The following is a 112,885-nucleotide window of genomic DNA, read 5'->3' as shown; positions in this document are numbered from 1 at the left end:
GCCGGCAGCCAGTGCCTTCAGTGCGTCACCAGAGTTGATGAGTCCGCCGTCAGCGACCACCGGCACGCCGGCTTTGTGGGCAACGGGTTTGATTTCGAGCAGCGCTGAAAGCTGAGGCACACCCATGCCGGAGACAACTCGCGTAGAACAAATCGCCCCTGGACCCATACCAACACGCAAGCTGTCCGCGCCAGCGTCTATGAGCGCTTTGGCGCCGTCGGCTGTGGCGATATTGCCCGCCATAACTTCAACGCTATAATTCTTTTTGATAAATGTAACTGTTTCAATTACTTTCTTCGCGTAGCCATGAGCTGAGTCGACGAGAATGAAGTCTACTCCTGCCGCGACCAGCGCTTCGACGCGTGATTCGTAGCCAGCGCTGCTGCCAACGGCCGCGCCAACAAGCTGCCCAGCATCTTTGACGGCTTTTACTTCCGCGGCCTGTTGCTCAACGGTCAGGTTGCGGTGGATGATACCGACACCGCCAGTTTCCGCGAGGGCGATTGCCAGCCGAGCTTCGGTAACCGTGTCCATGGGCGCGGACACAAATGGCGCTCTAAGCGCCAGTTTACGAGTCAGTTTTGTTTGTAGGTTTATGTCTGCTCGGTCAAAGCCCGAGTAGCCTGGGCGAAGTAGTACGTCATTGAATGTGAGTGAAAGAGTAAATTGTTCCATGTCTCATTCTACCGCACGAAATGCCTATTCGCCAAGTATGTCTGTGAGAAATATTACAAAAAAACCACGGGAACTCTTTACGTTGCCCGTACCCTCTGTTACAATCTAGAAACGTAATGGCGGATTCATACCCAACACTCCCGGCTTTCCGGTTTTTCAGCCGACCCAGGCCTGCTCTGGCCGCATCGTCATCCCCTAGTAGTAGCCCACTACAACTGGGTGTTGTCGCTGCAACCAGAACAAATCTGGAGTCAACTGAAAATTCCAAAAAGTCGAGAGCGCTGGGTATGGCTACCACGCCTGGGTCTCATACGGCGCGCTCTAAGAGTGCTGCCTCTGCAGTGCTACTCGATATGGCCGATACTACATGGCGGATGTTTGTGCCAACTATCGGTTTGCTACTTGTTGGGCGTCACTACGACCTACGGTTTGGCACGAAGCCATGGCTTATGCTCGTGGGCGTAGCCGTTGGGGCGCTGCTGGCCGCACTTCTCATTCGCCGCCAAATGGTACGACCAATAGAAGAAATACGAGGTGAATCGAAATGATATCACCTCATTTTTTTGCGAGCGAAAAGCTTAATATTGTATTACCCACCGAGGCAATTTTCCATATTGGCCCGCTGCCTATTACCAACGCAATGCTGCTGGGCGGATTTAGCGTAGCCGTGCTGCTGGCAATATTTTTCTACACGGCTTCTATGGTAAAGCAAGGTCGTACGAATAGGTTTGTTGGCCTTGTGCAGTGGGCGTTCGAAGGCATGTACAAAGCCGTATACGACATAGTACCCGACCGCACCATGGCACGCAGCATTGCTCCGCTGGCACTGACCATCTTTTTCACCGTACTCATTAGTTACTGGGCAGATATCTTGCCGGGAGTTGGTCATTCGGTAAGCTGGCACGGCGGCGAGCTACTTCGTTCCCTGCCGACCGACCTCAATTTTACGATTGCTCTCGCTATAACCAGCATGACGGCGGTACAGTACTACGCTATTAAACAGCATGGGTTTTTCGGCAATGCGAAGCGCTATATTATTAGTCCGCTCAAAAACCCGATTGGGGCGTTCGAAGGCTTCCTCGAACTCATTGGTGAATTTTCGCGCTTGATTGCGCTGAGTCTTCGACTTTTCGGCAACGCCTTTGCTGGCGCTGCCCTGCTAGCCATTGTGGCCGGGCTTGCCTCTTATGCAGCTTCGGCTGTGCTGCCGTTTTTCATGGCGTTTGAGCTGTTTATTGGCTTCATTCAGGCTTACGTGTTTTATGTATTGACGCTTATTTTTGCCAGCCTAGCGACCGCGAGCCATGGTGGCTCACATGAATCTGCTCATGAATCTGCTCATACCACGGAGGTAGCTGCGGCCAAATGAGGTAAAACACACCCCTGTAAATAGTACTAACCAAGTTAAATAAGGAGTTATAACAAATGGAAAATATCGCTTTCGCACTCGCTTACGCACTACCGGCACTCGGTGCTGCTATGGGCGTTGGTCTCATAGGTAAGGGCGCCCTTGGTGCTGCAGGCCGCAACCCAGAAAAGATTGGTGAACTACGAACCCTCATGATTACCGCTATTGTCTTCGCTGACTCACTGGCTATCATCGGTATCATAGTCGGCTTCCTCGCGAAGGGTTAATAGACATTGCTAACAATAGGAATTTACGTGACATATTTATTTACACAATTTGCGAGTGAAGCAGCCGAAGCGACCGACCCGGTAAAGGCGCTTGGGATAGACATGAAACTGCTTGTTTTCCAGATTATCGCCTTTGCGATTTTGGTCTGGCTGCTCAGTAAGTACGTTTTCCCGGTGCTCATGAAGGCGGTCGATGACCGGCAGGCTCGTATAGACGAAAGTAATGCAGCGGCAGCCGATGCAGCAAAACAAGCGGCCGAAACTGAAGAAAAACTTGCCAAGTTGCTGAAGCAAGCTCGCAGTGAGGCCACCGACATCGTCGCAACAGCCAAAGAAGAGGCGGCTGGTTTGCTCGCTAAAACTGAAGAAAAGTCGAAAGTACAGGCCGAGCGAATCGTGGCGGCAGCCCACGAGTCCATTGAAAAAGATGTGATTGCCGCCAAAAAGGCACTGCACAATGAAACCATTGAGCTAGTCGCTCAAGCCACGGAAAAAGTTGTTGGAAAAACAGTCAACGCCGGTGTCGACAAACAGCTTATCACCCAGTCTATAAAAGAGGTGGAAGCCTAATATGCAGGGCAAACTCAGCCGGCGCAAGATTGCACAGTACGTGGCTGAACGCGTCCGCTCGGGTTTGGTACCCGAACAAGTTATGCAAGAAGTGGCTGCCTATTTGGTCGAGACGCGTCGAGTACGGGAAGCCGCACTGGTAGCGCGCGCCATAGAAGACGCCCTGTACGAACAAGGCACGGCGGTTGTCACGGTTACCTCTGCCCGCCCGCTCGACGACGAATTGCGTCAGGCTGTTGCCGCCCAAGTGGGTATGCGCGACGTGTACTTGCGTGAGGTGGTGGACCCAAGCGTATTGGGTGGTATTCGTTTGCAGACAGCTGATGCTTCGTATGATGCGACGCTTGCACATAAACTAAATGGCCTTCGCGCCGCGAAAGTATAGAAAGGACTTAGTAATCGTTATGCCAGATATTGCAGTCAGCGAATTATCAAAAGGGCTTCGCGACGCCATCGCGCAGCTCGACAATGGTGAAAATATGGAGTCAACCGGTGTTGTTACCCGCGTGGGTGACGGTGTGGCTTGGGTACATGGCCTGCGTAGCGCTGGTTATGCTGAAGTGCTCGAAATCCAGACGACCCATGGTGTAGTGGAGGCATTTGCCCTCAACCTCATGGAAGATGAAATTGGTGCGGTACTGCTCGGCGAGGACCGCTATGTCGTCGCCGGTGATGCGGTGAAGCTTAAGGGTGTCGTGCTGGAAGTGCCTGTCGGGCCAGAGCTTTTGGGCCGTGTTGTTAACCCGCTTGGTCAGCCGCTCGATGGCGGCCCGGCCATAAAAACCAAAGAAACTGGCCTCGTAGAACAACGAGCCATAGGTGTTATGGGGCGAAAAGGCGTTCATGAACCACTCATGACGGGCATCATGTCCATAGACTCAATGTTCCCAATTGGCCGCGGCCAGCGCGAACTTATCATTGGTGACCGCCAAACTGGTAAAACAGCCATTGCGCTTGACACCATGATTAACCAGGCAAAGCAGAAGACCGGCGTGGTGAATATATATGTTGCGGTCGGTCAAAAACTTTCTAAGGTTGCTCGTTTGGTAGAGCGACTGAAGCAAGAGGGCGTGATGGACCAGACGATTGTCGTTGCTACCGGCCCAAGTGACCCAGCTTCTCTGCTGTACCTCGCGCCATATGCTGGTACTGCTATGGGTGAATGGTTCCGCGACAACAGCAAGCACGCGCTCATTATTTACGATGACCTTACGAAGCACGCGGTCGCGTACCGCCAAATGTCGCTTTTGCTCCGCCGTCCACCAGGGCGCGAAGCCTTCCCGGGCGATGTTTTCTACCTGCACTCTCGCCTGCTCGAGCGTTCTGCAAAGCTCAGTGACGAGCTTGGGGCTGGTAGTCTTACTGCCCTGCCCATTATTGAAACGCAGGCTGGCGACATTTCAGCATACATACCGACAAACGTTATTTCCATTACGGACGGTCAGATTTTCATGGAAACAGACCTATTCTATCAGGGTATTCGCCCAGCGATTTCAGCTGGTCTTTCGGTGTCGCGCGTGGGTGGTGCCGCCCAAACCAAGACAATGAAATCTGTTGCTGGTGGCCTAAAGCTCGGGCTTAGCCAGTTCCGCGAACTTGCCGCCTTTGCTCAGTTTGGTAGTGACCTTGACGAGGCAACCAAAAAGCAAATTGAGCGCGGGCAGCGCCTCACCGAGCTGCTCAAGCAACCGCAGTACAGCCCGCTCAGCATTTGGGAGCAAGTTGCCTCTATTTTTGCCGTGAACGAAGGCCATTTTGACCGCGTTCCCCGCGAGAAAATCAAAGATGCTCAGGCTGCGTTGCTTGCCAAGCTCGCCAAAGAACACGGCAAAGAGATGGATGCGCTGAACACTGGTGATGAAAAGGTTGAAGCAGATAGTGCCACCGGTAAGCTGCTAGCCAAGATTGCCGCTGCCGCCGCGAAAGGATTCGAAGCGTAATGAGAGCTAAGAGACAAGAGATAAGAGTTAAGACTGGAGCTGCATCGCGCAAAGCGCAACTCTTAACTCATAACTCTTACGTCTTATCTCTAGAGCGACTGGAGGTCGTTCATGGCTAGTACTCGCCAGCTAAAGGGCCGGATTCGCTCGGTCAAAAGCACGAAGCAGATTACGAAGGCTATGCAAATGGTCGCAGCCAGCAAGATGCGCCGCGCCCAAGACGCCACCAAAGCCACCAGCGACTATACGCGCACGGCAAACGAGCTGCTGGCGTATTTGTCGAGTCAAGGTGCGACCGACCGACACCCGTTGTTTCAGAAACGGGAGGTCAAAGGCCGCCTGATAATCGTTATTGCCTCAGACAAAGGCCTAGCCGGCGCCTATAACGCCAACATTTTGAAAGCGTACATTCAGGCACTGCGCGAAGACGATGCCAGCGGCGTGCGTAATGAAACCATAGCAGTTGGGCGTAAGGCATCGCAGTTTGTGACGCGGCTAAAAGACACTGAAGTGTGCGGAACCTACACTGACCTGCCGGACCACCCAGAAGGCTCTGAGTTTTACGCTATTCTCACCACGGCATGTGCCATGTTTGAGGAAACCAAGGTTGACGCTGTCGACATTATATACACCAAATTTGTGAGTAGTATGACGCAGACAGCCGTGGTAGAACGAATTTTACCCGCTGGTGTCACGAAAACAGACGTGACTTCTTTCGTACGCGATGCGGTGTATGAGCCAAGCAGCGAGGTTGTCCTGGAGGGTGTTGCGCGCCGTCTGGTTGGAGCAGAAATATTCCAAGCACTGCTCGATGCCCACGCGAGCGAACACAGCATGCGCATGCTGGCCATGAAAAACGCAACCGATAACGCCAGCGAGCTTGCTGATGACCTGACGCTCGAAATGAACAAGGCTCGCCAAGCGGCCATAACCCAAGAATTAGCAGAAATAAGTGGAGGAGCGGAGGCGATGAAATGACAGAATTATTATCCGGATTTGATTTATCCAGAATCCCGCCGGGTCCTATCGATGAAGACCCTCCTGCTATTGACCCTGAAAGAACCGAAGAGCCAGCTCATCTAGTAGATATTGATAGCCCACCTCTTGGTAAACCACTAACTTCCGCATATGATCAGTAAAGGTAATACAATGATAAAGGATAGTAGCACAATATGAATGGAAAAGTTATCCAAGTAGTCGGCGTGGTTGTCGACGTGGAGTTTGGCGGCGATAACGCTTTGCCAAACATTTATGATGCACTCGAAATCAAGCGCGGCGACGAAACGCTCACGCTAGAGGTCGCACAACACCTCGACGAACACACTGTGCGCGCAGTTTCTATGCAGAGTACCGATGGGCTGAAGCGCGGCGAGAGCGTCACTGCAACTGGCGCAGCTATTTCGGTGCCGGTCGGAGACGAAACACAGGGACGTATGTTTAACGTGGTTGGCGACCCTATAGACAGTTTGCCTATGCCGAAGGGCAAGCGCGCACCAATTCACCGTGACCCACCCGCACTTGACGAGCAAAGCAACAAGACCGAAATTCTGGAAACGGGTATCAAAGTCATCGACCTGATTGCCCCAATTGCCAAGGGTGGTAAAGTGGGCCTCTTCGGTGGTGCTGGTGTGGGCAAAACCGTGCTTATCCAGGAGCTTATCAATAACATTGCCAAATTCCACAGTGGCAACTCTGTGTTTGCCGGCGTTGGTGAGCGTACCCGCGAAGGGAACGACCTGTACCACGAAATGAAAGACGCTGGCGTGCTCGACAAAACGAGCATGGTGTTTGGTCAGATGAACGAACCACCAGGCGCACGTTTGCGTGTGGCGCTTTCCGGCCTCACTATGGCCGAAAGCTTCCGCGACCAAGGGAAAGACGTGCTGTTGTTTGTCGATAACATCTTCCGCTTTACTCAAGCTGGCTCAGAAGTGTCTGCCCTGCTTGGTCGTCTGCCAAGTGCGGTGGGCTACCAGCCAAACCTGCAACAGGAAATGGGAGCACTGCAAGAGCGTATTACGAGTACCAAGAAAGGCTCCATTACGTCTATTCAGGCAGTGTATGTCCCTGCCGACGACCTTACCGACCCCGCTCCGGCTACCACATTCGCTCACCTCGACAGCACCATTGTGCTCAACCGCGGTCTGACCGAAATCGGTATTTACCCGGCTGTCGACCCTCTGGACTCGAGTTCGACCATTCTTGACCCCGAAATTGTTGGCCAGGAGCACTACGAAGTTGCTCGTGAGGTCCAGCGCGTTCTGCAGCAGTACAAAGAGCTCCAAGATATCATCGCCATCTTAGGTATGGAAGAATTGAGCGACGACCAGAAGCAGATTGTGAACCGTGCACGTCGCCTGCAGCGCTTTATGGCGCAGCCATTCTTTGTGGCCGAGAAATTCACCGGCAACCCTGGCGCATTTGTGAAGGTAGAAGACACTGTTCGCGACTGCCGCGACATTTTGAACGGTAAGTACGACGATAAGCCCGAGAGCTGGTTCTACATGGCGGGTGGCCCATTAAGCGAGAAGAAGGACTAAATGGTATCTGGTATAAGGTATCTAGTATCTGGCAAAGCCCAATTGCAGCTATGCTGGTTTCGAATTAAGCCCGCCAAATACCAAATACCAAATACCAAATACCAAAGGAGCGACCTATGCAGCTACAATTAGTTACTCTCTCTGGCAGCAAATTTGACGAAGATGTCTATGAGGTTGTCATCCCTACGGTGGATGGTGAGATTGGGGTGTTCCCCGGCCATGAGCCGCTGGTGACACTTGCACGCACCGGCGTCATACAAGTGCGCCGCAAGCGGACTGACCCGCTGGATAAGCTTGAATATTTTGCAGTGAGCGGCGGCATAGTAGAAGTTAACGCAGACCATATAAAGATACTTGTAGACGAAGCCGACCACGGCGAAGACATTATTGAGGCTGAAACCAAAGCCGCTCTAGACCGAGCGCTCAAGATGCGCGATACCGCCACCGACCAAGTAGAGCTAGAAAAGGCTCACCAGCTCGTAGACCGCCATATGGTACGGCTCAAAGTTGCCGACCTCCACCGCCGCCACCGCAGGGGCTAAGCCGCTTGCGCGCCAACAAGATCAAGAACTAATAAATCCCGAGCGCATTGCCCGCTTAAGGCCATATTATCGTTTGCCATGCCGGTGCTTTCCACCTGGAGAAGCCTTCTTGCGTCTGGGTGTAAGCTATTCCAGTGCTGTAATGCTATGTCAGGGTCCGATTCGAGGCCACCAAATGATGCTTCGAGGATGTAATCGAGAACAGTACCTGTCTTTTCATACGGGTTTGACGGTATGCGTTCAAATGGGTTTGCGGTACTCATGCGATCTAGCTTCTTCATTAATCAGTCTACACACATGCAGTGCTGGCCACCGTGACATCGGTCACAAAAAAACACTTGTGTGATATATATTACAAGCGTAAAATCATACGTGATATTTATATAACGCATCAACCAAGTAAATTATGAAGATGTTTTCATGAAGGAAGTTATGGATTTGAGTATGTTAGCACCGGGCGAAGTCCAAACTAGTTTAGTGGCTATTGAAATAGGGAGACCAATAGGTTTCGGTGACGGCGCGCTTCACGCACCCGCCCAAACTCCTGAACAATTAACTGCGCTTGCCGAAGAGATTAAGCAATTTTTGGTGCCGGTGGACAAAGCTGCAGCAGGCGTATGTATGGACGGACGAAGCTGCGAGGTTACCCTTGCCGGTACAGCCCCAGAGCTTGGTCCACAGTGCGCGGGTGGCCCATTGCAAACTGGGTTTGCCGCGGCCGAGTTAGTAGCAGGTTTTTATGGGGAGAAAAGTGCGCCAACTGCTACAGGACGGGCACTTGAGGTCGGTGAATTATTGACTGCACAGGGAATTACTATAGGCGGACATACAACGTCCGGAGCAAAGGATAACGGCTATCAGAATCCTGAAACTGGTGCTGAATCAACAGGGTGCGGCGCGGGCGAAAAGCACATTCCGTCGACTGAACGAATCGCGCGCGGTGACAAAAACGTTCTCAGCGCGGCTCAAGCTCTCAGTGGCGTCCTAGGAGTTACTCACTATGTAGCTTCAGAACATGTAGCTGAGCGGAATACTTCCTATAGCCCCAAGGCGATGCACGACATTGAGGCTGCGCAGAACGAGGGAAAGAACCATGAGGTTTTGGTTGGTATGCATGATGAGCTAGTGGTGGTGTGGAATAAAGTTAGAGGTATGACCCTCGACCGGGATGCTTTCGTGAAAGCTACCGGGAAAAAAGTATTCTTCATAGATGCATGGTACGTTGATGATATTGCAAAAGCTCTTGCGACTGGTCGACCTGATGCGGTGGAGATGTATCCGGCTTTACTTCAGGCCGCTGTTGCGTTCCAGATCGCAACGTACGCAGAACTTTGTGACGGTAGCCATCCTCTTCTCGCTATCGATACGGCTCAAGCTGTCTAGGTTGAGTGTAAGGCTCTTTACAAAACAATGATATCTCTGTAAGCTTGTAGTATCACAAATAAGTGGAGGAATAACAATTATGTTTCGTAAAAATAAGCTCGCGATGCTTGTGAGTGAGTTTTTGGGTACCGCTGTACTCGCGCTCGCTGTGCTAGCACTATCGCACTCTCAGCTCAGCTACCCGTATTTTATTGCGTCGGCAGCTGGTCTTACGCTTGTACTCTTGGTAGTTGCGCTTGCGGGGATTTCGGGAGCAGTATTTAACCCAGCTCTGACCATTGGACTCTGGACGGTTCGTAAACTGCGAACACTTCAGGCTCTCAGCTACATCATTGCTCAGTTTGCTGGTGCGGCAGCTGCATGGTATCTGTTCGTGTACTTTACCAAACTTGATAACGCCAAAAATAACGGCACCTATGACGCTCGTCTGCTTGTTGCAGAAGCAGCGGGTACGTTTGTATTCTCATTTGCGGTGGCTTCTGCCATTTACCAACGCTTAAGTCTTGGGCTAAAGGCTTTCATGGTCGGTGGTGGTTTAACCGCTGGTGCCATCATTGCATCGCTTGGTTCTGCAGGTGTGTTGAACCCAGCTGTTGCATTTAGCGTTCATCAGTTTGGTTGGGGTACCTATGTACTTGGACCTGTCCTTGGTGCGGTTGTTGGGTTTAACTTGTACAACCTGCTTTTTGTAGAAACCGAAGTTGCTGAGGCGGCAGAGGCCAAAGCCGAGGCTGCTGAAGCGAAAGTGGTAAAGCCAGCAGTAAAGACGGTAGCTGCACAGCGTGCTACGGCAAAGAAGTCAACTGCTCGCAAGGCTCCAGCGAAGCGCAAAACAACCTCTAAGAAGTAAGTTTTCGACTTTATAAAAAAGCCGCTCCCCTTGAGCGGCTTTTTACTTGGCGTTTTATGTGGCTATTCACAGATGGTGCCAGCTATCCTCTGATTTCTTCTAGTAGTTTTTGCTCAAAAGCATGTATATCTTTTAGGCTATCACTGTAAGCCGAAGTATCTGGCATGCCCAGTGTCATGACGTGCTGCCACATGGCCAGTAGGAGTTCTTGAACTCGTTTGGTTTCATTTTGTTCAAAGTGTATTTGTTTTGTGATAATTTTGCCGTCGCTGTCTGGTTCCACGAACACGAGTCTACCAGTTTCTACTCTGTACCCCCTGTAGGTGTGTGAACCCTCAACTAGGAGTTTGTAGCAGTATAGCTGTAGAGTGTAGCGGTAGAGTTTGCTCGGGTCGCCACCGAGTTGACCGGTTTTATAGTCGACAACGACAATTTTCTTGGCAGTTTTGTCTATTTCAAGCAAGTCAATTTTGCCTCCCAGGTGAACTTCACCACTGAAAACACCCTCATCCCGGAAGGATTTCTCGGCAACGTTCCCTGCTGCAAAATCCTTACCATGTGCAGCCAAAAAGCTGCGGAGTGCATGAGCGGCGCGCTCTGTTTGGACGGTAAGTTGTTCTGGCGTCAGTGTTTCACGGGCGAGATACTGCGCGGCGTGGGCGCTTGACGCTGCCGCGGTAGGAAGTTTACCCGTACTGTTCATGACGCCCTGTGCCCACTGCAAGGTCTCGTGTATGGCGGTTCCAAAGCTTGCATCGGTGCTCGGTGCGCTTGGAAAACGCAAAATTGTTCCGAGCAGAAAACTCTCTGGCCCGCCGTATTTAAGGTCAAGAAAATGTGTCAAATGCGTGGGGCTCAGCTGGTAACGCTCCAAACGTTCGCGGAGGAGTTCGGTCAGCGGTGCTGGCGTATTGTAGTGGCGTTGCTGCCAGTTCATCGTTAGTGCTTCGAGGCTGGGGTGCTCGGAATCATCCTTCTCGACGAGCTGCTGCGCCTCCGGGAGTATTCGCGTGCGGCGGGCGTCCTGTTCGTCGCTGCTTTCATCGAAATACTTCACTGCTTCGGTAGAACGGCCGCCGAATGTTTGTTCGTGACTGGTGAGGTGCAGCCCATAGCGAGCACGGGTTATTGCAACGTAGAGAAGACGCAAGCGTTCATCGTCGGTACTACCAGCGTGCCGAATATGGGCCAGATTTGCCGGAAGGGTGAGTTTATTGCCCACGCCGCTGGCGCGGCTACCCCAGACGCTATCATCACAGGCAACCAAAAACACATGGTCAAACTCAAGCCCTTTGGCTTTAAATACGGTCATGAGCTGCACTGCATCGTTCGCCTGGCTGTAGGGGCTTGTATTGAGCATTGGTTGCTCGGCTGTCTCATAGGCGGCTACAAAGCCGAGTAAGTCGCCCAGACTGAGCACACGCCCTTCCCCGATTTCGTGTTCCCGAAGGCGCGAGCGCAAAACAGTCAGCTGCGTAACGGTTTCGTATAAAACGTTTTCGCCGCGTTGCTTAAAATAGTAGTCTCTCAGCGGGCTACGTACGCTTGGGAGTTCACGGTCGTGAGTTTGGACGTCGCTGGTGCCTATAAGCACATCGAGCGCGTACTCGAGTGACTCTGTCTCAACCTTGCCAGCAAGCGTCAGCAGGAGGATGGCGGCATGTTTGAATTCGCGCGAAGCCAGCAGCAGTTCACTCCACGTTTTCCGTTCATCGCTTGCTCGCCACGACAACTGCCAAATATCGGCCGTAGAAAAATCCCAAAAGTCGTAGCTGAGCACTTCGGGCCACAGGCTGTCGGCGGTGCGATGGTCGTTTGCGTGTAGCGCCAGAACCAGGCGACTCATGGTAAGTAGCTCTCGTACAACGGGCGCCTGCAACACATTTTCACGCTTTTCGTATGACACCGCGAGGTCGCGGTTTTGCAAATACGGGACGAGTGGTTCCAGGTATTTATGCTTGGGTGCCAGTACGACAATATGTGCCGCGGGCGTTCCTGAAGCTATAAGACCCGCAATCTGCTCTGCAACGGCGGTGCGCTCGGCAACGGCACTTCGGAAGCTACGCCTCGTAATCATTGGCGATGGTACATTCATATTCTGGCTACGCAGCGTTTTTGTGACGCCCTGAAACTGACTATGCAGGCGGGATTCAATTTGCCCGGCAACTCGAGCGGCCGTTTCCAGAATTTCCGTCTGGGATCGGTAATTATCAGAGAGAGATATCACCCGGACGTCATTGTACATGTGGTAGAAGTCCAGCATATTGCTGGCCTCGGCGCCCTGAAATGCGTAAATGGCTTGGTCGTCGTCGCCTACTGCAAGCACATTTGGTTTGCGTTCTTGGCTCGGGTTGTTTGTGAGTAGTTCAACCAGCTTGAGCTGTGCGGCGTTTGTATCTTGAAATTCGTCGAGCAGCAAAAACTGGTACTGTTCATGCAGCGTGAACCGAAGTTCATTGTTCTCTGCTAGTACATCAATAGCGCGCAGTATCATGTCGTCAAAATCGTACAGACCTTTTTCGGCTAACTTGGCTTGATACTGTTCCAGAACATCTGCCAATGCCTCTATTCGTCTCGCCTCAAGCAGCCCAGCTAGCATAAAGTTATTTTCGGCGTCTTTTACCAACCATTTGTTTTTCCACGCCGTGAGCGGTTTGGTGCTTGCGGCATCGAGGGCAGCCCCGAGTGCTGCATCTAAATCTTGAACAGCAAGGTTTAGCAGGGGTTGTACGGCGTGTGCGGGCTGACGGGCGTTTGTATGCAGAATCTCTAGTACAGACCGAAAGAGCGGTTCGGCAACGGCTAATTTGCTTGGCATACGCGACGAAAATGGTGCAAGGAGCGCTGCAATATCCTGTTTTGTTTGTTTGATAGCGCCGATGTTATCTGTGGCGACACTGCGCAAATCTTTCGGCGAAAGCAGGCCGCGCTTTACCTCGCTGATGGTACTGACTAGGTCGCCCAGGTGGTGACGAGTTTGTTTTATAGGGCTGCGGTAGTCTGTGTTTTCTATGATATCCATAAGAATTTGCCGTTTACCGAGCTCATCCACCGGACGTTCCAGTCGCAGCTCGGTAAAGTATTCCGGAAAGCGCCCTATGATAGTGCTACCAAAGGCGTGGTAGGTACCGATTTGTACGTCGTATGCCGCCTGCCCAATGAATGAAACGAGTCGCTCGCGCATATTTTTTGCTCCACTTTCGGTAAACGTGAGACACAGAATATTTTGCGGGAGAGCGTCGGTTACCTCAAGAATGTGCGCCACGCGCGCGCTAAGCAGCTGGGTTTTCCCTGTCCCGGGTCCTGCAATAACGAGCACGGGGCCATACACGGTATCTACTGCTTCGCGCTGCGCTGCATTGAGCTGGCTATATTGATTAGCAAACTGGTTCACGGTACCTAGTATGACAGTTTTGTTGCTTGGCTGCCATGGTATACTACGCGCGTGATTTCATTATTCATGCCCAAAGAAGCACTGACGAACCAACAGGTGTATGTAGACTATCTAAAAGAGCGCATATACGGTGTCCTCACGCTAATGGCCGTAAATGTCGGCTTACTGATGTCTGCGGAAAAGCTAACAATAGCTTATGCGTCTATAACCATCGTCTTTACGACGTTTGGATTATGGAGTGCCAGTATGCTAGCTTCGTATACCGCCCATCGGGTTGCCCATGATTCAGCCCTGTCAGGCTATAGGTGGGGTCATGAGCTAGTCGTACATAGGGGATTAGTACTTGCTGGGCTGCCTTCTCTTCTGATGTTGATGCTTGCAGGACTTGGCTTTATTGATTTATCTACTGCCCTGTTGGCCGACATTGCTTTATCTGTAGTGTCCTTGCTGGTGACCCTCGCAAAATCTGCTAAAACAAAGGAAAATTCCCTCAAAACAGCGGTGCTAGTGGGTGTCGCTCACTGCATCGTGGTTAGTGTCATTATTTTGTTGAAATCACTCGCCAAGTAACTCTAATCCATTAGCCGACGGAGCTGCAAACTGGACAAAGGTCTTCGCGGTCGAGCGTGCTTGTCCACTGTACCGCTGCATCACGAACGGAAAGGATTTCGGTAAAGGCGCGGAGGTCAGCGGCATTTCGAAGCATTGATGCCACGCGTCCGTGCAGGTGAACGTCTTTCCAGAGCATAGAAGCCCAGTTTTGCCCAACGGGCGTGACGTACGCTGGTTCTTTCGGGCGATACGCGAGTTTTGGTCGCCCGTCGTGTTCACAGGTAAAGTTATGAGCAATAAATTCAGCGTCGTAAAGAGCCGTTTGAGCCATGCCACTGTATGGTGTCTCGGCATTGTCTCCTATGACAAAAATGTCCTTGTCGCCTTCGGCACGCAAAAATTCGTCGACGAGCACCTTTTTGCGGCCACTCAACACAAAATCAGCATCAGTAAAAAACGGGTTATTGGCAATTCCGGCTGTCCATACAATGGTATGACTACGAATTGGCTTCCCTGAGACAGTGAGCTCTTCGCTGTTAGCCCCCTCAACCTTGCTGTTAAGGTATAACCTAACCCCTAGTTTGCGCAGTCGGCGCTCAATGGTTCGGCCTACCGGTTTTGGCAGACGCGGCATAAGGTGGGGCATGGCTTCAATGATGTCAATGTGCACTGCCCTGCCGCGGATCCCATGCTTTTGCATAATATCGCGCAGGTATGGACCGAGCGCACCCGCGAGCTCTATACCGGTGGGGCCTCCGCCAACAATGACGTAGTTGAGGTCTGGTTCGTCTTCAGCAATCAACTGTGCGTGAAGGTGCCGCTTGAACCGTTCTGCATCCTCAATACTTTTTATACCGTAGGTGTTCTCTGCAAGTCCAGGGATGCCAAAGTAGTTCGTGACGACGCCGAGCGCAAGCACAAGCTTGTCATAGTACAGCGGCTCGGCAACATTTTTCAGCTTTAGCTCTTTTTTGGCCTTATGTAGCTTTTCGGCCCTGCCAATGAGTACGCGAACCGGGTCATCGCCAAAAATTTGTTCGAGTGGCACAGTGGACTGTTCGCTACTGCCGCCCGTGGCAGTTTCGTACATAGTGGGATAGTAGAAAAAATCTGGCCTTTCTGACACAAGCGTCACTTCCAAATGTGACTGCCTAGAAAGCTCAATTGCTGCGCGCACCCCGCCAAAGCCGCCCCCCACAACCAGCACTTTCACCTTGGAACCATGTTTTTTATCTGTCATCTTCACTTCATTGTAGCAATAACCACAAGCATTCTGCAATCTTCATACGCCATATCAAACGCACTCGCATGAGATTTTTCTAGCACTGCCGCGGAGCGGGGCGTATACTGGCTGGTATGAAACAACGTTCAATCGGCAAAATGTTCTTACTAACCATAGTGACTCTCGGCATATACCGGCTGTATTGGTTTGTCAAAACCCGCAGCGAGATGATGCAGCTCAATAAAGATATAAAAATTCCGTCAGTTCTATGGCTTGTAGCGCCTCTGCTATTGGTTATTCTCGCCATTGGGTTTTTTATCTTCAGCGGAGATTTTTCTAGCTCGGACGAAACTGCCAAAAGCCTAACAACGAACCAAATTTTTTCTATGGCTTTCTTCTATTTGACTTTGTTGGTTGCCCCATTTCTAGTGGCGATTTGGCTTTGGAGGTACAGTAAAGGGGTCGAGGTGGTATCGGGTGAAAAAATGAGTTTTGCTATAGCACTCCTTATTTTACTGGCTGTGCCTGACGGTATCGATATACTCATCGTGCAAGATACATTCAATAAAATTGCCACAAAAGCCCAGTCCGGGCCAGTACTAAACGCGGGAACGTAGTAGGGCTCGCTAAGCCATTGCACTTCCCGTGTTTTGGGCTATAATCCAAAAGTACAGTAAAACATAAGGGAGAATAACAATGGAGAATCGTAGCTTAGGCAAGGTGTTCTTGCTCACACTTGTAACATTTGGTTTGTACGGCATCTACTGGGAAGTGAAAACAAAGGGTGAAATGAACGCACGGGGAGCCACTATTCCAACGGCGTGGCTCATACTTGTTCCTATCGTTAACATATGGTGGATGTGGAAATATTGTGAGGGTGTCGAGCACGTCACTGGTGGCAAGCTCTCCACCGTAATATCATTTTTGGTACTGTTTTTGCTAGGGTTTATCGGCATGCTTATTGTGCAAGACGCATTTAACAAGGTTGGTGCTGCTTCCGTAGCGGTTGGCCCACAAATGCCGTCAGCTGATGCACCGGTTTCCCCGCAAATGCAATCATATCAAGCACCCGCCTCCCCACAAGCTCCGACAGATACTCCGGTTCCGCCACAGCCCCCAACTCCTGTTGTGTAGCACGTGCCTCCGCGAAAGAAAAGAGTCTGCTTATGCGGACTCTTTTTGTAGAGTTAAGTAGTCTCGACATTGACTGCCGTGCAAGGTATCATAAAACATAAGAAGTATGAAAGATTTAAAAACAGCCCTCCAAAAACACGGCTTTCTCGGTGAGCTTGATGACTCGCCAGAAGCGAAAGAATTCTATAGTCACGATGCCAGCATGTTTGAACTAAGGCCGCAGCTGGTAGCGCAACCAAAAGATGCTGCCGATGTGCAACGGCTTGTGCGGTTTGTGGCGGCAAACAAAAAGAAACACCCAGAGCTTTCCCTCACCGGTCGTGCTGCCGGCACCGATATGGCCGGCGGAGCCATAAACGAGTCTATTATTGTTGATTTTGCAAAACATTTTACACACATTGGCCCCATAACTGGCTTGAGCGGTACGGCGCAACCGGGTGTGTTCTATCGTGATTTTGAACGAGAAACCCTAAAAAAACATGTACTCATGCCGTCTTACCCTGCGAGCCGAGATATGTGTCAGATAGGTGGCATAACGGCCAATAATTCGGGTGGTGAGAAATCGCTCGAGTACGGTAAAGTCGAAGATTTTGTGACAGAACTAAAAGTAGTCTTTGCCGACGGCAAGGAGTACACTGTAAAACCGCTCAACAAAAAGCAGCTCCAGGCAAAGATAAACCAGGGCGACTTCGAGGGCAAGCTGTACCAACGTGTATACAACATGTGCGAAGAACACTACGACATGATTAAAGAAGCCAAGCCCAATGTGACCAAAAACAGTATGGGCTACTCGCTGTGGCGCGTGTGGGACAGAGAAACCGGTATTTTCGACCTCGGCCAGCTGATTGTGGGTTCTGAGGGTACGCTGGGGCTTGTAACCGAAACAACATTCCGGCTTGTACCAGCCAGACCACACTCAGGTTTGCTTGTGCTATTCCTTAAGAACATTAAGCACCTTGGAGACATTGTGCCGAAGGTACTTGAGCACAAACCGGCGACGTTCGAAAGTTTTGACGACCAGACCTTACTGCTCTCACTACGGTTCATGCCGGCGTTTTACAAACGACTTGGCTTCAAAAAGTTTGTGCATTTGCTGTGGAGCCTCATACCAGACGGCTTACAGTTGCTTCGAGGTGTGCCGAAGCTCATTCTTATGGTGGAGTTCAACGGCGAAACAGAAGAAGAAGTTCGCGCCAAGGTGAGCGCCCTGCACCGAGACCTCGGTAAGTTCCGTGCCCGCTACGAAATAAATGGCTTCGAAGAAACGCCTACTGAAGGCAAAAGCGAAAAGTTTTGGGTTATGCGCCGCTACAGCTTCCAGATACTACGCAGCAAAGTAAAAGACAAACACACGGCGCCGTACATAGACGACTTTGTTGTGCCGCCAAAGCACCTTGTAGAATTCCTGCCGGCGCTGCAAAAAATCATAAAAAAATATAAATTGTTCGCGACCATAGCCGGTCACATGGGTGACGGAAACTTCCATGTTATACCACTTATGAAGATAGAGGATGACCGAGAGCGCAAAAAAATCGAGCCGTCACAGCGCGAAGTCAACAACCTGGTACTCAAATACGGCGGTAGTCTGAGTGGCGAACACAACGATGGTCTTGTGCGTGGCCCGTGGCTAGAAGCCCAGTTTGGTAAGCCGGTGCTGGCACTTTTTAAGCAGGTGAAGCACATATTTGACCCAGAAAACATCTTCAACCCCCACAAAAAAACCGATGCCACGTGGGACTACTCCTACGGCCACATCCGTGAACATTTCTAGTTGCCTGAGTCTCGGATCAAACCCGGAGGATGATACTGGTGCTCATAGATAGTATCGGCGGGTATTTCTTATCCAACCCAGTGAACTTAGCTGTACTTTCCCGTTGTTCATAGTGGTTCTCGTAAATTCGACCACAACAATGCATTCGACTATGTTGACTTCATGACGTCATAGCGCTATAATGTAAACATCCGGCTCATCACCGAGGCTCGCCAGAGCTTTATCCATGAGGTCCTGCCGAGGATTACCATAATACGAGAAAGATGAGGTTCTACAAATGACCACAAAAACTACTAGCGAAAACGAAAAAACTACTATATATTTAAACCCTGTCATTAAAAAGGGTGTGCAGTACTACGCACTTGTCAACGATACAAGCCTCTCACAAATCATCAACGATGAGCTTGTTCGTTATCTTGAAGATATGGCTGATATTTCAGCAGCGAATAAATCTTACAATGACGGTGAGCAACCGATACCTTTTAAGGAGGCTCTAAAGGAACTTGGAGTAACAATGCATGAAATACGAGGTTCTATTTAAACCAAAATTCTTACGTGCTCTAAAGCGGATAGATAAAGTTCAGCAGATACGAATACTAAGTAAAATATACAAACTATCAGAGGATCCAAGGCCACTTGCGAGTAAGCGTCTAAAGGGTTCGGTTTATTACAGGTTACGAGTCGGGGATTATCGAATAATATACGATGTAGCAGATGCTAACTTGACCGTTCTAATCCTTGATGTTGGACATAGACAGGGCGTTTATAAAGGCTAGATTACTTTTACCTATCTAGTGTACAATAATGCGTAAGCATGATGAGGGTTATTGAGCGAGTCCTGGCTAAAGCTTCCCGGGTGAAACTCCCCTCTGTTCCGCGGCTATCCCGCACGAAAATGACAGTGTTGTGGCTGGTGGGAGCTGCGCTGGTACTGGGCCTGCTGGTGGCGCTTTCGCTCAACCATTCTTTTCCGCTGTTGCAAACGCGTGGTGAAATTGCCAATCGCCAAAGAGATTTACTAGTGTTCGCGACAGCACTTGCTCTGCTGGTGCTCGTACCAGTGTATTTTATGATATTCACCTTCGCGTGGCGCTACCGCGCCGGGCACAAACAAGAGTACAAGCCGGAATGGGATACGCACAAAAGCTATGAGGCCCTCTGGTGGGGTATACCAATAGCTATCATCAGCGTACTTGCCGTTGTGACTTGGGTGACAAGCCATAGCCTCGACCCGTTCAAGCCGCTGGCAAGCAGCCAAAAGCCGCTGCAGGTGCAAGTTGTGGCGCTCCAGTGGAAATGGCTGTTTATTTATCCTCAAGAAGGGGTAGCTAGCGTGAATGAAGTGGCCTTCCCTGCTGGCAGGCCGGTGGAGTTTACTATGACGAGTGATGCCCCCATGAACAGCTTTTGGATACCACAGCTCGCCGGGCAAATTTACGTTATGAGCGGTATGTCGACGAAGCTACATGTTTCCGCTGACACAACTGGTGTGTATGAGGGTATGTCCTCCAACATCAGCGGAAAAGGCTTTGCCGACATGAAGTTTAAAGCCCGGGCCATGACGGTGCGTGATTTTGACGCGTGGGTAACGAAAGCACACGGGGGTGAACATTTGACCCAGCAGCGGTACGACATGCTCGCTAAGCCTAGCACGAACAAGGTTTCTTATTTTCATGTAGCCGACCGCAGTGTCTACGACAATGTTATCATGAAGTATATGCATAGCACGCCGCCAAACGAAGTGAAGCCTACAGAGGAAAAAGTACCATCCCGGATGGGTTCAAATGAAATGGAACACAACATGGAGGGCATGCATCAATGAGTCATGAGACAAGAGACATGAGACAAGAAGCCTCGAGTGCGAATGCTATATTACTGATGTCTCGTGACTCATATCTCATGACTCTCTGGGGGTCAATGCATGATATTGGCTGATTTGCTTGGAAAAATGGAGTGGAGCTACTTTTGGCATGGCTGGGTGCAATTTGGCGGGCAGATTGCAGTTGTGGGCGGTCTTCTACTCGTGATTGGACTTTTGACGTATTTCAAAAAGTGGCAATGGCTGTGGCGCGAATGGCTGACCACGCAAGATGCCAAGCGAATTGGCGTCATGTACATAATTGTCTCGGTGGTGATGCTGCTACGCGGTTTTGGCGACGCCATTATGATGAAGCTGCAGCAGGCGTTGGCGAGCGGTAATTCCGATGGATTCCTCGACGCAGAGCATTTCCAGCAAATCTTTACCGCGCACGGCACCATTATGATTTTCTTTGTGGCCATGGGGCTAATGTTTGGCATCATAAACCTTGTACTGCCACTGATGCTTGGGGCGCGCGATGTGGCTTTCCCTACCCTCAACTCCATTAGTTTTTATCTATATCTTGCCGGCGTGGTGCTGGTGAATCTTTCACTGGTGTACGGCGAGTTTGGTGCGGTGGGTTGGCTGGCCTATCCGCCGCTGAGTGAGCTTGCCTATAGCCCGGGACCGGGTGTGGACTACTGGCTGTGGAGTATCCAAATTGCCGGCGTGGGGAGTACGCTGAGTGGCATTAATTTCTTGGTGACTATTTTGAAACTGCGCGCCAAGGGCATGAACCTTATGAAAATGCCCGTGTTTGCCTGGAGTGTTTTGGGTGCAATGATGCTTGTGGTGGTGGTTTTCCCCATATTGACCGCGACGCTGTTTATGCTTTCGCTTGACCGTTCGCTTGGCATGCACTATTTCACGGCTGACCTTGGTGGTAACGCCATGATGTACATAAACCTTATATGGGCATGGGGTCACCCAGAGGTCTACATATTGGTGCTGCCTGCGTTTGGTATGTATAGCGAGATTGTGGCTACGCTGAGCCGTAAGCGACTGTTTGGCTATACCAGTATGGTGTGGGCGCTCATGTGCATTACCGTACTATCGTTTTTGGTGTGGGCGCACCACTTCTTTACCATGGGCGCGGGCGGCAACGTGAACGCGTTCTTCGGCATTATGACCATGGTTATTGCCATACCAACCGGTGTAAAAGTATTTAACTGGCTGTTTACCATGTACAAAGGCCGTATAGAGTTTATGACGCCCATGTGGTGGTTTATGGCGTTTGTAACGACCTTTCTTTTAGGGGGCGCAACGGGAGTCCTGCTGGCCGTACCGGCCATAGACTTTCAGGTGCACAACAGCCTCTTTTTGGTGGCGCATTTCCATAACACTATCATTAGCGGTGTGGTCTTTGGGTATTTGGCGGGGATTGCCTATTGGTTCCCGAAAATTTTTGGGTTTCGACTGCATGAGCGGCTTGGCAAGGCGGCCGTTACCTGTTGGGTGGTTGGCTTCTTGGTTACCTTCATTCCCATTTATATCCTTGGGTTCATGGGTGCAACGCGGCGGCTTGACCACTACGACCCGAGCTTGGGCTGGCAGTCGCTGTTTATTGTCTCCGGAATCGGGACGCTCATTATTGGCCTCGGCGTGGTGCTGCAGGTAGTGCAACTTGGGTATAGCATATGGAAACGCAAAGAACTGCGCGATAAAACTGGCGACCCGTGGGGTGGCCGTACACTCGAGTGGTCGGTGCCATCGCCCGCACCGCACTATAACTTTGCACGCTTGCCGCTGGTGACTGCGCGCGATGCGTTTTGGGAAGCAAAACAAACGAAGCGGTCATTGTACAGCGGGCCCTACACGGCATTTGAGCTTCCGCAAAACACGGGCTTGGGCGTATGGATTGGTGGTTTTGCCTGTTTGTTTGGGTTTGCTGTCATTTGGCACCTGTGGTGGTTAGCTGTGCTTGCCATCGTTGGCGTGGTTGTGACGCTCATTCGCCGAACATTTGAGGAAGATATTGAGTACGAGGTAAGCGCGGCAGAAGCAAAGCGCCACGACGTGGCTGCGCTGAAAGGAAATGCATGAGTAATCTCAAAACAGCTAGACTTTTTGTCATTTCGACTGAAGGCGAAGCCGAAATGGAGAAATCTGTGCGCCAAAAGCGCCTGAAGGCGACGAGAACCCTCGACTTCGCTCGGGATGACAGTGAGACGTCAAAAACAACGCTCGGGTTTTGGATATACCTCATGACTGACTGTATTTTATTTGCGAGCCTGTTCGCAACATTTATGGTGCTGCGCGGCGCGACTGCCGGTGGGCCAAGCGGTCAGGAGCTTTTTGAACTACCATTTGTCCTTGCAGAAACAATGGTACTGCTGCTGAGTAGTTTAGCAAGCGGGTTGGCGCTGCTCGCGGCTCATGCTGGGCATAAGGTAAATACACTGCGCTGGCTCGCCGTCACTGGTCTGTTGGGTGCGCTATTCCTCGGGATGGAGCTGTACGAATTCCAGGCGCTGCTGGCGGAAGGCCATAGCTGGACTAGAAGCGCGTTTCTCTCATCTTACTTTGGGTTGGTTGGTACGCATGGACTGCATATATTCGTCGGTCTAACGTGGCTGCTCGGAACGTGGCTGTACGTTTACAAACGTGGCCTTGGTGGCCGGCTAATGAGCAGGCTTACTATGTTTACGATGTTTTGGCATTTCCTAGACATTGTTTGGATAGGTATATTTACCATTGTGTACTTACTGGGGGTTATATAAATGAAGTTATCGAAGCACATACAGCCGCTCCCAAACTTTCGCAAAGCAAGTACGCAAACCTATGTGGCGGGTTTTGCATTTTCTGTGGTGCTGACGTTCGCGTCGTTTACGCTCGTGTGGGCGTACAAAGCAGCTGAAAATGTTGTGTTTAGCCGAGGACTGCTCATTGGGTTACTGGCGGCAGCGGCAGTCTTGCAAATGCTGGTGCAGGTTATGTTTTTCCTGCACGTTTCTACCGAGCGCAAAGTACGCATGAACCTCTACGCGGGTATATTTACGGTGTTTGTTGTGCTTTGTCTGGTAGTTGGCTCAATCTGGATTATGCAGAACCTAGACTACAATATGATGCCTCGTGATATGACGGAAATGGTTAAGCACGACGAGGGTATAGCTCAGTAGTGAAAGTGAAGGACTTTGTTTTTGTCGCGAAGCCCGGGATTGTGTTTGGCAATGTCTTTGCTGGCGTGGGCGGGTTTATGGTAGGTTCGCCTGACGCAGTGGGGTGGTCTTCCCTGTTCGGCTTGGCTGCAGGGATGACGGCAATCATCGCGGCTTCGTGCGTGGTAAATAACTATCTCGACGCCGACATCGATGCTCGCATGAAGCGAACGGCCAAGCGACCTTCGGTAACGGGTGCCATTCCCTTGCAGATTGGGCGCATATATGCGGCCGTGCTCTATGTTTTGGGATTTGGCTTACTGTTTGGGCTGACGAACCTAAAGACAGCGCTCATAGGCCTGTTTGGTGCGGTTATGTACACGGTGGTTTACGGCTACGCCAAGCGCCGTACGCCGTGGGCGACCCTCATTGGTGCATTTCCAGGCGCTACCCCGCCACTGGCCGGATATGTAGCCGCCACTGGCCGGTTTGAGGAGGCAGCCTGGCTGCTATTTATTATTATGTTTGCCTGGCAGATGCCGCATTTTCACGCTATTGCCATTCGCCGCTTTGAAGACTACAAGGCAGCGGACATCCCAGTTATGCCCGGAGTACACGGATTAGCTCGCACCGTTTGGGAGATGCGCCTTTTTGGCCTAGCCTTCATAACGGCGTGTTACCTGCTAGCACGCTGGGGCCATGCTGGCTTTATGTTTGGCCTCGCCACCGTGGCAGTCGGAATGTACTGGTTGCAACCCATGTTTAGCCCTCACTGGCGGCGTGACCGGGAAGATATAGCAAAGGTAGTGTTTAAGCGGTCGCTCTTGGTGCTCCTGGTTCTAAATACCTTCATGACGCTCTCGCACGTGTTGCTATAGAGTACAATAGGCTTATGGTTCGGTTACGGAAAAAATTAGTCCGCCCCCTCACTTCGTTTGTGTTTACTGTACTGGTGGCAGTATTTGTTTGGAAAAACTGGGATATGTTTGGGCAGAGTGTTGGGGTGATGCGTAACGCGGAGCTACATGACTTCTGGCTGTCACTACCGCTTGTGGCTCTTACGTTCGTACTGGCGGCATTTGCCTACAGTTTTTTGGCATTTCAGCGCTTGAAAATTCGGGAATTGCTTGCGGTGGAGCTAGCTGCCTCCTGCATAAACCGACTTGTGCCGTCGGGGCTGGGCGGTTTGGGTATGCATGGTTTGTATTTGCACAAACGGAAACACACGGTCGCCCAGGCAACAGCTGTGGTGAGCATAAATAACCTACTGGGCATGACTGTGCACCTGCTGTTGCTTGCGCTTGTGCTCCTCACCGGTTCTGCCGGACAATTTCGTCTGGGATGGTCACATAAACAGGGGTGGGTTTTACTTGGGATTTGTATATTGCTTGGTTCTGCCCTATTGCTTGGGCGCGTACGCCGTGCGTTACGCAGCTTTGTGCGCAACCTGCTGGTGAGCCTGCGCCGGTACGAACGCCAGCCGCACAGGCTAGCATACGCCGCGCTAGCGCTGTGTGCCCTGACACTGACCAATGTGCTTGTACTGCACCTCGCGGCGCGGAGCTTTGGTGTCTGGCTTGACCTGCCACAGCTGTTTCTTGTGTACACCGGTGGTGTTTTACTGGGTGCTGCTGTGCCGACGCCCGGCGGCCTCGCAGGCGTTGAAGCCGGTTTGGTGGGTGGTTTTATAGCGTATGGGGTGGGCAGCACCACCGCCATAGCAATCGCCCTAGCCTTCCGCCTCTCAACCTACTGGCTCCCTATTTTGCCCGGAGCGGTAGCACTCTACTTTACCCAACGGCAGAAGTGTTCTTGACACGTCACCGCTCTACGGGTATGTCCAAAATATCTCGACCCGCATATAACAAAAGTTTGATAATGACCTACTGATGCCTGCTACTAATCAATTTTTTTACACAACATTCACAAAATCCAGCGAGTTCATGATCTTGCAATTCAATTGCCTGCGATAGTGCTTCTTTGACCGTGATGCTCTGACGCATAGTACAAACATCTGCGCAATGTCCAGAGTAAATCCCCTCACGACGGTCAGGATTACGGAAGTCACTCGGCTCAATGAGGCCGCGCATATGTGCAAATTCATGTCGCGCAACGTGTCTTGTATGCAAACGTTGGGCCTCTGTGTCTCTCGTAGCGCTTACGACTCGTGATACGGACTGGACTGAAAGTCCAAGTGTCGACCAAGTACATCCGAAAACAAAGTTTAACCGATCGGCGTATAAATCTTGGCCTGTTAATATAAAATCTGCATTCGAACCCGGAGAGCTCCCTATGTCTGTCGTATTAATAAGCTCTTCTGCCAGTCCAGTTAGATACAGTTGCTGACGCTGTCGATTAAAATGTCGGGCTGAAACAGCAGAAATGTAGCTGGCCGTAGCCTCCCCCCCGGTTGATAGAGAGGTAGTATTGTCTAACCCTTGTATTGTTAATACGTCTAAGACTCCCTTTGCCGCCTCATTGATGAGATCAGGTCTAGATGTGAGTAATTCTTGTGTACTGTTTAGACGGACACGGCTTAGCATAAAATAATAGTAACATAAAATACCTAATGACGCAACTATAAGCTACTGAACCACCCCACACCTCATCCCATACCCCATAGCAACAGGCCGTAGGCCTGTTGCAGTTCCTCGTATCCTCTGCGAATCCAGGAGATTTGCTTCTTGGGATGTTGCCTTGCAGTGTATTGCTTTGTTGGCTTGGTAGCTCGGTACAGTAAGGCAATGCCAAGACTTACAAACCACAGCAGTAGCTTGAGACTGAGTGGTTTGTTGAGTCTGGTACGTTTCAGCTCAAAGACATGCTTCATGTCCTTGAATGTTTCTTCAATCTCAAAGCGGTGGTAGTAAATACGGACAATCTTGGACCGACTGGCTGTCATGTCGTTGGTGAGAATATACCATGGCTCTCTGGCTCTTCTGCTTTTGGGTGAGCGGATGACTCTGAGCGTGAGTCCAAACAGCTGGATAGCCACATCTGTCTCGCTGAGATGTTTCGTTTCAATCCGCTGGCCATCCAAATGGACACATCGTCCACCCTTGAGCCGGAGGTAAAACGTCGCACCCTCCGCAGCCAGATGAGTCACGAGCGACTCATTGCCAAAGCCACGGTCAAAGATCAGTTTCGGCCAGAAGCCGAGTCGGTCATGCAAGCCTTGCAAGGCGTCAATGTAGTGCCCCGTGAAGCTGGTATAGCGTCTCTCCTTGGCGCGTGCCCGACGCAGGGCTTGCTTACGGGCAGGTGCGTTGGTATGTGATGGGAGTCGGTCACTGTAGGTAGTCTCTACCAGGCAGGGGATGGCCCGACCGTTTCTCGTCTGTATCGCACCAACCAGGGCACTGAGTCCATTCATGTCAGAATGATCGACATTGACGTAGCTACCTGGTCGGATGAGCTCTAGGCTGTCGAATACATGTCCGAGTTGGTCGGCAAGTGCATCGTTGGCAAACAGTCGTTCACAGCGTCGAAGGCCAGTTCGGGGCTTTACGGCAGTCGTGCGAGCATTACCCGCTGCGCTCTGGAATGAGCGTAGACTGTAGGCTTCAATACCGAACTGCAACTGGCTACGCCAGTAGCGATTGGTTACAGGCAGAAGCTTGGTTTGTATCTCCGAACGAATACCGCGTACAATAGCTACTGACGACATATGTTTCTCCTTGTTTGTTTTAGCGAATTACCAAGGAATAGTATGTCGTCTTTTGTATTTCAACTCAAGAAGACAACCGGCTAACGCCGGTTGTAGGTGTGGGGTGGTTCAGTATAAGCTATGTGTGTTACGTTTATGCTTGGCTGGGGGTGAGGGATTCGAACCCCCGAATGCCAGGACCAAAACCTGGTGCCTTACCACTTGGCCAACCCCCATTGATAAACGTTGTAATGTGCGTGGGTTCGAATGTATTCGACTCACCTTCGGCGAGCCCGTGACTTTCATACTAGCAGCATAGCTGCAAATCTGAAAGGTCACCTTGCAGACTGCCGCTGGCAATCTTCACCCCGAATGCCAGGACCAAAACCTGGTGCCTTACCACTTGGCCAACCCCCAATGCTCTGTAAACGTGAGTAATTATACTAAATCTCGCTGCTTCACGCTATACTACTGATATGAAAAGGCCGGGATGGAAGGCTGGGGTGGCACTGGGGTTGGTTCTGGCTGGGGTGGGTGCGGCGGTCTGGTATTTTGCCATTCGCACTCAAGCTCCGGCGGTAAAGCCTGCTGTAAACTCAGGTAAGGCCGTAAAAAAGATTGAACCGAGCGGTGTTGTTACCTTCGCTGCCATGGGCGATATGCTCGCGCACGACTCGGTGGTAGCGCAGGCGCGGGCTGCAAATGGCAGCTATGACTTCACGCCGTACTTTTCCGCCATAAAACCGCTTTACAAAGAAGCCGATGCGGTGTTTTGCAATGCAGAGGGTTTGACGACGGGTGAAGCATTCGGAATAAGCGGCTACCCGGCATTCAACGCGCCGACCGAGTTTGCGCGTGACCTTGTGGCAGGCGCTGGCTGCAACGTCATTAACCTTGCAAACAACCATATCAATGATAAGGGCCAGGCGGCTATAGATGCAGACATTGCCGTGTGGGAAAAACTGAAGCCTCTGGCGGTAGCCGGGGCGAATCGGACGCCTGAAGAACAGATGACAGTACGCTATTTTACCAAAAATGGGGTGAAAGTGGCCTTTGTAGCCTTTGCAGATTACAGCAATAACAAAAACTACACTACATATGGCTTAAATATCTACCACAACACCGACCTTGTGAAACGGCTGCTTGGTGCCGCACGGGAGAATGCCGATGCGGTAGTAGTATCGGCGCACTGGGGGACAGAAGATTCAAATGCAGTGAATGCCGACCAAACGGCTGCGGCGCAACTGTTTGCAGATGGTGGCGCAGATGTAGTTATAGGAACGGGCCCGCATGTGTTACAACAAGCCACATACCTCACTGCAGCGGATGGGCGTAAAACGCTGGTGTGGTATAGCATAGGCAACATGCTTTCTTCGCAGCTGCAAGTCAATGAACTGACTGGAGTAATTGCTGGTTTTACCTTAAAAAAACAACCAGATGGCGGTGTGCGCGTGGAGAGGCCAACAGCGCAGGTAACGTTCATGAGCTACGATTGGTCTACTGGTGATAGGGCTGCTGGTCGTCTTAGCGCGCGCAGTAATTTGCAGCTGAGACCGCTCAGTCAAAGCGGCAACGCTGTTAGTGATATGTTTGGACAACAGTACAGTGCTAACGAGCGAGAAACCTATGTGAAGACGACGCTGGGTAGCGACACAGGGGTTACAGTGACGCCCTAGCTATCTAATAGCCCTGTAAGCTAACTACCAACTACTAACTACCAACTACCAACTACTAACTACTAACTACTTCACCTCGCCGCGGTTTTTCAGCTCCGCTAGCGCTGTCTGCAAGTACGGGTACGCTTCGTCGAGCGTGAGGTTGCTTTCGTGAAGCGCGCGAGCCAGGTCGCGGCCAACATAGCGGAAGTGCCACGGTTCATACTGGTACTGGGTAATGTCGATTTTATCCGCCGGGTAGCGCAAAATAAAACCGTATTCGTAGGAGTGGGCTGCGAACCACTTACCTGCCTCGGTTTCCCCAAAACAAACTTCTAGGTAGCATGCTCGTGAGGTTAGGCTCACATCGAACGCCAAACCGGTTTGATGTTCGCTTTGACCTGGACGAGCGCTAAATTTGTTGGCAGCTTCTTCACCGTATAACCGAGAATAGTTTGTGAAATATACCTGCTGCTGCTCGTACGAACGGTAGCCGCTGGCTAGCATAACGTCGTGCCCCGCTGCCTGTGCTGCTTTGAACAATGCTACGGCGTCTGGTTCAATATCGGCGCGTAGCGACTGCTCTGCTGTAGATTTGTCGGTGCGAGTTTTGACTGCCGGAACTGCAAGGTTAGAGGGTACGTACTGTGCGTCTGTAAGCGGGTGCACTTTGCTTACTACCACCCAAAGGCTGGCTGGTTGCACATAATTTTCTTCGAGTGCGGGAATTGGTTTTGCCCCGGGTAGTACAACTTGCACCGATTGTTTGGGTGCTGGCTTTGTGCTCAGAGCACTATTCGTTTGCCTAGGCTCGGCCGTTTTGTCCGTGCGCGTTTGCAGAACCGCAAAACCCCCTATTCCTACCACGAGCGCCACGACTAAAAGTTTCTTATACACAATGCGTGTAGTATATACCCAAACACCATGACTTTTCATTTTTCACCCATTCTTTCCAGCCAAAACCATGCCTACCCCCCCACCACATCTCGATATGCTTCGTCGGGTATGCATAGTTTTACCTCGCAAATCTCTGGCTGAAAATTTCGGAAACTCATGTTGTTTGGGTATAGCACTATATTTGCTTGCCCCAGAAATAATTACGACGTATAGTAGCTAGTAATACGGTATGAAAAACCAGACAAACCCGGCCGAATATATCGAGCCGCTGCATATAAATGGCATGCGCGGAAGAATGCTTCATTTGCCTGCAAAAAATAAAAACAAACGTGAGATTTTAGTAATTTATGGGCACCATTCACTACTCGAAAGGTGGTGGGGGTTAGTTCAGAACTTTAATGACTTTGGCGCAGTGACTATGCCAGACCTCCCAGGTTTTGGTGGCATGGAAAGCTTTCATAAGATTGGTAAGCAAGCAACGCTGGATAACTACGCCGATTACATGGCAGCATTTATTAAACTGCGATATCGAAGAAAAAAGGTTAGTATTGTGGGCATTTCGTTTGGATTTTTAGTTGCGACGCGTATGCTGCAACGATATCCAGAACTAGCGAATAAGGTAGAAGTACTTGTAAGTGCTATGGGTTTTATGCACAAAGATAATTTTAAGTTTTCTCCTGCTCGCTACAATTTTTATCGCTACGCCTCTGAGGTGGTTTCCATTCCGCCGTTCCCTTACGTATTTCGTCATACGGCGCTCACCGCTAAAGTTCTTCGCGCGGTTTATGCGCGCACAAACAACGCAAAGCATAAGTTTAACCTTGCAAAAGGACATGCCGATGCGTTTGAAGCTATGATGGATATGGAAATTAAGCTATGGCAGTCGAACGATGTCCGCACGTATATGCAAACAACTGTAGAGCTTTTGACGGTAAATCACTGCGAGGAACAGATACAACTCCCTGTATGGCATGTGTTTACCCCTCACGATAACTACTTTGACAACGAAGTTATTGAACAACAAATGCGGGTTGTGTTTACTGACTTCTACCCTGCCCCGCTTGCTGCAAAAACACATTCTCCAAGTGTTGTTGCTACGAAAAAGGAGGCTGCGGCTTTTATTCCTAAACAGCTTCGAGCTGCTTTGAAAGCAAGCGCAAAGAAAACAAACACCTAAATGGTATACTAATCTATAGTTATGAAAATTGGTCTTGTCTGCCCCTACAATATCACCAGAGGTGGCGGTGTTCAGGAAGTTGTTAAAGCGCTGCAGCTTGAGTTTACGAAACTGGGCCATGAGGCGGTTGTTATTACACCCCAGCCGAAAGAACCCTACGCTAGTCGCGACCACCGAGTAATATTCTTGGGTACTGCAACTGATTTCAAATCACCGTTGGCTACAACTACCCAGGTCAGTGCGAGTGTACTCACCGATGAAATCGACAACATGCTTGAATATGAAAAGTTCGACGTGCTGCATTTTCATGAACCGTGGGTTCCAGTGCTGAGCCGGCAAATTCTCAGTCGTAGTACTTGCGTAAATGTGGGGACGGTTCACGCTAAACTACCCGAGACTATTGCCAGTCGGGCGCTCATGCGAGTAGTTACCCCCTATACGAAACCACTTATCCGCTACATCGATGCATTTACTGCCGTTTCGGAGGCAGCAGCAGAATATTTGCGTACTCTTACCGATGACCCAATAGAAATAATTCCAAACGGCATTCACACCGGTCATTTTCGTAGCCCTGCTCATCTTGCGGACCTCCCAAAAGCAAAAACTATTCTGTACATAGGACGTATAGAAAAACGAAAAGGTGTTAAATACTTACTTCGCGCCTTCCAAATCTTGCAGGAAAGACAGCCAGACGCTCGGCTGATTATTGCTGGAGATGGCGTTGACAGAGAAAAAATGCAAGAACTTGCCGAAGAATTGCAGCTTCAAAATGTTGAGTTCCTTGGCTTTATTGATGACCACACCAAGCTACAGCTACTCCACAGCGCTGACCTATTTTGCTCGCCGGCTATATATGGTGAAAGCTTTGGGATAGTACTCCTTGAGGCAATGGCAAGTGGTCTGGTGACGGTTGCGGGTAATAATCCCGGTTACGAGAGTGTTATGACAGGCCTTGGCCAGTTGTCGCTTGTTGACCCGCGCGACAGCAAAGAGTTTGCGCACCGCATGGAGCTCCTGCTTACAGACGAAGGCATCCGTCAGCTTTGGAAAAAATGGGCCAAGAAGCACATCCGGCAGTTCGAATACCATAAAGTCGCAGCAATGTATCTTTCAGCATATGAAGCCGCTATCAAAGCAGCTAGCGAAAAACCAAGGAGAAAACGTGAAGATTGGTTTCGTACTTGACGATACGCTCGATAGTACCGATGGCGTGCAACAGTACGTCCGATGCGTTGGTGAATGGATGCGGCAACGGGGTCATCAGGTTTACTACCTAGCGAGCGCAACGTCCCGGACAGATTTAGAGAATATATATAGCTTGAGCAAAAATATAAAGGTTCGTTTTAACGCCAACCAGCTGTCTATACCGCTCCCGGCAGGTTACAGTAAGCTCCGACGCTTGGTAGAGCAGCTAGAGCTGGATATCCTCCACGTACAAGTCCCCTACAGCCCGTTTTTAGGGGGAAGGCTTATTCGACTTATTCAGCCAAAAGTTGCCGTTGTTGGCACCTTCCATATCTTGCCATATGGTCGCATGGCTCAGTTTGGTAGTAATATTCTTGGGAAAATAAATACAACAACAGCTCGACGTTTTGATGCCATGATGGCCGTATCGCCCCCAACACAAGTATTTGCCGGGCGCTATTTTGGGTTCACAAGCACCGTGGTTGCCAACCCCTTCCATCACGATGCATTTTCCGTGGCCCGTCGCGGTAAGGTTGCGGGGCGCTCTATAAAAAAGATTGTGTACCTTGGTAGACTTGTTGAGCGAAAAGGTCCATATGAACTTGTTCAAGCTGTTGCCGAGGTGGAGCGGAAGAAGCTCACCAGTACGCCATATGAAGTAATTATAGCTGGAAAGGGTGTTTTACAGGACAAACTGAAACAGTATACCGAGAACAACAATATTTCAGACAAGATTTCGTTCCCTGGTTTCGTTGATGAGCAGAATAAAGCTGTATTGCTGGCAAGTGGAGATATAATAGTGTTCCCCAGCACCTCTGGTGAAAGCTTTGGTATAAGTTTGCTTGAGGGGATGGCGGCAAGCCGGGGTGTCGTATTGGCTGGTGATAACCCGGGGTACGCGTCGGTTGTAGCAGAAAAAAAACAGTTATTTGACCCTAGGGATACAACTGCTTTCGCGCGCCTACTTGCTCAATGGCTCAATGACGACGCGGGGAGGTCGGCAATGGCAAAAAAACAGCACACGTACGTACAGCAGTTTGACATAGATGTTATTGGACCTAAAATCGAAAAATTATACGCTCACGCTTTGCAAAAACGCGGGCAGTCGTGACATAATACTGTTATGGCACGATTATTCCCTAAAGAAAACTCTGACTTCGAGGTCACTATATCAACACACACCATACTTAGGGTTATAGGTCTCACTGTCCTAGCGGTTCTACTGTTTATGGCAGTGAAGCAAAGTTTGGGTACGCTAACGCTTATTGGTGTTGCTTTTTTCCTCAGTCTTGCTCTTAACAGTCCGGTGCAATGGCTTGCAAAAAAGCTCCCGGCAAAAAAGAAAAATCGTCGCACGCTGGCTACCGGATTATCCATAGGGCTAATTCTATTGGCCTTGATTGGGTTTTTGGCTGCGGTTGTCCCGCCTATTGCCAAACAAACGGCAGGATTCTTCAGCGAATTGCCTCAGCTTATTGACCAAACGCGCAATGGCGAGGGCGCGCTGGGCGGATTTGTCGAAAAATATAATCTCGATTCACAAGTTGAAAAACTTTCCTCACAGCTCTCTACCCGTCTTGATGATGTCGGCAGTTCTGCCGTGACTGCGGTTTCAAAAATTGGCAGTAGCGTTTTTGCAACGCTTACTGTTCTTGTCTTGACCGTCATGATGCTCATAGAAGGTCCCAAATGGGGCAAACTTCTTGAAGGAATGCTACCAGTAAACCGACGGGAAAGAACACACCGTTTGGCCGCAGACATGAACAAAGTTGTCCGTGGTTATGTGAATGGACAGGTCATTCTTGCCGCAGTTGCGGCGGTGCTGATTGTGCCCATGCTGTTCCTTGCGCATGTCTCTTACCCGCTTGCACTCATGGTAGTGGTGTTTATCTGCGGACTTATACCAATGGTTGGTCACACAATCGGCGCAGCCATTTGTACGCTCGTCGCGCTCTTTACTTCTCCAGCCTCGGCTATTTTGGTACTTTCATATTACATTTTGTATCAGCAGATAGAGAATTATGCTGTCCAGCCCCGCGTCCAGGCAAATAGCACCAATATGTCACCGTTGCTTGTTTTTGTTGCGGTACTGCTCGGTGCGAATTTTGGTGGGCTACTGGGTGCTCTCGTAGCCATTCCTGTGGCAGGATGCATCCGGATTCTTGTCCTGGACTACCTCGAACGACGAGATATTCTTACACCAGCTACCGTGCACGATGCAAAGACCCCCGGCGGCGATATTTAACTACAGCCAGTACCAGACAGCCCCCCGTGGTGTATCACGGAGGCCAATTTCTTGGCCTGCTAGTATGTCTCGTATTTCATCTGACTTCGCCCAGTTTTTATCAGCGCGGGCTTGTTCTCGGTTTGCGATAAGTTGCTTTTGGTGTTCACTAATATCTGGCACCGCGATGATAATTCCCAGATAGTCCTGCACCAATTCTGTGATGTTGCCTAGGCATGCACCGCATACAGCGCCAGCTAATGCTTTATCAGCGACATCGTCAACAATTCTTAGTGCCTCTGAGGTGTTTAAGTCATTCGACAGTGCAGCGAGGATGGAACTATCAAAGTCAGCAGCATTGATATCAGTATCTGCTTTTGGTAGCACCAAATCTTGCCAACGAGTGGCCATAGCTTCTCGCCAGTGACTCAAACGGTTTTGAGCGGCCTCCAGATTATCCCAGGTGAAGTTGCCCTCTGTTCTATAGTGCTTCCCAAGTGCAAAGACTCGAAATGCGTCTAAGTCGTGCCCTTTGTCTAGTATGTCTTGCAACGTGTAAATGTTGCCTAGGCTTTTGCTCATTTTCTGGCCGTCTGCTTTCAGATGGTTATTATGTACCCAAAAGGTGCTAAAAGGTTTACCGGTGACAGCCTCGGTTTGCGCAATTTCATTTGTGTGGTGAACGGGTATGTGGTCTATACCGCCGGTGTGAATGTCAATTTGGTCTCCAAGGGTTTCTCGTGCAATAACAGAACACTCGAGGTGCCACCCCGGAAAGCCGACCCCCCAGGGGCTATCCCACTCCATGTCACGTTTCTTACCGCCTTCCGAGGAGTCTGGTGAAAACTTCCAGACAGCAAAGTCGGTTATATTGCGTTTACCCTCTACACTAACCCGCGCGCCTCCTTCAAGGCCAGCAATATCCAATTTGGCTAGTTTGCCGTAGTCACTGAGTTTGCTTGTGTCGAAGTACATACCGTCACCAGGTATTTCGTACAGGTAGCCTTTTTCATCGAGAGTCTTGGCAAAGTCAATTTGCTGTGCAATCATGTCGGTTGCGCGTACGAGATAGTCGGGTTGAATAAGACCTAACTGGGCTGCTTCTTTTTTGGCAACCGCAATATATTTTGCGGCCACGTCCCAGGCAGTAATGCCTTCGCTGCGGGCGCCCTTTTCCATTTTGTCTTCACCGTTGTCGTCGTCGCTGGTCAAGTGACCAACGTCGGTGATGTTTTGCGTGCGCTCTATGGTATAGCCTTCAGCCCGAAGGGCTCGCACAAGGACGTCCCAGTAAATATAACCAAGCCAGTTCCCGATGTGCGGCTGGCTATAGACTGTCAGTCCACAGGTATACATTCGCACCGTAGCACTATCGAGCGGCTTAACGGCTTCTACCTGTCGAGTCGAGGTATTGTATAGCTTCATGCAATATCTCCACGGGTGGTCTGAAGCAAGTCTGAAGCAATACGAATGCACTCAGCCTTCACTTCATCGTATCTACGACCATCCGTAATCTTAAATCCGGCGGCATAGTCATGCCCTCCCCCGCCCATTTCCTCGGCAAGCTTTGCTGCTACTGGGTAGCCATTGTTGGCGCGTAGTGCTGCAGTGACACGTCCGTCGTCGTAGCTTTTGATTACAATGGCAAGCGCAATACCACGAACCTGAAGCATATCAAACTGTATGAGTGGTGCCGGGTTATACAAGGGGCTGTATTCGTTAATTTCTGGTTGTGGGATGTGCACGAGAGCAACTTTCCCTTCGGCGTAAAATTCTGTCCGAGCAATAAGCATGCCCTTATAGGTATAAATTTTTTCCGGCATTTTCCCGTATTCGCGGCGGAGTTCCTCGAGTCGAGGGCGGTTTGCACCCAGCTCGGTTAAGTCCGCCATGGTGCGGTAGGTTGTTGCGGTGGTGAGGTCGTTCATAAGCCCTTGGGTATCGCCCAAGATTGAGGTCATAATATATTCTGCCGCTTCGTTCGAAACAGCCCAACCAAGTGAAGTGCTCAGATGAAATATGAGTTCCCCGGTGGAGGCGACATGTTCATCAATGAGCTGGAGGCTTGTAAAGTCTATCTTTTTCTCGACGGTAGCGTGGTGGTCAAGAACAATGCATGGCTTTGATTTCACCCAGGCAAGTTGGCCGCTTTTATCGAGCTTATCGAGCAGCGTGTAGGTGCTGGCGTCGACAATGATGCTGAGGTCGAACTGGCTGGGGAGCGTATCTACCACCCTGTCCCAACCCGCTAGGTAACGCAGATACTCAGGCACATTGACCCCGCAGTACAGGACAACGTCTTTTCCAAAGTCGCCTAAGACGTGTTCAAGTGCAAGGGCGCTGCCAAGGCTATCGGCATCGGGGTTGTCAGCCTGGATGACAACAATCTTTTGCGCTGCTTCTATGGTTTCCCGAATTTTCTCCTGCATACACACTATTGTACTTCGGTAGGACAGATATACAAAGTTGTTATGCTATGCTGTAGGTATGAGCCGGAAAAAAGACTTCAAACAGCTGCGTGAAATGATGGCCGAGGCCGAAGAAATTGTGGCTGTGGGCTCCCGTTGGCGACATTATAAAGGGGGCGAGTACCGCGTGACAGCAATAGCTTTTGACGAAGAAACCCTTGACTTTGAAGTTATCTACTCACCATTTGATGCACCAGATATTCACTTTGCCCGCTGGATGAGCGTCTGGCTCGAAACTGTTGCCTGGCAAGGCGCTACACTTCCCCGATTTGAACATATTTCGGATTAAAGTAGTTGACGACCTTCGAGCGCGCGGCCGAGGGTAATTTGGTCGGCGTATTCCAAGTCAACACCAATGGGTAAGCCGCGAGCGAGGCGAGAAATCTTCACCGTTTGACCCTCTAGCTGCTGTTGGATGTATAGGGCCGTAGACTCACCTTCTACACTGGCGTTAGTAGCCAAGATAATTTCACTGACGTTATCTTCGGTGACACGCTGAATAAGTTCCGCTATGTGCAACTCCTCTGGCGAAACGCCATCGATTGGCGAAACAAGACCGCCAAGCACATGGTAGGTGCCGCGAAATGCTGCGGTTTTCTCTAGGGCAACGATATCCAGTGGTTCGGCAACGACTGCTATGAGAGTTTTATCACGCTTTGGGTCGCTGTACAGCGGCGAAACGTCATCGTTGGCGTCTATGAGGGCAAATGTTTTCGGACAGTATTTTACGCCTTCGTGCAGTGCGCTTAGGGCTGAGGCAATCTGGTGAGCTTTTGCCGCGTCGCGTCGCACCAGGTAGTATGCGTAGCGTTCTGCGGTACGGGAACCAACACCCGGCAAGTTGCCGAACGCTTCAATGAGCTCCTCGAGTGCTTTCGGTAATAGGTTCATCGAGATAATTCCAAATCACAAGTTCCAAATAACAAACAAATTTCAATAGTAAAATTCCAAACAGCATTCACGATGATTTACCAATTATTGACGATAGTATCTTTAGTAACTCAGTTGATTCATCGATTAGTTGAGCCTGATTATGACGATACTCATCAGTCGTATCGATGAGTTTCAACCAAAGCCTAGATTCCTTTACTTCTTTTCTGCTAATGCGGCAGCGCATGACAAAATCTTTTTTGCCGAGAGACTCATTCGCCTCAATGTAGTTAGCGGCCACAGAACCGGATGAGCGTGCGAGTTGTTTCGCATACTCAATATTTGTTATCGATTTCGGAAGCTGCTTAATAAGCGCTTTGCAGTTTTCAGCATAACGAAACGTTCGATCTTCGAGGTTTTCCGGCTTGGAATTTGTCATTTGGAATGTTGTTTGGAAATTGTTATTTGGAATTTGGTGCTTGCGGCTTAGAGCCCTAAGCCGCTGAGCATGCCCATGAAGGGTTGCATTTTCTCTGCAGCAACTTTCTGACTTTCAGAGATGGCATCTTTGACTGCGTCTTCAATCCATCGCTCAAGCTGCTCTATGTCATCGAGGTCAATCTGGTCGGGGTCAATTTTAACTTTTTTAATTTTTTGTTCGCCGGTAATCTCAACGCGCACCGCGCCGTCACCCTGCTCTACAGTAATTACCATTTTTTGCAGTTCTTTTTGGATTTTTTTTACTTGTAGTAGCATCTTTGCTTGGTCAAATCGACTCATAACTTCCTCCGTTTGTCTTCCTATTGTACCAGATTATGAGGGTTGTTTTACGGAATAGACCACTTTTGTTTCGGGCGCGTTCGGCCAAGCCGTATAGTATGCCCGCAAGTGATACAGTATGGAGAAACTCACCAGTGTCATTAAAAGCAAAACGCCACTGTATTTAGCAATTGGATTCCTTGGAAAAACAGTGAGCCATTGGTCAAGCATGTAAAATAAGCCGCCTGCTATGGTGAGATATATGAGCGGCGTGAGCATGGCAATGGTGGCGCTTCCGCCAATAACAATGAGAACAGTCGACACAATGAGTGTCCCAAGGAGAAAATAATTTCCTCTTAAAATAGGACGCTTAACGAGTAGTATTAAGCCAGCTATAAACAAAACTGATTCACCAACATTCAAAAGTGGCGCACCGTACATCCAGTATTCGGTGGGCCAGTAGCCCTTGTAAACAACTGATGAGCCCAGGTGAATAAAGTTATCTACGAGTAACGCTGGGCTAGGGAATGTGCTGGGCAGCCCAAAAATTGTTCGGGCAACTGTGATGTCACGGAACATCGCTAGTAGAAGAGGCACGAGAAGCCCTATACCCAGCGTAAAGATGAGTGCAGTATGGAGCGTGCCTAGCTTACCGAATAAGTAAGCTATGCGTTTGCGCATAAGGTATAGCCCAATAAGCGCAAACCATACCATGCCCGGTACATATAAACAGGCTGCAATGACAGCGGTGATTGCATATGCCATGAGGAATTCATGTTTTGTTCGCCGAAACAAAAAAACGCACGAAATTAAGACGAGGGTTGCCATTTGTAGTATGAGTGCGCTTCCATATCTGCCAATATGCAAAAACCCCGAAGAACAGACAAATAGCAGGCTACTGAGAAGTGCAACACGCTTCGAGTACCAGTGGGTAGCTACCCAGTAAAATAACACCGCCACGGCTACAGCAAATGACGCAGAAGCTACACGAGTCACGGCAATGCTGTTGTGTCCAAGCTTTTGTCCGGTCCAAGCGAGTACTTTATATGGAGCATTAACGGGGTTGTCGAAAACCAACCGGAGGCTACTTGCTTCCTGCTTGGTTTGAATCTCTGTTGCCGCATAGTCTACCGTAAGGGTCGAAATACCGCGAAATAACAGAACGTACGCAACACAAGCCAGCCCAATACTAGCTGCAATCAGTCGCCAATGCGCACTCAGGAAGTTCAGTGTTCTTTCCATAAGAAGTATATGTGTAAGTATACAGTGAGCTATGATGAAAGCCAATGCTACCGAGTTTTGTGCACAGAACTGGCTTACTCTGCACCAAATGGTATAGAGGCATGACCACTGTCTAGTGAGCGGATACGTTGCTTTTCTCGGTCAAAGTAGAGTTCCACACCGCCCGTCGGGCCATTGCGATGTTTTTTTATGAGTACGTCCATAATGTTTTTCCGTTCACTGTCAGGTTCGTAGTATTCTTCTCGGTACAAGAAGGCCACAACATCGGCATCTTGCTCAATGGACCCCGACTCGCGCAAATCTGCCAGCTGCGGAATCTTGGGGCTCCGGCTTTCGACGGAGCGGCTCAACTGGCTAAGAGCAATCAGGGGTACATTGAGTTCCCGAGCAATCCCCTTTAAGCCGCGAGAAATCTCTGATATTTCTTGGACACGGTTGCCATCGCCGCCGAACTTGCTTCCACCGCTCATAAGCTGCAGATAGTCGACGACGATGAGGCCAATTTGCTGTGTGTGGGCCTCGCGCCGTGCTTTTGTACGGAGGTCGCTGACAGTTATGCCCGGTGTGTCATCTATGTATATTTTTGCTTCCGATAGCGTGCCCATGGCTTCGCCAAGCCGTTCGAAATCATCATCAGTGAGCTTACCAGTACGAAGCGCCCAAGCATCGACGCCAGACTCCATAGCAAGCAAGCGGTCAACAAGTTGTTCCTTGCTCATTTCGAGACTAAAAACGAGTACGGCTTCCTTGGCCTGGGTCGCGACTTTGTGCGCGAGGTTTAGCACAAAGGCGGTTTTTCCCATTGACGGGCGCGCTGCTATGATAAACAGGTCGGAACGCTGTAAGCCTGCAAGGATGTTGTCGAGGTCTCGATAGCCAGTAGGTACTCCACGGAGTTTGTTTTTGTCTTTGTGGAGGTCGTCAAGTCGCTCAAAACTTTCGGCCAAAACCGATTCGAGGCTGACTACACTTTGCTTCACATGCTGTTGGCTAACGGCAAACAAACGGCTTTCGGCTTCCTCTATGAGTTCTTTGAGGTCTTTTGATTCGTCTTGGCCAAGGTCTGCCATATCGGCGCTGGCCGAAATGAGCCGTCTGCGTAGCGCCTTTTGCGCAACAATGTCAGCGTATTGTTCAACATGGGCGGCCGTTGGGACAAAGTTTGTCAGCTCGGTCAGGTAGGACGGTCCGCCGACCATGTCAAGAAATCCGTTGCCTTTCAGCTGGTCGGATAGTGTCAGAACATCTATAGCCGAACGTTTTTCATATAAAGCTCGTAGCGCTTCGTAAATACGAGCGTGTTTCTGGTCGTAAAAATCATCGACCGAAATTTTGTCGGCAATTTTTACTATGGCGTCGGTATCTATGAGAATAGCGCCCAGTAGGCTCGCTTCGGCCTCAATGTTCTGCGGCGGTGTTGGTACGGTAGCCATTTCCCTCGTTGTCCTTATCCCTTAGCTTTACTCAAGATTCTAGCAGTTCGGCGCCGCCAAAGATATTGCTTATGGTCGAAATGGTGTCGACAGGTGTTGTCTTTGGCGCCGTAGATTCACCTTTTTGGCACCGAATAGTGGTTGGTTTGTGCCGCACGGCTTCAGTTAAGGTGGTAATGACAGCAATATTCCGTGGTTCGCTTAAGCGTTTTTGGTGAAATGCAAAGGCTAGCTCAAGCGTCAGCGTGTTTTCAGAGAGTGTTGGCCGAGCCATGCGGGCAATACCGTAAAGGGTATTGTGCGTCTGCTTGAGCTGTTGCAATACTTCTCGCCACAGCGCCTCAACATCATCGTCATTGGCCGAGGCGGCGGGTTTGCTAGGTCCATTGGCATCCGGAACTGGCTCAGACAATGCTTTAGTGTTGGCTATAGGCTGGGAAGGTTGTTCTGAAGGTGTTTCGAGCTTGGATGATTTTGCAGCTGGCAACAGAGGGTCTTTGGGGGCCAATGCAGCCGATTTCGTCTGGGACGCATTGCTGACCTCTGGTGGGGTTAACTTCATTTGCGGCGATGCATCAGCGGTGTTGAGACACACGCGCATGATGATGAGCTCTAGCGTGGCGGCGGGATTATGAGCGGGGGGAACGTCTAGGAGCTCACGTAGTAATAGGAGGGCAACTTCAGGGTTAATTTTCAACTGTACGTTGTCCTCGAGCAGACTCGAACGTAGCTGTTGGCTTAGCTGACGCGCAATCATGGCCGGTTCGTGACCTTGAATGAGCAATGCCTGAAGTGCAGACAGTCCTTTCTGGACATCATGTTGACTAGCGGCAGCGAGAATTTCAGAAATCTGCTCAGCAGGCGCCCGTCCTAGGAGCTGCTCGACCTCATTTTTGGTAATATGACTACTCATGCTACTGGCCTGGTCAAGCAAGCTCACGCTGTCGCGAAAGCTCCCTTCGCTGTGTTCGGCGATAGTGACAAGTGCATCATCATCAATGGCTATTTTCTCGGCCTTCGCAATAGATTGTAAGTTTTCTATGAGTTTCTCGAGCGACGCCGGACGGAAACTATAGCGCTGGGTTCGGCTGATAATGGTTTCGGGCAGCTTATGTGCTTCGGTGGTGGCGAGTATAAAGACCACGTGGGCCGGGGGTTCTTCTAGTGTCTTTAATAGCGCGTTAAAGGCAGCCTTGCTGAGCATATGGACCTCGTCGATGATGAAAACCTTGTACTTTGCGCTCGCTGGAGCGCTCATGATTTTGTCACGCAGGTCGCGCACGTCTTCGACGCCGTTGTTACTGGCGGCATCTATTTCGATGATGTCGAAATGCGGCTCTTCACTATAGGTAAGCTCATTGATTTCATGGGCAAGGATACGGGCTATAGATGTTTTGCCGACCCCACGTGGGCCGGTTAAAAGATAGGCGTGAGCAATTTTGTCCGATTTAAGTGCGTTTTGAAGAGTGGTCGTGATATGGTCTTGCCCAACAATTTCACTCAGTGACCGTGACCGGTATTTCCTATATAACGCCTTCCCCATTGCTCAACTAATTATAGTCGCTTCCTTACAGGATTTCGAATGTAGTTATTACAATTTGCAATAAAGTTATTATGAACTATAATCATTACTATGTCATTTACATGTCCAGAGAACTGTCCGGTTATGGTTAAGCTGAACGCACAAATTGCTCAAACTGCTGATATTTTAGGACATGCGGCTACTCGTCCTGCACGGCTTGAGGAAGGTGCCATGGATGCAAGGATGCGACTCATAGAAGAACAACACAGATTTGAGACCGGACAGAGCTCTGGCGCATTACTCCCGGCGTGGGAGTTATTGGACGGCATGTGGTCCGAAGAAGGAATTAGGCGAGATATAGAGTCTTCGGAGCAAACACAGAAGTGGGCTGAAGATAGACTAGCTCAGTTAGAGAGACACAAATATAGTGTACTCGTTGGCTGCGGAAGGCTTGCCCACATGGGTGCACGCATCGCAACCAGTCTAGGGAAACCAAGCTGTGGCTCTACGGCTCGGATTGCAGCAGTTCAAATCCGGCTTATTCGCAACAAGAAATAGCATGAGCAAGTAGGTAAGGTAAGGTGCTACAAAGCAGTAACTACCACGCCTGTTATGGCGAGGCTAATTGCTATCCAGAGGAGTTTGTCGTCATCTCGCTCCTTTAGTATGAAATGAGCCGCTATGGCCGTTAGCGGGAGTACCGTGGCGGTAAGTGCTGCTATAAGCGAAACATTGTTTGCCCCGCGTAAAGCCGCAAAATAGCTCACACCAATCCCGGCGACGACCATGCCAAGAAGCACTGATTCTTTCACAAGTTGCCGCGAAAGCTGTAGTCTGGGCTGTTTGTGCCAATCCCACAGCGCAAGAAGCACCAGCCACAGCGACTGCATGCCAAATCCGTAGATAAAGAACGCTCCTATGTCCATGTACTGAATTGCGGCCTTTTCCACGACGACGCCCACTCCGAGAAATAGCGCAGAGGCAAGCGTGAAAAATACACCTTTCAGAAGGTGCTCGTGTGTGCTTTTGCCGTGGCGGTGGGCTTTAGCCGGTGCCCACACGGCAATGATACCGCTTGCCAAAATACAGGCGGCACCAATAAGCTGGTTAGCAGTAAGACCTTCCCCCAGAAACAACCACCCAAGTAGTATGGTTACGATAATACGTGTCTGAAAAATGGTTTGATTTAGTGCGGCTGGCAGATATCGTATGGCGATAAACGAAAGCCAAATAAAGAGAGCTACCAGTAAGCTGGCGGAAAACAGCAGCCATGCGGTCCAATATGACCAGTCTATATTGTGCGGAAACAAAAAACCTGCAGCAATGCTTAGGGGCATAACACCCAAAGTATAAGAGATAGCAAGAGTGACGCTAGCCGGAACAGTGTGTGACTGTGCAAAACGCCGACGAAGGAGTGTAGATGTCACAAACAACACTAGGTTAATAACGAGCGCAACTACCCACATGAGTCTTTAGAGTGCTGCCTCTAGGGCGGCCCATTCGGCCGAGGCATCTTCTTCGGGAACATTTACAGAAACCTGGTCGCCGGGCTTGGCTTTGAAATACGTGACGCTGGCAAGTAATACGCGGTAGTCTTTGGTGCCGACGCTCACGAAGTAGTGGCCACCTTCGAGCTTGAGCTGACCAACGACTTGCTTACGAGGGATTGGCCCGATTTGTTTGTATAGAAATGCGCCGTCATCTGCTATGGTAAGTTTGAGTATGTCGCCCTGAACCAGCTTTGACTTACTGGCATAGTTTGCGGGCACGGGATAGGTTTTGCCGTCACTGCCGACCATATTTTGGCCGTCAAAAACACCTTCAATAACCTTACCAAGGACTTCATCGCTTACTTTGGCCTGTACTTTCACATCGTCACCTACAAGGCTAATCAGCAGCTCGTTTGCGGCAGCGAGATTTGTTTCCGCTTCTTGTATAAGTGTTCGGAGACGCTTAATTTGTTTATCGGGTAAGTCGGCCATAATTATTTCTTTCTATTTCCCTTTTTTCACCTCTAACTCAACACGGTTTCATAATACCTTACCTTAAACGTACCACACCGGGCAAAGCAAGTCAAAAGCGCACGTCAAATATCTATGGGTTCCTGTGGATAAATTTATCGTAATTAATATATTCCCGGATTTATTCCGGGAATATATACCTTTTAGGAGAGAGTTGTCCAGGTTGAGAGCGTTTGCTCGAAACCTGAAATGATGAGAGAACGTTTCGCAGTTCTCTCATTACAACTAGACAAGTTCGACAGTAGCGCCAGCCTCTTCGAGGGCTTTTTTGGCAGCTTCAGCGTCTTCTTTCTTAGCTTTCTCAAGTACAACCTTTGGTGCGCCGTCTACGAGAGCTTTTGCTTCGCCGAGGCCGAGACCAGTTAGTTCCTTAACAGCTTTGATGACGGCAACTTTCTGAGCACCAGCATCCTTCAGGTTCACGTCGTATTCAGCCTTTTCGTCGGCAGCAGCGGCTTCACCGCCAGCGGCAGGACCTGCAGCAACAGCAACAGCTGCAGCAGCGGGCTCAATGCCGTATTCATCCTTCAAGATGTTTTTTAGTTCGTTTACTTCTAGTACAGTGAGCTTGGTGAGCTCTTCGGCGAGTTTTTTTACATCAGCCATAATTTATCTCCTTGATTATCGTGTGACCTGTGACATGTCACGTAGAATTAACCTGTAGCATGTAGCCATTGAAGCTCAATCGTTACACGCCAATCGGTAATCCATTGTGACAGGTGACAGGATAATTGTTAATGAAGCGACTAAGCAGCTGCTTTGTCGCGTACGCCGTCCAGTAGTGCATGCAGGTTGCCAGAAAGCGCATTGGTAACGTCGTTGACCGGTGAAAGCAGTGTTTCAACCACTTGGCCAATGAGTGTTTCCTTGCTTGGCAGGTCTGCCAGGGTTTTCACCTGAGCGGCGTCCATGTAGGTGCCGTCTGCACTAAAAGCGCCAACAAACTCTATGGTAGGGTTTGCTTTGGCAAATTCTTTCAGTGCTTGGGCGGGAGCTACTTCGTCTTCACTGTTGAAAGCGTACAGCAGCATACCTTGTAAATCGCTGGTGCTGACATCTTTCAGTGAGTCGTTTTGCTGCAATGCCTTAATGACGAGGCGGTTTTTAACCACTTTTACGCGGGTGCCATTGCCACGGGCATCGCGGCGGAGCTGCTGGAGCGCCTTCACGGTTGTGCCCTGGTATTTGGCAACCACGGTCATTTTGGCAGATTTCAGTAGGTCAGCAACTTCTGCGACCACGTCATCTTTTTGGGTTTTACTTAGTGCCATTCATTTCCTGGTAATAGAGACAAACCTCACGGTTTTTCTCATCGCGCAGGGCGAAAAGCACGGTTTTCGCTCTGGCTGCTCTTTTCCCTTACCCGGGTTGAGCATTAGTTTTTATAGGGAGAACTTCAACATCGACCAGGTTGATGTTCTTGTTACATAAAGAAAACGCTCTTGTATACCAAAAGCGTTTATGAACGAAATAAAATGATTTCGTCGCCTCGGTGACAAATTAAGCCCATTTGTTCCTGAGCAGTCACTGTCTTTGGTAACAGAGGTAATTATACCATGTCAATTTCAAATTATGCAAGCACCATATAGGTACGTGTATCGGGTTCGCTAGCTCCTGTAGGGGTTGGGCGGCTTGCCGACTCTGTTTCGACTATGTTAAAGCCGAGTTTTTGGTAGACGTGAACTGCACCAGCATTACTCGCCCAGCACTCAAACCAGAGGAGCTCACGAGAATACTCGTTTTTTGTGTGCTCAAGCACTACCTTAAGAAATGGTGTCGCTAGCCCTAGCCCCTGAAACGTTTCACTGAGCCGTAAGCCGCCGGTGAGTTTACCGTCAGGTACATGCGGTGATGTGCCAGGGCCGGTCCAAGCAACGCCTGCGAGCCGTTCGGTAGACTTTTCTTTCAGTAGAAACACCAGCCGTTCCTTCAGCAGCCAGTGACGTACGGTTGGTTCATCTTTGAAGCGCTCGGTGCAATCGCGCGGGCAGTATTTCAGAATTGATGTTTGGTGAGAAAGCGCCTGCAAGGCAGTCACGTCTGCGGCTGTTATGCCAAGTTGGACGTAAAAACCTTTTTCGGCCAGGGTTTGGAGAGCTGCCGCTGTTGACCCTTCTGTATCGTTTGGGCCGAGAGCAACAGGAGTCGTTGCAAGTTGGGTTGGGAATGGTTTCACTGGACGAGCTCCGCTATGTGGGTTGCCATTTCTTGAGCAAGGTCGTTGGCATTTGGCGCTTCTACCATGACGCGAGCGAGTGGTTCAGTGCCGCTGGGACGGACGAGGATGCGACCGGCGCTGCCGAGTTCGGCTGATTTCACCCGGATGTAGTCTTGCACCTCTTGGATGTTTAACCTCATTTTGTCTTCTATGCGGAAATTTACCAGTGCTTGGGGCACTGTTTCCACCTCTTCGTTCCAAGCTGCGAGAGATTTGCCGGAGTTTTTGAGAACACACAGAACCTGCACCGCTGCCAGCAGCCCGTCGCCAGTAGTGCTGAGGTCGGTCATAATGATATGACCGGATTGTTCGCCCCCTAGTGTGTCGCCATGTTCGACCATATATTCTAGTACGTATCTATCGCCAACCGCCGTTCGTACCATGGCTATGCTATGGGCTGCCAGCGCTTGTTCGGTGCCAAGGTTTGACATGACCGTCGCAACTACCGTGGTTTTTTCAAGGCCAACCGCAAGCAAGTACAAAATATGGTCACCGTCAAATACTCGGCCAAGGTGGTCTATCAGAATTAGTCGGTCGGCATCACCGTCGAGTGCAATGCCGAGGTCGGCCTGGCCGGAAACCACCAGTTGTTGCGCAGCGCTGGGGTCAGTGGCACCAGAGGCGGCATTGATATTCCGTCCGTCAGGTGAAACTGCGAGCGGGGTGACGCGTGCGCCAAGTCGTTCAAATACCCGCGCGGCTACGCGGAAGGCGGCACCGTGCGCCGCGTCGACCACCAGATGCATATCTGAAAACGACGCGCCTCCTGCCGATGCCACTAGAAAATCTTCGTACTCCTGGACAAGCTCTGGCCTCGTCTCATAACTCCCGCCACTGCGGTCGGGGACGCCATGTGCTATGTCGTGGCTGACCTTCTCTTCGGTATCGTCTGGGAGCTTCCCTCCGTCCGGTCCAAATACTTTAACACCATTAAACTCGTACGGATTATGACTAGCGGTAATCATCACGCCAGCGACAAAATTGTCGTGCTGCGCGGTGATATAGGCGAGACCTGGGGTTGGTAGCACGCCCATAAACACCACTCGTACGCCAACTCCCTGAAGCCCTTTGGCAACCTGCCTTACGATTCGCTCAGACGATTCGCGTGTGTCACAGGCGATGACAATCTGCTGCCCGGCTTTGGCAAAATAGGTGCCTACGGCGCGGCCGATTGCTTGCGAGCCGGCATCGTCGAGCGGATACTCGTTTGCGAGGCCACGGACGCCATCGGTGCCAAATAGTTCTCTACTCATGGCTACTTCTTTGTTACTTTGACAAACTTCTCAACGAGCAGGCGAATGTCGTCTTCGGTGTGAGCAGCGCTAATCTGCACGCGAATGCGAGCTTTGCCCTTTGGTACAACCGGGAAGCTAAAGCCCACCACGTAAATGCCTTCTTCGAAGAGCTTGCGTGCGGTTTCTACGGCGTCTTTTTCCTCGGCAAACATAATAGGCGTAATGGGGTGTTCGCCGCCAGCCACGTTGAAGCCCGCCTCGCTCATAAGGGTCCGGAACAGCGCCGTATTGTCTTTCAGTTTTTTGACAAGCTCAGGGTGCTTTTGAATGTAATCAAGGGTGTACAGCGAGGCGCCGCAAGTGCCGACTTCCATGGCATTACTAAAGAGGTAGGTGCGAGAGCGTTGGCGAAGGTAGTCAACAACCTCTTGGTGACTGGCAATGAAAGCACCGCCAGCGCCGCCGAGCGCCTTGCCGTAGGTGCCGGTCAGGAAGTCTATGCGCCCTTCGGTACCGGTGAACTCTGGCGTGCCCCGGCCGGTTGCACCTAAAACTCCGGTGGCATGCGCGTCGTCCACCATAACAAGGGCGCTGTACTTGTCTGCTAGGTCGCAAATGTCCTTCAGCGGAGCAATGTGACCGTCCATAGAAAACACGCCGTCGGTAGCGATAACTTTGAGGCGTTTGTCTTTGACACTCTGGAGCTTGGCCTCAAGGTCGGCCATGTCCATGTGGGTATAAATGAGGCGCTCGGACTTGGTGAGCCGTACGGCGTCAATGATACTGGCGTGGTTGAGCTCGTCGCTAATGATAGCGTCTTCGGGGCCGAAAAAGGTTTGGAAGAGCCCCACATTTGCCATAAAGCACGATGAGTAGAGGATAGCATCATCCATGCGGACAAACTCGGCCGTGGCGGCTTCGAGTTCCTTGTGTATACCCTGAGTACCGCAAATGAAGCGGACGCTGGCTTGGCCAAACCCCCAGCGCGCCAGGGCGGCGTCAGACGCTTCTCGCACGCCATCTGTTCCGGAAAAGCCAAGGTAGTTGTTTGCGCAGAAGTTCAGCAGCTTTTTGCCGTCAACCGTGATTTCGCGGCCTTGCGGACTCATAATAACGCGCTCTTCTTTCCAGAGCGATTGGTCTTTTATGCTTTGCAATTCGGTGTCGAGGATGGGTTTGAGCGACGTGTACATGAGTAAAATCCTTTCTGATTAGCCTTTATCCTGTGACGTGTCACATACCATTATTCACTATCTTGTAATGATTAGTTCTTTCATCGCTAATGGTAAAAGGTGAATGCAATGTGACAGGATAATGGTGACGGGGTAATTTATTCATTATGCCTCCATATTAAAGATGAGTTTCGGGTGTTCGTTCATTTTTTGTTCGAAGACCGCGGGGTCAAATTCACTCAGGTTTAGCATGGTGTCTTGCCCGCCCTTAAGAATGACATTCCACACCTTGTCCTGTACGCCATTGCTGGTCTGTGCGAGAACGCGCTGCGACAGTTGCCAGGTGTTGAAGATTTCCCGTCCGATGATGCAGTGTAGCGTCAGCCCAGCAACAATCAGCCGTGGGAACTGCGGTATTACAAGGTCGCCGTCTTTCACGCCGAACAGTACAACGTGGCCGCCGCGGCGAGTGCTATCAATGGCGTTATTGACGCTGCTGGCAGGACCAGCCATTTCCATGCTTACGTCAACACCTTTTCCGTAGGTGAGTTCTCGAATTCGCTCAACAACGCTGGCGTCATGTTCCCAAGCGTTTGTTTTTTCAGATTTCTCGATGAGAATGGTTTCGTCGGCGCCGCACTGTTTTGCAAGCTCGAGGTTTGCGTCGCTGACATCGACTGCAATGACTTTGGCGGCACCAAATTTTTGGGCTATTAGTATGCTAAAGAGTCCGATTGGTCCCGCGCCAAATATAGCAACACGCTGTCCGCGCACATCAACTTTTGTGAGGGCGTGAATAGCGTTACCAAAGGGGTCCATAATGGCAGCAACTTCGGGGCGAATGCGGTTTTTGTCTATGGCCCAGAGGTTTTTGGCGGGTAGCTTTACGTATTCGGCAAAAATTCCGTCTATAGTTATACCCAAGATTGCTTCGTTCATACACACATTTGCCTGACCAATTCGGCACTGATAGCAACGACCGCACGTGACGTGGCTGTCACCCGAAACGAGGCTACCAATCTCTATCTTGGCAACGTTTTTGGGGTCTGGGTCCCAGTAAAGTGAATTCACCTTTGAGCCGGCTTCTACCACTTCGCCCACAAATTCATGCCCGACCACACGGCTTTTTATACTATCCCTGTCAAGCGCCTTTAAGAACTGGTCCTTAAAGGCATTGCGGTACCAGAGGCCGCGGTCACTGCCACATACGCCAGCGTATTTCACCCGGACAATGACGGAGCTGGCGTCGTCAGGGTCGGCTGCTTCGTTGAGCGTTGGCCGTTCAAGTTCGGCCAGGCTAAAGCCGCGAGATTCATCCCATGTTTGATTTGCTGTATCGATAATAAGTCCACGCATTGCACTAGTCTCCCTCATAACGTGCTACCACACCAGTATACGCGGTGTCACACATTTGTTACCATACCAAACTCGAAATTCCAAATGACAAACGACAAACAAATCCTAATATCTAAATTCTAAATTCTAAACAAATTCGAATATTCAAAAGAACACGCACTTGGCTGGTGCGAAATTCGTGAAGAATAAATTCAAAACAAAAAAGCATCCCAGGTTTCAGCCGGCAGTGCCACCCATTTTGAATTTGAAATTTCGATATTGTTTCGAGATTCGTGCTTAGAATTTAGGTATTATTTGTTATTTGGAGCTTGTAGTTTATCCAAAAATGGTGAGCGCAGGGTTGGCGTTAGCCCGCGAAAAGGTAAAGCCGGTCGCAGCAAGTTTTGCTTCGAGCTCACTTCGGTCGGTTGCTTCAAAGCCGATAAGTACGCGGCCAATGTCACTTGCGCTCGAACGGTAGTGAAAGAGTGATACGTTCCATTTCGTACCCACAGTGTGCAAAAACTCACCGAGCGCCCCGGGTCGTTCCGGAAACTCTACGTGGTAGCGCAGTTCTTTTGCGGGACCGGGGCCGCCTATCATATGTCGTACGTGTTCTTTGGCGATGTCGTCATCGGATAAGTCTACGTGGTCGAAGCCGTGCTTTGACATGAGCGCGAGCAGTTCAGCCTTGTCGCTGGCGTCTTTTACCGATATACCGGCAAGCACATGGGCAACAGCGCGCGAACGAAACCGGTAAGAAAATTCCGTAATGCTGCGCTTGCCAACGATTCGGTCACAAAACTCTAGAAATGCGCCAGGGCGTTCAGGCAATGTCACTGCTACCAGGGCTTCACGTCCAGAGCCAATGAGCATGCGTTCGGCAATTTGCTGTAACCGCTCAAAACTTACGTTTGCACCGCTGCAAATTGCTACAGCGTGTGCGTCTTTGGGGAGGTCATACTTTTTTATACCTGCAAGCGCGAGTGCCCCAGACGGTTCCAGAATGGTGCGCGTTGCGTCAAACGCATCGTTTATGGCCGCACAGATTTGGTCTGTACTAACGGTTATGCAGTCGTCCACTAGCCGCTGCGCTGCGGCAAATGTGTGCTCCCCGACTTGCTTCACGGCAACACCATCGGCGAATATACCGACGTGTTTGAGGACTACGCGCTCGCCTCTTGCCAAACTTTTCGTCATGGCGGCACTATCGACTGGTTCTATTCCTACTATTTGTACATCTGGGCGAACAGCTTTCACGTAGTGAGCAATACCGGCTATCAGTCCTCCGCCCCCCACGGGCACAAAAATATGCGTGACATCTGGTAGCTGTTCGATGATTTCTTGGCCTATGGTGCCCTGTCCGGCTATGACGAGCAGGTCGTCGAATGGGTGGATAAACGTCCGCTTTGTCTTTCTAGAGAGTGCCGCGCAGACTTCGGCGGCTTCAGTATAATTATCTCCTGTCAGCATCACTTCTGCACCGTAGTGCTTCACTGCCTCGACCTTTATGCTTGGTGTTGTTCTGGGCATGACGATGAGCGCAGATAGCCCCAGTTTCTTCGCTGCTAAGGCAACACCTTGGGCATGATTGCCTGCGCTGGCGGCAATGACGCCGTGCTTTTTCTCGGCATCGGTCAATCGGCACATTTTGTTGTATGCACCACGCAGTTTAAAGCTGTGTACTGGCTGCATATCTTCACGCTTGAGGTAAACGTTAGTATTTAGCTTGGCGCTAAGTTTTGCTGCTTTTTCAAGTGGCGTTTTACGGGCCACATCGTACACGCGCGAGGTAAGGACTTCGCGGACAATGTCATTTATGGTAGTTGGGCTCACTTTTTATACTCCCGAAGGAGTGCAACGGCCTCAACCTCGACCAAAAGTGGATTGTTTGCGACGCGCGGTAGCTCGGCCACAGCTACGCATGTTCTGGCTGGTGCCGCACCAGCTTTCTCGAAGACCGCTGCGTACACTTCGTTCATAGCTGCATAATGCTTCATGTCGGTCAGAAATACCGTGGTTTTTACCACATCACTAAGCTCGCAACCAGCATCGTCTAGTACGCCAGCAAGGTTTTCGAGCGCCTGACCAACTTGCGACCGAATATCCGGTTCGGCTACACCCTTCACTGCCCCAACCTGCCCAGAGGTATACACAAAACCATTCGCCAACCGAAACGGACTATACGGCCCATATGTTTTTCCACTCATGCCGCTAGTCCTTCTATGGCGGATTGTTTACGTGCTGCAGCTGGCGATTCGACAATATACCCAGTGAACGTTAATCCCACATCTCTTCCAATTCGATTTCTTTGTGCGGTTTCAGAAAAGCCTGCTGCACGAGCTCGACGTGAATGCCCTAGTCGATACATAGTATCTAAAGCCGTAGTCGCTAAGAACATATTTGCTTCACTTTCATCTAATAGATCAATATTAGGTCTCTGTGCAGATGCATCTACAAATAACTCCCATGCCCGTTGGTGTCTAGCGATCGCTGATTGAGCATTGTGAATTGCTTGCCGCGTTCCGTAACGACCTGCATAGTTTCGCTTTGCCATTATGCCGCCACCTCAAAAAAATGTGGAGCAACAACCGATCCTACCCCACCATCATCACCAGTGTTTCGTATAGCTTCTTGCACACCTGGATAGCCCACATATGCATCTGCATGGACATCAACTGGATCCTGTCTGTATTTTTCTTTCATAGCTTTCCTCAAAAATATTAAAAATGGCTTCGGTTGAAGCCATTTGGTTTCGGACTGTGCTAGCGAGATTATGTTCTCGAGGCTTCAACCATGCTGAAGCACAGCCCGTGTAGGCCGAGAATAATAATGAGGCTTCGCATAGTTGATGACATAGCGGTAATGCTACCCCTTTTCAGTGTTGGCGTCAACCCCCAATACTTGCGCGTATGCCGCCTGACTAACGATAATTTGAGCAATAAGACGATTGATTTTCGTAACGCTTGCGTTCAAGACCGCTGGACAGCCCTTGAATGGGGCCATCAGGTCTGAACCCGCGTAATTGCTAGCATTATCCGCAATATATGGTTTTCTGTGATGGTCGTATAAAATTGTAAAGGCTTCTGGAACATAGGTCAGGCTTTTATAGTCTCTTTTACCAATTATTCTCTCTGTTGTTACAGAAACTCTATCCAGTCTTGTGTCGTTACCTTCTTGACTGAGGCGTGCCTGAAGTATACCCATTCGGACTAAACTGGGTAGTAGACTGTTTGCTATTAAAAGTGTTTCCGACTTTGACTTGGTTGGGTACTGTCTAGCGACAACTTTCGGAGCAACGGCAAACATTGCAACGGAAGTAGGTATGCCTTCTCCAACAGCCCGTATAAATAACTCGTGTATCTCCATTCGCCATCTTCTAAATGTAGCTGCAGGCACTTTTGCACCTCTGAAAGATTCATAAGCATCTAGTGCAGTACCAAGTGCTTGTACGTAATCTGTGTCGGTTTGAACTAAATTCCAATGTGATTTTTTATAGCCATTGACGAGGCTATTACTCAACGCCAGCCAACCCGCAGATAAGCTATAATCGTGCGTCACGTAAGTGGGGTCAGATTGCTGCCAATTTTCTAGGAAAGCGTCTGTCGCCTTGGCAATCCCAGTTCCGAGAGCATCGTGAATTGCCTGTCTCTCAGGTAACTCGTTTGCAAATGGTCGTGCCACGTAGGCCTGAATGCCTGGTGCTCGTGCGCACCAGGAAGGAAGCGTATTCATTGATTTATCCTAAAACGTAATGGCAAAAGAAACAATATTGTATCAAAATTATTTAAATAATAGTGGATGTTTCTCTGCGGTAATCGAATTTATTCTCATACACTTTTCGTCAAAAAATTTTTGGTTTTTAAAACATAATTGGATGTTCCAGCGTTGTTTGTGGCCGAGGAGGGTGGCGTACTGAGACTCGGTGGTGAAACCACGGGCTTGGAGAGTACTTTGGAGCTGAAGGCTTTGGTCGAATATGGCGTCGTAGTCGTCGCTCAGGCCGGCTGCCTCAATTTCGGTGGGCACGTCATAACCATAGCGCGGCGTAAGAGGTTGGAGCTTAACGCGGGAGCGAACTTCATCTGGCAAATCCTGTAGCAAACCAAACTCGGCCAAAAAGTCCCATTCATAGGTTGCACCAGCCAGCGCTTTGCCGTTGGGATACTGGCGCACATAGTCAATAAAAAGCTGTGATTTCACCTCGTAGGGCCATTTTTCCACCGTAGCTTTCACTTCATTTATGGGTAGGTCGAGCGATTCGTAAAGCATGCTGGGCAGTAGGTCGAGCTCGTTGCGAGGAGCATAGCTGACAAGTCGAACGCGTTCAGTACCGCTGGCGAATCCATTTGGCAGACGTTTTTGTATGTCGGTGGGAAGTTCTAAGGGCTCGGTTGTTCTTAGTAGGTTTCGCAGCTCGTCACGGGCGCACGCCACCGGAAGGAGCGGTCTTAGCAGCCTGAGCGCAGCTTTTTTTGCAACTGTCTCATCTTGCATGGCTGTATTTTCCGCTCGCATATGGGTCGCAAGCTTATGCACCAGTTTGCGTCGATTGGTAAGCATCCGTTCTATATCGTCACAGTAGTCGCACTGCACATCGTCGGGGAGGCTCGGTGGGATGTAGTATGTATGTGGTTCACGACTTGGTTCAGTGTTTAGTTTGGCGCTTAGAACTGCTGCGGCCGGGCTTTTTGCAAGCACCACGGCAATAGACGTCGGTTCAGTTTCGGTAGTACTCTCGAGCTCAAGTAGCACCGCAATGTGCCTCCAGACTGCCTCAAAAACCTCATCGACACGACCAGTTGCATATACTACGGGCATGTTTCGCTGCTTCGCCTCCCAGAGGTAACCGGCTCGTATGCGTTCAAGAGTTTCAGGGGGTAGGTTGTCGAAGCGCTCGGTTTCGCCGCGTTTTTTGGCGCGTTCGTGCAGCATTTGCACAGGTGCATCGAGCACAATGGTCATGTCCGGCCACATATCGCCAACTGCAAAAGAAACGATGTCATTTAGACGCTGATAATCCTGTATGTCGCCTCTGCCATAAAACTGGACGGCAAGCGTGGTAAGGTAGCTGCGGTCCACGATGACAATATCGCCACTGTCACGGGCGGCACGAACAGCTTCAAGCGACTGGCTCCGAGCGGCGTTGTATAGCAGTACCTCAGTACGGGTGTTCATGGGGTATTTTGGGTCTTGGGTAAGACGGCGTATTTCTCTGGTCGTAGCATCTGCCTTGCCGTCCGGTTCGTGCATGGTACGCGCAGATATACCAAGCTGCTGCAACTCGTGCAAAACCATACTGGCAATGGTGGACTTTCCAACGCCCTGAGCGCCCTCTAGTACAATATATTTGCCACGACTCATAATTCACTGCTCATTATACACCTCCCCCTCCCCCCGTAAAACACCTCATCCAAAGTATCAATATTGTCCCAGCTGGGACAGAATTGATACTAAAGCGGAAAGTGTGGGTGGAAGCCAGGGTATTCGCTATACTAGATGCATGGTAACGATAGTTGTTGCGATGGCGGATGGTAATGTTATTGGCGCGCGGAATGACTTACCGTGGTATTTGCCTGCCGACCTAAAACACTTCAAAGAAATCACCTCTGGACATACCGTGGTGATGGGGCGGACAACATTCGAATCTATTTTGAAGCGTCTGGGAAAGCCCCTGCCGAACCGCCGCAATGTGGTACTCACACGCGACCCAGTATTTGCTAGCCATGGTGTTGAGGTTATTCACAACATCGAAGATATTCGTAGTCTGGGCGACGATATCTTTGTCATTGGCGGAGCGCAGGTGTACGCAGCCACAATCCACCTGGCCAACCGGTTGTATGTAACCGAAGTTCATGCCCGTATAGATGGTGACGCTCACTTCCCCGCTATTGACCCAGCAATCTGGCGAGAAGCTTCCCGCGAAAAGCACTTCAGCGACGAAAAAAACCAGTACGCATACGATTTTGTTGTCTACGAACGACTATAAACTGGGTGATATACTAATACAGACTAAGTGGAGGTTTTGATGTCAGATATAACTACCCATGTTTCGCCAGTTGCGTATAAAAAGATTCGTACGCCAGATGAACAGTACAAAACGCTGTTGCGCCGTATAAAGGAAACTGGCAATCCTGCCCAGTCTGGCATGGACGAAGGTTCTACTGAGGTGCTTGGCGCAATTCTCGAGTACGACCTTGAAAACGGGTTCCCGCTCATCACTGAACGTGACCTTACCAAGGTCTCAACACCAGAAGCAATTGCAGCGTACCAATCGGACGAAACACACCGGGAGCTTGTTGGCATGGTACGGCAATCAGTCGGCGAAATCCTCGGCTTCATAAATGGAGCGCGAACTCAACAAGAGCTGGAGGCCTACGGTTGTAAGTTCTGGAAACCATGGACCATGGACGAAGCAAAAGCCAAAAAACGCGGGTTGGAGCTGGGCGACCTCGGCCCTGGCTCGTATGGTGCAGCTTTTCACGATTTTCCTACGCTGGAAGAAGGTGGGTTTAACCAGTACGGCGTGATGATAGGGCAAATGAAGGCACGGCCAGAGCTGCGCACACATATAGTTACGCCTTTCATTCCGCAGTATATTTCGCGGGCACCCGGCCGTCAGCAAAAGGTTCTTGTTGTGCCGTGCCACGGTCTTCAGCACTACAACATTGACGTCAAAAACGGTGAGATGTCCTTAGTGCATTTTCAGCGCAGCGGTGATGTGCCTATAGGCGTACCGTTTAATATGGTGCACTACGCCCTGCTACTCATTATGGTGGCGCAGGTGACAGGCTATAAGCCGCGTAAGCTCGTGCACGTTATCTCAAACGCCCACATGTATGACCAACACGCGGCTATGGTCGATGAACTACTCTCCCGCCCAGCTTATCCATTCCCGCTACTCAAGGTCGACCCAAGCGTGAAGCGGTTGGAAGATTTTCGTACAGAACATTTTTCAATCGAAGAGTACACCGCACATCCACCAATTCGTATGGGTGGAACGGCAGTTTGAATGTAAAGGAGAGCCTTGCTCTCCTCCTATACTAAAGCTCGCCTGTCGGCTCGTTCGCTGCGCTCATGTATAATTGCTTTCAGATATGTTAATGGGGACAGAATTATGGCTCAAGATTTCATAAATATGGATAATGCACGCCACGATGAGCAACGAAAGGTCATGCAGGCCAGTGCCAATGCGGGGGTGTGTCCGTTTGACACAGAGCATTTGCCAACCTACCACAAAACCCCCGTACTTCGAGAGGGAGAGCATTGGGTTATCACGGCAAATCAGTGGCCTTATGAGCACACCAGGGTGCATTTGCTGGCGATTGCGCGCAAGCATGTCGAATCGATTGATGAGCTTCCGGCGGGTGCAGGCGAAGAATTGTTTGAACACGTGCGCTGGGCTATTTTAGAGTATAAGATAAATTGTGGGGGTCTCGCGATGCGCTTTGGTGATGTGCGACATAACGGCGCTTCAGTAAATCACTTGCACGCCCATATTATTGTGCCAGATAAAAACAAACCTGCCGACGCAAAAGTGAAGTTCAAAATCAGTTAGCCGGGTATACGCGTGGTTTTTGACGCGAGGACGAGGAAACGGCCAGCGACACAATCTTCACTATTTCAATTCCGTTCGCTTTCAAAATGGATTGGCCGTCTATAGTTGCGTAGCCGTCTACAAAGTAGCAGTGTTTGATACCACTCGCACTAATTAACTTTGCGCACGTGGGGCATGGGAAGGTGGTTACGTACAGCGACTTGCCCGCGAGTTTTTCACCTTGTTTTGCGGCCTCACCGATTAACCGTGCCTCGGCATGGATATCTACGGACGTATCTATATTTGCCCCGCGACTTGCCGTTATGCGCGGGTCGCCATCAACAGCAGATGAATATTCGGTCGGCACTGAACTATTGTGTGCTACAGACTGCACTGCTCCGTTTTCAACAATGGCAGCGGCAACATTGCGCCACCAGTTGGTGCTTTTGCTTGCCTCTTCATAAAGCGCGGTTACGACTTTGTCTTCTGCCGGAAGCTCAATAGTTCTGTCGGGCTGCACGGTTTGATTTGTGTCCACGGCTTTTCTGTCCCAACGCAGAAAGACCGGTGCAAAAACAGCCTGAGTTACATGAAATTCTTCTACTAGAATATGGCTGATATCATCGTCAGGCATAATGATTTCAGACTTTTCTAAGGCATTTACAAGGTCGTTTTCTTCAAGAACTATGGCAGTCCGTTTCATGCCCGATAGTATTTCTGCAGCAGTGTCTGGTCGCAAGGCACGAACGTCTTTACGGAGGTAATCAAACCGCTTTTTGAGCACTGTATCACCTAAAACACCGATAGTGGCGCGAGGGTACGTATCAAAAAGCTCTAAGTACCCCGAGTGAATGACTGGAACATAACAAATGATTATCTGCTGGTTCATACTATTTTTTTGCTCGTTTTACACCGTGGACAATTTTTTCTATGATAGCCTTAGAGGCCGCCGGCAGGCTGTCGTGCCGAAGCACTTCTGTAAGCGGCTCGACGATGTTGGCGCTCCAGCTTATTTGCATACGTCGTATTTGAGCGGAGGTAGAAGTGGTGGCTTGCGGAGCTAAAACCACAACTTTGCCGCAGTATTTTTCTAGTTTTTGGAGTTCTGCAGCTTCATACGTTTCTGCTGTTACGATAAGACAGTCCGGTTCGACCAATTTTATTAGGTTCCACTTTGGGTCATCGATGTGTTTGAGCGTAATGAGGTCGACCGAGCGCAAAAAGGCTAGCATTTGGACGCGCTCTTCCTCTGGGACAATCGGTCGGGTCGGTCCTTTGCGTTTTTTTACCTTTGCGTCTGAGTCGACGCCGACAATCAAGACATCTCCGTAGGATTTTGCACGTTCCATGTACCGCGCATGACCAACATGTATAAGGTCAAAGGTACCAGAGGTGAGGACAATCTTCATTCCAAGCGTCTTCAGTGCTTCCACATAGGCTCGTAGCGTGGCATGGTCGCGAATGAAACGGGCTTCTGGGTTCGAGCCATAGCCTAACACGCCTCTGTCGGCGTGAACGTTCGTCCTGGCACTGTATTTTGGGTCATCCATATCTTTTTAATAGTAATACAAAGAGGGTATAGTCATCAAACTTATCCATACTCTGACCCACGTGCACTTTTTGAATGTCATCTTGAGCGAAGCCGAAAGGTCCCGTCTGATGTACGCCTAACGAGATCCCTCCACGGAGCCTGCCCCGTACTTGATACGGGGGTCGGGATGACACAGGAGTAAAGAGTGAGTGTGGGTCAGCCCTGTGACTAACCACGCACGGGAAGAGTGTATTCAATGGGGGGTGCTTGACATGCCAACGGCATAGAAGTAGTCAAATGCAGTATAGGTGCCATCACTTTTTGTGCAACCCGCAGCGCTTAATACATAATAATTCGGGTTACTTCGAAAAACATGGCTGTAGTCAGACACCACCGGCATGCCGGTGGCTTGCTGAGTGGGGTCGCCTAAAAGGCGATCGTTGCCCCGCAGTATTAGTTTGATTAGTTAGAAGGCTCCTTGAGCCGATGATGCTGTGTCATCGATCTCCTGCTCTCTGATGTACTTTCTGATGGCCTGCTCTTCAAATCCAACGCTTGAAACAGCATAGCCCCGGGCCCAGAAATGTTCACCCGTGAAATTTCTGGTCTTACCGCCGAACTCTCTGGCAATGGCAATAGCGCTTTTGCCCTTCATGAAGCCAATCACTTCAGAGATTTTGTACTTTGGTGGTATCTCCATGAGCATGTGAACATGATCGGACATGAGATGGCCTTCCAGAATCTTGCATTCTTTTTGGTTAGCCAGCTCGTGAAATATTCTACCCAACCGTGGGCGTATCTCACCGTAGAGAGCTTTCCTTCTCCCTTTCGGGATGAAGACAATATGGTACTTCAAATCCCATTTTGAATGAGATAAGCTATGGTAGTCTAACGATGTAGACATAGATGGTTTCCTTTCAGCGGGGCAACCAATCGCAAGAAGAGCACCCGAAACCTAAACGGTTCCGGGTGCTCTTATTTTCTGGGTTACTACTGGGAAGGTCAAACCTTTGCGAGTCACACTAGTAGAACTAGTGGTTTACCTTATGGGGTAATTACAAAGAACCGCCCAGGTTTGGCGACCTGTGATGCCATCCTTACTCAAAAATATAGTTTGACCCTGTGATCCGTCAGGGTTCCGAAGTGCAACGTTAGAATACGCTTGAATATTGGTGATGTAGCTGGTAGTCAGGGAGCCATATTTGCCGTCAACAACTAGAGGTGCACGGTATGCGCCAACACTCCTTTTTGCATAGATTTCATTAGCCAAAATTTGTATATACTTGACACAAGTCTTGGTTGTCGTTGAATAGCCATACTGATAGTCCACACATGCTGCGCTCGCAGATTGCGCCCCTGCAATATTTATTGTTGCCACTGCAATCAGGAAAGTACCGGTCATTATTAATGATTTCATATACTTCATACACACACTCCTTGCCATTGATATTGTCATACTATATATATCTTTGGGCGAGATGTCAATTTGCTCGTACCTGAATCTCAAAACCTCCAAAGTGTCATTCCCGCGAAGGCGGGAATCCGGTATATATTTCTGGATCCCAGCTTTCACTGGGATGACAGCATGGTATAGCAGGAAGGGTTTTGAGATTCAGGTACTCGTAACCTTCCATCACCTTTGCGGCATACGGTGCGTGTAAGCTGAACAACCACAATCCGTAAAATAATAGAGTATGGGCGGAGGTTTGGTAAATTCGCTAGAACCGCTGCATATATATTTTGCATAACATTAAGACCAGCAAAATCAGTTTATACTCATTCATTTACGAACAAATGATGAAATTGTGCACTAAGATGTACAATAGGTAACAACGGAGGACACATGGCTACAGTGCATAATATAAGTGATTTGGGCGGGAATATCCTTGAGTGCGTGACGGATTTACGTGACGTGGAGGTTCACGGCGAACGAGAGCGGTTTCGGCGTACTATGGAGCGGGTGGGTTTTTTGCTGGCTAACGAGCTGAGCAAAACGCTGCACTACGAAAAAATCGCTATTGAAACCCCGCTACAAGAAACCCACGGCTACAGACTGACCCAACAACCAGTTGTGGCGACCATACTCCGGGCTGGTTTGCCGCTGTGGAATGGTGTCATGCAGGTGTTTCCGCAGGCAGATAATGCCTTTCTGGCGGCCTACCGCAAACACGACGCAAATGGCGATTTTACTGTACAGGCAGATTATTGCACCTGCCCAGATGTAAGCCGTCGCTTGCTGATTGTTGCTGACCCCATGCTTGCAACTGGCTCTTCCTTGCTCGATGGCATAGACGAGTTCATCGCCGAAGGCGGGCAGCCGAGCAACATACACGTAGTTGTGGCTATTGCTGCGCAAGCGGGGGTGGATGCCGTGCGTGCTGGCCTAGAACAGCGCGGTTTTAAGCACGCAGCCATCTGGTGTGCGGCAATAGACCCCGAGCTTAATGACCAAAAGTACATTGTCCCCGGCCTCGGCGATGCCGGCGACCTCGCCTTCGGCGAAAAGAAACAAGCGTAGTAAATCTATTACTGAATAGGCTTAGTTTGCTGTGAGTGTCAGAGATCCGAGATGAGCGCGGGTCTCAGCATCTACTCTAAAGCTATTTTGTGCCATAGCCTCAATGGCGCTGCTCGGTCCCAAATGCGCAGTTACAGGCAACGCTACCGGAAAGTTGTGACTGTGGCTTACGCTTAGATACGCACGAGGATTACCTACATATTTTTTTATATACTCTGCTTCTTGCTGCGTGGAAGGACTAGTCACTGCTATACCGACATTTCCAGATACTTCATAATCGATGTATGGGTGGACAGTGGGATCGTCTCGGGTTTCGGCTTGAGCAATAACGACGATACCGTAGCCATGCATGAAAAGCTTTTCTTGCCATTGTGCGTTTCGGTTGCGAATGGTACTTGCAGCTTCAAAACTGAGACCAGCCAATGATTCCCACGAGGTTATTGGCCCGCGTTCACCGGCAGCTTCTGCAATATGTTGCAGTCTGGCCGCCAAATCATCAGAATGTTTCTGGTGTCGCCCAGGGTTCCAATCCAGCTGGTCAGGCGACCACTGGACACAGGCGGCGAGTACTCCGTTTGGTAAGCGGCGTACTTCGTACTGGAGGAAATCCGCACCTGCTTCTGGCTTTGTAAAGGTGAATTCTGACATATAGTAACCATTCTCCCACCGCAGTTGAATTACGTTTTATTCGTTTGGGTTGACGGGGATGCTGGGGCCCATGGTGGTTGTGATGTGAACAGCCTTGATGTAGTTGCCTTTTACACTTTGTGGCTTGGCGCTCTTTATGTTGGCCATGACGGCGGCTGCGTTTTCGAGTAGTTTTGCTCCGCCAAAGCTGACTTTGCCAACGGCAAGATGGACTATACCGGTACTGTCTACGCGGTATTCAACGCGGCCGGCTTTTGCTTCGGAAACAGCCTTTTGCACATCGGTCGTGACCGTGCCGCTCTTTGGGTTCGGCATGAGACCGCGTGGCCCGAGCAGACGAGCGTATTTGCCAAGCTTTGGCATGTTGGCTGGTGTAGCGATGAGGGTGTCGAAACTAATTTCGCCCTTATCAAGTTGCTTGGTGATTTCTTCTACACCCGCGAGGTCTGCACCAGTGACTTTGTCGTCAGAAAATACAGCGACGCGTACGGTTTTGCCGGTACCTTGTGGAAGCACAAGATTAGCACGGATGTTTTGGTCGGCCTGGCGTGGGTCTACTCCGAGGTTCACGTGGAGCTCTACGCTTGCATCAAACTTGACACTGCTGGTTTTGGTAGCGAGTTCTAGCGCTTCACCCAGTGCGTATACTTTGCCTTTTTCAACCAGCTCGGCGCTTTTGCGGTAGCCCTTGCTGCGGCGTTCTAGGCGGCTGCGCGTTGGTTTTACCGGAGCCTTTGGTTTTGCCTCGGCTTCGGCCTCTTCTTCGTCGCGGTGTTTCTGGTGTTCAATTTTCTCTGCCTTAGCTTCGGCTTCTTCGATGCCTTTGGCACTTCGTTTGCCTGCCTTGGCCGTTGCTTTCACCTGGGATGCGTCTTTTTCCTCTGTTACCTCAACTTCATTCGTTTCAGCTGTGTTTTCTGCCGCAAGAGCAGCTGCAGCCTGAGCCTCAAGCTCGAGCGCCATTGCCGCTGCATCATCTACTTTTTTCTTTACCATAATTCATTCTCCTTTCGTGGTACAAACCCCTTCGTAGCTTTTGCAAAGAAGGGTCCCACAAATTTTTACAAATAATTTTTTATAATAGGTGCTGATTTGATTCTCTAAACGCATCCCCGTGTAGTGTTCCGGCGGGTTGTAGTTCAGCAATCATACGGGCTGCGCGTTGTTCCACTGTCGGTTGCTCTACAACTATTTCGCGTGGTGGCACGTGAATTTGTATTGGATGTGCTTCACCAGTATGACTGGCGTCTACGCCACTTGCATTCAGTGCACTCATTAGGTGATGTGATTCAAGATTTGGAGCATTTGAAAAAGCATATCCAAGGGCCTTTGCAGGCTTAGTTTCTCCGCCCATATTATGCCTCCACCTCGACACCCATACTTCGGGCGGTGCCGGCTACCATTTTCATGACGGCTTCTACGTCGTCGGTGTTCATGTCGCTGGCTTTTTCTTCGGCTATTTTGCGCAAGTCAGCCTGGCTGAGCTTCTTCGCAATCTTTTCGCTGTTTGGTCGGCCAGAACCCTTTTGTATGCCAAGAGCCGCACGAATGCGGTCGTCGGTTGGTTCTGCGACCACGCGAAAACTCATGGTGCGGTCATCGTAAATGGTGATGTGCGCCGTGACGGTTTTGCCCTGCATGTCTTTGGTGGCGTCATTGAATGGCTGGATAAAATCCATCATGTTCACGCCGTACTGACCGAGGGTAGAACCCACGGGTGGCGCGGCAGAAGCCTGCCCACCTTTAATTTTCATTTTTAAGTTTGCTTTGACGACTTTTGCCATCAGTTATCTCCTTTTCGAACGGGATATTATGAGGCATTTGAAGCTAGCCTCGCCGTTCTCCTACCTTTAAGTAGTGCGTAACAGAGACTATTCTAGCATAGAATAGGTCAACTAACAACGTTCAACTATCAAGTTATCAACAAACTAGCAACAAACAACAAGTCAACTGTGTTTTAGAGTATTGATGATTTTTTGCAAGATAAGGATAAATTCTTGGACTTCAGAGAGGAGGCACTGTAATTCATCTGTACTATCACCAAGTTTTTGTAACATTCGGAGCCAATATTTCGTTTCGTTTGCTTCTTTTTTGGCGATAAATATCTTGTTGCGGAAATCTTGCTTTGAGGAGCCGTTATTAGCCTCTACAAAATTTGCACCAATGCTAGATGCCGACCTAATTACTTGTGACGTAATAGGTTTGAGAATAGGTTGTTTGAGCTTTGCGCAATGTCTGACCACGGCAACACTGAAATTAAGCATTCTTTCTTCAAGCTGCTGGTTAATATGTTGCATAGTTGATAGTTTGTTGAACGTCGATAACTTGATTGTTGGTCGTTGCGCCTAGACTCGTTTTACTTGCAACGAGTCAAGTTCTACTGGGGTTTCGCGGCCGAACATATTGACGAGGACTTTGAGTTTGCCCTTTTGGGGGTCAATCTCTGATACAGAGCCGTCAAAGCCTTTGAATGGACCGTCGATGATGTTTACCACCTCGCCTATAGCGTAGTCTATCTTGTGCTTTGGCTGCTCTAAGCCCATGCGCTTCTGGATTTTCTCAATTTCATCTGGGTCAACTGGCGTTGGTTCGGTGCCGCTGCCGACAAAGCCGGTTACACTTGGTGTGTTGCGTACAATGTACCAAGCATCTTCACTCAGTTTCATCTGGACGAGCACGTAGCCTTGGAAAATACGTTTTTCGACAATCTTGCGTTTGCCGTTCTTAATCTCAATTTGCTTTTCTTTCGGTACAAGAGCTTGAAAGATTTTATCTTTCATGTCGAGCGACTCGGCTCGTTGGCGAATGCTCTCGGCAACCTTTTCTTCGTAGCCGCTGTAGGTGTGTATGGCATACCATTGTTTGCTTGTGTCGTAGCGCTTCGTACTCATATAACTCCTTATTTCACAAATAGCTCTTTAAAGACTTTGTCTAGGCCGTAGTCCACCACAGCAATCATAAGACCAAACAGTATTGAAAATATGATAACGGCAGTGGTAAGCCGCACACTATCTCGGAACGTAGGCCACGTAACGCCGCGAAGCTCTTTCCAGCTTGCACGAATATACGTTAGGCCAAGAATGCGCCAAAGGAGCCGAAACGGCGGCAGCTGCGCTATCCAGCGGAGCGCATGACCAATGTGCTTCAGTGGGAACTGATGACTCAGCCAAACCAGGCCGCGCCACAAAAGCTTTGCGGGTAGTACAAAACCGCTCCAAAAAACTTGCCAAAGAGTCTGTTCGTCTACTGATTTTTTCTTCTTGGTTGCCACCGATGTTTCTCACTTTCGGCCCGTGAGGCCAATTATCCCAATTAAAAAGCCTACAGTGTTGTAGGCGTTCTATGTCAAGAGTACGTCATTCGCGCACCGGAGTCAAGATGTTTCATCGCGATACTAGCAGAAAGTATGTTCCGCGCAAAAGAAGCTGCTATAGTAAAAACATGTATGTTTGGCTTGGCTTCTGGGCGTTTGTTGCCGCGCTTGAGGCGTGTATCTATCTGTTCGGTACGTCATTACTCGGGAAAAAGGTATTTTTGCGGCACTTCACCGTTGGAGTTATAGTAATTGGAATAGTTTCAGCAAATGCTAGTCTCTTGGCTTATGATTGGGCAATTTGGTGCGTGCCGATGCTGCTTATGCCATACCGCCTCCTCAATATTGCGCGATTTGCACGGTACCGGATGCACGGTCCTCGCCTAAGAGCTGTCTCAATAAGAAGTCACAGCTGGATTGTGTCTGTTCAGGTTGTGTTTGCCACACTCTTATGGTCGGTACGAGACGTTGACGCAGTGGTCGTGTTTGGGGTGATTGGAGCAGTTCAGCTGTTAGGTATTCTGGCGCTGTTGCGGGCGAGCCTGCGAACATGGGAATACGCAAAGCCTGCAGAAATAAACCAGCACTATACTGATGCAGAGCTGCCCAGCGTCAGTGTGTTAGTACCCGCACGAGATGAAACCGATGCCCTGCGGCAGTGTCTAGAGAGCCTCATAGCCAACGATTATCCAAAACTTGAAATTCTTGTGCTCGATGACTGTTCCATAGGCAGAAAAACACCAGAGATTATTCGTGAGTACGCCCAAAATGGTGTTCGGTTCATAAAGGGCCAGGTGCCGCCAGACGATTGGGTGGCAAAAAACTATGCCTACGAACAGCTTCGTTCTGAAGCGTCGGGTAGTGTACTCGTGTTCTGTGGGGTTGATACGCTTTTTGAGTCACACGCTGTGCGGGCAATTATTGAAACTATGCTCTCACGCAAAAAAGAGATGTTGAGTGTACTACCGACGCGCTCGCATAGTGGCGACAAAATAGTGTCTTTTCTGCAGACTATGCGCTACTACTGGGAGCTTTGTTTGCCGAGGCGACTTTTTAAAAGGCCCCCGGTACTTAGTACTTGCTGGGTAGTACGGGCAGATTTGCTCGCTGAACTTGGAGGATTTGCTGCGGTGACACAAAGTGTTTCACCGGAAGCACATTTTGCGAAACAAGCTGTGACAAGGGATATATATACCTTCGTGCGAACCAACGGCGCACTGCAAGTTCATAGTACCAAGTCGTTCCAGGAACAGTTTGATACTACGGTGCGTGTGCGTTACCCACAATTACACCGTAGGCTTGAGCTTGTGGCGGCAACAACATTGTTTGAGCTTACGTTCTTCTTGGGGCCGTTCATAGGTCTTCCTCTCAGTTTTTTGCTGCCGCACACTGGGGGGTACTTGGCGCTGTGGTTAGGCAACGTGCTTGCGGTAGAGGTTATGTACTACCTAATATCGGTCCAAACAAAGCTAAATAGTCCCCTGGTGGCGTTTCTGACGGCTCCGTTTGGGTTTGCTGCAGATATCGTCATGCTGCATATTTCGATGCTACGCTACGAGTTCGGCACCGTAAACTGGAAAGGCCGAAACGTCTGCATACCCGTTATGCGCGTCGAACCAAGCCTGCCAAAGTTACCCGATTAACCTTAGTGAACTGCTTTTTTGTGAAGAACAGTCACTAACTCGCGGCTATACCAGCACTGGCTCTGTCTGGACGAATAGTTACTTTAACCCCTCCAGGAAGTGATAGATACTTCTGTGTGACAGTGCCACTTACATCTGTAATGAAGTCTGGGCTATCGCCACTGGCGGTGTAGCCGTAGTAGTTTTAAGGTGCAGTGAACTTATTGTACCAAATGCGACGTAATGAGAAATTTACATTGCTGCTCTCTGTACTAGGATATACCTTGTGAACCCTCAATATACCTTGTGAACCCTCGTTTACCCGGTGGCATTTATGATCTGCTCATACTTGATTTTTACGCTGTCGGAGGTAGGTGTTTGGATGGTTTTTAGAGCCCACACGTAAGGAAATATCGTTTTTTCTCCTAATACGTAAGGGAATGTATCCTTGCCAAATTTCTTATGATGATAGTACCACTGCCCACTAGTTTGGGTTTCATTTTCAACAATAGCAATTATAGCTGCTGCGTATTCTATGGCAGCACCTTGCGCAATTTCTAATCTTTGTGAATTTGGTAATTTTGCGGTGCCGCGTTGAATTTTTTTGAGCATGTTATCAATGAGCTGTAAGCAATCACGATTCAGTGCGCTTATATCGTATCCCTCGTCTTTAGCGGCATCGATAGCCGTTTCAAGTAGCCATCTTTGGTTTTTAATAGGAACTTTAGTATATGCGAGCTGTTTGCTGTATTCTGTCATCGAGTTAATATCCTATAATTCTCAAAAAGTCATCGTTTTCTGCCTGTTTTAGGGGACCACTTAAACGAGCGCTATTATTGATCTTCAATGTAAATTGGAGATTATCTCTCTTTGCGATAGCACTATAATCTTTAAGCTGTGAAGTATAACTCTGGTACTTAACGTTTTTTACTTCGGTGATAGTCGAACGTGTTAATGCGTCAGGTACTCTATATTTACCAGGTGAAAGTGCGGAGTCGATGCGTGTGGTGTTCTGAGTTACCTTTGCTCCCTGCATGCCAATCTGATACTTCTGATATGCACTCTTCGTAGCAGTTTTCGTTACCGCTTGCTGGGCTACTTTCTTGCCGCCGTAGCTTGTGGCCATCTTTACGGCTGCACCAACGGCCACTCTTCCTACAAACGGTGCGAGTGCAACAACGAGTGGAGCTAGCGTGCCAGTTAGGTCGTGGTTATTCACCGGGTCACCCGGATACACATAGTTATTTGGTGTACCACCTTGTACTGGGTCAACGGAAAGGAATCTTCCGAGTCCTGGTATGTATACCCTCGCTCCCATTTGTATGGGCTGAAGTGCTAATTGTGCTTCAGTGAGCTTTAGGGCTGCACCGACATATCCCATTGTACCACCGTTTAGGGTGTTCCAGGGAGTGGTTTGGTTTGGTAGCTTCTCTCCAAATGGACCGGTTTGGTAAGTACCGAGTATCTTGCCGTCTGCATCGATAGTCGCAAATACATCACCGTGTATATTGGGTAGGCTGTATGTTAGAGCACCTGCACTGGCTCTGTCTGGACGAATAGTTACTTTAACCCCTCCAGGAAGCGATAGATACTTCTGTGTGACAGTGCCACTTACATCTGTAATGAAATCTGGGGAGTCACCGGAGGCGGTGTAGCCGTAGTAGTCATTACTGCCATTCGTTCCGTTGGTGTCTTGGTGGCGGTACAGTAACCTGCCCTGGACATCACGGCCATAGGTGGTGGTGATGCTCCCGGAGGCATTCGTTTCGGTGATGGCGGTGTTGCGGTCGCTACTGTCGTAGGTGAAGTTGGTTTGAGCTGTGCCGTTTGTAGCCGACCGCTCTGCCTGATGTCGACCGATGGTGAGAGGATTTGTAACGCGAGTAGGCGTCGAAAGAACCGGGGCTTGATTGATGGCTCGTGGGTCTGACTGACGATAGTGTTGCGGTAGGGTACATGATGGTTATGGTTTAAGTGTAGCAAAATGGGGTGAAGTGGTGAGTTCACATCGGTGCTACCTGTACGAGGATAAACCTCGTGAATCCTAGAAATTTACTGAGACTCTACAGAGAAAAAATCAATATCTATGGTTGCGTTTATTCCTGAAAAAATACGTAAAAACTTTGGTTTTATACAAGCTCCTGGGTTGGCGGAGTAAGTATAAGCTCGTAAACCAATGACTGGTTGGCTGGAACTTATATATTCTTTAGATCTGACCGATAACTTTTCAAGCACCTCAGCAATATATTCAATATGTTCATCAATGTAACGATGTTTGCTGATGTGAAATCTTGAGTCGTAAATCCACAAACTACTCTCGTATCTTTGGGGTAATGTTTTTCCAGCAACCCTCTTATTTTCACCTTTCTCTTGATATTCATCCGCTTTAATCCCGATTATAGTATTTAGCTCTTCAACGCTCAGAGTATTACTTGAAACATACAAACATACACCGAAAGTGCTTTCGTCTTGCATACTATAATCCTCCCATGTTCAGATTTAATGGTTCGCCAGGACCACTTCCATCTTTCGGCTTAACAAATAAATCTTGCTTCTGATTTTTAAATATATCGTATCTACTTGAATTTGGTCCTACTACATCTGTTTTTAGTTGTTCAGGACTGTATCCTGCTTTCTTCAGGATATCAATTTCGCCTCTGCTCAAACGTTTCATTTGCGTTGCTGGCGAGGGAGTTGATCCATTGGGTGCATTACCCGATTTTCCTGTTACTGACTTGCCAGCAAACTTAGGCATCTCTAGCTTAGGGCCTTTACCGCCACCGCGACCTAGAGTTAAAACAGATACAATAACTTGAGCTTGATCAGGATGTTTTTTCCCCAAGCTTGTGTTTTGGCGATAGTAGCTTTTGCTGTATTGTTAACCTTTTTTGCTACACTCTTGGTATTACCCCACCTGTCTTTGAACCACTTCTTCCAACCAATTGTTCCGCCTAGGTCATAGTCGTTTACTGGATCATTGACATATACATAATTGTTGGCCGTACCGCCCTGTACCGGGTCAACGGAAAGGAATCTACCGAGTCCTGGCAGATATACCCTCGCTCCCATTTGAATAGGCTGAAGTGCTAACTGTGCTTCAGTGAGCTTTAGGGCTGCACCGACATATCCCATTGTACCACTTTTATTGGTTAATAGAGTTTATGTACTGACCCACACTCACTTTTTGAATGTCATCCTGAGCGAAGCCGAAAGATCCCGTCTGATGTACGCCTAACGAGATCCCTCCACGGAGTTTACCCCGTACTTGATACGGGGGTCGGGATGACACAGGAGTAAAAAGTGAGTGTGGGTCAGGTTTATGTACGGTGGTATACCCCTTAAAAGATCTGGCCGTAAGGCAACCGGGGCTTGATTATTATTTACGTTTCATTAATCTGGTAAAAAAATTGTGAGCACGTTCTATATTTTGTTCATGAGAAGTCAGTACTTTAAATTTTTCGCGTACTAGCTTTCTATCTGTCTTAACATATTGCAGTTTAGGTTGCCATACTACTGCCTTCGTGCTGTAGGGAGTGCTATAATCGTCAGGTTTCAGTACTCTGTCGGGTACGACAAGAAAAATTCTTCCACTAGGGTACTCCCAAACTTGAAATAGCTGGCTGTGTACGTCTCCGTATTCTAAACTATTAAAATATGCCTCCGTTTTTTCGCCAATTATGCTCTCTGGAGAGAAAACATTATTATCTCCCCTTTCGGCATGTATATAGATTTTCTTTTTCATGGCTTTACCACCCTTCCCATGGTCTATGCCTACTCATGCCGCCACCCTTTTTAATGTTGCCATAGTGGTCTTTGACCTGTCGATGATAGTGTGGTGCTCTTGCTGGCCAGTAGGGCGAACCGTCTTTATTCTTAGCCAGCCAGTTTCCAATGGGCTTAATTCGTATTTGATTAATACTAAACTCTCTTCCGTTTCGAGGACTAATCTTTTGACCAAAATCCTTTGTTCCCGACCATGACCTCTGCAAGAATCCTGAAGTTTTTTGGTATGCTGAATTTACTTTTCCTGCTCCCCACTGTACACCCCTTATTGCTTTTTGGCCTGCCCATTGCAAACCTCTGCCGAGTTTATCACCTCCGCGAGTCAGCATTCTCGCACACCAGTCAATAAATTTTGCCGAGCATCGTCCATCTAAATCATGCTCATTCACCGGGTCGCTTGGGTAGACGTAGTTGTTAGGTGTACCGCCCTGTACCGGGTCAACGGAAAGGAATCTACCGAGTCCTGGCAGATATACCCTCGCTCCCATTTGAATAGGCTGAAGTGCTAACTGTGCTTCAGTGAGCTTTAGGGCTGCACCGACATATCCCATTGTACCACCGTTTAGGGTGTTCAGGGGAGTTTTGTGCGAGTGTAAACCTCAGAAACCGTGGAGCAGATATATGTTTAGATATCAAGCAATTGCTTGTCAAACCAAACATCCTCATAACTATTATTCGGATCGATTAAGAACCTCCAACCAGGGGCTAAACCCAGATACGGCAGCAGAACAGGGTATTTTTCAACTACATGACTAAGGTGCATAGGTTCAAAATAATCCTGTTCTGAAGAATATTTATCTCCCGACCATATATACCAGCCTGATGCATTCTTTTCTCGGGGATGCCGCAAGCCGTTTATTGGCATTTTTGCCATAGAGAAATCTTTTGCTACACCTACTATCGTGCCGGGTGCGGCTTCCAAATACTCAGCATTATACTTCTTGCACAAAGTGTTTTGTTCAAGTTTTACAGCAATATTATTTGAATTATAAACCATAATAATCTATCATTTCCCGACTATAATTACTTAAATTTCCACCTTGAATATTTGAGCAGCTTGGACATTGGGGCTGTACGGACTCTATTGATCTCATCCTTACACGATCTATTGTCCCTGTCTGATAATATTCTTTTACGAGCGGTTGGATATGGTCTGCGTAGTTTTTCTGTCCCTGTATGCCACAAGTCACACAAGGCTTATTTTGCACGCTCACTCTTTGGGCTATCGTAGTAGCGTTGTTTGGGCGACTATACTTTATAGTGATATTCACGTTTTGTGTACTACTCGAAATGGGGATAGTCTGATTAGCACCTGTTTTTTGTACTTTAGTGGCAACTTTTGTTGCGCCCCGTTTTACGGTTTCCTTTCCGGTCTGCTTAACTGTTTGCTTACCACCTTCTCTTACAAATAATTTAATCAATAGGCTCACCCACATTCCATTTAAGTCGTATTGATTCACCGGGTCACCTGGATACACATAGTTATTTGGTGTGCCACCTTGAACCGGGTCAACGGAAAGGAATCTACCGAGTCCTGGTATGTATACCCTCGCTCCCATTTGAATAGGCTGAAGTGCTAACTGTGCTTCAGTGAGCTTTAGGGCTGCACCGACATATCCCATTGTACCACCACTAATGGTGTTCCAGGGAGTGGTTTGGTTCGCTAGCTTCTCTCCGAAAGGTCCGCTTTGATGGGTGTTTAGTATCTTCCCGTCTGCATCAACAGTCGCAAATACATCTCCGTGTATATTGGGTAGGCTGTATGTTAGAGCACCTGCACTAGCTCTGTCTGGACGAATAGTTACTTTAACCCCTCCAGGAAGCGATAGATACTTCTGTGTGACAGTGCCACTTACATCTGTAATGAAATCTGGGGAGTCACCGGAGGCGGTGTAGCCGTAGTAGTCATTGCTGGCACTGCTGCCATTGGTATCTTGGTGACGGTACAAGAGCCTGCCCTGGACATCACGACCGTAGGTGGTGGTGATGGAGCCAGTGGCGTTGGTTTCGGTGATGCCGGTGTTGCGGTCTGACGAGTCGTATGTGAAGTACGTTTGGGGTGTGCCGTTTGCACCAAAGCCAAGGCGGGTGTATTGCCATGACCTCTCTGTCTTGTTCGGCCAATTGCCAGTGACTTATACCGAGCATAGGAAGCGAAATTGCGAGAAGAGCGAGTGGATTGCAAAGGCTGAAATGCGGCCGCGGCGGTGTACATGGTTATGGTTTAGTGTAGCAAAAATGATAGTGAAATGGGGAATTCACATTGCCGCTAGCTGCTAGAGGACAGTCCTCAAATCCTCCTGCTAGAGGACAGTCCTCAAATCCTCAAATCCCTCAAATCCCATTATTTGGGAAAAAGTGCGCGTGGGTCAGATTCACACCAGCGCTCTCTGTACTAGGATAAACCACGTGTACCTGTTGCAAACATCACCGCGAATACACAGGCTAGGAAGAGTAAGCCAAAAGACAAAAATATGACATGGAACAATCTAGCGATCTTTAGATTAGTTATACATGTGCTGTCAAGTTCAAAGCCCATTGCTTTTAACCCTACTATTAGTCTATTTAAAGCTAAGGTGGAAAAGCCGAAATCGTTATTTGGGTCAGCAGAGCGGAAGAAAAGGTAGCCTAGCTTGCTTAACGTTATTTTACTGTCAGTTGCTGTTGCAAATTTGATAACACCTGGCATTCGAAACTCTACACGTTTTTTCCCCAATGTTAATGTAACGAACGGCCAAGTAGCACCTACGGTGAACGATGATTTTGACGGTGACTCACTTGCGCGAGCGAGGGAAACTTTTATACTTGGTGCATTCACTCCTGAACCGGTAAACTTTAACTCTTTACTCATAACACCTCCGTTTGTGTATATTTAAAAGGTCACACTTGGCCCTGAGCTACAACCTGCTTGAGTAGGCACAAAATTAAACATAGCTGAAAAGCTGTTGCTATTTAGACCATCTGAGCTAAACTCGCCTCCTAGTAATCCAGCGGAGCAAGAAATGTTAGCATGCCCACCAGTATCAACCCTACCAGGTCCTCCTCCAACACCAGCGGATATTCCATACCTTTGCCCGAGAGAATATCCAATCGTAAGGTGTATGCCGCTGCCGTCCGATGACAGTCCAACATCCCCGCAGAATACAAAGCAAAAAGTTGCCGATACTTGTGTTGTTTGATATGAGACGGGGGCCGAAGGATTCGCACCAATCCTATTTTCTGGTTTCAGCTTTCCGAAATCAAGTCTTTCTTTTGGATAGATGCTATTAATCTGTTTAACTGCTGGTGGGGCTGTTTTTGCACTGACTTGGGCTGCTGGCGCTGCTGCAACAATACTCTTCACCGCATTTACCACTGGTGCAATAATTTTTGTTGCTGCTGCCACGTATTTGTTTGATGAGTAGTTTGTGACCGCATACTTTACGATTGCCACTGCTGCTGTCAGGAATCCAAACAGTCCCTGCCCGCTATAATCACTCTGATTAATCGGGTCGAGCGCATACACATAGGCATTGGCTGTACCGACTTTTATGGGTCAATTTAGATTTGGGTATTTACTTTTCTATGCTTTCGAGCCATGCAGAATAGACCGATTTGTATTCTTCGAAATATGTTCTAATAGTTCTGTAGTCTTCCCCATTTAAGCTCCAGTCATGTGCGCGATACCAGAAGCCGCCATTAAACCATTCGAGAAATGAAGAAATCTCGGTGTGCGTATTATTCTCAACCTTTTTTGTAATCCATTTTTCTGAGGTAAAGTCAGCGACAATATCAAAATTCTCCATAGCGAAAAATATTGGGTCAATATCTTCATTTTCATAGTTAAATTCTAGCGGTAATACTGCTACTCTACTTCCTTCTTCCGCATCATGACTTTCGGCAAAAGATATGCACAGGGTTCCCCGCTTTAAGCGAAGTATCGGTCCATAGTCGACGATATCTTTGTTCGTGAGTAATAGCATATCTGTTAGTATAGCCCTTCCTTTGTCTTTAAATCAGCGTACTGGCATGTAATAGTATTAAGGTTGTAGTGCACTTCAAAGTCATTAGCCGGATAGGGCACACTATATTTTGTCCAACCATTTGCGTAAAGGGGGTTGTCAAGACGTTTTGGTTGACCACTGCCCATAATCGGAAAACCTCCCGGACTAATCCCGATTGCAAGAAGGGATTGAGTACTCGTAATAGCCGCTTGTTTTTGTGCATAGTTCGAGGCACTTGCAGAAGGATACTTTACACCTGCATAAGGTGGAGGCGCCAGAGTGTACGTGTTGCATTGTTTTGGGGGAGCGACTGGGTTTGTTATTGCCTTTGGTTGAGCTTGCGATTTTAGTGATGCTCCGATTTTATTCCATGTATTGTCTACTGCATTCGCAATGCTTTTTGCAGCCCCCTGTCTTGCTCTTACAGCGCTAGGACTACTTATTACCGCTGTTGCCGCAACAACTGCGGCGGCAGCGATGAATGGTACCGCTGCAGCAATTGCGAATACGAACATACCGCTATAATCACTCTGATTAATCGGGTCGAGTGCATACACATACGCATTGGCTGTACCACCTTCTATGGGGTCTACCTGTAGGAATCTGCCAAGGGTTGGTAGGTATACTCTTGCTCCCATTTGAATGATGGGTATGGTAAAGAGGTCGCTGGCTTCTGCCTTCCGGCTTGGGTGAGCTGCCCAGGCCATTGCTTCGTTTGAGCTATTGCTGGGGTCTTTGGGAGAACCACCGTAGCCGCCGGTGCCAAAAGCTGCACTCGGTGCTGTCTGCCCAAATGGGTCGTAAAGGTGCACGGAACTGGTCGGGACACCGGCCGCGTTGACGGTGAGCGCGGTGTCGCCGTGGAAGTTCTTTATGGAGTAGACTGCGCCTGAGGCTTTCAGCGTTAGCGCTAAACAATCTCGGTAAACCAACCATCGAACGTTATTTCGTATTTGTTTGCAAGCATACTAAAATATTTCTCATCAAGCTGGAGCTGGAGGTTGTCCAGCACATAGTTTCGTCGGAGACATTCCACTGTCGAGCTATGATGGGGCGTCTTTTTTAAGTACGATGTCGCCCAGTTTTTTTCGTGTAGCTCGTTGAGTAGAATTTCAACATCTTGGTCTTTTATATGCGTCAAGACAAAGGTTATTTCTCTAGCCCTCCCAAAACCCGAAGGGTTAGCATCATATATGTCTCTTAATAATTGACGTGTCGTCTTTTCAGGGTAGCTTAAAATCCAATCCATTCTTTTCTCCAGTTACGGGCCAGGAATACTAAGTGGGTCCCAAAGTTCTGGTCTCACAGAGTTAATTTTGTTACTTAGGTCACCGCCACAGATGCCCCCACATCGATTAATCCATGTTTGTTCGCCAACACGAAGCTGCAAGTTTGTAGCCCCTGGCATGGGCTTTACTGTCAATTCACCGCCTTGGTACTTTCCGGTTGCTATATGAGTGTTAATCCTATTCGGTACGTTGACAGATTTACCAATGTACTGCCTTCCATTTTCATTGAAACTGTACAGTCCCTGCTTTGTGCCTTGGGGTATTGATGCCTTCGCTTCCTGTCTAACTGTTGCTTTCGTCGCACTCTTCGCTACGCTTTTCGTTACCGCTTGCTGGGCTACTTTCTTGCCGCCGTAGCTTGTAGCCATCTTTACGGCTGCACCAACGGCCACTCTTCCTACAAACGGTGCGAGTGCAACAACAAGTGGAGCTAATGTGCCAGTTAGGTCATAGTTGTTCACCGGGTCACCTGGATACACATAGTTATTTGGTGTACCACCTTGTACTGGGTCAACGGAAAGGAATCTTCCGAGTCCTGGTATGTATACCCTCGCTCCCATTTGTATGGGCTGAAGTGCTAATTGTGCTTCAGTGAGCTTTAGGGCTGCACCGACATATCCCATTGTACCACCGTTTAGGGTGTTCCAGGGAGTGGTTTGGTTTGGTAGCTTCTCTCCAAATGGACCGGTTTGGTAAGTACCGAGTATCTTGCCGTCTGCATCGATAGTCGCAAATACATCACCGTGTATATTGGGTAGGCTGTATGTTAGAGCACCTGCACTGGCTCTGTCTGGACGAATAGTTACTTTAACCCCTCCAGGAAGCGATAGATACTTCTGTGTGACAGTGCCACTTACATCTGTAATGAAATCCGGGGAGTCACCGGAGGCAGTATAGCCGTAGTAGTCATTACTTACATTCGTTCCGTTGGTGTCCTGATGTCGGTAAAGTAACCTGCCCTGAACATCACGTCCGTAGGTGGTGGTGATGCTCCCGGAGGCATTCGTTTCGGTGATGCCAGTGTTGCGGTCGCTACTGTCGTAGGTGAAGTTGGTGGTGGTGTCGCCAGAACCAAGGCGAGTGGTATTGCCATGGCTGTCGTACTCGGGAGTGTCATAGAGAGCATTGCTGCTGGCTACCAGCCTGTCTGCTTGGTCGTAGCAGTAGGTAGTGTTCACGCCATTGACCGTTTGACTCGTCCTGTTTGAATCTTTGCCAGCCAGGGATAGGTCTGTGGCAACACCAGGTTTACCGGCGCAGCTTGCGTCTTGGGAGCCATAACCATAAGTAAAGGTATTGCCAGCTACGGTAGCTGCCACAAGCCTGCCGGCGGTATCGTAGCTGTAGGATTTGGCCTGGCCGAGTTTGGTTCTTTTCCTCGCCCTATCTATGGTCAGTGACTTATACCGAGCATAGGCATCAAGCTTCCCTTCGGGACGACTTAAGTGCATAGCTTTTAGTGGGGTCGCTGCGGCGTAGATACTTATCGTTTAAGTGTAGCAAAACGCGGTGAAACTAGAGCTTAATCTCCAATTTTTTAAATAGCTTAAATTTCCCAATGTTCACAGCTGAAACGTAAAGAGTATTATCTTTTACTGCATCAAGGTAGGCTGGTGTTGTTTTAAGAAAATTCTGTGTATTATCGTCAAACTCCCACTGGAAATCATCTATTGACATCCAGTAATACTCACCATCACTGGAGATATGTACTAGTCTTGGGTGGTAACAGTTCGTCATAACTGTTGAAATATTGGGGTGGATGTATATGTCAATTGCTCCTAGTTCATTCTTTGTCCGCTGGACTCGTTTTTCACCAAACACCCCTAGTGCGTATTTGTACATAATGTCAATCGGGTTCATCTATAACCTCTCCATTTTATGCTAGTTCTAAGATTCATAAAATGATTGTGTTTACCTGGTTGACCTATGCGCCATGCTACAAAGCTCTGATCTTTTGACCACCCTATTCTATATCTGCCACTATTAAGTATCCCCTGTCCGTGTGTACCGAATAGCTTACTATTTGTACCTATTCCCTTCGCTTTTGCCTGAGCAGTGAGAACTTTCGTCATTAACTTTGACGCCATTCCACTCTTGGATGCTACCTTAGAGATTAGTTTTCCTCCTGGTATGAAGCCAACTAGTGCAGCAGCGGCTTTTCCTTTTTGTCCCTGATAGGCATATCCAGCAGCGGCTACTCCGCTTCCAATCATTCCAATCGGACCAGGCACAAACGATGCTACTACCGCGATACGTGTGGTCCATTTTACTACTGACTTGAAGCTCGGCCAATTACCGTCTAAATCAAATTCATTTACTGGATCAGACGTATAAGCATATAAATTAGGTGTTCCGCCGGGCATAGGGTCAACAGACAGGAACCGTCCAAGCCCAGGGATGTACACTCTAGCGCCCATTTGTACAGGTGCCGTAGCTAGTGCTACTTCATTTAGTTTCTCATGTTGGCCGACATATGCAAAGCTGGCACCATTCAGGGTATTCCACTGAGTAGTTGTCTGGCCTGCTACCTGGCCTGTTTGTGCTATGGGTAGTTTCTCTCCAAATGGTCCCGTTTGGTAGGTGCCAAGTATCTTTCCATCGGCATCAACTGTCGCAAAGATATCTCCATGGATGTTGGGTAGACTATAGGTAAGTGCTCCGGCACTTTGGCGAGAGGGTCGGATGGTGACCAGGACATCACCTGGCAGGGTCAGGTACTTCTCGGTGACGTTTCCGGATATGTCTGTAATGAAATCTGGGGAGTCACCGGAGGCAGTGTAGCCGTAGTAGTCGATTAAAGGTGCAACAGGTTTAGTGTAGCAAATACGATAGTCAAAGTGGGAGTTCACATCGTTGTTATCTGCACGAGGATAAACCACGTAGGACCCTCGTAAGATAGAGTTGCTAATTACCCCATAAGGTAAACCACTAGTTCTACTAGTGTGACTCGCAAAGGTTTGACCTTCCCAGTAGTAACCCAGAAAATAAGAGCACCCGGAACCGTTTAGGTTTCGGGTGCTCTTCTTGCGATTGGTTGCCCCGCTGAAAGGAAACCATCTATGTCTACATCGTTAGACTACCATAGCTTATCTCATTCAAAATGGGATTTGAAGTACCATATTGTCTTCATCCCGAAAGGGAGAAGGAAAGCTCTCTACGGTGAGATACGCCCACGGTTGGGTAGAATATTTCACGAGCTGGCTAACCAAAAAGAATGCAAGATTCTGGAAGGCCATCTCATGTCCGATCATGTTCACATGCTCATGGAGATACCACCAAAGTACAAAATCTCTGAAGTGATTGGCTTCATGAAGGGCAAAAGCGCTATTGCCATTGCCAGAGAGTTCGGCGGTAAGACCAGAAATTTCACGGGTGAACATTTCTGGGCCCGGGGCTATGCTGTTTCAAGCGTTGGATTTGAAGAGCAGGCCATCAGAAAGTACATCAGAGAGCAGGAGATCGATGACACAGCATCATCGGCTCAAGGAGCCTTCTAACTAATCAAACTAATACTGCGGGGCAACGATCGCCTTTTAGGCGACCCCACTCAGCAAGCCACCGGCATGCCGGTGGTGTCTGACTAGCTCTAAGAGATGTTTGCATCAGGAAATATTTGTTTCAGATCATCTAAAAGTTCATTTCTCTTGGCTTTATTCTTTAATGAATTCGTTATTAGCGGTTTCTTCTTTTGATATTTTATCCATGACTCTATATTTTCGAGTACAGGCATGAGTAACAAATCTAAGACTTTGACAAGCTCTTCGGTGTCGTAAAAAGTTATCCAGTAATCATTCTTCAATGATTCAAGTGACTCCAAATGATCATATATGTCATATAATTGTTCTCTATTAAGTATCTGCCGTTCTATAAGTGAGTACGCATTAATGTCGAGGCAGCCGTGCGCATAATCATGGCTACTATACAGCCCTTCGTAGCGATTGTCGGTAACTCTGATAAAAAAGCCCCATCCTCTTTTTTTCTCCCAACCCCACCTATCTAGCACTACATGCAGTTTAAAACCAGGTTTTATGTACTGGTTTCGCCTTATCTTCTTAAACCCGTTTTCTAAAAATACAACATCAAATTTTTTGACGGAATTATAGAATTCATTCGCTTTCATGACGGCACCCTAATCAGGAACGTTGGTATACCAGTTTCCTCAAATATAAGTCCATCTTTATATAATTGGCTTCCTCCATAAATCGCATTACCACTCTTTACTTCTACATTGAAGACAGGGGAGTTATTCTGTAATATTTGAAAATCTGGGTATCTCCTTCCTGCTTCTGTTTTATAATACGGCTTATTGATTACATTTTTCTCGCCATATTTAGCTGCCAATTGGTTTCTAACCTGCTGCTCTGCTGCCCTTCCTTGCTGGGCGTTCTTAACGATTTGCGCCTGCTTTACGGGTGATTTTTCTACATGATTTGTAATCGTTTTCGTCGCACTCTTCGCTACGCTTTTCGTTACCGCTTGCTGGGCTACTTTCTTGCCGCCGTAGCTTGTAGCCATCTTTACGGCTGCACCAACGGCCACCCTTCCTACAAACGGTGCGAGTGCAACAACAAGTGGAGCTAACGTACCAGTTAGGTCGTGGTTATTCACCGGGTCACCCGGATACACATAGTTATTTGGTGTGCCACCTTGAACCGGGTCAACGGAAAGGAATCTACCGAGTCCTGGTATGTATACCCTCGCTCCCATTTGAATAGGCTGAAGTGCTAACTGTGCTTCAGTGAGCTTTAGGGCTGCACCGACATATCCCATTGTACCACCGTTTAGGGTGTTCCAGGGAGTGGTTTGGTTTGGTAGCTTCTCTCCAAATGGACCGGTTTGGTAAGTACCGAGTATCTTGCCGTCTGCATCGATAGTCGCAAATACATCACCGTGTATATTGGGTAGGCTGTATGTTAGAGCACCTGCACTGGCTCTGTCTGGACGAATGGTTACTTTAACCCCTCCAGGAAGCGATAGATACTTCTGTGTGACAGTGCCACTTACATCTGTAATGAAATCCGGGGAGTCACCGGAGGCAGTATAGCCGTAGTAGTCATTACTTACATTCGTTCCGTTGGTGTCCTGATGTCGGTAAAGTAACCTGCCCTGAACATCACGTCCGTAGGTGGTGGTGATGCTCCCGGAGGCATTCGTTTCGGTGATGCCAGTGTTGCGGTCGCTACTGTCGTAGGTGAAGTTGGTGGTGGTGTCGCCAGAACCAAGGCGAGTGGTATTGCCATGGCTGTCGTACTCGGGAGTGTCATAGAGAGCATTGCTGCTGGCTACCAGCCTGTCTGCTTGGTCGTAGCAGTAGGTAGTGTTCACGCCATTGACCGTTTGACTCGTCCTGTTTGAATCTTTGCCAGCCAGGGATAGGTCTGTGGCAACACCAGGTTTACCGGCGCAGCTTGCGTCTTGGGAGCCATAACCATAAGTAAAGGTATTGCCAGCTACGGTAGCTGCCACGAGCCTGCCGGCGGTGTCGTAGCTGTAGGATTTGGGCTGACCCAGTTCGGTGCCACTCACCACATCGCCGGTAACCGCACGGCTCACTTCATCGCTGAGTGTCGTGTCGTTGGCAAGGTTGTAGGTGCGTTTAACGAGCCGACCAAGGCCAGCGGAAGTGCTCTCGCGAGTAAGGTCAAGCCGTTGACCGGCTGGGTATTGCACGCTCGTGACACGACTAAATTCGTCGTACGCGATGCTCGCAAAGGTGGCTCCGTCGAGCTTTTGTGCCGTTAGCCTGTCGTAGTCGTCGTACAGGTAGTCTTCGGTGCCGAGTTTGCTGACACGTTGCGTCAGCCTACCCTTGGTATCGTAGCTGCTGGTGGTGACATTGCCTTTTGCATCGGTGTATTTCACGTTTCGGCCGAGCAGGTCAGTTTCTATAGTGATGTTACCGGAGCCGTCGCCGCTGCCAGTGATGAGCGGGTTTCCGCCGACGGCATAGTCATTCACGATAGTTCTGGCGGGTTTACCGTTGTACGCTGGTACGGTTGTAGTGAGTACCCGCTCGCGGGTGTCGTAGGTGGTGCACGTCCAATCGTCTTGATTGTAGCGGGTAGCTACCACCTTCCCGGCATCGTCGTAAACCGTTTCAACCGTCCGGCCAGTCTGCGGTCCGCTGCCGTCTGGGTCGGGTTCGGTCTTTAACCGCAGCATGCCGCCCTGGCGGTAAGATTTGGTAGTGTCGCACGGGTTCGGAAGGGGGTCGGCTGCTGCCCAATTTCCGGCCGCATCTTTCAGGTAATTTCCTTGGGCATCTTTTTTGATGGTGTCATAGTATTCGTACCGGGTCGTTGCGCCACCAGGCAGGCTACTATTTGTTTGCCGAAGATACTTGTCTGGGCTGGTAAGGGTTGCGAGGTCTTCGTAATTGCTTGTTGCCGCGAGCTTCAGGGGGCCGTCGGCATCGGTTGTGACCGACTTTACTAACCCAAGTTCTGGGTTGTTGCCATAGTTGGTTCGGCTGGTAAGCGTCGCAGTCTGCCCGGTCGCAGTAGGAGCCCCATATACCGTCTGACTCGTCTGAAGGCCGTAGTCGGGTTTTAGATATGGCGATACGTCTGCGGTTTCGCTTCCTCCCGGCGTAGCCAAGAAGAGCTGGGTAATCATGGTTTGGGGTGCGCCATTGTCAACATGATAAGACTCAATGCGAATGCGTTTGTAGCTATCAGCACTATTTACAAATGTGCCAGCAGAATAACGGTCTGCCCCGTCTACCCAATCGTTAATGACGAGCTTGTCGTCTATATACAGGCGTACGCCATCGTCATGCCATATTCTAAAGCTGTATGTTCCAGCATACTGCATACGAATTTTTCCAGTTGCGGTGTAGCTATATTCACTTGTGCGTGGAGTGGTAGGTCCTTCAGTTGGAGAAAATCCAAACGAAGCATACGGGGTATTGTTAAACCGAGTAGCGTGCAGCACAGGTGCTCCCGTAAGCGTTTTGGGTTTATAGAGTGTCACTGCCAGCCCACTCATGCCTTCATCGTATGATGTAGCAGTTCTCGGTACCTGAGAAAGATATGCAGCGGTTGGCTTTCTATCTGCGCCAAACCACGTGCTTGGTGCGGGGCCATAGGACTCCACGGGCATGTCGTTCGGGTCGTAGATGGTGGTAGATTTAAGCCCAGTTGCATCGGTAGCACTGTACAAAAGATCCTTTACGGCATCCCACTCCTGTATGGTGGATTTCCCGGTTTTATCGTAGGCTTTTGTTGTTCTGTAGAGACTATCGTATTCCACGCGCTGGCTATAACCCATAGGTTCAGTTTCGCCCACTTCTTTCGTCTGCGTAGCGCTGTTCAAGTACTTGTACTGATGTTTTGCGCGAAACGCATTTTCGGTGGGGGCCGGTAGTGTGATGTCCTGAGCACGGCCGATGATGTCGTAAGATAGTTCACTATTTACGCTTGGGTTATCTGCGCGAACACCTGCACTAATGGCGTCGTAGGCGAGTGGTGTCTGCTGGCTGCTCATCATTACGCAGCTGAGGCCTCTCGGGGCACACGAGTCTGAGTATCCATATGTAGCCGTTTCTCCGCCGTTTGCAATAACGCGGGCTAATTGGCCGTTTAGGTACGCAAATACGGTGCGCCTGCCATCGTTTGTTTCGAAGGCGCAGAGCATGTTCGCGGGTGCCTCCTGATAGCCGCTCGGGGTAGCGCCACACTGCGTGTCGCCAGAATAGAACAGTTTACCCCAGCGGTTTGCGTCCACTCCATCTGTTATTTCCAGTAAACGGGTTATGTAGCGGTTTTGTACCGGGTCATGTGAGGTGCCATAGCGGTATTTCAGCGCCGCCGGTTTGCGGTCGTCGGTAGGTGTCGTAACAGAAGTTATGCGCCCACCGCTGTCAAACGTGTACGTCTTGCCGTCTGCGTCTATAAGCGTGAGAGTGCCGTCGGCATTGCGCGTCAGCACGCCATACTCATTCGCAGCTGGTGCGTAGCTGCTACCTGTCCATTTATACTCATGCTGGTCGCCCTCGCTATCGTACAGAATGACACTTTGCGCCTGTATAGAAGCATAGTCGTATGCTAAATCTCCATCGGCATCGACACTCAGCTGCCACCCCTCTGGTAGCGGATTTACCTTTGTGCTGAGCCAGGCTGCTGGGATGATTTGCTCGGCAACCGCTCCTTTTACGTACAATCCAAAAGCGGCCCCGCCACCATTTTCATAATAATCAGCCGTAATTGGGATACTTTGCCCCTTTTCTAATCGTACTTCTCCACCATAGGACAATCGCCAACCATGATCGGACCAGTCATTTTGATATGGGGTGTTTTCGCCACGGATAAAAATTCGTGTTCCATCATCACCCGCTGAACCAAAATAATATGAGCCAGCGACCGGTGCCGTGAAGAAACCACTATACCTTGCCATGAACTGATTTGTGGGACCATATGCCAACGGAGAGCCCTCTCCCCAGTTGAAATACATATTTGTTTCACGGCGTTGCAGGAAAGAGCTGAATTCATCATTCGGGAAGTTGTGGCTGCCAGAGTCATAGTAGTATTTGCCAGATAGCCCGTTCGAAATTTGGAGCGGCCGCGGGTCTGTTTTCATCCACTGCGGTTGGATCTGCTGCTCGACGCCGTCTATCCGCACGGCGTAATGAAGATATCCGGGTCCTCCTGCTTCAGAATAATCCAAACGGAATGGGACAACTTGTCCCTCAGTGAACGTACGGGGAGTCATCGTCCAATTTCCCTGCGCACAACAACCAGAAGTTGTGGCTGGGGTTGTTTCATTGTTTAGGTACAGAGAGTAGTTGTCGTCTGCAGTAAAGCCAAACGCATAGGATGCTGTTTTTGGAGCGATAAAGTAGCCAGCGTATCTTGCACTAAAGCCGTCTGCGCTCACTACACCCGGCGCGGGCGAAGAAGTACCCCAGGGAAAATTAAAACCATTTTCAAGCCGTTGCAGTACAGGGTTGCCGCTGAATGACATATTGTTGTAGTACGTTGACCACAAGCCAGATTTTGCCCGGTACGGGGAATTGTATGTCATGCTGAGGCCGATACTGCCGCCTAGCGCGCTGGTTGTATGAGAACCGGTGCTGGTTGTGACATTACCGGTCGCAAGGTTAACGTCTACCGGCCCGCCATCATCAAGTGTTGAGGTATTATCATTGCCGAGACGAGCATCGTATTTGAACGAGCGCACCCAGTTTGGGTTGGTTTGCCAAAAGCCGTCCCAAGTGTAGACGTGCCAGTAGTACGTCACGCCATCTTGTAACCTTCCTTCCGGAATGGTGAAGCTGGTTTGCCCAGGTAACCAACCAGAGTTGATGACGCTGCCTGTTTCGGCATCTGGATTCGTTGCGATTCGGTAGTAGTACTGCGGCGCATCGCCATCGGGGTCACCGACGGCGTTAACTTGCAATAGCGGTTGGTCGGTGACGACAACCTGTTTGTCTGCAGGACTTACCGGTGTCGTCATTCCTGGGCCACTGTTATAGCTGAGCACAAAATATGAGTTGTCTGCATCCCAGCCTTTGTACGTTGTATAGGCACGTTCTTCCCCGTTAAGCATGAACCAAGCACCCCAGTCGCCAATATTCATTCTACTTTGCATTAGGGCAGTGAAGTTTATATCTCCATCGGTGCCAAACCATGCGCTATGCCTTGGAGAACCATAATCTATACAGTTGTAGCTTAAACAGTTAGCATGTGAAAGCTCGGTATAGAGCCCTTCGGTTGTGCCTGTCCAGAAGCTCCTTTGCGATTTGTGGAGATGCATGTACGCATCAAGCAGTTGTTTGCCCTGCAAAACATTAAAGTCGATCCTAAACGCACTTCGCCAGCCCTTCCAGCCTCTGTCATAGAGGTAGCCTGCATTCATAAAGCACGAGTTTGAATAGCAAATCGTGCCGTCCGACTTGTATGCATAGTAATTCCAACTGACTGTTGAGGTACCCCTTCCCCAGCTAGGGTCGATTATAAGGGGAAAATCATTAGCTTTCAGCGACTTCATCCAAGATTTATCGAAAGATATTGTCAACATGTCGCCGTTTACCGATTGTTTTACACCGCTATTTTCTATAACACCCCTTGCGCTGGTTGCCATAGTAAGCGCAGAAAGCGTCTGCTTAGTTTTCCCGATTGCTACACTGCCATCGCTTGTAACGGTAAGTTTTGCTCCTGCCACCTTAAAACGGTAGCTCGTCGCGGCGCTGCGGCTTTTGACCAGAATGTCTTCTTTAAGCATGTCATTCTTTACGGTGTATATAACGTCTGTCTCGGGCCAAAGGTTTATGTACGTTACCGTTTCGGTACCATCAGGCATAGTCTTGATGGTGGGTGTGACCCCCGGGGTGGCAGCCATGGGACTGAGGACGAGTTTCACGCCGTCCGCCTCTATACGCACCATACCAACGGCATCATCACTGGGGGCAAACCGGGCTTGCCAGTCATTTCCCGCAACCTTGTACGTGGACAGGTCTTGGGTTTTACCTTTTACCCAAGAAAGCGCCTCGCCAAGTATGTTCGAGCTGTCTGCCGCGTTGGTGTCTACCACCAAGGAGGTGTCTATGTCCTTCCAATTGTTGCCGCTTTTGTAGTGCCCCCGGCCCATGTAGTTGCGTACCTCGGCTGTGCCGTCTCCGTTATCAAACGTCTTGGTGCTTGCGGTTCGTTTGGAAACTACTTCTTTGCGTGGCTGTTTTTGTTGCAGTTTGCCCGGCTCTGGGCCGCCAAGAGTTGTGCCCTGGCCGGTGGCTCCGCTCGGGTCAATATATCCCTGCTCTGCAACAGCGAGCGGTCGTGGTTTTTTATCGCTTCCTATACCAAATAGGGCAGAGACTGGCGCTGTCGAAATAAAGGTACTCGTTACAAATGACAGACAGAAGAAAGCCGCTATTATGCGGGTAGAGAGAGGTGTTCGAAACCGTGCTTTCACTTCATTTTGGTTTGTTGGGCGAAAATACCGAAGTACGTGCATGGTTGCCTCCATTTGGTTATATACCTACCTCGAACCCGTGTTCTTTGTTCACTATACTGCTGGGCTACGCAAAGCTGCAAGTAATTTTCATGAGAAACTGCTGAGATGTGAGAAACATCACATTAACTAGTGTACGTTTGGGACAAAGATGCTGAACGTAGAGCCACGGTTTAGTTCGCTCTGAAGTGATATGTCGGCGTGAATGAGCCGAGCCAGCTTCATAGTAACGTACAGGCCAAGACCTGTACCATTGGTAGCGCGGGTTCGAAAGTCTTCGCTACGGAAGAATTTGTCAAACACGCGTTCTTGGTCGGCCTTGCTTATTCCTATGCCGGTGTCAGATATGGTAAACACAATACCCTCGCCCTTTGGCTTCGCGCCTACAATAACACTGCCCTTTTCAGTATATTTTATGGCATTTGTAATGAAGTTTTGTAGGATTTCCCTGACGTATAGTTCGCTCGATGAAAGCGTTTCAAGGTGCGGACTAATGTCTGCGCGAAGCGATAATCCTTTTGCCTGCGCATCATGCTGGTACGTATCAACAAGACTCGCAACTAGCTGGTGTGCATTAAAGCTTGAAATTTCCAATGTTAGCTTACCGCGCTCAGCACGACTCAAGGTGGAGAGGTCGTTTACCATGTTTGCCAAAAAGACAATTTGCTCATGGGCCTGCTGAAGCGCCTCCAGAATTGCAGGGTCGCCGCCGGATTTTTTTATTATGAACTGGGTGTTGCTGACATTACCCTCGGCGATTGCTATAGGCGTTCGTAGTTCGTGGCTTACGACTGAAATGAACTCATCGCGTTCTTCTTCGAGTGATTTTTCATGCGTGATGTCACGGAGTAGTAGTACATAGCCGCGGTCGCCCGATTCGCCGTAGCCCAAGTGAACTGGTGCTATTGAGAGGTATACGTTTATTCGGCTACCATCGTCGTAGTGAAGCAAAAGGTCGCGGTTGCTTGTTGCGCGTTCGGCGGCTCGTACCAGTTTTTCGACGTCTACGAGCTGGCCATTTTTGTCGTATAGCTGCAGTAGCCGCTTCAGTGTGCGGTTTTTTATGCTGCCGTTTGTGTCAAGTATGTTTAGAGCTGCACCGTTGTAAAGAACAACTTTTATGTCATCGTCTACGGCAATAACACCGTCCGCCATACTGCCAATAAGACTTTGGAGCCGTTCGTGTTCTACCGCCGCTTCCGTCAGCGCTTTTGTGTTTTGTTTCCCACTCATATGCTTTAGTATGCCATATCGTCCTCAAAAGCAGTAGCGGATTTCGTGGGAGCTAAGGCTGGCTGAATATGACGTACGCGTTTGGCAATCATTCGGGCGTCAGGTAACATTCGCTCTAGCTCTGCCCAGAAGTTAGCCCCGTGGTTCATGTGTTTCGTATGGGAAAGCTCATGGCAAAGCACGTAATCAATCTGCTGCCAGCTCAGTTGCATGAGAAACAGGTTTAGCGTAATGTTCCCATAGGTGTCACAGCTCCCCCAGCGACGTTTTAGATTTTTTACCCCGACGCTTTTGTACGGCAACCCGTGCTTTTCTGCTAGTGACTTCAGGCGGGGCGGCAGCAGTACCGATGCTTCTTTTTTAAGTGCACGCAGTGCGGCTGTTTCGGCTCTGTTCTGGACAGTGGCGTCGGAGCTGTTTTCACTTGGTTTTAGAGAAACTACGAGTTTCGTAGGTGTTACTCGGGTACGGGTTTCACTTCGTTCATGTACTACTTCAAAATGAAGCAGATGCAGCTTCCCAATCTTATCTCCCTCTTTGAGGATATGTCGTGTTTGTTTCGCTCGCTCACTTTCTATCCACCCGGTATGGCGCGCCGCAAACGTAACTGCAACACCGTACGGTGTCCAGCGTGGCAGCGAAACGCGCACACCCGTAGTCGTCACGCTTAGCCGGATACTGCGGCTACGGGCACTCTTTACGAAACGAACCGGTCCTATTCCCGGTACGTCGATAATTTTAACTGACATGACTACTGAATACTGATATTTCGCCGAGATAGGTCAACACGACCAGCGGCAGGGTTGGGCACAATGTTCACTAAGCCTGGTTTGCCAAGCTGCTGGGTAGATGCGTCGAGGGTAATAAGCCTTTTTTCCACTAGGTAGCGAATAACGGCATTTTTTTGCGTATTAAAGACGTGCTTGCCGCTTAAAACAAGGTAGTTTTCTGTTATTTCAGGGTTTTGCATGCCGCCAAGCAACTCCCTAAAGGTGCCCGGCTCCATATCTTGCGCATAGTGGTCGTCGTGTTTGCGGCGGTCACGGCGGCTGGAACGCTTGAAGGCGGAGTCTGGGTCAATCTGAAGCCAGAGCAAAATCGGATGCGCTCCAGATTTGATTGCGAGGTTGCGGAGGGCCCTGCGCTGGGTCATGCGCATAGCGTTTGTGTCGAACACCACACTTATGCCAGCCTGCAGGAACTCACCGGTCATGTATGCCATAAGACTGGCGACTATGTGGTTTTCTTCTTTGCTGTAGGTTGGTTTCTCAAACAGTTCATCGCGAATACGGTCGCCTTGGACATGTGCTGCAGAAATTTGTTCGCAGAGTTGTCGAGAAAAAAAGGTCTTACCCGAACCGGGCATACCGTAGAGCATAATTAAAAGCGGTTTTGTCGGTTGGAGTTTCCCCATGTCGTATCTAGTATATCAAAAGTACCCTCGAATTCATTGTGGTGGGTGATGAGGGACTCGAACCCCCGACCCTCTCGGTGTAAACGAGATGCTCTAGCCAACTGAGCTAATCACCCACGGTTCCTCATGGTGCGGACGAGAGGACTTGAACCTCCACCCCTTGCAGGACTACCACCTCAAAGTAGCGCGTCTACCAATTCCGCCACGTCCGCTTGTTTTACAGGAACGTCCTCTATGGTATCTGTTTTTCGCATAAAACTCAATACTTCTTTACGCGTTTCATAAAACGTTTCCCTTTTTGGTAGCCGCGCTTAAAATTCTTATTCCGTAGCATTCGCCGCTCGGCATAAGAACTAAGCCCACGGAATGCCACAATACCCCAAACTACATTTAAAAGGATGTTCACATAGGCATGTTTTTGCCAGGTATAAAATATGAGCAAAACTGAAGCCAACAGGTTATCTAGCTCGTACCACACCGAGGTCACTTTCCACCTCCCTGTGCTAGTACGCCAAAACGCAAACAACAAAAGAACACCTCCGAGTAAACCAATGTAGTCAATATATTCCCACCGCACAGCTCAGCTCCTAGGCATGTGTTTGTAGAGGTAGTCTAGTGAGTAGTTTGAACGAAGCGAGCTTCGCATGTCTTCGTTTGTGGACGCAAGCTTCACGCCGGGGTTTAACAGCCCAAAGGGGTCAAATACCTGTTTGATTTTTTGAAATAGCGCATAGACGTCTTCGCCGTACATTTTTTGAAGGTAATTCGCGCGTACTCTACCGTCGTTGTGCTGTCCTGATGTAGAACCACCAAGCCGAATAACAAGGGCATAATATTCATCCATAAGCTTAAAGGCTTTTTGCTTATCTCCCAGCTGGTTTATATCTAGGAAGGGTTGCACGTGGAGGTTTCCGTCGCCTGCGTGGCCCCATAGCGCCACATCAAGTTTTAGCGTGTCGAATAGTGCGTATACAGACTCGACAAACTCAGCTAGCTTATCTAGGGGTACGATACCGTCCTCTATAATAGGAATAGCTTTTGATTGGCCCTCGCTATAAGCCAAGAGGTTTGCGGAGGCATGACGTATTTTCCAGAGTTCGGACTGTTCGGACGGTCGTGATGCTTCGCGGTAATCACGGGCATTTTTTTCAAAAATTTGGTGGATTCGTTTGACGTTACGTTTTCGGCGCCGGTCGTTAGCATCGTCTAGCTCTACAATCAGCACTGCCTTCGGTAATTGCTCGGGCAGTATGCTCTTGAGCTGATTTGGGTTTAGCTGATTGACGATGTTGAGCAGCCTGCCGTCCACAAACTCAATTGCGCTCGGTATGTTCGGTAACGCCTTGAGAGCAGCTGTGGCATCACAGGCAGCCTGAATACTATCGAAATAAGCGGCAAAGACAACTGTTTCAGGGTTGTGCGCTTCGGTCTCGCAGGTAATTTCTGTAATGACACCAAGTGTCCCCTGCGCGCCGACCAATAGTGGCGTGAGGTCAAAGCTGCCGTCTCTTCGCTTTACGTCGAATATGTTATAACCAGCGGTGTTTTTGGTAGTTTCTCGCACGGTTTTGTCTATAGTGCCGCGATTTTCTTCTATAAGCTTGTCGAGCGAACGGTAAACTTCACCTTCAAACGTCGTTAAACCAAGTTTTTTACTGAGCTCGCGTTTTGTAATTCTACCAGTTTCTATGACCTCGCCATTTGCAAGAACGACACGCAGTGACTTTACATAATCTTTTGTAACCCCGTACTTTACCGACTTTTCTCCCGCAGCGTTATTGCCAACGGCACCGCCGATGGTGCTGTATTCTATGCTTGCCGGGTAGGGCGGCAAAAAGCGTTCATGCGTTTGAAGCGTCTGTTGGAGCCGACCGTAGTTAAGACCCGGTTCTACGACTACAACGCCAGATTTTTGATCAAGTGAGATTATGCGGTTCATGTGTGCGGGAAAAACCAACATAATACCACTACCAACTGCTCCGCCACTGAGGTCGGTGCCCCAGCCACGTGGCGTAATAGGAATAATCCGGCCACGTTCGGCAAGCTGCCAGGTGAAGCGCGCTGTTTTGCGGACGTCGTTTTCGTTCCGCGGATAGACCACGACGCTGGGTGCAATGCTAAATATGCTGCAGTCGGTCGCAAAATATCGCCGCGCATCAGCACTCGTCATTACTTCCCCGAGCAAGTGTTCCTGCAAATAGTGTGCTACTTTACTCATATACCAAGCCCTCTCGTCTATGCAAGGTATGATAGCATAATCAGTTTGTAAATACATAGCCTCTATCGCTTGAAAAGAGACGATAAAAGGGCTATCCTAGCATAGTTACAAAGTACATGCGGATGTGGCGGTCAGTGTGTAGCACTGCCAGTAGTAATCGTAGACGCTCGTCTACCATCCGCCAGCAAACGATACCCGTCCGAGATGACACTAAACTACAGGGCACTTTATTCTTAATAGTCACGCGGATGTGGCGGAATGGTAGACGCGCTAGTTTCAGGTACTAGTGAGGCAACTCGTGGAGGTTCAAGTCCTCTCATCCGCACCATATAAAAGAACCTCATATATGAGGTTCTTTTATATGGTTACAATTATCGAGCCCCAACCTGCCTGCGGCGCACAATCAACATAAGGGAAAAGAGTGCGTTGGCGAGCATCCAAGTAACAATCCATGCTGCAGACAGAAACGTGTATGTTTGTATAGCCGCAAAAGCCAGTATGAAACGAAACACATTCGTAACGTACAGAGACAACGTTTCACTGTACGGTTTATAATATGACTTTCGAATTGTGGGAACGAATGCAAGCACGTCAGCGAGAACCACGAGCGTCATAGCAAGCACGGGCTGGTCAGCGACAAGCCAGAATACGAGGGCTAGAAGAGATAATGCAGCTACACCCGTATCGGACTTTGTGATATCTTTATTACCTATTCTAAAGCTGAGCACGACAACGCCAGCACATACTATGCCGACAACTATCGTAACCCATGCAGCTGCTCCAGCACCGCCTTTTATTTGTAACACTGCAAGGAGTGCTGTCAAAATACCCCAAAGAGTCCAACTATATATATGCGGGTGCGTTTTGTGCCGCAAAATGTCACGGTAATACGGTACATACGCAGCAATTGTCAAAAACACTGCTATATAACCCAAGATTTCTTTGACCACGACTTCAGTATAGCAAGGAAGTCTGCTTGCTCAGCGACATCTGCTAGACAAAATATGAGGCAGCAACTAACATAGAATCATATGACTGCGGAAGCAAGCCCCTCGGGTAATGGTAGTGATCGAATTAGTGAGCCTAATAGTCCAGTGCTCAACAGAGAGCTTATTAGCGATTTAGCAAAACGCACAAGCATTACGGGCGCATGTTTTGGCAGAGATATTGTACTCACTCAAGACGAGCGAGAGCAGGTGACACTTATATCAGATATGGCTCACGTTCCCCTTGATACCTCTGCTGCTCTACTCACAAAAGAGCTGACTACATACAAAGCCTTACTCCAAGAAGGCACCGAAAAAGGTGTGCTACTCAGCATGGTTAGTCACCAAAATACCCGCGTTCCGACCTTCATTGTTGATGGTGGTGAGAGTGCTGTGGTAAAAAAAGTCTTACGTGATGATTCACGCCCTGGCATACAAGTGCCGACTCAACTCTTCTGGCTTATACATTGGAAAAATACTGTCGCAGCTCTCAAAGGATATGGTACCAACGGAGTATCTGACGAAACGTTATACGGCAGATCTACCAAGAGCCTAGCGACTGCCCTTACACAAATCGGATATTATTTTACCGAATTAGGAATAATTGAATCCAAGAATGACCAATTACCTCGCGAGACTTAGTGCAATAGAATTGAGCCTTACTTTGCTATTTGTCCTATTTTCACTGCCCAGTTTGTGACTGAGTAGTAGCGGTCGGCGTCGGTATTTATACTGTGTTCATCGAGACCCTGCACAAATCCTCTTGAAATGTATAAAATTTTGGGCTGGTACAATGCAACCGCAGGAGCATCTTCTTGCCAAGCTTTTAAGAAGGGTTTGTATTTCAGAGCGCGCACCGTAGGGTCTTGTCGCGTGCGCCCACCTTCGAGCGCCGTGTCAGCTACAGTCGACTTATACTCAGAAAAATTCAGCCGGTTACTGCTTCTCGGGTCTGCCTGTGTGCTACTCCAGTACGCATATACGTCGGGGTCAGGACCGATTGAAATTGTATAGAGAAGTGCGGAATATGCGTGTGTTTCAACCGAGCTTTGAAAGTCAGTGGTTTGCTGTAGGGCTGCTTGCATGTCAACTCCTATCGCTTTCCACTGTTCTTTAATCTTACGCAGTATAAGCTGATTATCAGGGGTTTCTTCGGCCACAACGATAATCTGTAGCGGTACTTTATTTTTTTCGCGGATGTCATTTTTACCCTTCAGCCACCCCGCCTGTTCCAGGGCGGCCACAGCTGCACTGGGATTGTAACGCGGCTGGTCAAACTCCTTGGCGTAGCCAGGTTGCCCCACTAAAAATGGCTGATGAACAAGCCGCAAATCTTCTGCAAGAGCGCTTCGTATACTCTGCTTGTCTGTCGCGAGTACGAGTGCCCTACGCACCACAGGGTCGGTAAGCGCCCCGTCTGATGTTTTTAAAAACAGCATAGTAGCCGCTGTGGCGTTGAAGCGATATGGATACACTGAGGCATCGTTTTGAAGTGCTGCTGGTAAACGTTTCAAGCCTGCAATCGCTTCAATGGAACGCTTTTTGTAGGCTGCCACTAGTTTTTCTTCATCGTCATACACATGCAAGACGAAGCCATCTAATTTAGCACGACCACCGTTGTATTTTTCAAAGGTTTTAAAAGACAGTAGGGTTGTTGCCTCGCCCGAGCCAGCTTCGCCTCCAAATTGCAAAGAGCCCCATTCGAAAGGGCCTGCTCCCACTGGCTCAGTGGTATTAAAGCTACTCGAGCGGAGTTGAGCGGCCGGTAGTTTCTGCAGCAAGTGTGCAGGAATTATGCCGGTTGTGAGGCTATGCGGGAAAGCAGTAAGCGCACCTGGAAGGCCAAATACGACCGTTTGCGGGTTGGGAGCGGATATTGCTATCCCCTGCCAGCTTGACAACAGTGGCGACCGCGTATCGGGGTTCTGGATGGTGCGGAATGTATATAAAACATCTGCACTGGTAAGCGGCGCTCCGTCGTGCCAGATGAGTCCTGGTTTTAATGAAAATGTGTACTGTTTCCCAGATTCATCTACGTCGTAGCTTTGTGCCAAGTCACCGACCAACTGATTTTTGTCGTTGTACTTTAGTAGACCAGCAAAAATTAGCCGTGAGGCTGCTGTATCCACGGCTCCAGTGGCGTAAATGGGGTTCGCATTGCTGTAGACACCAAGCATGCCCTCGTTATACAGACCGCCTGGTATTGGCCCGGGTTTGAGATAGTAACCACTCAGGTTCACCGCCTGCAATAAGGTGATAGTGCTGATGGTTAGCACGAGAAAGAGCCAGCCTCCGACGAACCGCTTGACATCTAGTAACCGTTCTAGCCTGCCAACAAAGTTTGAGTCAAAGCCGGCCTCTGCGCGTGAAGTGACTGATTCAACCTGGCGCTGTTGTCGGCGCAGCAGTCGCCGAAGCCTTAGTTTGGTTGCGCGGTTCATGACGGTCATGATGTTCTAGTCCCACCCACTCGGCTTAGCCAATAATAATACCAAGCAAAATTGCAAGAATAAACACCAGTGCCGAAACAATCGTAAGCTGGTAAATGGTTTTGTCGGTTCCCCGTCGTTCGGTGTTCACTTCACCGCTGCTCCCTATGCCCGCACCAAGAGAAGCGCCTCTGGTTTGCACTAAAATTAATAGCGTCATAAATAGCATGGAAACAATTGCAACATAGTTATATATACTCATCGTTTTACTAGTATACCACGAATAAGTGAGCTAACAGACCCTTATGAGCTCCGGTCCAAAATAGCCGAAACAAGGTAATTTACAACGCCAATTATTAGTCCTGTTAGAATTGCAACGCTAAAGCTATCTATATGAAGCGGACCGTATAATTTGCTGGCAAGATAAACCATAGCGCCGTTTATTACTAGCATAAAGAGTCCTAATGAAAGCAGAATGGCCGGAAGGCTTAGTACAACAAGCAGCGGTTTTATAAATGAGTTTATAAGTGCCAGAACCGCTCCAGCAGACACAACTACCCCAAAACGACTTTGGTAGTCTACTGACCCCTGCAGCAGGCCGGCTGCAATCCAGAGCCCAAGACTGCACACAAACCATCGCAGCAAAAATGAATAGATAAAACCCTGTTTTCGATACGCCGTCATTACATAAGCATTATATACCCAAACAACCCAGCTTTCCGATTTTTCACCCATTCTTTCCGGTCAAAACCGTGCCTACCCTCCTCACCGTATCAAGATATGTTTCGTCAGGTATACATGGTTTTGCCTCAGGAAATATTTGACTGAAAATTTCGGAAAGCTGGGTTGTTTGGTTATAGAACGTAGGCGTCGTACGAGCAATTGGTGCTGAGATTGTTTACGCCGGTATTCGTGATAATAACATCGTCCTCTAACCGAACGCCGATACCTTCTTCGGGGATGTAAATGCCAGGCTCACAGGTCACGACCATGTTTGGCTCAAGCACAGACATATAGTCTCCAACGTCATGTACATCAAGACCTAGAAAGTGCGAGGTTGCATGAGGATAATAGCGTCGCAGCGTGACATGGTCATCTTTGTCGTTGCTAAGTCCAAGCCCAACAAGTGCCTCACCCATAGCGCGGGTGACTGTTTGCTCATAGTCTTTGAGTAAAATGCCCGCTTTAAGGGTGGCTAGCGCTTCTTGCTGGACAGTCCGTACTGCGGCAAGAACCTCGGCTTGTCGTTTTGTCGGTTCTGAAACACACAGCGTACGTGTAATATCTGCGGCATAGTTTTCAACTTCGGCACCAACATCAACAACAATCAGGTGATTTCGGTCTATTTTGCCGTTGTTTGCTGTGTAGTGCAATGTCGTTGCATGAGGTCCGCTCGCAATTATTGGGCTATACGCATGTCCGGCTGCCCCCCTTTGGCGCATACCATGTGATATCGCGGCCTCAAGTTCATATTCATACCGGAAAAGTCCAAGTTGCTTGGCGGAACGAAGTTCACTTAGGGTATCTGTTGTAAGTTTAACCGCCGCGGTAATCGCCGCTAGTTCAGCTGGCTGTTTTGCGGCGCGGAGTCTAGCGATTCGGGTTCGTATATCTTGAAAATCAACATTACGGGCCGTGCGTTTGAGGCGTTCAGCCAGCTGTTTTCTCGCAGGGTTCAGGTAAAATCCACCGTGTGCATGCCGAAGTGCACCAGGAAGGGCCGTAGCGACAGCCGTACAGCCCTGCATGTTAGATTTTAGCCGGTCCCACCCCTCGCGCTGGGAATAACACTTGGCAACCCCAGAACGCCGACTCAGTTCGTTAGGGTCAATAGCGCCGTCAAACACATCTCGCATGTCGTCTTGTTCTGGTAATACTATGTATTCGTCGTCAGCCGTTAGAACTAGCACTACATCTGGCGTATCAATTCCCGTTACATACCAAAAGTTTCTGTCTTGTGAAAACGGATACGTTGTATCACCGCTGCGCTGAAGACTTCCGGCTGCGGTAAGTACGACAATTTCGCCACCCGTCAGCAAAGCCCGCAAATTTTCTCGATTGCCTGCAAAAAAATCAGGTGAAAAATAGCTCGTCATGTATCTGAGCGTACCATATATGAGGTGAAACGTGCTACTTTAGTCGTGTCAGCCGCCACCATACACTTGGTTTATCGGCAGGCGTGGTAATCTCTAGCGTCGTGCTTGATTGAACCTCGCCCGCATGTACAACCAAAGCGCCAACACTGGCGGCTACGGTTGCACTCGCGGCACGAAGAGTGTGCTGCTCAGTTACTTTTTCCGCCTTCCACCGCACCAATTCTAGCGCTCCTTTCGTGCGAATCGGCGTGCTAGCGCCCCATGCGGTTCGCGCCTCACCAACAATCTGGCCAGCTTGTGTATACGAAACGGCCTCAAAATTTTGAAGGGCACTTTCAACAAGCGCTTCCGAAGACCTAATCGCACCTGCAAGTGACTCGGCACCCATTACGCTACCAGAAAGTTCCAGCATGTGGCTCCCGGTTTGTACATCAGCAGTAAACAGGAGCGCACCCGGATTTTGGTCGTTGTTACCAGTTTTTAGGCCGTTTATTCCGTGTTTTCCGAGTGCAGTGTTGTAGTTTGTGTAGACTCCTGATTCTCCAAATGACGCACTGTCTTGTCTGGCGATATCCATGAGCACCGCATTTTTTCGGGCTATACTGCCCAGCCGTGCCAAGTCCTCTGCCGTACTTACTGTGGACGGGTCATAGCCGCTTGCGTCTGTACCAACTCGAGTATGTACAAGACCCTTCCGCTGCAGGTACTCGTTTGCGTAGGCGGCATAGGTCGTTTGGTCACCAAAAGCCCACCGCACCAGGCTATCTGCAATATTGTTTGCAGAAGGAATCATAATAGCCTCTAGAGCTTGCCGTTCAGTGAGCGTCTGACCCAGCTCAACCGGGAACCGAGAACCGTTTTGAGAAATCTGTTCTTGGTAATAAACAACATCGCGGTTCGACATCGTTAGCGTTGGCCCGGGTGCATCTCCATTAAGTGGATACTTTTCTAAAACGCATAGGGCAGTAATAACCTTGGCTATGCTTGCTGTGGCAAGCGGCTCCTGCTTACCATACAAGGCTAGTATGCCGTATCCTTCGGCGGCCAACGACGCTTGCCCACTTCCTGGCCACGCTAATTGCAATCCGTTACTTTTGGGTAAGGCCGGCAGCGAAAGCACTAGAGTGGCATTCGGTAACGGGCGCAGCAGCTGAATGGCCGTTAGTAGCGCAAGACTAAGGGTTACGCAAAGCCATCGCTTTGTGTGGCGTTTTGGATATTTACGAACCGACGCAGGTCGGGCAGAAACTTGAACAAGGCGCATATGCCAACCACTATAACATCGTCATTGTCACTCCTACTAGGCATAAGCTATACTAATACCAAAGGAGTGAAGTAGCTTTGTATATCCAAAATGACCGAAGCAAGCCTTCAGTGAGCATATGCCTAAAACCCCAGCAAAAGTAAAGAAACCGTCCGTCACCACTTCTCGCGCTGTAAAACCGAAAATGAGGACCCTAGCGGTTGCAAAGCGCCGGTGGTACAAACCAAATACTTGGAAGCGACCAAAACCTTTGCGACCCCGTCTGCCAAAGGCAAGGCACATCTTAAGTTCAGCCATAGGCCGCTTGAAAGAAAGTAAACGTGCTGTTTTGGGTGTTACTGCAGTGTATGGCTTAGGGGTAGTTCTTCTGGTGCGCGGGTTTTCGGCAAGCCAAGATTTTGAGACTCTTCGCATGCTACTTGATAGCCTTTTGACCGGTACGGCGGGTAAATTAAAAAGCGTGGCCCTGCAGCTTACTTTTCTTTTCGGCGGCGGTGGCAACGACAACACCCTTCCCAACGCAAGCCTCTACCAGACTATCTTGCTGGTAGCGTGCAGTCTTGCTCTGATATGGATATTCCGGCAAAAACAAGCAAAAGCGGCGGTCTCGACCAAACAAGCTTTTTACCAGGGAATGTACCCACTCATCCCATTCATGTTGGTTACGTTTATAATTGGTTTGCAGCTCGTCCCGGTTGGAATCGGCTCATTCTTGTATAGCACACTTATTAGTAACGGGATTGTTGTGCACGCTTGGGAAAAACTAGCGGTCCTTTTTGTATTTCTGTTAAGTGGCTGGTGGTCGCTTCGAATGATAACCGCTTCGATTTTTGCGCTATACATAGTAACTTTGCCTGATATGTCGCCGTTAAGGGCCCTACGCAGCGCAAAAGAGCTAGTTCGAGGACGCCGTCTCATGATTTGGCGCAAACTAATTTTGCTGCCTATTATCCTGTTTGTCGGTACAAGCATTGTTGTGTTGCCCTTTTTGCTGTTTTTGACACCGCTTACCGTTTGGATATTTTTCATCCTATCTACAGCATGGTTCGCGGTTATTCATAGCTACTTGTACACGCTGTACCGGGAGCTCCTGAACAATGCCTAGTACGCCTCCCGCGCCTATCGTAGAGCGAGTTAAGAAGCTACGGGAGCTCATTAATGACTATCGATACCACTACCATGTTCTAGACGAATCTACTATGAGCGAGGCAGCGGCCGATAGTTTGAAGCATGAGCTTTCCCAGCTAGAGGAAACATATCCCGAGCTAATCACCCAAGACAGCCCTACCCAGCGCGTCGCTGGGGCAGTGCTCGATGGCTTTCAAAAGGTGACGCACCGAGTACCCATGATGAGCCTGCAAGATGTTTTTAACCGCGAGGAAGTTTCGGCATGGATAAAGCGAACCGATAAACTGCTGCCTGGCGGAGCGCACGAGTTTTTTTGTGATGTTAAGATGGACGGGCTTGCTTGCGCGCTCATCTACGAAGACGGCTTGCTTGTGCAGGCGGTGACGAGGGGAGATAGCCGGGTTGGCGAAGACGTCACTATGAACGTGCGGACAATTTCCAACGTTCCACTTCGACTGCGAAATGAAGTGAAATTCAACACTTTTCTCCAGGGGCGCACGGAAATCCGCGGTGAAATCATCATGACCAAGGCCGAGTTTGCAGCGCTCAATGAACGTCAGCTAGCAGAGGGTAAACCAGCGTTTGCCAACCCTCGAAATCTTGCGGCTGGTACAATTCGCCAGCTCGATCCGCGTCTTGTTGCTGAACGGCCACTGAGCTTTCGTGGCTACGATATGCTACGTGAAAATCCCGCAGATATTCCAACGTACCGCTATGCCTACCATGCTATGACCGCACTCGGCATAGCCTGTAATGCCGATGCTCCAGTCTTGACTGGGCTTGATGCGGTGATGAAGTATGCCGATGAATGGGACACAAAGCGTCATGACCTGCCGTTTAACACCGACGGCTTAGTTGTGAAGGTCAATGATCGGGCGCGCTATGCCGAGCTTGGCATGGTAGGCAAAACTCCTCGCGGTGCCGTGGCCTACAAATATGCTGCCGAAGAAGCGACAACGGTAGTGAAAGACATCGTCATTTCTATTGGCCGGACTGGTGCAGCGACACCGGTAGCCGTTTTTGACCCCGTGCATGTAGCCGGGACTACCGTACAACACGCCAGTCTTCATAACGCTGACGAAATTGCCCGGCTTGATATTCGCCGCGGCGATACGGTCATTATCTACAAAGCTGGTGATATCATTCCCCAGGTTGAACGCGTTTTGACAGAGCTACGTCCTAAGGACGCCCGGCAAATTGACTACGAGGCCGAGCTAGCCCGACAGTATCCAGAGCTTGAGTTTGAACGGCCAGCTGGCGAGGTCGTTTACCGGGTTAAAGGATCAAACTCTGACCTCATACTAAAACGCAGTCTAGAACACTTTGCCAGTAAAGGCGCGCTAGACATTGACACTTTGGGTGAAAAAAATGTCGTCGCTCTCGTTGACTCTGGTCTGGTGAAAGACCTAGCGGATATTTATACTATTCGCGTCCAGGACTTACTTCAGCTAGACCGCTTTGCCGACATTTCTGCTCAAAAACTTGTTGAGGCTATAGCCGCCAAGCGTACGCCGCCTCTTGAAAGATTTGTCTACGGGCTTGGCATACGCCACGTTGGTATCCAAACAGCCATTGACCTAGTTGCGCACTTTGGCTCGCTAGAAAAACTATCTTTTGCAACGCTAGAGGAGCTAGAGGCCGTTGGCGGTGTGGGTGTCGTCGTAGCAGAAAGTATTGCGGCCTGGTTCGCAGACGAAGACAACCTTGAATTGCTTACCAAGTTCAAAGCTTCAGGGGTAGAACCACACTACGAAGTGAAATCTGGCAAACTCGCTGGTCAAAATTTTGTGGTGACCGGTACGCTCGAAGCCATGAGCCGCGACGAAGCGGCCGAGCGCATTCGCGCCCAAGGTGGTTCGTTCCAAACTGCTGTCGCAAAAGACACAACCTACCTGGTAGCAGGCGGCAAAGTTGGCGCAAGTAAGCTCAAAAAAGCCCAAGCCTACGGTACGCAGATTATCGACGAAGCAACATTTCTGGCTCTGCTCTAGCGCATGGAACCGTTTACTTGGCTGAGTGCATATGACACCTGGTCTGCTGGGGGAAGTTGAACGCTCCAGAGCTGGTTTACGGTGTCGTCATCCATCACTATAAGTACAGATGGAAATGATGTCAGGCCGTAAAACTCCTTTACCCGAAGCCCGTCTCCTCGCTGCGGGTCAAGAAAAACGACTTGGGTTTCATCTGGGGTCAGACCATCAATTTCTTGGCCGTATGCTATCAAGCGTTGTTCTGTTTGTGAGGTGCCATCGCCAAATATATACACGGCTGGCCCAGTTCTATCTGGAATATTTGTAAATTCTAAACCCATGCTTCTAGTATACTAGTACGAATGAAATTGGTCACATTTATTACGGGCAACCAGGACAAAGCCGATAATTTGTCGCGTATACTGGGTGTACCGCTCGCTCACAAAAATATTGAACTCGATGAACTTCAGTCATTACATATGGATGACGTTATCAGACACAAAGCAAAAGAAGCCTACAGGGCGTTACATGCCGCAGTGCTTGTGGACGATGTATCGATGTGGTTTGATGAGCTCGATGGTCTGCCAGGACCATTCATAAAGTTTTTTGTAGGTGCTAAAAACGGTGCGGAAAACTTGTGTCGCATGGCCGATGGCCTCCCGAGCCGCCGAGCAACCGCCCGAGCGTATTTTGGGCTCTATGACGGCAAAAAGATGACCATACTGCATGGTGAAATCCGCGGTGAAATTGCCGAACACCCACTAGGGACTAACGGTTTTTCATACGGTTGGGATAGTATTTTTTGTCCGGATGGCTACGGCGGACGCACCCGTGCCGAGCTGAACCAAGATGAATATGATGAAGTCTACCGGGCTATTCGCCCCATTAAAGAACTGTATGAGATACTATCCTAATGCAACGCCGTAATAAATCGACATTTTTCTGTTTTTCACCGCCAGTTATGATGGCGACCTTCCTAATTGAAATTGGATTGGCGCTGTGGACCTTGTGGCGGTACCGAATGAGCCGACTGGTGCAGCTTTCGGTAGCTACATTTGTATGTCTCGCTGTGTTTCAGTTGGCCGAGTACACAATATGCGAAGGATTATTCGGCTTGTCGCAACTGACGTGGGCAAAGATTGGCTACGTAGCCATAACGGCGTTACCGGCGCTTGGCATACACCTATTGAGCGTCATTGCCAAACAAAAGGTACCGTGGCTGCTTGCGCTAAGCTACGGCTCCATGTTTGTTTTTATGGGATATTTCCTGTTCGCGGCCAATGGTATTTCTGCCACGACCTGCGGCGGTAACTACGTTATCTTCAAAACCAGCAATTACGCAACGTCGTGGTATACGCTGTACTACTACGGACTTGAGCTCCTGGTAGTTGCAGCATCCATATACTTGGCCCGTAAAGTGAGTTCCCAGCGAACTAAACAAGCGTTGCTTGGTCTCACGGCAGGCTATCTTGGTTTCATGGTACCCGTGGCTATTGCAAACACGATTAACCCAGAGTTTATTAATGCTGTACCGAGCGTCATGTGCGGTTTTGCAGTGATATTTGCCCTCAGTCTTGGACTGTACGTACTCCCGCGCACCGCCCATCCTCGACAATCTCGAATAGGCACTAGCGACAAAACCTAATCTCACAATCGCAGCTTCACCTCCAACCCTTCAATCGTTCAATCCACCCCTTGCTAATAACTCACTCGTACGAGTATGTTATTAGTATGGCGCGAAACGAGACAATGAGTTTGTTTATTGATGATGTTATACGGTTTGGAGTGTTAGCTGCGGTAGCTGGTACGGTCGTATTAGCACCGAACGCACTACTGGCGCTAGAGAAACCTCTCGAGAAACTGACGAAGCATCTGAATAAACGCGACGATGAATTGACGCGAAACCGTGAGTTAAGGCGGGTAGTTTCGTACATGAAAAGCCAAGGATTCCTTGTCGGAGACTTCGAACATGGCCTTGAAATTACAGAGAAAGCAAGAAAACGTTTGCAAAAACGCGAAGCAGAAATTCGTACGGTAAGACCGCAGGATGTCTGGGATAAGAACTGGCGGGTCATCATTTACGACATACCGAATACTCATGCCGCAGCTCGTCAAGAAATTCGTATGAAACTTCGTCGTTATGGCTGCTTTCACCTACAGCGTAGTGTCTTGATTACGCCATTTCCTTGTTTCGATGACATCGCTGCGCTAGCACAAGCCTGCAAGGTAGAGAAGTATCTAAGCTATTTTGAGACCTCGCACTTGGCTCATGACAAGCCGCTTATTAAACGTTTTGCCCAAAAATACCCCGACACTCGTTTTGACTAATAACTAACTCGTACGCGTTGGTTATTAGTACATTTATGACATATTGCGTTATTGAGGGTTTGATCGAGGTGGGGTGTGAGAGTGGGGTTGACAAGGAAGAGAAAAGGCTTATGATTAGGGTAGTTCGTGCGCTTTAAGCGGCGCTTGAAACAAACACCTTTCAAACAAACAGGCATTGTGCCGGCGGCATGCGCCACAAGATAGCAAGCCGAGCGGTCGTCTCTCTATAAGACGCTTCACCCGCCGCGGGTGGGCGCGCACGAAGTAAAAATAGGCCTACAGAGGCCTATTTTTATATCCTATCTTAGGAGACGTGGCAGGAGAGACAGGACTCGAACCTGCGACCCTCGGTTTTGGAGACCGATGCTCTACCAACTGAGCTACTCTCCTTCAGAGTAGTATTGATTATACCTTTCTAGGGGTTAATTTCCAATGGCTTCCGCTAAGCTAGCACGCTATACTTAGGGACATGAAGTTTTCGATACGAACATCAGTCGAGGCAGTTTCCTATATAACCACGTATATCACGTCAAAACTACAGACTGGCCAGGAAGTTCTTTGGCTCACCTCTGGGGGATCGGCGACCACCATACAGGTAGAGATTATGAAACACCTTCGTGATGATGCCTCTGATTGGCTCGGAAAACTAACCATCCTGCCGGTTGACGAACGGTATGGGGAGTACGGACACGAAAATTCAAATAGCACTCAGATGCGGGCGGCCGGATTTGAACCTGGCGATGCTACTTGGTATGACGTACTTGAAAAGAACCTGCCCATCCCCGAAACTGTTTCGTACTACGCGCAGCTGGCAGAAAATGCATTCGCCACGGCAACTACGGTGGTAGCGACGCTCGGCATGGGACCCGATGCACACACGGCCGGCATTTTACCGGGGAGCCCGGCCGTAACAGATACAACCTCCACCGTGGTTGGCTACAGCTGGTCAGACTACGAACGCATGACGCTGGGCATACCGATGCTCCTGAAAATAAACAATGCATTTCTGCTTGCCTACGGCGAAGCTAAAAAAGAGGCGCTGGAACGGCTCCGGAAAAACGAAGAACCCGTTGAGGAACTTCCCGCAAAAATACTCTATGACATTAGCGACGTCACCGTCTATAATGACTTCATACAAACGTGAGAGGGTAGCCACAATGAAAATAGCGATTCACGGCCTTGGCCGTATGGGTATGCAACTAGCGCGCAAACTGGCCGAAAGCGGCGAACACGAGGTTCTAGCACACAACCGCAGTCCCGAACCAATTGATGAAGCTGCTAGCTACGGGGCGAAACCCTTCCCTGTTATTTCGGACATCCCGGGTGCATTTGGCAGTGACCGGGCGGTTGTGTGGGTGATGCTACCAGCCGAAATCACCGAACAGATTATTATGGAATGGACAACACGGTTGCCCCAGGGTTCTATCATCATCAACGGCGCGAACTTTGACTACCGCGAAACAAAAAAGCTGAACGAAAAAGTCACGGCTGCCGGCATGGAAATGGTTGATATAGGTGTAAGCGGTGGCGTTTGGGGCTACCAAAATGGCTTCCCGCTGATGTGCGGCAGCGACAATGTCGATGCTTTTGAGTACCTAAAGCCCGCACTCGAAACGCTGGTACAACCCGGCGGTATGTATGCTCGATTTGGCTCGAGCGGCGCCGGACATTACGTAAAAATGGTGCATAACGCCATAGAGTACGGCATGATGCAGAGCCTTGGCGAAGGCTTTCGTATGCTGCACGATGGCCCGTATAAAGGTATGGACCTCGCCGTAGCCGCTGACCTCTGGCAGCACCACAGTGTCATTACAAGCTGGTTGACAGAGCTGAGCCGTGATGCACTAGCCGAGAACCCCGAACTCGACGGCATATCTGGCTACGTGGCAGAAAGCGGCGAAGCGCGATGGACGCTCGAGGCAGCGAAAGATATGGGTATTGACCTTCCTGCCATACAGGCAGCGTTTGATGTCCGTGTCCGGTCACAGCAGGGCGAAACAAACTTTGCCACCAAGGTAGTAGCCGCTCAGCGCAACAAATTTGGAGGCCATAACCTGAACGGTGAGGGCAAAGCATGAATGACTATCTCAATAAGCCAATTATCCTCGTTATATTTGGCATTACTGGCGATTTGTCGCAGCGAAAATTACTTCCCGCGCTCTATCATCTGGTCAAACACCGCCAGCTACCAGAAAATATTGCAATTATCGGAATTAGCCGTAAAAAGGTGCCTGTTTCCGAGGTCTATGACAGCCTAAAACTAAAAATTCATGGTGATGATTATGATAAAGCGGTTGTAGAACAACTGCACGATGCCACGCGTATGCTTCAGGTCGACTTAGACAAGAATGAAGACTATGCACGTCTTCTCGAGAGCTTACGCGTTGTTTCCGATGAACTCGGTCCGGGAGTTAGTCGGCTGTACTACCTTTCTATCCCATCCCAAGCGTTCGTGAGTGTCGTACACCACCTAGGTGAAACGGGTCATCATGAACCATTTGGGCAGGACGGGGAACGTCCACGCCTGCTCGTCGAAAAACCGTTTGGGTACGATGTGGCTTCAGCCGAGACGCTAGTAAAAGCAGCCGATGAGCACTTTGGCGAGCAGCAAACCTTCCGTATAGACCACTACTTGGCGAAGGAAACAGCTCAGAACATACTAACGTTTCGGTTCCAGAACCCACTGTTCCAGTCTATATGGAACACAAGACACATCGAAAGCATCCAAATCGTTGCCTACGAAACCATCGGCATCGAAAAACGGGCGGTGTTTTATGAACAAACTGGCGCGCTGCGCGATATTTTGCAGAGTCACCTTATGCAGCTGCTGGCGCTGATTACTATGGAAAAGCCTGCTGCGCTCGAAAGCCACGATATCCACCGGGCAAAACTACGTCTCCTTGAAAGTATCGACACCATATCACCGGAAGCTGTGGAGACACAGGCCGTGCGCGGACAGTATGACAGTTACAAAGCTGAGGTAGAAAATCCGCACAGTCACGTTGAAACATTTGCAAGACTACATCTCAACATCGACAACGAACAGTGGCGAGGCGTGAAGGTCACCATAGAAACCGGTAAAGCTCTTCATGAAAAATGCACCGAAATTATTGTACGATTCCGTGCCAACGAAGATGCTCCTGGCACCAACACGCTTACCTTTCGCGTCCAACCCCAAGAGGGAATTACACTGTCACTCCAAGCAAAGCGACCGGGGCTCGCCAAAGAAACTGAAACCGTGCGAATGGACTTTGACTACGAACGTGCGTTTTACGGGCTGGCTGGCGAGGCGTATGAGCGAGTAATCATCGATGCAGTACGAGGTGACCAATCGCTCTTTGCTACCGCTCAAGAAGTACTGACCTCATGGAGAATCGTGGAAAATGTCCTGCAGGCGTGGGAGGCAGATGGGAAAAATATCCGTGTGTACCCTGTTGGCGCACCGGCCCATGAAATCGTCTAAAATTTGTAAAGAATCTTGCAATTCTGCTTGTGCTTGGTCTAGAATAAGAATATAATCAAAGTTGATAAAACAACAATGTTATAAAATTTAAAAACAAGCGTAAAAACAGAGAGACAGACATGAGGGTATTAATGCTTGGGTGGGAGTTACCACCACATCATACCGGGGGAATGGGGATAGTCTGTTACCAGATGTGCAAGCAACTTGCACGAACCGGGGCACAGATAGAGTTTGTGTTGCCCTATACAGCAGATTTTTCGCACATAGATTTCATGACAATCAACCCCGCCCTTCCTGAAGACGTTGAAGAAGTCATCGGTAATCGCGCGGGGAGCACCTATGACAGCCAATACTTTGAATATGTCCTGAGTGACGGCTCTACCAGAGGCGCTGCCATGAACGAGCATCAGGCGAACTACATGAAATATGTTTCTCGCCTAGTGGGGCTTGGCGATTACGACGTTATCCACGCTCACGACTGGCTAACCTTCCGAGCGGCGCTTGCAGCGAAGCAAGCCACCGGACTACCTCTGTTTGTGCACATTCATTCTACCGAATTTGACCGGGCTGGCGGCAACAGTGGCAACCCGTTTGTCCGCGAAATTGAGTATATTGGACTTCACTTGGCCGATAAAATCTTTGCCGTCAGCCAAGCAACCAAAGACACAATTGTTCGAGAATACGGTATAGCACCAGAAAAAATTGAAGTTGTTCATAACGCAATGGAATTTCAAGCACACGAGCTGTACGAAGATACTACGGACAACGCGTTTCGTTACCTGAGCCATATGCAGCAAGCCGGGTACGGCGTAGTCGTTAGTGCCGGCCGTCTTACTATCCAGAAAGGGTTACCGCACCTACTCGAGGCATTTCGGCTCGTTGTAGATAAGCGGCCAAAGAGCTTACTGCTTATAGTAGGCCCGGGCGAGCAATATCATGAGTTGATTGAGCTTGCAGCGGAACTTGGCCTCGGCGGCAACGTTATTTTCACCGGACACCTCAACGGCACCGGGAAACAGTGGCGAGATGCGTTCCGGGTGGGAAACTTGTTTGTTATGCCCAGTGTGTCAGAGCCATTTGGTCTCACACCGTTCGAAGCACTCGCCCAGCATACGCCAGCGCTCATCAGCAAACAGACAGGGGCCAGCGAAATCTTACACAGTGCCCTCAAAGTCGACTACTGGGATACGCTTGAGATGGCAAACAAAATACTTGCAGTCCTCAACCACAAAGACCTCGAAGAAACGCTCGCAGAAGAAGGCTACGACGAACTTATGAAGCAAAGCTGGGAACGACCTGTCGAGACAGTACTGCAGCACTACCAACGGCATGCCGCACAGCACAGGGAGCTTGCCTATGTCTGAGCACACTACCAATCAACGCGCCATAGTTCTTTACTTGCACGTACATCAGCCATTCCGTATTCGCCACTACACAATTTTCGATGCGGGCCGCAACCACGATTACTTTGAGGCGCCGAGCGGCAGCCGTGAAAACAACGCCGATATTGTCCGTAAGGTTGCGCATAAATCGTATGTACCGACAAACCAGCGGCTGATGCGCATGATTGAGCATAACCCAAAGTTTAAGCTGTCACTTTCTATTACAGGAACCGTTCTTGAGCAACTTGAAGCTTACGCGCCCGATGTACTAAAGAGCTTCCAAGACCTCGTGCAAACCGGGCGTGTCGAGATAGTTGGCGAAACCTACCACCACTCGCTTGCGTTCTTCTATAACCGCGAAGAGTTCGAAACCCAGGTGCAAATGCATAGAGACATTGTGCGGCGCCTGTTCAACGTTGAGACAACGGCATTCCGTAACACCGAACTTAGCTATAACAACGACCTTGCCTACTGGGCAGACCAGGCTGGCTACAAAGCTATCTTGAGCGAAGGCTGGGATCCGGTTCTCGGCTGGCGAAGCCCCAATTTCTTATACCGACCAGCCCACACAGAACGCGTGAAGCTACTTACCAAAAACTACAAACTAAGCGACGATATTGCATTTCGGTTTAGCAACAAAGACTGGGAAGAGTACCCCATGACGGTTGATAAATTCATGAATTGGACGAAAGACGCTTGGGACCAGCCCCTGCTGAATTTATTTATGGACTATGAGACATTTGGCGAGCACCAGTGGGAAGACAGCGGCATATTTGACTTCTTAGAACACCTGCCCAAAGCGTGGCTGCACAATGAAGCTCATACGTTTATGACGGTTTCTGAAGCTGCCGATGCGTTTGAGCCACAGGATACTGTCGATTGCCCACAGACAGTTACCTGGGCAGATACCGAACGTGATTTAACGGCGTGGCTCGGCAACAAAATGCAACAGGGTGCCATCGCCAGCCTATATGGACTGGCTGGAGCGATGATGCAGGGCGGCGATTTTGCCCTTATTGAAGATTGGCGCAAGCTCCAAACCAGCGACCACTTCTACTACATGTGCACAAAATACTTCAGTGACGGCGATGTTCATGCCTACTTTAGCCCCTACGAAACCCCATACGAAGCATATATTGCTTTCATGAACGCGTACCACGACTTAAAGTATCGCCTCACCGAGAAAGGCCTAGCCGTCTGATGTCGCCGTGGTGGTGTGTGCCTGGCAGTAAGCATAAAGTAGTAAGGGATCAGGAATTTTCATTCCTTACTCCTCGCTCCTTACTCCTTACTTCTCCCATGTTTTACTCCTATGGAGTAAAACATGGGTAGACCCGTTATACTCGGCAATGGCGCACTCACCGTTGGCCTGAACGAATCAGGATTGGTTCATGACTTCTACTATCCGTATGTTGGGCTCGATAACCTGACGACCTCACGCAGTCTTCAACACCGAATAGGAGTATTCGTTGACAATACTTTTTCTTGGGTAGATGATGCCTCAAGCTGGGCTACAGACGTACTCGTCGAACAAAAAGCGCTTGTGAGTGATGTCCACATGAACAATAAGACGCTGGGTGTGCAACTTCACACCAGTGACTTCGTAGATAGCGAATTTAATGCATTTTGCAGACAAATAACTATAAAAAACGTTAGTGACAAAAAGAGAGTCATACGTCTTTTTTTGCATCAGGTATTTGAAATATCCCGAGGCGGCCGCGGCGACACGGCGCTATATGTACCCGATGGACCCTACATTCTCGACTACAAGGGTCGTTGCAGCCTTATCATCTATGCGCAAAGTAACGACGGTACGCCGTTTGACCAATACTGTGTTGGAAGTTACGGCGTGGAAGGAAAAGAAGGTAGCTGGAAAGACGCTGAGGACGGCGAGCTGTCGGGGAATGCCGTTGAGCATGGTGGGGTAGACTCTGTACTTTCCTGTCCGCTTACGCTTGAGGCTCACAGTGAAACACGTGTCGACTATTGGGTCGCTGCAGCAGACTCACAGTTTAGTGGAGAGAAGATTCATGAGCGCATTTTAAACCAGGGTGTGCAAGAGCGAGTAAATAGCACCCGAGCGTACTGGAACCAGTGGCTTGAAACAGCTCGCCCTACGATTCAAGATATGCCCACTGCTGAGCAAATAGCAATTAAACATTCTCTTATGGTCATCAAGGCGCACACCGACCGTCGAGGTGGTGTTATTGCCAGCTGCGACTCGAGCATTTATAACTATGGCCGCGACTACTATAGCTACGTCTGGCCACGCGACGGTGCTTACGCAATGTGGCCGTTAATACGGCTGGGTTACACCGAGGAACCAAAAAAATTCTTTGAATTCTGCCGCGATATCATGGACCCCGAGGGCTACATGATGCATAAATACCAACCAGATAAAGCAATCGGCAGCACCTGGCACCCGCTTGTGCACGGTAAACGAGCCGAACTAGCTATACAAGAGGACGAAACTGCCATCATAATCTTTATGCTTTCAGAATATTTTGCCGAAAGCGAAGACAAAGAGTTTGTTTCTAACCTATACGGCACCATGATACAACCCATGGCGAATTTTATGGCAGATTTCCGAGATGAAGCGACCGGGTTGCCACATGCAAGCTATGACCTATGGGAAGAAAAGTTCCTTACAAATACTTACACAACGGCCCTCGTTCATCGTGCCCTCACCTGCGCCGCAGACCTTGCTGAGCTGTTCGAGTACCCGGACGATGCAGACCGCTGGCGCAAAGTAGCCGCTGGCATTGCCGAAAACACGGCCGTTTTCCTTGACCCTGAACGCGGCTACCTGCGAAAAGGCTTCTTGATCCAAGAAGATGGCTCACTCAAGTTTGATAACACGCTCGATGTTTCAAATGCCTACGGAGCAATGATGTTTGCGGCAAGGATTATGGGCGCTGGGTCTATTCGCGCAACGTACGCTGGTATAGAAAAATTATTGCTGGCTTCAGCGCCAGTCGGGGGCAGCCCTCGTTACGAGCATGATGCATACTTCCAATCAGACCCACCACACATGGGTAACCCCTGGTTCGTAACAACGCTTTGGATTGCGCAGTATTATCTCCAGACAGACCGAGACGAAGAAGCCAGAAAAATTGTCGCGTGGACACTAGAAAGAGCATTGCCAAGCGGCGCCCTCGGTGAACAGATAAACCCAACCACCGGAGAACCACTATCTGTTCTCCCCCTGGTATGGAGCCACGCCGAACTCATCAATACCCTGCTCGATGTATACGGCTAAAAAAACGGCCTTATGGCCGCTTTTTTCACCCAGGACAGTAAATTTACTTCTTCGGTTTTACTTCGTTGCGGCCGAGGTTTTTCTTGGTTTCGGTAAAAACAACGTGCTTGCGAAGTTTCTTGCTGTATTTACGGAGGCTCAGCTTCTCCGGAGTGTTCATAGTGTTCTTGCTTGTATAGTATATGCGCTCACCAGACTCTTCACTCACGAGTCCTACTAGTTTGCGCTTTTCACCTTTTTTTGCCATATCAGACTATTTTAACAGAGAGGCCTGAAAATGTAAACAAAAACACCGAGTGATCAGCTCGGTGTTTTTAC

119 protein-coding genes, 5 tRNA genes, 1 pseudogene and 1 other annotated feature (1 of these 126 only partly in view) are annotated in these 112,885 nt (G+C 49.3%); of the genes and pseudogenes, 50 read left to right on the top strand and 75 right to left on the bottom strand.

Annotated features, from left to right (window positions below; all coding sequences use genetic code 11):
• Positions 1 to 675 carry the 5' portion of an IMP dehydrogenase gene (locus IPP75_01525; GenBank protein QQS69800.1) on the bottom strand. It extends 456 nt beyond the left edge of the window, so only the first 675 of its 1,131 coding nucleotides appear in the window; its start codon is at positions 673 to 675; the stop codon falls past the left edge of the window.
• A gap of 116 nt (positions 676 to 791) precedes the next feature.
• Here IPP75_01525 and IPP75_01520 point away from each other — a divergent pair, with 116 nt between their 5' ends.
• The 10 genes from IPP75_01520 (at position 792) to atpC (ending at position 7,902) form a co-directional block, all read left to right on the top strand.
• Positions 792 to 1,223, top strand: a complete 432-nt coding sequence (locus IPP75_01520; GenBank protein ID QQS69799.1) for a hypothetical protein — start codon at positions 792 to 794, stop codon at positions 1,221 to 1,223.
• A complete protein-coding gene (locus tag IPP75_01515; protein ID QQS69798.1) occupies positions 1,220 to 2,044 on the top strand; it encodes a F0F1 ATP synthase subunit A in 825 nt (274 codons plus the stop codon). The genes IPP75_01520 and IPP75_01515 overlap by 4 nt, the downstream gene beginning before the upstream one ends.
• 56 nt (positions 2,045 to 2,100) lie before the next feature.
• Positions 2,101 to 2,310: an ATP synthase F0 subunit C gene (locus IPP75_01510; protein ID QQS69797.1), complete on the top strand. Its 210-nt coding sequence runs from the start codon at positions 2,101 to 2,103 to the stop codon at positions 2,308 to 2,310.
• Positions 2,311 to 2,337: 27 nt separating this feature from the next.
• A complete protein-coding gene (atpF, locus tag IPP75_01505; protein ID QQS69796.1) occupies positions 2,338 to 2,880 on the top strand; it encodes a F0F1 ATP synthase subunit B in 543 nt (180 codons plus the stop codon).
• A gap of 1 nt (position 2,881) precedes the next feature.
• Positions 2,882 to 3,265: a F0F1 ATP synthase subunit delta gene (locus IPP75_01500; GenBank protein ID QQS69795.1), complete on the top strand. Its 384-nt coding sequence runs from the start codon at positions 2,882 to 2,884 to the stop codon at positions 3,263 to 3,265.
• 19 nt (positions 3,266 to 3,284) lie between these two features.
• Positions 3,285 to 4,820, top strand: a complete 1,536-nt coding sequence (locus tag IPP75_01495) for a F0F1 ATP synthase subunit alpha (protein ID QQS69794.1) — start codon at positions 3,285 to 3,287, stop codon at positions 4,818 to 4,820.
• Between the two features lie 111 nt (positions 4,821 to 4,931).
• Positions 4,932 to 5,798 carry an ATP synthase F1 subunit gamma gene (gene atpG, locus IPP75_01490; GenBank protein ID QQS69793.1) on the top strand — a complete coding sequence of 289 codons (867 nt, stop codon included), beginning with the start codon at positions 4,932 to 4,934 and terminating at the stop codon, positions 5,796 to 5,798.
• Complete coding sequence (locus IPP75_01485) at positions 5,795 to 5,959, top strand: hypothetical protein (protein QQS69792.1); 165 nt, start codon at positions 5,795 to 5,797, stop codon at positions 5,957 to 5,959. The genes atpG and IPP75_01485 overlap by 4 nt, the downstream gene beginning before the upstream one ends.
• 33 nt (positions 5,960 to 5,992) lie before the next feature.
• Positions 5,993 to 7,360, top strand: coding sequence for a F0F1 ATP synthase subunit beta (atpD, locus tag IPP75_01480; protein ID QQS69791.1), 1,368 nt, complete (start codon positions 5,993 to 5,995; stop codon positions 7,358 to 7,360).
• Positions 7,361 to 7,476: 116 nt separating this feature from the next.
• Positions 7,477 to 7,902, top strand: coding sequence for an ATP synthase F1 subunit epsilon (atpC, locus tag IPP75_01475; GenBank protein ID QQS69790.1), 426 nt, complete (start codon positions 7,477 to 7,479; stop codon positions 7,900 to 7,902).
• On the opposite strand, the gene IPP75_01470 is transcribed toward atpC, so the two are convergent.
• The gene (locus IPP75_01470; protein QQS69789.1) at positions 7,899 to 8,183 is read right to left on the bottom strand and encodes a hypothetical protein; all 285 of its coding nucleotides are present in this window, start codon (positions 8,181 to 8,183) and stop codon (positions 7,899 to 7,901) included. The genes atpC and IPP75_01470 overlap by 4 nt on opposite strands.
• Positions 8,184 to 8,334: 151 nt before the next feature.
• Here IPP75_01470 and IPP75_01465 point away from each other — a divergent pair, with 151 nt between their 5' ends.
• Positions 8,335 to 9,285, top strand: a complete 951-nt coding sequence (locus IPP75_01465; protein QQS69788.1) for a hypothetical protein — start codon at positions 8,335 to 8,337, stop codon at positions 9,283 to 9,285.
• Positions 9,286 to 9,364: 79 nt separating this feature from the next.
• Complete coding sequence (locus IPP75_01460; GenBank protein QQS69787.1) at positions 9,365 to 10,135, top strand: aquaporin; 771 nt, start codon at positions 9,365 to 9,367, stop codon at positions 10,133 to 10,135.
• Between the two features lie 82 nt (positions 10,136 to 10,217).
• On the opposite strand, the gene IPP75_01455 is transcribed toward IPP75_01460, so the two are convergent.
• The gene (locus tag IPP75_01455) at positions 10,218 to 13,529 is read right to left on the bottom strand and encodes an ATP-dependent helicase (protein ID QQS69786.1); all 3,312 of its coding nucleotides are present in this window, start codon (positions 13,527 to 13,529) and stop codon (positions 10,218 to 10,220) included.
• Positions 13,530 to 13,580: 51 nt separating this feature from the next.
• On the opposite strand from IPP75_01455, the gene IPP75_01450 reads away from it, so the two are divergent.
• Positions 13,581 to 14,099 (top strand): hypothetical protein, encoded by a 519-nt coding sequence (locus IPP75_01450; protein ID QQS69785.1) that lies wholly within the window; start codon positions 13,581 to 13,583, stop codon positions 14,097 to 14,099.
• Between the two features lie 10 nt (positions 14,100 to 14,109).
• On the opposite strand, the gene IPP75_01445 is transcribed toward IPP75_01450, so the two are convergent.
• Positions 14,110 to 15,321: an FAD-dependent oxidoreductase gene (locus IPP75_01445; protein ID QQS69784.1), complete on the bottom strand. Its 1,212-nt coding sequence runs from the start codon at positions 15,319 to 15,321 to the stop codon at positions 14,110 to 14,112.
• 116 nt (positions 15,322 to 15,437) lie between these two features.
• Between IPP75_01445 and IPP75_01440 the strand changes: the two genes are divergently transcribed.
• The 11 genes from IPP75_01440 (at position 15,438) to IPP75_01390 (ending at position 24,980) form a co-directional block, all read left to right on the top strand.
• Positions 15,438 to 15,920: a DUF4234 domain-containing protein gene (locus IPP75_01440; protein ID QQS69783.1), complete on the top strand. Its 483-nt coding sequence runs from the start codon at positions 15,438 to 15,440 to the stop codon at positions 15,918 to 15,920.
• A gap of 79 nt (positions 15,921 to 15,999) precedes the next feature.
• Positions 16,000 to 16,437 (top strand): DUF4234 domain-containing protein, encoded by a 438-nt coding sequence (locus tag IPP75_01435; protein QQS69782.1) that lies wholly within the window; start codon positions 16,000 to 16,002, stop codon positions 16,435 to 16,437.
• Positions 16,438 to 16,543: 106 nt separating this feature from the next.
• On the top strand, positions 16,544 to 18,208 hold the full coding sequence (locus tag IPP75_01430; GenBank protein QQS69781.1) for an FAD-binding oxidoreductase: 1,665 nt from the start codon (positions 16,544 to 16,546) through the stop codon (positions 18,206 to 18,208).
• A 277-nt stretch (positions 18,209 to 18,485) separates the two neighbouring features.
• On the top strand, positions 18,486 to 18,749 hold the full coding sequence (locus IPP75_01425; GenBank protein ID QQS69780.1) for a hypothetical protein: 264 nt from the start codon (positions 18,486 to 18,488) through the stop codon (positions 18,747 to 18,749).
• On the top strand, positions 18,727 to 18,984 hold the full coding sequence (locus tag IPP75_01420; protein QQS69779.1) for a type II toxin-antitoxin system RelE/ParE family toxin: 258 nt from the start codon (positions 18,727 to 18,729) through the stop codon (positions 18,982 to 18,984). The genes IPP75_01425 and IPP75_01420 overlap by 23 nt, the downstream gene beginning before the upstream one ends.
• 38 nt (positions 18,985 to 19,022) lie before the next feature.
• Positions 19,023 to 20,030, top strand: a complete 1,008-nt coding sequence (gene cyoA, locus IPP75_01415) for a ubiquinol oxidase subunit II (GenBank protein ID QQS69778.1) — start codon at positions 19,023 to 19,025, stop codon at positions 20,028 to 20,030.
• 126 nt (positions 20,031 to 20,156) lie between these two features.
• The gene (locus IPP75_01410; GenBank protein ID QQS70144.1) at positions 20,157 to 22,109 is read left to right on the top strand and encodes a cbb3-type cytochrome c oxidase subunit I; all 1,953 of its coding nucleotides are present in this window, start codon (positions 20,157 to 20,159) and stop codon (positions 22,107 to 22,109) included.
• A gap of 53 nt (positions 22,110 to 22,162) precedes the next feature.
• Positions 22,163 to 22,786: a cytochrome o ubiquinol oxidase subunit III gene (gene cyoC / locus IPP75_01405; GenBank protein QQS70143.1), complete on the top strand. Its 624-nt coding sequence runs from the start codon at positions 22,163 to 22,165 to the stop codon at positions 22,784 to 22,786.
• Positions 22,787 to 23,185 carry a cytochrome o ubiquinol oxidase subunit IV gene (gene cyoD / locus IPP75_01400; GenBank protein QQS69777.1) on the top strand — a complete coding sequence of 133 codons (399 nt, stop codon included), beginning with the start codon at positions 22,787 to 22,789 and terminating at the stop codon, positions 23,183 to 23,185.
• On the top strand, positions 23,185 to 24,042 hold the full coding sequence (cyoE, locus tag IPP75_01395) for a protoheme IX farnesyltransferase (GenBank protein ID QQS69776.1): 858 nt from the start codon (positions 23,185 to 23,187) through the stop codon (positions 24,040 to 24,042). Before cyoD ends, cyoE begins: the two co-directional genes overlap by 1 nt.
• A gap of 14 nt (positions 24,043 to 24,056) precedes the next feature.
• Positions 24,057 to 24,980 (top strand): flippase-like domain-containing protein, encoded by a 924-nt coding sequence (locus IPP75_01390; protein QQS69775.1) that lies wholly within the window; start codon positions 24,057 to 24,059, stop codon positions 24,978 to 24,980.
• Positions 24,981 to 25,769: 789 nt separating this feature from the next.
• Here IPP75_01390 and IPP75_01385 read toward each other — a convergent pair.
• Complete coding sequence (locus IPP75_01385) at positions 25,770 to 26,831, bottom strand: transposase (protein ID QQS69774.1); 1,062 nt, start codon at positions 26,829 to 26,831, stop codon at positions 25,770 to 25,772.
• A 140-nt stretch (positions 26,832 to 26,971) separates the two neighbouring features.
• Positions 26,972 to 27,046, bottom strand: a tRNA-Gln gene (locus IPP75_01380).
• Positions 27,047 to 27,286: 240 nt separating this feature from the next.
• Between IPP75_01380 and IPP75_01375 the strand changes: the two genes are divergently transcribed.
• Positions 27,287 to 28,486, top strand: coding sequence for a CapA family protein (locus IPP75_01375; protein QQS69773.1), 1,200 nt, complete (start codon positions 27,287 to 27,289; stop codon positions 28,484 to 28,486).
• Between the two features lie 66 nt (positions 28,487 to 28,552).
• Here the strand turns inward: IPP75_01375 and IPP75_01370 are convergent, their stop codons facing one another.
• Positions 28,553 to 29,362, bottom strand: a complete 810-nt coding sequence (locus tag IPP75_01370) for a M15 family metallopeptidase (protein ID QQS69772.1) — start codon at positions 29,360 to 29,362, stop codon at positions 28,553 to 28,555.
• A gap of 229 nt (positions 29,363 to 29,591) precedes the next feature.
• On the opposite strand from IPP75_01370, the gene IPP75_01365 reads away from it, so the two are divergent.
• The 4 genes from IPP75_01365 to IPP75_01350 are packed head-to-tail and all read left to right on the top strand — an operon-like array spanning position 29,592 to position 33,969.
• Positions 29,592 to 30,539 (top strand): alpha/beta hydrolase, encoded by a 948-nt coding sequence (locus IPP75_01365; GenBank protein QQS69771.1) that lies wholly within the window; start codon positions 29,592 to 29,594, stop codon positions 30,537 to 30,539.
• A gap of 21 nt (positions 30,540 to 30,560) precedes the next feature.
• A complete protein-coding gene (locus IPP75_01360; GenBank protein QQS69770.1) occupies positions 30,561 to 31,724 on the top strand; it encodes a glycosyltransferase family 4 protein in 1,164 nt (387 codons plus the stop codon).
• Positions 31,657 to 32,835 carry a glycosyltransferase family 4 protein gene (locus IPP75_01355; GenBank protein QQS69769.1) on the top strand — a complete coding sequence of 393 codons (1,179 nt, stop codon included), beginning with the start codon at positions 31,657 to 31,659 and terminating at the stop codon, positions 32,833 to 32,835. Before IPP75_01360 ends, IPP75_01355 begins: the two co-directional genes overlap by 68 nt.
• A 12-nt stretch (positions 32,836 to 32,847) precedes the next feature.
• Positions 32,848 to 33,969 (top strand): AI-2E family transporter, encoded by a 1,122-nt coding sequence (locus IPP75_01350; GenBank protein ID QQS69768.1) that lies wholly within the window; start codon positions 32,848 to 32,850, stop codon positions 33,967 to 33,969.
• Here IPP75_01350 and IPP75_01345 read toward each other — a convergent pair whose 3' ends face one another.
• Together IPP75_01345 and IPP75_01340 are read right to left on the bottom strand one after the other, a co-directional pair.
• Positions 33,970 to 35,373, bottom strand: coding sequence for a cysteine--tRNA ligase (locus IPP75_01345; GenBank protein ID QQS69767.1), 1,404 nt, complete (start codon positions 35,371 to 35,373; stop codon positions 33,970 to 33,972). It abuts the gene before it with no gap.
• Positions 35,370 to 36,377, bottom strand: coding sequence for a DHH family phosphoesterase (locus tag IPP75_01340; GenBank protein ID QQS69766.1), 1,008 nt, complete (start codon positions 36,375 to 36,377; stop codon positions 35,370 to 35,372). Before IPP75_01340 ends, IPP75_01345 begins: the two co-directional genes overlap by 4 nt.
• A gap of 58 nt (positions 36,378 to 36,435) precedes the next feature.
• On the opposite strand from IPP75_01340, the gene IPP75_01335 reads away from it, so the two are divergent.
• Positions 36,436 to 36,705 (top strand): DUF1653 domain-containing protein, encoded by a 270-nt coding sequence (locus tag IPP75_01335; GenBank protein QQS69765.1) that lies wholly within the window; start codon positions 36,436 to 36,438, stop codon positions 36,703 to 36,705.
• Here the strand turns inward: IPP75_01335 and recR are convergent.
• The 6 genes from recR to dnaX all read right to left on the bottom strand — a co-directional run bounded on the left by recR (position 36,702) and on the right by dnaX (position 42,263).
• Positions 36,702 to 37,313 (bottom strand): recombination protein RecR, encoded by a 612-nt coding sequence (gene recR / locus IPP75_01330; protein ID QQS70142.1) that lies wholly within the window; start codon positions 37,311 to 37,313, stop codon positions 36,702 to 36,704. The two genes, IPP75_01335 and recR, sit on opposite strands and share 4 nt — an antisense overlap.
• Before the next feature lie 61 nt (positions 37,314 to 37,374).
• On the bottom strand, positions 37,375 to 37,725 hold the full coding sequence (locus IPP75_01325) for a four helix bundle protein (GenBank protein ID QQS69764.1): 351 nt from the start codon (positions 37,723 to 37,725) through the stop codon (positions 37,375 to 37,377).
• Between the two features lie 47 nt (positions 37,726 to 37,772).
• Positions 37,773 to 38,066, bottom strand: coding sequence for a YbaB/EbfC family nucleoid-associated protein (locus IPP75_01320; GenBank protein ID QQS69763.1), 294 nt, complete (start codon positions 38,064 to 38,066; stop codon positions 37,773 to 37,775).
• A 33-nt stretch (positions 38,067 to 38,099) separates the two neighbouring features.
• On the bottom strand, positions 38,100 to 39,287 hold the full coding sequence (locus IPP75_01315) for a hypothetical protein (GenBank protein ID QQS69762.1): 1,188 nt from the start codon (positions 39,285 to 39,287) through the stop codon (positions 38,100 to 38,102).
• A 74-nt stretch (positions 39,288 to 39,361) separates the two neighbouring features.
• Entirely contained in the window at positions 39,362 to 40,720 is a 1,359-nt protein-coding gene (gene dnaB, locus IPP75_01310; GenBank protein ID QQS69761.1) for a replicative DNA helicase, read from the bottom strand.
• Positions 40,721 to 40,751: 31 nt separating this feature from the next.
• Positions 40,752 to 42,263, bottom strand: a complete 1,512-nt coding sequence (dnaX, locus tag IPP75_01305; protein QQS69760.1) for a DNA polymerase III subunit gamma/tau — start codon at positions 42,261 to 42,263, stop codon at positions 40,752 to 40,754.
• A gap of 90 nt (positions 42,264 to 42,353) precedes the next feature.
• Here dnaX and IPP75_01300 point away from each other — a divergent pair, with 90 nt between their 5' ends.
• Positions 42,354 to 42,800: a hypothetical protein gene (locus tag IPP75_01300; protein QQS69759.1), complete on the top strand. Its 447-nt coding sequence runs from the start codon at positions 42,354 to 42,356 to the stop codon at positions 42,798 to 42,800.
• 26 nt (positions 42,801 to 42,826) lie between these two features.
• Here the strand turns inward: IPP75_01300 and IPP75_01295 are convergent, their stop codons facing one another.
• From IPP75_01295 to tmk, 14 genes are all read right to left on the bottom strand, one after another.
• Positions 42,827 to 43,708 (bottom strand): DMT family transporter, encoded by an 882-nt coding sequence (locus tag IPP75_01295; GenBank protein QQS69758.1) that lies wholly within the window; start codon positions 43,706 to 43,708, stop codon positions 42,827 to 42,829.
• Between the two features lie 6 nt (positions 43,709 to 43,714).
• Positions 43,715 to 44,224, bottom strand: a complete 510-nt coding sequence (locus tag IPP75_01290; protein QQS69757.1) for a hypothetical protein — start codon at positions 44,222 to 44,224, stop codon at positions 43,715 to 43,717.
• 264 nt (positions 44,225 to 44,488) lie between these two features.
• Positions 44,489 to 44,869: a 50S ribosomal protein L7/L12 gene (gene rplL, locus IPP75_01285; GenBank protein QQS69756.1), complete on the bottom strand. Its 381-nt coding sequence runs from the start codon at positions 44,867 to 44,869 to the stop codon at positions 44,489 to 44,491.
• A 140-nt stretch (positions 44,870 to 45,009) separates the two neighbouring features.
• Positions 45,010 to 45,534, bottom strand: coding sequence for a 50S ribosomal protein L10 (locus tag IPP75_01280; protein ID QQS69755.1), 525 nt, complete (start codon positions 45,532 to 45,534; stop codon positions 45,010 to 45,012).
• Between the two features lie 150 nt (positions 45,535 to 45,684).
• Positions 45,685 to 45,818: a sequence feature (ribosomal protein L10 leader region), on the bottom strand.
• A gap of 15 nt (positions 45,819 to 45,833) precedes the next feature.
• Positions 45,834 to 46,439, bottom strand: coding sequence for a GNAT family N-acetyltransferase (locus tag IPP75_01275; protein ID QQS69754.1), 606 nt, complete (start codon positions 46,437 to 46,439; stop codon positions 45,834 to 45,836).
• A complete protein-coding gene (glmM, locus tag IPP75_01270) occupies positions 46,436 to 47,734 on the bottom strand; it encodes a phosphoglucosamine mutase (GenBank protein ID QQS69753.1) in 1,299 nt (432 codons plus the stop codon). Before glmM ends, IPP75_01275 begins: the two co-directional genes overlap by 4 nt.
• 2 nt (positions 47,735 to 47,736) lie before the next feature.
• Positions 47,737 to 48,909 (bottom strand): glycine C-acetyltransferase, encoded by a 1,173-nt coding sequence (locus IPP75_01265; GenBank protein QQS69752.1) that lies wholly within the window; start codon positions 48,907 to 48,909, stop codon positions 47,737 to 47,739.
• A gap of 144 nt (positions 48,910 to 49,053) precedes the next feature.
• On the bottom strand, positions 49,054 to 50,244 hold the full coding sequence (locus IPP75_01260) for an alcohol dehydrogenase catalytic domain-containing protein (protein QQS69751.1): 1,191 nt from the start codon (positions 50,242 to 50,244) through the stop codon (positions 49,054 to 49,056).
• A gap of 315 nt (positions 50,245 to 50,559) precedes the next feature.
• Positions 50,560 to 52,044 carry a threonine ammonia-lyase, biosynthetic gene (gene ilvA, locus IPP75_01255; GenBank protein ID QQS70141.1) on the bottom strand — a complete coding sequence of 495 codons (1,485 nt, stop codon included), beginning with the start codon at positions 52,042 to 52,044 and terminating at the stop codon, positions 50,560 to 50,562.
• Between the two features lie 11 nt (positions 52,045 to 52,055).
• Positions 52,056 to 52,433 carry a RidA family protein gene (locus IPP75_01250; protein ID QQS69750.1) on the bottom strand — a complete coding sequence of 126 codons (378 nt, stop codon included), beginning with the start codon at positions 52,431 to 52,433 and terminating at the stop codon, positions 52,056 to 52,058.
• Positions 52,430 to 52,780 carry a hypothetical protein gene (locus IPP75_01245; protein ID QQS69749.1) on the bottom strand — a complete coding sequence of 117 codons (351 nt, stop codon included), beginning with the start codon at positions 52,778 to 52,780 and terminating at the stop codon, positions 52,430 to 52,432. The genes IPP75_01250 and IPP75_01245 overlap by 4 nt, the downstream gene beginning before the upstream one ends.
• Positions 52,780 to 52,929, bottom strand: a complete 150-nt coding sequence (locus IPP75_01240) for a hypothetical protein (protein QQS69748.1) — start codon at positions 52,927 to 52,929, stop codon at positions 52,780 to 52,782. The genes IPP75_01245 and IPP75_01240 overlap by 1 nt, the downstream gene beginning before the upstream one ends.
• Positions 52,930 to 53,091: 162 nt before the next feature.
• Positions 53,092 to 53,958: a hypothetical protein gene (locus IPP75_01235; protein ID QQS69747.1), complete on the bottom strand. Its 867-nt coding sequence runs from the start codon at positions 53,956 to 53,958 to the stop codon at positions 53,092 to 53,094.
• Between the two features lie 48 nt (positions 53,959 to 54,006).
• Positions 54,007 to 55,587, bottom strand: a complete 1,581-nt coding sequence (gene tmk, locus IPP75_01230; protein ID QQS69746.1) for a dTMP kinase — start codon at positions 55,585 to 55,587, stop codon at positions 54,007 to 54,009.
• A gap of 139 nt (positions 55,588 to 55,726) precedes the next feature.
• On the opposite strand from tmk, the gene IPP75_01225 reads away from it, so the two are divergent.
• The 3 genes from IPP75_01225 (at position 55,727) to IPP75_01215 (ending at position 57,781) form a co-directional block, all read left to right on the top strand.
• Positions 55,727 to 56,212: a dihydrofolate reductase gene (locus tag IPP75_01225; protein ID QQS69745.1), complete on the top strand. Its 486-nt coding sequence runs from the start codon at positions 55,727 to 55,729 to the stop codon at positions 56,210 to 56,212.
• 39 nt (positions 56,213 to 56,251) lie between these two features.
• The gene (thyA, locus tag IPP75_01220; GenBank protein ID QQS69744.1) at positions 56,252 to 57,235 is read left to right on the top strand and encodes a thymidylate synthase; all 984 of its coding nucleotides are present in this window, start codon (positions 56,252 to 56,254) and stop codon (positions 57,233 to 57,235) included.
• A 105-nt stretch (positions 57,236 to 57,340) separates the two neighbouring features.
• A complete protein-coding gene (locus IPP75_01215; protein ID QQS69743.1) occupies positions 57,341 to 57,781 on the top strand; it encodes an HIT domain-containing protein in 441 nt (146 codons plus the stop codon).
• Here the strand turns inward: IPP75_01215 and IPP75_01210 are convergent.
• From IPP75_01210 to IPP75_01195, 4 genes are all read right to left on the bottom strand, one after another.
• Positions 57,774 to 58,649 (bottom strand): hypothetical protein, encoded by an 876-nt coding sequence (locus IPP75_01210; protein QQS69742.1) that lies wholly within the window; start codon positions 58,647 to 58,649, stop codon positions 57,774 to 57,776. The two genes, IPP75_01215 and IPP75_01210, sit on opposite strands and share 8 nt — an antisense overlap.
• A gap of 1 nt (position 58,650) precedes the next feature.
• The gene (locus IPP75_01205; protein QQS69741.1) at positions 58,651 to 59,310 is read right to left on the bottom strand and encodes an adenylyltransferase/cytidyltransferase family protein; all 660 of its coding nucleotides are present in this window, start codon (positions 59,308 to 59,310) and stop codon (positions 58,651 to 58,653) included.
• A gap of 447 nt (positions 59,311 to 59,757) precedes the next feature.
• A complete protein-coding gene (gene tnpA, locus IPP75_01200) occupies positions 59,758 to 60,195 on the bottom strand; it encodes an IS200/IS605 family transposase (GenBank protein QQS69740.1) in 438 nt (145 codons plus the stop codon).
• A 135-nt stretch (positions 60,196 to 60,330) separates the two neighbouring features.
• Positions 60,331 to 60,717: a hypothetical protein gene (locus tag IPP75_01195; GenBank protein ID QQS69739.1), complete on the bottom strand. Its 387-nt coding sequence runs from the start codon at positions 60,715 to 60,717 to the stop codon at positions 60,331 to 60,333.
• 417 nt (positions 60,718 to 61,134) lie between these two features.
• On the opposite strand from IPP75_01195, the gene upp reads away from it, so the two are divergent.
• Positions 61,135 to 61,809 carry a uracil phosphoribosyltransferase gene (gene upp / locus IPP75_01190; protein QQS69738.1) on the top strand — a complete coding sequence of 225 codons (675 nt, stop codon included), beginning with the start codon at positions 61,135 to 61,137 and terminating at the stop codon, positions 61,807 to 61,809.
• A gap of 21 nt (positions 61,810 to 61,830) precedes the next feature.
• Here the strand turns inward: upp and IPP75_01185 are convergent, their stop codons facing one another.
• The 7 genes from IPP75_01185 to secE all read right to left on the bottom strand — a co-directional run bounded on the left by IPP75_01185 (position 61,831) and on the right by secE (position 65,539).
• On the bottom strand, positions 61,831 to 62,457 hold the full coding sequence (locus IPP75_01185; GenBank protein ID QQS69737.1) for a hypothetical protein: 627 nt from the start codon (positions 62,455 to 62,457) through the stop codon (positions 61,831 to 61,833).
• A gap of 36 nt (positions 62,458 to 62,493) precedes the next feature.
• Positions 62,494 to 63,420: a 50S ribosomal protein L1 gene (rplA, locus tag IPP75_01180; protein QQS70140.1), complete on the bottom strand. Its 927-nt coding sequence runs from the start codon at positions 63,418 to 63,420 to the stop codon at positions 62,494 to 62,496.
• A 112-nt stretch (positions 63,421 to 63,532) separates the two neighbouring features.
• Positions 63,533 to 63,811 carry a hypothetical protein gene (locus IPP75_01175; GenBank protein ID QQS69736.1) on the bottom strand — a complete coding sequence of 93 codons (279 nt, stop codon included), beginning with the start codon at positions 63,809 to 63,811 and terminating at the stop codon, positions 63,533 to 63,535.
• 1 nt (position 63,812) lies between these two features.
• Positions 63,813 to 64,241 carry a 50S ribosomal protein L11 gene (gene rplK / locus IPP75_01170; protein QQS69735.1) on the bottom strand — a complete coding sequence of 143 codons (429 nt, stop codon included), beginning with the start codon at positions 64,239 to 64,241 and terminating at the stop codon, positions 63,813 to 63,815.
• 162 nt (positions 64,242 to 64,403) lie between these two features.
• Entirely contained in the window at positions 64,404 to 64,754 is a 351-nt protein-coding gene (locus IPP75_01165; protein QQS69734.1) for a four helix bundle protein, read from the bottom strand.
• A gap of 48 nt (positions 64,755 to 64,802) precedes the next feature.
• Positions 64,803 to 65,348: a transcription termination/antitermination protein NusG gene (nusG, locus tag IPP75_01160; protein ID QQS69733.1), complete on the bottom strand. Its 546-nt coding sequence runs from the start codon at positions 65,346 to 65,348 to the stop codon at positions 64,803 to 64,805.
• Between the two features lie 8 nt (positions 65,349 to 65,356).
• Positions 65,357 to 65,539 carry a preprotein translocase subunit SecE gene (gene secE / locus IPP75_01155; protein QQS70139.1) on the bottom strand — a complete coding sequence of 61 codons (183 nt, stop codon included), beginning with the start codon at positions 65,537 to 65,539 and terminating at the stop codon, positions 65,357 to 65,359.
• Between the two features lie 359 nt (positions 65,540 to 65,898).
• Between secE and IPP75_01150 the strand changes: the two genes are divergently transcribed.
• On the top strand, positions 65,899 to 67,413 hold the full coding sequence (locus IPP75_01150) for a glycosyltransferase (protein QQS69732.1): 1,515 nt from the start codon (positions 65,899 to 65,901) through the stop codon (positions 67,411 to 67,413).
• A gap of 297 nt (positions 67,414 to 67,710) precedes the next feature.
• Here IPP75_01150 and IPP75_01145 read toward each other — a convergent pair whose 3' ends face one another.
• The 17 genes and pseudogenes from IPP75_01145 to IPP75_01065 form a co-directional block, all read right to left on the bottom strand.
• Entirely contained in the window at positions 67,711 to 68,151 is a 441-nt protein-coding gene (locus IPP75_01145) for a hypothetical protein (GenBank protein QQS69731.1), read from the bottom strand.
• A 436-nt stretch (positions 68,152 to 68,587) separates the two neighbouring features.
• A pseudogene (locus IPP75_01140) lies at positions 68,588 to 69,307 on the bottom strand (hypothetical protein).
• A 137-nt stretch (positions 69,308 to 69,444) separates the two neighbouring features.
• Positions 69,445 to 69,867: a DUF4279 domain-containing protein gene (locus IPP75_01135; GenBank protein ID QQS69730.1), complete on the bottom strand. Its 423-nt coding sequence runs from the start codon at positions 69,865 to 69,867 to the stop codon at positions 69,445 to 69,447.
• Between the two features lies 1 nt (position 69,868).
• Positions 69,869 to 70,234 (bottom strand): hypothetical protein, encoded by a 366-nt coding sequence (locus tag IPP75_01130; GenBank protein QQS69729.1) that lies wholly within the window; start codon positions 70,232 to 70,234, stop codon positions 69,869 to 69,871.
• On the bottom strand, positions 70,186 to 70,524 hold the full coding sequence (locus IPP75_01125; protein QQS69728.1) for a hypothetical protein: 339 nt from the start codon (positions 70,522 to 70,524) through the stop codon (positions 70,186 to 70,188). The genes IPP75_01130 and IPP75_01125 overlap by 49 nt, the downstream gene beginning before the upstream one ends.
• Positions 70,525 to 70,768: 244 nt before the next feature.
• Complete coding sequence (locus IPP75_01120) at positions 70,769 to 71,134, bottom strand: hypothetical protein (protein ID QQS69727.1); 366 nt, start codon at positions 71,132 to 71,134, stop codon at positions 70,769 to 70,771.
• A 4-nt stretch (positions 71,135 to 71,138) separates the two neighbouring features.
• Positions 71,139 to 71,726 (bottom strand): hypothetical protein, encoded by a 588-nt coding sequence (locus IPP75_01115; protein ID QQS69726.1) that lies wholly within the window; start codon positions 71,724 to 71,726, stop codon positions 71,139 to 71,141.
• A gap of 74 nt (positions 71,727 to 71,800) precedes the next feature.
• Positions 71,801 to 72,172, bottom strand: a complete 372-nt coding sequence (locus IPP75_01110; protein ID QQS69725.1) for a hypothetical protein — start codon at positions 72,170 to 72,172, stop codon at positions 71,801 to 71,803.
• Entirely contained in the window at positions 72,162 to 73,124 is a 963-nt protein-coding gene (locus IPP75_01105) for a hypothetical protein (protein QQS69724.1), read from the bottom strand. The genes IPP75_01110 and IPP75_01105 overlap by 11 nt, the downstream gene beginning before the upstream one ends.
• A 446-nt stretch (positions 73,125 to 73,570) precedes the next feature.
• On the bottom strand, positions 73,571 to 74,026 hold the full coding sequence (locus IPP75_01100; protein ID QQS69723.1) for a hypothetical protein: 456 nt from the start codon (positions 74,024 to 74,026) through the stop codon (positions 73,571 to 73,573).
• Between the two features lie 21 nt (positions 74,027 to 74,047).
• On the bottom strand, positions 74,048 to 74,680 hold the full coding sequence (locus IPP75_01095; GenBank protein ID QQS69722.1) for a hypothetical protein: 633 nt from the start codon (positions 74,678 to 74,680) through the stop codon (positions 74,048 to 74,050).
• Between the two features lie 49 nt (positions 74,681 to 74,729).
• Positions 74,730 to 75,137: a hypothetical protein gene (locus tag IPP75_01090; protein ID QQS69721.1), complete on the bottom strand. Its 408-nt coding sequence runs from the start codon at positions 75,135 to 75,137 to the stop codon at positions 74,730 to 74,732.
• 5 nt (positions 75,138 to 75,142) lie between these two features.
• Positions 75,143 to 75,865 (bottom strand): hypothetical protein, encoded by a 723-nt coding sequence (locus tag IPP75_01085; GenBank protein ID QQS70138.1) that lies wholly within the window; start codon positions 75,863 to 75,865, stop codon positions 75,143 to 75,145.
• Positions 75,866 to 76,068: 203 nt separating this feature from the next.
• Entirely contained in the window at positions 76,069 to 76,407 is a 339-nt protein-coding gene (locus IPP75_01080) for a hypothetical protein (protein ID QQS69720.1), read from the bottom strand.
• Positions 76,408 to 76,419: 12 nt separating this feature from the next.
• Positions 76,420 to 77,898 (bottom strand): hypothetical protein, encoded by a 1,479-nt coding sequence (locus tag IPP75_01075; protein QQS69719.1) that lies wholly within the window; start codon positions 77,896 to 77,898, stop codon positions 76,420 to 76,422.
• Positions 77,899 to 77,962: 64 nt separating this feature from the next.
• A complete protein-coding gene (locus tag IPP75_01070; protein ID QQS69718.1) occupies positions 77,963 to 78,307 on the bottom strand; it encodes a hypothetical protein in 345 nt (114 codons plus the stop codon).
• Positions 78,304 to 79,428 (bottom strand): hypothetical protein, encoded by a 1,125-nt coding sequence (locus IPP75_01065; GenBank protein ID QQS70137.1) that lies wholly within the window; start codon positions 79,426 to 79,428, stop codon positions 78,304 to 78,306. The genes IPP75_01070 and IPP75_01065 overlap by 4 nt, the downstream gene beginning before the upstream one ends.
• Positions 79,429 to 79,506: 78 nt before the next feature.
• On the opposite strand from IPP75_01065, the gene tnpA (IPP75_01060) reads away from it, so the two are divergent.
• On the top strand, positions 79,507 to 79,944 hold the full coding sequence (gene tnpA, locus IPP75_01060; protein ID QQS69717.1) for an IS200/IS605 family transposase: 438 nt from the start codon (positions 79,507 to 79,509) through the stop codon (positions 79,942 to 79,944).
• 89 nt (positions 79,945 to 80,033) lie between these two features.
• Here tnpA (IPP75_01060) and IPP75_01055 read toward each other — a convergent pair whose 3' ends face one another.
• The 9 genes from IPP75_01055 to IPP75_01015 form a co-directional block, all read right to left on the bottom strand.
• Positions 80,034 to 80,567, bottom strand: a complete 534-nt coding sequence (locus IPP75_01055; protein ID QQS69716.1) for a hypothetical protein — start codon at positions 80,565 to 80,567, stop codon at positions 80,034 to 80,036.
• Complete coding sequence (locus IPP75_01050) at positions 80,564 to 87,400, bottom strand: hypothetical protein (GenBank protein ID QQS69715.1); 6,837 nt, start codon at positions 87,398 to 87,400, stop codon at positions 80,564 to 80,566. The genes IPP75_01055 and IPP75_01050 overlap by 4 nt, the downstream gene beginning before the upstream one ends.
• A 126-nt stretch (positions 87,401 to 87,526) precedes the next feature.
• Positions 87,527 to 88,630, bottom strand: a complete 1,104-nt coding sequence (locus IPP75_01045) for a PAS domain S-box protein (GenBank protein QQS69714.1) — start codon at positions 88,628 to 88,630, stop codon at positions 87,527 to 87,529.
• A gap of 5 nt (positions 88,631 to 88,635) precedes the next feature.
• Entirely contained in the window at positions 88,636 to 89,379 is a 744-nt protein-coding gene (locus IPP75_01040; GenBank protein QQS69713.1) for a M48 family metallopeptidase, read from the bottom strand.
• Positions 89,380 to 89,381: 2 nt separating this feature from the next.
• On the bottom strand, positions 89,382 to 90,044 hold the full coding sequence (locus IPP75_01035; protein ID QQS69712.1) for an ATP-binding protein: 663 nt from the start codon (positions 90,042 to 90,044) through the stop codon (positions 89,382 to 89,384).
• Positions 90,045 to 90,083: 39 nt separating this feature from the next.
• Positions 90,084 to 90,160: transfer RNA gene (locus IPP75_01030), tRNA-Val, on the bottom strand.
• A gap of 11 nt (positions 90,161 to 90,171) precedes the next feature.
• A tRNA-Leu gene (locus tag IPP75_01025) sits at positions 90,172 to 90,256 on the bottom strand.
• Positions 90,257 to 90,303: 47 nt separating this feature from the next.
• A complete protein-coding gene (locus IPP75_01020) occupies positions 90,304 to 90,621 on the bottom strand; it encodes a hypothetical protein (GenBank protein QQS69711.1) in 318 nt (105 codons plus the stop codon).
• A 3-nt stretch (positions 90,622 to 90,624) separates the two neighbouring features.
• On the bottom strand, positions 90,625 to 92,262 hold the full coding sequence (locus IPP75_01015; protein QQS69710.1) for an FAD-binding oxidoreductase: 1,638 nt from the start codon (positions 92,260 to 92,262) through the stop codon (positions 90,625 to 90,627).
• A 244-nt stretch (positions 92,263 to 92,506) separates the two neighbouring features.
• Here IPP75_01015 and IPP75_01010 point away from each other — a divergent pair.
• Positions 92,507 to 92,590, top strand: a tRNA-Leu gene (locus tag IPP75_01010).
• A 43-nt stretch (positions 92,591 to 92,633) separates the two neighbouring features.
• Here the strand turns inward: IPP75_01010 and IPP75_01005 are convergent.
• The gene (locus tag IPP75_01005) at positions 92,634 to 93,212 is read right to left on the bottom strand and encodes a hypothetical protein (GenBank protein ID QQS69709.1); all 579 of its coding nucleotides are present in this window, start codon (positions 93,210 to 93,212) and stop codon (positions 92,634 to 92,636) included.
• Between the two features lie 81 nt (positions 93,213 to 93,293).
• On the opposite strand from IPP75_01005, the gene IPP75_01000 reads away from it, so the two are divergent.
• On the top strand, positions 93,294 to 93,890 hold the full coding sequence (locus IPP75_01000) for a hypothetical protein (protein ID QQS69708.1): 597 nt from the start codon (positions 93,294 to 93,296) through the stop codon (positions 93,888 to 93,890).
• 17 nt (positions 93,891 to 93,907) lie between these two features.
• On the opposite strand, the gene IPP75_00995 is transcribed toward IPP75_01000, so the two are convergent.
• The 5 genes from IPP75_00995 to IPP75_00975 all read right to left on the bottom strand — a co-directional run bounded on the left by IPP75_00995 (position 93,908) and on the right by IPP75_00975 (position 99,037).
• Positions 93,908 to 95,698: a hypothetical protein gene (locus IPP75_00995; GenBank protein ID QQS69707.1), complete on the bottom strand. Its 1,791-nt coding sequence runs from the start codon at positions 95,696 to 95,698 to the stop codon at positions 93,908 to 93,910.
• 25 nt (positions 95,699 to 95,723) lie between these two features.
• Positions 95,724 to 95,939, bottom strand: a complete 216-nt coding sequence (secG, locus tag IPP75_00990) for a preprotein translocase subunit SecG (protein QQS69706.1) — start codon at positions 95,937 to 95,939, stop codon at positions 95,724 to 95,726.
• 41 nt (positions 95,940 to 95,980) lie between these two features.
• On the bottom strand, positions 95,981 to 96,361 hold the full coding sequence (locus tag IPP75_00985) for a phage holin family protein (protein QQS69705.1): 381 nt from the start codon (positions 96,359 to 96,361) through the stop codon (positions 95,981 to 95,983).
• A gap of 170 nt (positions 96,362 to 96,531) precedes the next feature.
• The gene (locus IPP75_00980; protein QQS69704.1) at positions 96,532 to 97,773 is read right to left on the bottom strand and encodes an aminopeptidase P family protein; all 1,242 of its coding nucleotides are present in this window, start codon (positions 97,771 to 97,773) and stop codon (positions 96,532 to 96,534) included.
• 34 nt (positions 97,774 to 97,807) lie between these two features.
• Positions 97,808 to 99,037 (bottom strand): hypothetical protein, encoded by a 1,230-nt coding sequence (locus IPP75_00975; protein QQS69703.1) that lies wholly within the window; start codon positions 99,035 to 99,037, stop codon positions 97,808 to 97,810.
• A gap of 118 nt (positions 99,038 to 99,155) precedes the next feature.
• Here IPP75_00975 and IPP75_00970 point away from each other — a divergent pair, with 118 nt between their 5' ends.
• Positions 99,156 to 100,142 (top strand): hypothetical protein, encoded by a 987-nt coding sequence (locus IPP75_00970; GenBank protein ID QQS69702.1) that lies wholly within the window; start codon positions 99,156 to 99,158, stop codon positions 100,140 to 100,142.
• A complete protein-coding gene (ligA, locus tag IPP75_00965; protein ID QQS69701.1) occupies positions 100,135 to 102,156 on the top strand; it encodes an NAD-dependent DNA ligase LigA in 2,022 nt (673 codons plus the stop codon). Before IPP75_00970 ends, ligA begins: the two co-directional genes overlap by 8 nt.
• On the opposite strand, the gene IPP75_00960 is transcribed toward ligA, so the two are convergent.
• Complete coding sequence (locus tag IPP75_00960) at positions 102,153 to 102,476, bottom strand: hypothetical protein (GenBank protein QQS69700.1); 324 nt, start codon at positions 102,474 to 102,476, stop codon at positions 102,153 to 102,155. The two genes, ligA and IPP75_00960, sit on opposite strands and share 4 nt — an antisense overlap.
• A 21-nt stretch (positions 102,477 to 102,497) precedes the next feature.
• On the opposite strand from IPP75_00960, the gene IPP75_00955 reads away from it, so the two are divergent.
• The 3 genes from IPP75_00955 to IPP75_00945 all read left to right on the top strand — a co-directional run bounded on the left by IPP75_00955 (position 102,498) and on the right by IPP75_00945 (position 104,463).
• Positions 102,498 to 103,049 carry a non-canonical purine NTP pyrophosphatase gene (locus IPP75_00955; protein ID QQS69699.1) on the top strand — a complete coding sequence of 184 codons (552 nt, stop codon included), beginning with the start codon at positions 102,498 to 102,500 and terminating at the stop codon, positions 103,047 to 103,049.
• Complete coding sequence (locus IPP75_00950) at positions 103,049 to 103,780, top strand: hypothetical protein (protein ID QQS69698.1); 732 nt, start codon at positions 103,049 to 103,051, stop codon at positions 103,778 to 103,780. Before IPP75_00955 ends, IPP75_00950 begins: the two co-directional genes overlap by 1 nt.
• An 86-nt stretch (positions 103,781 to 103,866) precedes the next feature.
• On the top strand, positions 103,867 to 104,463 hold the full coding sequence (locus IPP75_00945; GenBank protein ID QQS69697.1) for a hypothetical protein: 597 nt from the start codon (positions 103,867 to 103,869) through the stop codon (positions 104,461 to 104,463).
• Between the two features lie 314 nt (positions 104,464 to 104,777).
• Here the strand turns inward: IPP75_00945 and IPP75_00940 are convergent.
• A tRNA-Trp gene (locus tag IPP75_00940) sits at positions 104,778 to 104,853 on the bottom strand.
• A gap of 79 nt (positions 104,854 to 104,932) precedes the next feature.
• On the opposite strand from IPP75_00940, the gene IPP75_00935 reads away from it, so the two are divergent.
• The 6 genes from IPP75_00935 (at position 104,933) to IPP75_00910 (ending at position 112,567) form a co-directional block, all read left to right on the top strand.
• A complete protein-coding gene (locus tag IPP75_00935; GenBank protein QQS69696.1) occupies positions 104,933 to 105,607 on the top strand; it encodes a 6-phosphogluconolactonase in 675 nt (224 codons plus the stop codon).
• Between the two features lie 13 nt (positions 105,608 to 105,620).
• Positions 105,621 to 106,541, top strand: coding sequence for an NADP-dependent phosphogluconate dehydrogenase (locus IPP75_00930; protein ID QQS69695.1), 921 nt, complete (start codon positions 105,621 to 105,623; stop codon positions 106,539 to 106,541).
• Complete coding sequence (zwf, locus tag IPP75_00925) at positions 106,538 to 107,926, top strand: glucose-6-phosphate dehydrogenase (GenBank protein ID QQS69694.1); 1,389 nt, start codon at positions 106,538 to 106,540, stop codon at positions 107,924 to 107,926. The genes IPP75_00930 and zwf overlap by 4 nt, the downstream gene beginning before the upstream one ends.
• Before the next feature lie 131 nt (positions 107,927 to 108,057).
• Positions 108,058 to 109,290: a glycosyltransferase family 4 protein gene (locus IPP75_00920; protein QQS69693.1), complete on the top strand. Its 1,233-nt coding sequence runs from the start codon at positions 108,058 to 108,060 to the stop codon at positions 109,288 to 109,290.
• Positions 109,283 to 110,509 (top strand): polysaccharide deacetylase family protein, encoded by a 1,227-nt coding sequence (locus IPP75_00915; GenBank protein ID QQS69692.1) that lies wholly within the window; start codon positions 109,283 to 109,285, stop codon positions 110,507 to 110,509. Before IPP75_00920 ends, IPP75_00915 begins: the two co-directional genes overlap by 8 nt.
• 123 nt (positions 110,510 to 110,632) lie before the next feature.
• Positions 110,633 to 112,567: a glycoside hydrolase family 15 protein gene (locus IPP75_00910; GenBank protein QQS69691.1), complete on the top strand. Its 1,935-nt coding sequence runs from the start codon at positions 110,633 to 110,635 to the stop codon at positions 112,565 to 112,567.
• Positions 112,568 to 112,610: 43 nt separating this feature from the next.
• On the opposite strand, the gene rpmG is transcribed toward IPP75_00910, so the two are convergent.
• Positions 112,611 to 112,814 (bottom strand): 50S ribosomal protein L33, encoded by a 204-nt coding sequence (gene rpmG / locus IPP75_00905; GenBank protein QQS69690.1) that lies wholly within the window; start codon positions 112,812 to 112,814, stop codon positions 112,611 to 112,613.
• Between the last annotated feature and the right edge of the window lie 71 nt (positions 112,815 to 112,885).

This window comes from Candidatus Saccharibacteria bacterium, assembly GCA_016700375.1.
GTDB lineage: Bacteria > Patescibacteriota > Saccharimonadia > Saccharimonadales > UBA4665 > JAGXIT01.
Note: the sequence above shows the minus strand (reverse complement) of the source record. Positions and strands in the feature narration are given on the sequence as shown.

What these genes read in the sequence shown, in the direction of transcription:
- IPP75_01520 (QQS69799.1), top strand. Translation starts at nt 792, where the DNA reads ATGGCGGATTCATACCCAACACTCCCGGCTTTCCGGTTTTTCAGCCGA.
- IPP75_01515 (QQS69798.1), top strand. Translation starts at nt 1,220, where the DNA reads ATGATATCACCTCATTTTTTTGCGAGCGAAAAGCTTAATATTGTATTA.
- IPP75_01510 (QQS69797.1), top strand. Translation starts at nt 2,101, where the DNA reads ATGGAAAATATCGCTTTCGCACTCGCTTACGCACTACCGGCACTCGGT.
- IPP75_01500 (QQS69795.1), top strand. Translation starts at nt 2,882, where the DNA reads ATGCAGGGCAAACTCAGCCGGCGCAAGATTGCACAGTACGTGGCTGAA.
- IPP75_01495 (QQS69794.1), top strand. Translation starts at nt 3,285, where the DNA reads ATGCCAGATATTGCAGTCAGCGAATTATCAAAAGGGCTTCGCGACGCC.
- atpG (QQS69793.1), top strand. Translation starts at nt 4,932, where the DNA reads ATGGCTAGTACTCGCCAGCTAAAGGGCCGGATTCGCTCGGTCAAAAGC.
- IPP75_01485 (QQS69792.1), top strand. Translation starts at nt 5,795, where the DNA reads ATGACAGAATTATTATCCGGATTTGATTTATCCAGAATCCCGCCGGGT.
- atpD (QQS69791.1), top strand. Translation starts at nt 5,993, where the DNA reads ATGAATGGAAAAGTTATCCAAGTAGTCGGCGTGGTTGTCGACGTGGAG.
- atpC (QQS69790.1), top strand. Translation starts at nt 7,477, where the DNA reads ATGCAGCTACAATTAGTTACTCTCTCTGGCAGCAAATTTGACGAAGAT.
- IPP75_01470 (QQS69789.1), bottom strand. Translation starts at nt 8,183, where the DNA reads ATGAAGAAGCTAGATCGCATGAGTACCGCAAACCCATTTGAACGCATA.
- IPP75_01465 (QQS69788.1), top strand. Translation starts at nt 8,335, where the DNA reads ATGGATTTGAGTATGTTAGCACCGGGCGAAGTCCAAACTAGTTTAGTG.
- IPP75_01460 (QQS69787.1), top strand. Translation starts at nt 9,365, where the DNA reads ATGTTTCGTAAAAATAAGCTCGCGATGCTTGTGAGTGAGTTTTTGGGT.
- IPP75_01445 (QQS69784.1), bottom strand. Translation starts at nt 15,321, where the DNA reads ATGACAGATAAAAAACATGGTTCCAAGGTGAAAGTGCTGGTTGTGGGG.
- IPP75_01440 (QQS69783.1), top strand. Translation starts at nt 15,438, where the DNA reads ATGAAACAACGTTCAATCGGCAAAATGTTCTTACTAACCATAGTGACT.
- IPP75_01435 (QQS69782.1), top strand. Translation starts at nt 16,000, where the DNA reads ATGGAGAATCGTAGCTTAGGCAAGGTGTTCTTGCTCACACTTGTAACA.
- IPP75_01430 (QQS69781.1), top strand. Translation starts at nt 16,544, where the DNA reads ATGAAAGATTTAAAAACAGCCCTCCAAAAACACGGCTTTCTCGGTGAG.
- IPP75_01425 (QQS69780.1), top strand. Translation starts at nt 18,486, where the DNA reads ATGACCACAAAAACTACTAGCGAAAACGAAAAAACTACTATATATTTA.
- IPP75_01420 (QQS69779.1), top strand. Translation starts at nt 18,727, where the DNA reads ATGAAATACGAGGTTCTATTTAAACCAAAATTCTTACGTGCTCTAAAG.
- cyoA (QQS69778.1), top strand. Translation starts at nt 19,023, where the DNA reads ATGATGAGGGTTATTGAGCGAGTCCTGGCTAAAGCTTCCCGGGTGAAA.
- IPP75_01410 (QQS70144.1), top strand. Translation starts at nt 20,157, where the DNA reads ATGGAGTGGAGCTACTTTTGGCATGGCTGGGTGCAATTTGGCGGGCAG.
- cyoC (QQS70143.1), top strand. Translation starts at nt 22,163, where the DNA reads ATGGAGAAATCTGTGCGCCAAAAGCGCCTGAAGGCGACGAGAACCCTC.
- cyoD (QQS69777.1), top strand. Translation starts at nt 22,787, where the DNA reads ATGAAGTTATCGAAGCACATACAGCCGCTCCCAAACTTTCGCAAAGCA.
- IPP75_01390 (QQS69775.1), top strand. Translation starts at nt 24,057, where the DNA reads ATGGTTCGGTTACGGAAAAAATTAGTCCGCCCCCTCACTTCGTTTGTG.
- IPP75_01385 (QQS69774.1), bottom strand. Translation starts at nt 26,831, where the DNA reads ATGTCGTCAGTAGCTATTGTACGCGGTATTCGTTCGGAGATACAAACC.
- IPP75_01375 (QQS69773.1), top strand. Translation starts at nt 27,287, where the DNA reads ATGAAAAGGCCGGGATGGAAGGCTGGGGTGGCACTGGGGTTGGTTCTG.
- IPP75_01365 (QQS69771.1), top strand. Translation starts at nt 29,592, where the DNA reads ATGAAAAACCAGACAAACCCGGCCGAATATATCGAGCCGCTGCATATA.
- IPP75_01360 (QQS69770.1), top strand. Translation starts at nt 30,561, where the DNA reads ATGAAAATTGGTCTTGTCTGCCCCTACAATATCACCAGAGGTGGCGGT.
- IPP75_01355 (QQS69769.1), top strand. Translation starts at nt 31,657, where the DNA reads ATGAAGCCGCTATCAAAGCAGCTAGCGAAAAACCAAGGAGAAAACGTG.
- IPP75_01350 (QQS69768.1), top strand. Translation starts at nt 32,848, where the DNA reads ATGGCACGATTATTCCCTAAAGAAAACTCTGACTTCGAGGTCACTATA.
- IPP75_01345 (QQS69767.1), bottom strand. Translation starts at nt 35,373, where the DNA reads ATGAAGCTATACAATACCTCGACTCGACAGGTAGAAGCCGTTAAGCCG.
- IPP75_01340 (QQS69766.1), bottom strand. Translation starts at nt 36,377, where the DNA reads ATGCAGGAGAAAATTCGGGAAACCATAGAAGCAGCGCAAAAGATTGTT.
- IPP75_01335 (QQS69765.1), top strand. Translation starts at nt 36,436, where the DNA reads ATGAGCCGGAAAAAAGACTTCAAACAGCTGCGTGAAATGATGGCCGAG.
- IPP75_01325 (QQS69764.1), bottom strand. Translation starts at nt 37,725, where the DNA reads ATGACAAATTCCAAGCCGGAAAACCTCGAAGATCGAACGTTTCGTTAT.
- IPP75_01320 (QQS69763.1), bottom strand. Translation starts at nt 38,066, where the DNA reads ATGAGTCGATTTGACCAAGCAAAGATGCTACTACAAGTAAAAAAAATC.
- IPP75_01315 (QQS69762.1), bottom strand. Translation starts at nt 39,287, where the DNA reads ATGGAAAGAACACTGAACTTCCTGAGTGCGCATTGGCGACTGATTGCA.
- dnaB (QQS69761.1), bottom strand. Translation starts at nt 40,720, where the DNA reads ATGGCTACCGTACCAACACCGCCGCAGAACATTGAGGCCGAAGCGAGC.
- dnaX (QQS69760.1), bottom strand. Translation starts at nt 42,263, where the DNA reads ATGGGGAAGGCGTTATATAGGAAATACCGGTCACGGTCACTGAGTGAA.
- IPP75_01300 (QQS69759.1), top strand. Translation starts at nt 42,354, where the DNA reads ATGTCATTTACATGTCCAGAGAACTGTCCGGTTATGGTTAAGCTGAAC.
- IPP75_01295 (QQS69758.1), bottom strand. Translation starts at nt 43,708, where the DNA reads ATGTGGGTAGTTGCGCTCGTTATTAACCTAGTGTTGTTTGTGACATCT.
- IPP75_01290 (QQS69757.1), bottom strand. Translation starts at nt 44,224, where the DNA reads ATGGCCGACTTACCCGATAAACAAATTAAGCGTCTCCGAACACTTATA.
- rplL (QQS69756.1), bottom strand. Translation starts at nt 44,869, where the DNA reads ATGGCTGATGTAAAAAAACTCGCCGAAGAGCTCACCAAGCTCACTGTA.
- IPP75_01280 (QQS69755.1), bottom strand. Translation starts at nt 45,534, where the DNA reads ATGGCACTAAGTAAAACCCAAAAAGATGACGTGGTCGCAGAAGTTGCT.
- glmM (QQS69753.1), bottom strand. Translation starts at nt 47,734, where the DNA reads ATGAGTAGAGAACTATTTGGCACCGATGGCGTCCGTGGCCTCGCAAAC.
- IPP75_01265 (QQS69752.1), bottom strand. Translation starts at nt 48,909, where the DNA reads ATGTACACGTCGCTCAAACCCATCCTCGACACCGAATTGCAAAGCATA.
- IPP75_01260 (QQS69751.1), bottom strand. Translation starts at nt 50,244, where the DNA reads ATGCGTGGACTTATTATCGATACAGCAAATCAAACATGGGATGAATCT.
- IPP75_01250 (QQS69750.1), bottom strand. Translation starts at nt 52,433, where the DNA reads ATGAGTGGAAAAACATATGGGCCGTATAGTCCGTTTCGGTTGGCGAAT.
- IPP75_01245 (QQS69749.1), bottom strand. Translation starts at nt 52,780, where the DNA reads ATGGCAAAGCGAAACTATGCAGGTCGTTACGGAACGCGGCAAGCAATT.
- IPP75_01240 (QQS69748.1), bottom strand. Translation starts at nt 52,929, where the DNA reads ATGAAAGAAAAATACAGACAGGATCCAGTTGATGTCCATGCAGATGCA.
- IPP75_01235 (QQS69747.1), bottom strand. Translation starts at nt 53,958, where the DNA reads ATGAATACGCTTCCTTCCTGGTGCGCACGAGCACCAGGCATTCAGGCC.
- tmk (QQS69746.1), bottom strand. Translation starts at nt 55,587, where the DNA reads ATGAGTCGTGGCAAATATATTGTACTAGAGGGCGCTCAGGGCGTTGGA.
- IPP75_01225 (QQS69745.1), top strand. Translation starts at nt 55,727, where the DNA reads ATGGTAACGATAGTTGTTGCGATGGCGGATGGTAATGTTATTGGCGCG.
- thyA (QQS69744.1), top strand. Translation starts at nt 56,252, where the DNA reads ATGTCAGATATAACTACCCATGTTTCGCCAGTTGCGTATAAAAAGATT.
- IPP75_01215 (QQS69743.1), top strand. Translation starts at nt 57,341, where the DNA reads ATGGCTCAAGATTTCATAAATATGGATAATGCACGCCACGATGAGCAA.
- IPP75_01210 (QQS69742.1), bottom strand. Translation starts at nt 58,649, where the DNA reads ATGAACCAGCAGATAATCATTTGTTATGTTCCAGTCATTCACTCGGGG.
- IPP75_01205 (QQS69741.1), bottom strand. Translation starts at nt 59,310, where the DNA reads ATGGATGACCCAAAATACAGTGCCAGGACGAACGTTCACGCCGACAGA.
- tnpA (QQS69740.1), bottom strand. Translation starts at nt 60,195, where the DNA reads ATGTCTACATCGTTAGACTACCATAGCTTATCTCATTCAAAATGGGAT.
- IPP75_01195 (QQS69739.1), bottom strand. Translation starts at nt 60,717, where the DNA reads ATGAAGTATATGAAATCATTAATAATGACCGGTACTTTCCTGATTGCA.
- upp (QQS69738.1), top strand. Translation starts at nt 61,135, where the DNA reads ATGGCTACAGTGCATAATATAAGTGATTTGGGCGGGAATATCCTTGAG.
- IPP75_01185 (QQS69737.1), bottom strand. Translation starts at nt 62,457, where the DNA reads ATGTCAGAATTCACCTTTACAAAGCCAGAAGCAGGTGCGGATTTCCTC.
- rplA (QQS70140.1), bottom strand. Translation starts at nt 63,420, where the DNA reads ATGGCGCTCGAGCTTGAGGCTCAGGCTGCAGCTGCTCTTGCGGCAGAA.
- IPP75_01175 (QQS69736.1), bottom strand. Translation starts at nt 63,811, where the DNA reads ATGGGCGGAGAAACTAAGCCTGCAAAGGCCCTTGGATATGCTTTTTCA.
- rplK (QQS69735.1), bottom strand. Translation starts at nt 64,241, where the DNA reads ATGGCAAAAGTCGTCAAAGCAAACTTAAAAATGAAAATTAAAGGTGGG.
- IPP75_01165 (QQS69734.1), bottom strand. Translation starts at nt 64,754, where the DNA reads ATGCAACATATTAACCAGCAGCTTGAAGAAAGAATGCTTAATTTCAGT.
- nusG (QQS69733.1), bottom strand. Translation starts at nt 65,348, where the DNA reads ATGAGTACGAAGCGCTACGACACAAGCAAACAATGGTATGCCATACAC.
- IPP75_01150 (QQS69732.1), top strand. Translation starts at nt 65,899, where the DNA reads ATGTATGTTTGGCTTGGCTTCTGGGCGTTTGTTGCCGCGCTTGAGGCG.
- IPP75_01145 (QQS69731.1), bottom strand. Translation starts at nt 68,151, where the DNA reads ATGACAGAATACAGCAAACAGCTCGCATATACTAAAGTTCCTATTAAA.
- IPP75_01135 (QQS69730.1), bottom strand. Translation starts at nt 69,867, where the DNA reads ATGCAAGACGAAAGCACTTTCGGTGTATGTTTGTATGTTTCAAGTAAT.
- IPP75_01125 (QQS69728.1), bottom strand. Translation starts at nt 70,524, where the DNA reads ATGGGATATGTCGGTGCAGCCCTAAAGCTCACTGAAGCACAGTTAGCA.
- IPP75_01120 (QQS69727.1), bottom strand. Translation starts at nt 71,134, where the DNA reads ATGAAAAAGAAAATCTATATACATGCCGAAAGGGGAGATAATAATGTT.
- IPP75_01115 (QQS69726.1), bottom strand. Translation starts at nt 71,726, where the DNA reads ATGGGATATGTCGGTGCAGCCCTAAAGCTCACTGAAGCACAGTTAGCA.
- IPP75_01110 (QQS69725.1), bottom strand. Translation starts at nt 72,172, where the DNA reads ATGGTTTATAATTCAAATAATATTGCTGTAAAACTTGAACAAAACACT.
- IPP75_01100 (QQS69723.1), bottom strand. Translation starts at nt 74,026, where the DNA reads ATGAGTAAAGAGTTAAAGTTTACCGGTTCAGGAGTGAATGCACCAAGT.
- IPP75_01090 (QQS69721.1), bottom strand. Translation starts at nt 75,137, where the DNA reads ATGCTATTACTCACGAACAAAGATATCGTCGACTATGGACCGATACTT.
- IPP75_01085 (QQS70138.1), bottom strand. Translation starts at nt 75,865, where the DNA reads ATGGCCTGGGCAGCTCACCCAAGCCGGAAGGCAGAAGCCAGCGACCTC.
- IPP75_01080 (QQS69720.1), bottom strand. Translation starts at nt 76,407, where the DNA reads ATGGATTGGATTTTAAGCTACCCTGAAAAGACGACACGTCAATTATTA.
- IPP75_01075 (QQS69719.1), bottom strand. Translation starts at nt 77,898, where the DNA reads ATGCACTTAAGTCGTCCCGAAGGGAAGCTTGATGCCTATGCTCGGTAT.
- IPP75_01070 (QQS69718.1), bottom strand. Translation starts at nt 78,307, where the DNA reads ATGAACCCGATTGACATTATGTACAAATACGCACTAGGGGTGTTTGGT.
- tnpA (QQS69717.1), top strand. Translation starts at nt 79,507, where the DNA reads ATGTCTACATCGTTAGACTACCATAGCTTATCTCATTCAAAATGGGAT.
- IPP75_01055 (QQS69716.1), bottom strand. Translation starts at nt 80,567, where the DNA reads ATGAAAGCGAATGAATTCTATAATTCCGTCAAAAAATTTGATGTTGTA.
- IPP75_01050 (QQS69715.1), bottom strand. Translation starts at nt 87,400, where the DNA reads ATGCACGTACTTCGGTATTTTCGCCCAACAAACCAAAATGAAGTGAAA.
- IPP75_01045 (QQS69714.1), bottom strand. Translation starts at nt 88,630, where the DNA reads ATGAGTGGGAAACAAAACACAAAAGCGCTGACGGAAGCGGCGGTAGAA.
- IPP75_01040 (QQS69713.1), bottom strand. Translation starts at nt 89,379, where the DNA reads ATGTCAGTTAAAATTATCGACGTACCGGGAATAGGACCGGTTCGTTTC.
- IPP75_01035 (QQS69712.1), bottom strand. Translation starts at nt 90,044, where the DNA reads ATGGGGAAACTCCAACCGACAAAACCGCTTTTAATTATGCTCTACGGT.
- IPP75_01015 (QQS69710.1), bottom strand. Translation starts at nt 92,262, where the DNA reads ATGAGTAAAGTAGCACACTATTTGCAGGAACACTTGCTCGGGGAAGTA.
- IPP75_01000 (QQS69708.1), top strand. Translation starts at nt 93,294, where the DNA reads ATGACTGCGGAAGCAAGCCCCTCGGGTAATGGTAGTGATCGAATTAGT.
- IPP75_00995 (QQS69707.1), bottom strand. Translation starts at nt 95,698, where the DNA reads ATGACCGTCATGAACCGCGCAACCAAACTAAGGCTTCGGCGACTGCTG.
- secG (QQS69706.1), bottom strand. Translation starts at nt 95,939, where the DNA reads ATGAGTATATATAACTATGTTGCAATTGTTTCCATGCTATTTATGACG.
- IPP75_00985 (QQS69705.1), bottom strand. Translation starts at nt 96,361, where the DNA reads ATGACGGCGTATCGAAAACAGGGTTTTATCTATTCATTTTTGCTGCGA.
- IPP75_00980 (QQS69704.1), bottom strand. Translation starts at nt 97,773, where the DNA reads ATGACGAGCTATTTTTCACCTGATTTTTTTGCAGGCAATCGAGAAAAT.
- IPP75_00975 (QQS69703.1), bottom strand. Translation starts at nt 99,037, where the DNA reads ATGCGCCTTGTTCAAGTTTCTGCCCGACCTGCGTCGGTTCGTAAATAT.
- IPP75_00970 (QQS69702.1), top strand. Translation starts at nt 99,156, where the DNA reads ATGCCTAAAACCCCAGCAAAAGTAAAGAAACCGTCCGTCACCACTTCT.
- ligA (QQS69701.1), top strand. Translation starts at nt 100,135, where the DNA reads ATGCCTAGTACGCCTCCCGCGCCTATCGTAGAGCGAGTTAAGAAGCTA.
- IPP75_00960 (QQS69700.1), bottom strand. Translation starts at nt 102,476, where the DNA reads ATGGGTTTAGAATTTACAAATATTCCAGATAGAACTGGGCCAGCCGTG.
- IPP75_00955 (QQS69699.1), top strand. Translation starts at nt 102,498, where the DNA reads ATGAAATTGGTCACATTTATTACGGGCAACCAGGACAAAGCCGATAAT.
- IPP75_00950 (QQS69698.1), top strand. Translation starts at nt 103,049, where the DNA reads ATGCAACGCCGTAATAAATCGACATTTTTCTGTTTTTCACCGCCAGTT.
- IPP75_00945 (QQS69697.1), top strand. Translation starts at nt 103,867, where the DNA reads ATGGCGCGAAACGAGACAATGAGTTTGTTTATTGATGATGTTATACGG.
- IPP75_00935 (QQS69696.1), top strand. Translation starts at nt 104,933, where the DNA reads ATGAAGTTTTCGATACGAACATCAGTCGAGGCAGTTTCCTATATAACC.
- IPP75_00930 (QQS69695.1), top strand. Translation starts at nt 105,621, where the DNA reads ATGAAAATAGCGATTCACGGCCTTGGCCGTATGGGTATGCAACTAGCG.
- zwf (QQS69694.1), top strand. Translation starts at nt 106,538, where the DNA reads ATGAATGACTATCTCAATAAGCCAATTATCCTCGTTATATTTGGCATT.
- IPP75_00920 (QQS69693.1), top strand. Translation starts at nt 108,058, where the DNA reads ATGCTTGGGTGGGAGTTACCACCACATCATACCGGGGGAATGGGGATA.
- IPP75_00915 (QQS69692.1), top strand. Translation starts at nt 109,283, where the DNA reads ATGTCTGAGCACACTACCAATCAACGCGCCATAGTTCTTTACTTGCAC.
- IPP75_00910 (QQS69691.1), top strand. Translation starts at nt 110,633, where the DNA reads ATGGGTAGACCCGTTATACTCGGCAATGGCGCACTCACCGTTGGCCTG.
- rpmG (QQS69690.1), bottom strand. Translation starts at nt 112,814, where the DNA reads ATGGCAAAAAAAGGTGAAAAGCGCAAACTAGTAGGACTCGTGAGTGAA.